The sequence below is a fragment of the Streptomyces sp. NPDC030840 genome, from assembly GCF_055572015.1.
In genome coordinates, this window is record NZ_JBVIEE010000005.1 from 49,080 (window position 1) to 161,118 (window position 112,039).

The following is a 112,039-nucleotide window of genomic DNA, read 5'->3' on the forward strand; positions in this document are numbered from 1 at the left end:
CGCGGTCGGGGGCCCAGCCCTGGCGGGGAGATCCGAGCCGCGGTCGGGGGCCCAGCCCTGGCGGGGAGATCCGAGCCGCGGTCGGGGGCCCACCCCCGGCGGGGGAATACCAGCCCCGGTCGGCAAATCCCAGCCCCGGTCGGCAAATCCCAGCCCCGGCCGGGAAAATCCAGCCCCTCCGGCGTTTGAGGAGCGGGGTCCGGGGCGGAGCCCCGGGGATGGGACGGGTAGGGGCGGCGGGGGCGAAACCAAGCCAGTCCGCGCCAACTCAGCCCAGCCCAGCCCAGCTCAGCCCACCTCCAAGCCCAAGCCCACCTCCAAGCCCAAGCCCACCTCCAAGCCCAAGCCCACCCCCAAGCCCAAGACCAATGAACAGGAGCCGCCGCCATGCACCTTGATCACGCCCACACTCACGACGGCCCGTCCGCCGTCAGTGCCGACGCCCGCCGCCCCGACGGCACTCGTCGCGCCCTGCGCATCGGCCTCGGTGGCCCCGTGGGATCCGGCAAGACCGCCACGGTCGCCGCGCTCTGCCGTGCCCTGCGCGACGAACTGTCCCTGGCCGTCGTCACCAACGACATCTACACCCGTGAGGACGCCGAGTTCCTGCTCAGGGAGGCCGTGTTGCCGCCCGAGCGGATCACCGCGGTCGAGACCGGCGCGTGCCCCCACACCGCCATCCGCGACGACATCTCGGCGAACCTGGAAGCGGTCGAGGATCTGGAGGACGAGGCAGGCCCGCTGGATCTCGTCCTCGTCGAGTCGGGAGGGGACAACCTGACCGCGACCTTCTCCAAGGGGCTCGTGGACGCGCAGATCTTCGTGATCGATGTCGCCGGCGGGGACGACATTCCACGCAAGGGCGGGCCCGGTGTCACCACCGCTGACCTGCTCGTCGTCAACAAGACGGATCTCGCTCCCCACGTCGGCTCCGATCTCGCGCGGATGGCTGCGGACGCGAAGGCGCAGCGGGCCGAACTGCCCGTGGTGTTCCAGTCGTTGCGGAGCGAGAGCGGCGTCTCGGCCGTGGCCGCCTGGGTGCGGGGGCAGCTCGCCGCGTGGACGGCATGACGACGGCGGGGGTACGGGCCACGGCGCGGATCTCGGCGCGGGACGACGGGCGGGGCGGCACCGCGCTTCCCGTGCTGGAGGGGGACGGGCCGCTCGCGCTGCGGCGCGTCCGGGCCCGTGGTGACGAGGCACGCGTCATGCTCGTCGGTGCCATGAGCGGGCCGCTCGGCGGGGACCGCTTCGCCGTGGAGGCGGAGGTCGGGGAGCGGGCCCGGCTGCACGTCGGGTCGGCCGCCGCCACCATCGCCCTGCCGGGGCAGGCGAAGGGCGAGGCGCGTTACGACGTCCGGGTCGGCGTCGCCCCCGGAGGCGAACTGCGGTGGCTGCCCGAGCAGTTGATCTGCGCCAAGGGGAGCGAGCTGGAGGTGTCCTCGCGCCTGGAGCTGGCGCCAGGGGCCCGGCTCGTCTTCCGCGAGGAGCAGGTGCTGGGGCGGGCCGGAGAGGAACCGGGGCGGCTCACCAGCCGGCTGACCGTCAGGCTGGGCGGGCGGACGTTGCTCGACCAGGAGGTGGCGTGCGGGCCGGGGGCTCCGGGAGGATGGGACGGTCCCGCCGTGCTGGCGGGGTGCCGCGCGCTGGGGCAACTCGTGATCGTACAACCCGAGTTCGAAGAGCGGCTGCCCGAGCCGAGGGCGCTCGGCGAGTACGCCGCCCTCAGCCCGCTCGCGGGGCCCGGCGTTCTCGTGACGGCGCTCGCGGGGGACGCGCTGCGCCTGCGGCGCGTGCTCGACGAGGCACTCGCGTCACTCGACTGACACCCGTCTCACCGCTGGGCGGAACATCGCACACCGGTTATCGGAATAGTAAAGAAGCGTCGCCGCATCTGTTCCCAGCTGCCTCACAGCCGGGAGGATCCCCCCTGACCATTCGCAACAATGCAGGGGGAGTTCTCACTTGAGGTTGAGAGGTAAGCGACCCGCCGGGCGCGCGACGGCGTTCGGTTCCGCCGGAGCACTCGTCACCGCGGCACTGATAGCGGGCGCCGTCACCGCGCCCACCGCCAGCGCGGACGCCCGCACCGTCAAGGACCCCGAGGCGCGCGGTGCGGCCATCGCGGCCGACAAGGCCGCCAAGAAGGGCATCGACTGGCAGGACTGCCCCGCGGACTGGGGCCTGGAGAAGCCGATACAGTGCGGCTGGGTGACGGTGCCGCTCGACTACGCCAAGCCGTACGGCAAGCAGATCAAGCTCGCCGTCGACCGCATCGGCAACACGGGCACCAAGTCGGAGCGACAGGGCGCGCTCGTCTACAACCCGGGCGGGCCGGGTGGTTCGGGCCTGCGCTTCCCGCGCCGGGTCACCACCAAGAACCCGCTCTGGGTCAACGCGTCGAAGGCGTACGACTTCGTGGGCTTCGACCCGCGCGGCGTCGGCCACTCTGCACCCATCTCCTGCATCGACCCGCAGGAGTACGTCAAGGCGCCCAAGATGGACCCGGTCCCGGACTCCGAGGCCGACAAGCGCGCCCAGCGCAAGCTCGCCGCCGAGTACGCGGACGGCTGCAAGGAGCGCAGCGGCGAGATGCTGCCGCACATGACGACGCCGAACACGGCACGCGACCTGGACGTCATCAGGGCCGCGCTGGGCGAGAAGAAGCTCAACTTCCTCGGTGTCTCCTACGGCACGTACATCGCCGCCGTGTACGGCACGCTGTACCCGACCCATGTGCGCCGCATGATCGCCGACAGCGTCGTCAACCCGTCGCGCGAGAAGATCTGGTACCAGGCCAACCTTGACCAGGACGTCGCCTTCGAGGGCCGCTGGAAGGACTGGATCAAGTGGGTCGCGCAGAACGACGCGACGTTCCACCTCGGTGACACCCCGGCCGAAGTGCAGGCGGAGTGGCTGGAGTTGCGCGCCACCGCCAAGGCGGACCCGATCGGCGGGGTCGTCGGTCCGGCCGAGCTGATCTCCTTCTTCCAGAGCGCCCCGTACTACGACTCGGCGTGGGTGCCCACGGCCACCGTGTGGAGCAAGTACGCCGCCGGTGACACCCAGGCGCTCGTCGACGCCGCCGCCCCGGACATGAGCGACACCGCGGGCAACGCCGCCTCGGAGAACGGCACCGCCGTCTACACCGCGGTCGAGTGCGCCGACGCCAAGTGGCCCACGAGCTGGAAGACCTGGGACCGCGACAACACGCGGCTCCACAAGGACTACCCGTTCATGACGTGGGCGAACGCCTGGCTGAACCTTCCCTGTGCCACGTGGAAGTCCAAGCAGCACACCCCGGTCGAGGTGAAGACCAAGAAGGGCCTGCCGCCCGTCCTGATCGTCCAGGCCGAGCGCGACGCGGCCACCCCGTACGAGGGCGGCGTCGAACTGCACAAGCGGTTCAAGGGCTCCCGCCTCATCACCGAGAAGGACGCCGGCTCGCACGGTGTCACCGGGTTGACGAACCCGTGCATCAACGAGCGCGTGGACACCTACCTGCTGACCGGCAAGGTGGGCAAGTCCGACGTGACGTGCGCACCGCACGCCACGCCCAAGCCGTAGGCCATACGCGGAGGGGGCGGCCGGAGCCTGTGGCCGCCCCCTTCCCGTATCCACCGGCTCCTCACGCCTGCCGTCCGGCCAGCCACGCGTCCTCCGCGGCGTAGTCGAAGAGATCCCCGTAGTTCTGGGCCATCTTCGGGTACGCCTCCCGCCAGTCCCGGCCGTCCAGTTGGCGCTCGATCCAGGCGACCGTCTCCGGGAGCGTCTCCGCGTACCGGGTCACTGGGCGGTAGCCCAGCTCCCGCTCCGCCGCCGACATGTCGCAGACCACGGGAAACGGGACCGACCACGGTGTGTCACCCACCGTGGGCGACGGAGCGGGGCCGTCGACCAGCACGTCCTCCGTCTCGACGCCCATGACGTCGTCGATCGCCGCGGCGATCTCCGCCACCGTCGGCGCGTCGGGATCGACGGCGTTCAGGGCGCGTGAGCCCGGCCTCGCGGCGGCCAGGCGGATCAGTTCGGCGATGTTGTGGACGCTCGCCGGGTGGAAGCGGCTCTGTCCACCGTAGGAGAGGACGCGCCGGCGACGCCCGTCCAGGTTGCGCTTGACGAAGTACAGCTCACGCGGTGTGCGGCAGTACGGCCCGTGGATCGCGCCCGCGCGCACCAGCGTGGTCGGCAGCCGGTCCGCGGCTGCGAGGAGGTCGCGCTCCAGGGCCGCCTTGCGGGTGCTGTACGAGGTGTCGCCCGGCTGGATGGTGCGCTGTCCCTCGGGGAGGGGCACCGGGTACTCGGGGAAGCCGTCCGGCTCCGCCTGGGTGTCGAAGGTGCGGCCCTTGTCGTCCTCGTACACCGACACGCTGGAGATCACCACGGCGGAGCCGACGCGGTCGGCGAGGCTGGTCAGCTGGTGTGCGTGTTCCGAGCCGTAGGCGACCATGTCGACGACGACGTCGCAGTCGTCGCCGACGGCGGTGGCCAGGGCGGTGTCGTCCGAGCGGTCGGCCGCCCTGGCCCGTACCTCGTCCGGCCACCTGTCGTCCCGCCCGCCGTTCCGGGAGAGTGCCGTCACCTCCCAGCCGTCCCGCGCCAGCGCGTCCACGGCCACGCGGCCGATCTGTCCCGTCGCTCCGATCACCACAGCTCGTCTCATGGGGTGACCGTATGGGCCGGGAGGGTGCGTTTCCCAGGGAATCGGCTGTCAGCAGAGTGGCTGCGGCGGAGTTCCCCGCCGCCCCTGACGGGCAGGGGCGGCGGCGCGAGGCACCCCCGGCGCCCGGAGCGGAGCGGACCGTCAGCTGAGGGGCATCCGGGGGAACCTGCGCTCCTTCGCCTTCGCCGCCTTCTCCTCGGCCTCCTGCGCCTTGACCACGGCCGCGTACTGGTCGACGTACTCCTGCTCGGAGAGCGAGAGGATCGCGTACATGATCTCGTCGGTGACGGCCCGCAGGATGGCCTTCTCGTTCTCCATACCGGCGTAGCGGGAGAAGTCGAGGGGCTTGCCGAAGCGGATGACGACCGGGTGGATGTTCGGGATGACCTTGCCGGGCGGCTGCGCCTCGAAGGTGCCGATCATCGCGCAGGGGATGACCGGAACCCCGGCCTTGAGCGCCATGACGGCCACGCCGACCTTGCCCTTGTACAGGCGGCCGTCGTGCGAGCGTGTGCCCTCCGGGTAGATGCCGAGCAGTTCGTCCTTGCTGAGCACACCCAGGCCCTCGCGGATCGCGGCCTGTCCCGCGTCCTTGCCGGAGCGGTCCACGGGGATCTGCCCGGCGCTGCGGAAGAAGTGGGCCGTCAGCCGGCCCTTGATACCGGGACCCGTGAAGTACTCGGCCTTCGCGAGGAAGGTGATGCGGCGCTTGAGCACGGCGGGCATCAGGAAGTGGTCCGAGAACGACAGATGGTTGCCCGCGATGATGGCGGCGCCCGACGACGGTACGTGTTCGAGGCCCTCTATTCGAGGCCGGAAGACCAGTCTCAGCAGCGGCCCGAGAAGCACGTACTTGAGGACGTAGTAGAACACGGTGTCCCTCTCACTCTTACCGGCTCACTGTTACCGGATCGGCTTGCAGGCGTGTTCTGCCACGTGACAGCCCACATCTGCGGACTCAGTCGCTTTGAGGGCGTAGCCGCCTGTGGTCAGGTCTGATGGGACCCATGCTGACTCCTTGCCGACTTCCGCGCACGCTCGTCAGGCGTCCGAGTGCAGGTGAGGCTCGTCCTGCGGTGCCCGACAGTTGATCGTAGCCCGATTGGCCCCGTCACTTGGAGCCCCCGGAACCGGTCGAGGGCGGTTGCCCCTGCCCCGAGACCGCCGCGCGGGTGCGGCAGTCCGCAGTCGGCGAGGGCCTGTTCCCGCTGTCCGCGGGGCGTGGAACCAGGTCGTGCGGATGATCCCGGCGTTCGTGGCCGGGCTCTCGTGATGGGCTGGACCGGCGGTTGACGCGGGCCTCCAAGCGTGGCTGCCGTGGTGGAGGCCGCCCACGCGAGGGCTGGACACACCCGGTCCGCGACCGGCGAGATCGGAGGCGGCGAGAAGTCCGGCCCGGGCCGGGAGACCGGCGAGGCCGGGCCCGCCGCCCGGCTCACAGGCGACGATTCCGGCCTCGCCGGTGCCGAACAGTCGTGCGGGGTGAGCCGTCGCTCAGGCGAGGGGCTTGCCTGCGCGGTGGCGGCGAAGGCACTCCGGTCCCTCGACGGCGGCGGGTTCCTCGACGCTGGTGTCCTCGCGGCGGACGTCGAGGATCTTCAGGTCGGGACCCTGCGGGTCAGCGGACCTTTCCGGCGAGGTCCTCGGTGTCTCGGGCGGCGAGTTCCTTGGTGATGCGGTCGAGCATGACCGAGGAGGATTCCCTGGCCCGTTCCTCCCAGGCGAAGACGCAGGCGGTGGCCACACCGTCGAAGTTCGTCTCGCGCAGGGTGGTGAAGAAGGTCTCCCAGTCGACCTCACCCTGGCCGATGTCGAGGTGCTGGTGGATGCGGGCGGGGGTGCCGGGCGGGTTGAGGATGTAGCGCAGGCCCGAGGAGCCCTTGTGGTTGAAGGAGTCGGCGATGTGCACGTGCTGGAGCTTGTCGCCGGCGTAGCGCATCATCGCGGCGATGTCCGCCGTCGGGTCGGCCCCGGAGAGGTGGAAGGTGTGCGGGGCGCAGTAGAGGTAGTTCACCCACGGTTTGTTGATTGCGCGGACGAGGTCGACGGCGGGGGTGTTCTCCTCGCAGAAGTCGTCCGGGTGGGCCTCCAGGTTGAGCGCGATGCCCTCGCGCTCGAACAGGGGCAGCAGTTCCTCCAGTGACCGCCAGAAGGCGGCCTCGCTCTCGGCGGCGCGCTCGGGGCGGCCGTTGAACTCCGAGTTCATCAACGGGCATTCGAGGTCGGCGGTGATCTGGATCATCCGTTTCCAGTAGCGGACCGCGGCCCGCCGCTCGCTCTCGTCGGGCGAGGACCACTTGTACAGCGGCAGCACCGAGGACAACCGGACGCCGTGGGCGCGCAGGGACTTCTTGAACGCCGCTACGCGCTCGTCGTCCGCCCGCGGGTGCAGGAAGAACGGCATGAAGTCCTCGCGCGGGGACAACTCGATGTAGTCGTAGCCGAGTTCGGCGACCGTGCGCACCATGTCGTCGATGGGCAGGGCGCGGAACATGTACGGGTCGAGGGCGATCTTCACGCGGCACCTCCGTAGAGCGCGGGCCGGGGCTTGAGGTCCGTGGCGACGACGCGGCCCGACTCCAGGGCCTCGACGGTCGCGCTGGTGATGACGGTGGCGGCGTAGCCGTCCCACGCCGAGGGCCCGGTGGGCTCGTCGCCGGCGGCGAGGGTCGCGATCCACTCGCGGAACTCGGTGTCGAAGGCGTCCGCGAAGCGGCCCACCCAGTCCGTGAGGACCTCGGTGCTGTGCTGAGCGGCGGCGCGGACACCGACGGCGGCCGGGTCGGGCAGCCGGACGAGCCCCTCCTCGCCGACGGCCTCGCACTGGATGTCGTAGCCGTACTGGCAGTTGACGAAGACCTCCAGATCGATGCGGACGCCCTTCGCGGTCTCGAAGAGCATGATCTGCGGGTCCTTCAGGTGTGCGAACCGCTTGCTCGTGGCGCGCGGGGTGACCACCTGGGTGGAGACGATCTCGTCGTCCAGCAGCCAGCGCAGCACGTCCACCTCGTGCACCGCCGTGTCCAGGGCCGCCATCGAGGAGGTGTACGACTCCGGGACGGTCGGGTTGCGGTGGGCGCAGTGCACGATCAGCGGCTCACCGATGCGGCCGGAGCCGATGACCTGCTTCATCTGCCGGTAACCGGCGTCATAGCGGCGCATGAAGCCGACCTGGACCAGGCGGCGGCCGTGGGCCGTCTCCGCCTCGACGATCTTCAGACAGTTCTCGGCGGTCGTGGCCAGCGGCTTCTCGCAGAACACCGGCTTCCCGGCGGCGATCGCGCTCAGCACGTGCTCGGCGTGCGTCGGGCCCCAGGACGTGACGAGGACCGCGTCGACATCGTCCGCCGTGACCACGGCCGCACCGTCCGGCAGCACCCGGGCGCCGACCGGCGACGCCGCCTCCTCGGCGCGGGCGGCGTCGATGTCGGTCACCGCGGTGACGCGGGCGCCGGTGACGGTGTCGGTGAGGCGTCGGATGTGCTCCTTGCCGATCCAGCCGGCGCCGATGACACCTACTCGTACGGTCATGGCAGTTCCCTTCGAAGGGCTTACGGGAGCCGGGAGCCTCGCGCTCCCGGCCCACCGGGGACGAGGTCAGGAGAAGCGGTCCTTGAGCTCCGCTTCGAGGGTTTCGAGCGTGCGGCCCCTGGTCTCGGGGACGCAGAGCTTCACGAAGGTGAGGGAGAACAGCCCCGCCACCACGAACAGGAAGAAGGTGTTGGAGATCCCGATCCCGGAGACCAGGGAGGGGAAGACCAGGCCGATCACGAAGTTGGTCAGCCACAGCACCACGGCCGCGACGCCCATCCCGAAGCCGCGCATGCGCATCGGGAAGATCTCCGACAGCATCAGCCAGGTCACCGGCGAGATCGCGCCCTGCTGGAAGGCGAGGAACGTGACCGTCATCGCCAGCACCGCGAAGGCCCGGCCGTCACCGGAGGGCAGCACCAGGGAGAAGACACCGATCAGCAACAGCGCGGCTGTCGTACCCATCTGGCCGGCCATCAGCATGGGGCGGCGGTTGACGCGGCCCAGCAGCCAGATGCCGACGAAGGTGGCCAGTACCGAGATCACGCCGTTGGCGATGTTCGCGGTGAGCGCGCTGTCGGCGGCGAAGCCCGCGTCGGTGAGGATCTGCGTGCCGTAGTACATGATCGTGTTGACGCCGGTGATCTGCTGCACGATCGCGATGCCGAAGCCGACGAACATCAGCTTGCGCACCCACGGCGTGCTCCTGATGTCCGCCCAGCCGCCGAGCTTCTCCTGCTCGTCCCTCACGGCGAGCGCGGACACCTCGCTCAGCTCGGCCTCGGCCCGCTGCTGCGAGCGCACCTGCTTCAGCACGTCCAGGGCGTCGTTGAAGCGGCTCCGCGAGGCAAGCCAGCGCGGGCTCTCCGGCATGACCAGCATGCCGAACCACAGCACGACCGCCGGAAGCGTGGCCACGACCAGCATCCAGCGCCAGACGCCGCCGGACTCGCCGCCCACCCGGGCGATGATCGCGTTGAAGGTGAAGGCGAGCAACTGCCCGGTCACGATCATGAGTTCTTTACGGGTGACCAGCGCCCCGCGCCGCTCGGCGGGCGAGACCTCCGCGAGGTAGACCGGCACGGTCACCGACGCGCCGCCGACCGCGAGGCCGAGCACGAACCGCGCCACGACCATGACCGCGGTGGTGGGCGCGAGGGTGCACCCGAGCGCTCCGACGAAGAACAGCACGGCGAGGGTGAGGATGGTGTGGCGCCGTCCGCGCGCGTCCGACAGCCGTCCACCGGTGACGGCGCCCAGGGCGGCACCGAGGAGCAGCGAGCTGGTGACCATGCCCTCGGTGACCGGGGTCAGGCCCAGGTCGTCGGTCATGTACGGCAGCGCGCCGTTGATGACTCCGGTGTCGTAACCGAAGAGCAGTCCGCCGAAGGTGGCGACGAGGGTGATGAGCCGCAGCCGCCGGGAGACGGCCGGAGGGGCGTCGTCGGGGACGGCGGTGGCGGGAGCGGGGGCCTTGGTGGTGTCGTTGCTGACGTCCATGCCACCTCCTACTGGTTGACGGTGGGGCGTCGGGTACCCGTCAGTCCGCAGCCGGCCAGGTGTTCACGCGTGCTGACCGCGATGGGCAGCGGCACCTCCGGAGCGCACGGGTACAGGTCCTGTTCGACGATGACGAACAACTCGGCGTCCAGGCCCGCGAGTTCGGCCACCACGTCGGCGGGTTTGGGTACGCCCGCCGGCGGCGACACGCACACGCCGCGCTTGACGGCCTCGCCGAAGGAGAGGTTCTCGGCGGCGACCTGGGCGAGGATCTCGGGATCCATCTGCTTGATGTGGACGTAGCCGACGCGCTCGCCGAAGCGGCGGATCAGGTCGAGGTTGTCGCCGCCGCCGTAGGCCACGTGCCCGGTGTCCAGGCACAGGTTGGTGTAGCGGGAGTCGGACTCGCCCAGCAGCCGCTCGATCTCCGGCTGGGTCTGGATGTGGCTGTCGGCGTGGGGATGGATGACGAGCCGTACGTCGTACTCGTCGAGCAGCAGCTTGCCGAGCCGGTCGGCGGCCTTGCCGAAGCCCGCCCACTGCTCCGCGGTCAGCTCGGGCGGCTCCGTGAAGTCGCCGGTCTTCTCGTCGCGGTACATGGGCGGAATGAACACCAGGTGGTGGGCGCCCGCGGCGGCGGTCAGGGCGGCCACCTGACGGACGTGGGCGAGCATGTCGTCCCAGGCCTCCGGGCGGTGCAGCGCGCCGAACGCGGTGCCGCCGGAGACCTGGAGCCCCCGGGCGTCCAACTCCTCCTTGAGGCGTCGCGGGTCGGTGGGGAGGTAGCCGTACGGGCCGAGCTCCAGCCACTGGTAACCCGCCGCGGCCAGCTCGTCGAGGAAGCGGGTGTAGGGGACCTGGTGCTCGTCCTCGGGGAACCAGACGCCCCAGGAGTCGGGGGCGGAGCCGAGACAGAGGTTGCCGACGACGGTGCGGAGGGGGGATGGCGTCGTTGCCATGGAGTGCGCCCTTCGGAAGCGGGGACAGAGGGGGCAGGGGTTGGCGGAGGGGCAGGGGTTGGCGGAGGGGCAGGCGGTGCGGGACTGGGTTCTGCCGCGTCGCGCAGCTCCGGGAGTGTCATGGGGGACGTTGCTGACGCGCTCTACTAGCGCGCTCTAGTGCCAGTACGATGACCCCTGTCCAAATGTCCTGTCAATGGCTCGTTGCAGGGAGATTTCAGGGCCGCCCGTAAGTCGAGCGTGGCGAGGGCGGCCGAAGCCCTGCCGGATCGGCGCGCGGCCGGCTTGCGTGGGTGGGCTTGAACTTTCAAATAACTTCGGGAAGACTCTCGTTTGAGCATTCAAACATCAAGTCCCGGTGCTCGACTCGCATCCCTCCCTGGAGCTGCCATGTCTGTTGCCTCTGACGCAGTCACCGTCCGCCGTGGTCCGCTCGTCGTGGCGGGAGGTGTGCTGGCCGCGATCGTGGTGGCCTCGCTGGCCGACGCGCTGCTCGCTCTCCTCGCCCTGGCCGGGGGCGCGCCCGACGACTTCCAGCCGCTGAAGCCGTCCTCGTACATCTTCCTGACGGCGGTCGGGGTAGTGGCCGGTGCCGTCGGCTGGGCCGTCATCCGGAAGGTGTCGAAGGCGCCCGAGGCGCTGGTGCGATGGCTGGTGCCGACCGTCGTCGTGGTGTCCTTCGTGCCTGACTTCCTGCTCTTCGGTGACGGCGGTGTGGTCGGAGTCGGGGCGCTGATCCTGATGCACGTCGTGGTCGCCGCGGTCGCGGTGTTCGCCTACCGCAAGGTCATGCCGCTGTCGCAGGGGCGGTGAGAAGAGGATGCGGAAAGCCGGGCGGGCGGAAACCGTGGTTCCTGCCTGCCCGGCCTTTTTCCCGCTCCCGTACGGACGCGAAGTGGTGGCGGTGCCGCCGTTCTCCGCGCGATCCGAGTCCCGTGTCCGCGTCATCCACGCCGTGGGCAGCCTGACCTGCGGCCCACAAGCCACCGCGCACTGCGGGGCGGCGAGGGCAAGGTCACCCAGAACGTGTGAAACTTCAATTGTGAGCCGATAGCCTCCGGCCATGACCACTTCGCCACGCTGGCTCGACAGCGAGGAGCGGCGGGCCTGGCTGGCCTACGTCGACTTCTCCACGCTGTTGGCCGACCACCTCAACCGCCAGCTGCGCAGGGACGCGGGGGTGACGCACGCGGACTACACGCTGCTGGTCCACCTCTCCGCCACCCCCGGCCACACGCTGACCATGTCGGAGCTCGCCGAGCGCCTGAAGATCACCCGCAGTCGGCTCACCCATGCCGTGACCCGTCTCCAGGAGGCCGGTTACGTGGACCGGCAGGGGGACCCCGGCAACCGCCGCAACCAGTTCGCGGTACTGACCACCGAGGGGCAGCGGCTGCTTGAGCGGGCGGCGCCGGGGCATGTCGAGGCCGTGCGCCGTGCCGTCTTCGACGCGCTGACCCCCGAGCAGGTACGCCAGTTCGCGGAGATCGGCGAGGCGATCAACGCCGCGCTGCAGCGCACGGAAGCCGCCGGGGACGACGGCGAGGAGGTACTGCCCTGGCGCCGTCGCTAGAACAGCCGTCGCCAGGGCAGTCGCAGACCGGTGACCACCGGGCCCTCACCCCTTGTGCGCCAGTACCTCCTCCAGGGAACCCAGCGCCGAGCGGAGCTCCTCCGCCGTGATCGTGAGCGGTGGAGCGATGCGGATCGTCGAGCCATGGGTGTCCTTGACCAGGATTCCCCCGGCCATCAGGCGCTCACTGATCTCGCGGCCCGTACCGAACACGGGGTCGATGTCGACGCCCGCCCACAGCCCGCGCGCCCGGAACCCGACGACGCCCCGGCCCAGCAGCGCCGTGAGGCCGTCGGCCAGCACCGCGCCCAGCTCGGCCGCCCGGCGCTGGAACTCACCCGTCGCCAGCAGCTCGACGACCGCCGAGCCGACCGCCGCGGCCAGCGGGTTGCCGCCGAACGTGGACCCGTGCTCGCCCGGACGCAGGACGGAGAGGACGTCCCGGCGCCCCACCACGGCCGACACCGGCACGATGCCGCCCCCCAGCGCCTTGCCGAGCAGCACGAGGTCGGGCAGGACCCCCTCGTGCTCCACGGCCAGGGTGCGCCCGGTGCGGCCCAGGCCCGACTGGATCTCGTCCGCGATGAAGAGGCAGCCGGTACGGGCGGTCAGCTCGCGGACCCCGGCCAGGTAACCCTCGTCCGGGATGATCACGCCCGCCTCGCCCTGGACGGGCTCGATCAGCACCGCCGCGGTCGTCTCGTCGACGGCCGCCTCCAGCGCGGCGAGGTCGTTGTACGGGACGATCCGGAAGCCCGGGGTGAACGGGCCGAAGCCCGTGCGGGCCGTCGGGTCCGTCGAGAAGCTGACGATCGTCGTCGTACGGCCGTGGAAGTTGTCCGCCGCCACGACGATCGTCGCCCGGTCGGCCGGCACGCCCTTCACCTCGTACGCCCACTTGCGGGCCACCTTCACCGCGCTCTCCACGGCCTCGGCGCCGGTGTTCATGGGCAGCACCATGTCCAGGCCCGTCAGCGCGGCCACACCCTCGGCGAACTCGGCGAGCCGGTCGTTGTGGAAGGCCCGCGAGGTGAGCGTCAGCCGGTCGAGCTGACGGTGGGCGGCCTCGATCAGCGCCGGATGGCGGTGCCCGAAGTTGAGCGCCGAGTAGCCCGCCAGCATGTCCAGATAGCGGCGGCCCTCCACGTCCTCCACCCAGCTGCCCTCCGCACGGGCGACGACCACGGGCAGCGGGTGGTAGTTGTGCGCCAGGACCGGCTCCTCGGCGCGGATCAGCTCGGCGGACGAACGGGGCGCGTGGTCGCAGGACCGCACGCCGGTGTCGTCGGAGGACTGCGTGACGCCGTCGGCGGACTGCGTACGGACGGGAGCGGTCATGAGCGGATCTCCTGAGTGCAGCACTTGATGCCGCCGCCGGCCTTGTGGAACTCCGACAGGTCGACAGGGACGGGTACGTAGCCCTGGCGCGCCAGCTGGTCGGCGAGTTCCTTGGCGCGCGGGGCGATGAAGACGTGGCGGCCGTCGGACACCGAGTTCAGCCCGAACGCCATGGCGTCCTGACGGGTGGCGAGCACCGCGTCCGGGTACAGCCGCGCCAGCACCTTGCGGCTGCCCGGCGAGAACGCTTCCGGGTAGTAGACGATGTTCCCGTCCCGCCCGTCGTCCCCCTCGTCGAGGACGAACAGCGCGGTGTCCAGGTGGTAGAAGTACGGGTCGACCAACTGGAGACTGATCACGGGCACACCGAAGAACTCCTGCACCTCCAGGTGCGTCTGGCGGGTCGTACGGAAGCCGGTCCCGGCCAGGACCCAGCGGCCGGCCGGCACCAGGTCGCCCTCGCCCTCGCACACCGAGCCCGGCCGGTGCACGTCGTAGCCGGCGGCCCGGAACCAGGTCTCGTAGGCCGCGGACTCGGGGCGCCGCTCGGGCGCGTGGAAGAGGGAGCCGAAGACGCGGCCCTGGAGGACGAGCGCGGAGTTCGCCGCGAACACCATGTCCGGAAGGCCCGCGACGGGCTCGACGGTGTCCACGGTGTGGCCGTGATCGCGGTAGGCGCGGATCAGCTCCGCCCACTGGCCGCGGGCCAGATCGACGTCGACGGCTTGGTCCGGGTGCATCCACGGGTTGATCGCGTACTGGACGGCGAAGTGTCTGGGTTCGCAGACGAGGAAGCGCCGCCGGCGCGGCACACGGTTCTCAGGCACAGAGGGGTTCCTCCGCTTCCTGCGGTGCTGGTTGGGGGTGACTCCAAGGTACGAACCGGCTACGTCGAGCAACAAGAGCGAAGGATTGCGTGTCCGCGCAGGAATGCTGCGTTCTGAGGAGGAACAACGCACGTCCGGTGCGTTTGGTCAGCCGCTCTCCGGTGCGGGCTGGCTGGCGCCCGCTTCCGGGCTCTCCGGCAGGAGGTGGGACAGCACCATGTAGCTGATCGTCTTCCTGATGAACGGCTCGATGCGGATCCGCTCCAGCACCTCCTCGAAGTGCTCCACGTCCCGCGCCCGCACATGCAGCAGCGCGTCCGCGCCCCCCGTCACCGTCATCGCGGCCGCGATCTCCGGGTGGTTGCGCACCACCTCCGCCAGCCGCCGGGGAGGCGCCGCGCCCTCGCAGTACACCTCCACGTACGCCTCCGTGCGCCACCCGAGCGCCGATGGCTGCACCGTGGCCGAGAACCCGGTGATCACCCCGGTGTCCCGCAACCGGTCCACGCGCCGCTTGACCGCGGTCGCCGACAGCCCGATCGCCGCGCCGATCTCGGCGAAGCTGGTCCTGGCGTTCGCCATCAGCGCGGTGATGATCTTCCGGTCGAGCTCGTCGAACGGCGCCGGCCTGCTGCTCATGCCCGGCACTGTATCCGGCCGATGTCCAGCGGGTACGTCCACGCCGGGCACGTGTGCAGGCGTACGGATTACTCCTAGACTCCGGGGTCATGCTGCGCGCGCTCGCCGTCGATGACGAGAACCCGTCCCTCGAGGAACTGCTGTACCTGCTCAGGGCCGACCCCCGGGTCAGCAGTGCCGAGGGCGCGAGCGATGCCACCGAGGCGTTGCGCCGCATCAACCGGGCCCTGGAGTCGGGCCCCGGCGGCCCCGAGGCGATCGACGTCGTCTTCCTCGACATCCACATGCCGGGCCTCGACGGGCTCGACATGGCCCGCCTGCTCACCGGCTTCGCCCGCCCGCCGCTCGTCGTGTTCGTCACCGCCCACGAGGGCTTCGCCGTCCAGGCCTTCGACCTCAAGGCCGTCGACTACGTGCTCAAGCCTGTCCGCCGGGAACGGCTCGCCGAGGCCGTCCGCCGGGCCGCCGAGCTCCTCGACACCGCGCCGCCCATACCCGTGCACGAACCCGACCCGGACCACATACCCGTCGAGCTCGGCGGTGTGACCCGCTTCGTGGCCGTCGACGACATCACCCACGTCGAGGCCCAGGGCGACTACGCCCGGCTGCACACCGACCGGGCCAGCCACCTCGTCCGCATCCCGCTCTCCACCCTGGAGGAGCGCTGGCGCGCCCGCGGCTTCGTCCGCATCCACCGCCGCCACCTCGTCGCCCTCCGCCACATCGCCGAACTCCGCCTCGACGCCGGCACCGTCAGCGTCCTCGTCGGCGAGGTCGAGCTCCAGGTCAGCCGCCGCCACGCCCGCGAGCTGCGCGACCTGCTGATGCGCCGGACCACGGGCTGAAGGGGACACGCCGATGCCCCAGGACCCGACCGAACGCCGCGTCGTCGTCACCGCGGTACCCCGGCGCGCGCGCCGCACCTCCGGCTACTACCGCCCCCGCACCGAGATCGACGAACAGACCACCCTCGGCCACACCTACGTCCGCTCGCTCATGCGCAGCCAGCTCCGCACCGCCCTGGTGGTGTTCGGGGTGCTGGTCCTGCTCGTCGGGCCGCTGCCCCTGGTGTTCGCGGCGATGCCCGACAGCGCCGGCCTCGAATGGGCCGTCCTCGGCTTCGGCATCTACCCGCCGCTCGTCCTCCTCGCCCGCTGGCACGTACGCCGCGCCGAGCGGAACGAGCGGGACTTCGCACGGCTCGTCGAGGACCGCTGACGGGCCGAGCCGCAAGGGGTCCAGCAAGGGAACCAGCACTGTGAACGAGGCAATGTGAACGAGAACTACGCCGTCCCCGCGGTCGCCCTCGTCGTCGTGGCGACCGTCCTCGTCGGCGCGTTCGGCCTGCGCATCTCGCGGACGACCTCCGACTTCTACGTCGCCTCCCGCACCGTCGGCCCCCGCCTCAACGCGGCCGCGATCAGCGGCGAGTACCTGTCCGCCGCCTCCTTCCTCGGCATCGCGGGCCTCGTCCTGGTCCAGGGCCCCGACATGCTCTGGTACCCGGTCGGCTACACGGCGGGCTACCTCGTCCTGCTGCTGTTCGTCGCGGCCCCGCTGCGCCGCTCGGGGGCGTACACCCTGCCGGACTTCGCCGAGGCCCGGCTCGCCTCCCAGGCCGTACGGCGCCTGGCCGGGGCCTTCGTCGTCGGCGTCGGCTGGCTGTACCTGCTGCCCCAGCTCCAGGGCGCCGGGCTGACGCTGACCGTGCTCACCGGCGCCCCCGACTGGCTCGGCGGAGTGATCGTCGCGGCTGTCGTGGTCGCGACCGTCGCCGCCGGAGGCATGCGCAGCATCACCTTCGTGCAGGCCTTCCAGTACTGGCTCAAGCTCACCGCGCTGCTCGTCCCCGCCCTGTTCCTCGTCCTCGCCTGGCAGGGCGACGGAGGCCCGCGCCACGCCTTCGACGAACCCGCGCGCTTCCGCGAGCAGCGGGTCGTCCGCGTCGACGCCGGCCTCGACCTCAAGCTCGACCGCCCCCTCGACGTCACGGCCACCGGCACGATCGACGGCCGCCCCTACGAGGACGAACGCGTCTCTCTCGCCGCCGGCACCCACCGCATCGAGGCCGGTACACGGCTGACCTTCACCCGGGGCGACCCCGTCCCCGCGGCCGACCGCGGCACCAACGGCGGCATGTCGACCTCCCTCGCCGAGGGCCGCGAGGAACGCCCGCTGTACGCCACGTACGGACTGATCCTCGCCACCTTCCTCGGCACCATGGGCCTGCCCCACGTCGTCGTCCGCTTCTACACCAGCCCCCACGGAGTCGCCGCCCGCCGCACCACGGTCGTCGTCCTCGCCCTGATCGGCGCGTTCTACCTCCTCCCGCCCCTCTACGGCGCCCTTGGCCGTCTCTACGCCCCCGACCTCACCCTCACCGGGGACGCCGACGCGGCCGTGCTGCTGCTGCCCGACCGCATGATCGGCGGGCTGGGCGGCGACCTGCTGGGCGCACTGGTCGCGGGCGGGGCGTTCGCCGCCTTCCTGTCCACCGCGTCGGGGCTCACCATGGCCGTGGCGGGCGTCCTCACTCAGGACGTGCTGCCCTCACGCGGGGTACGGCACTTCCGGCTGGCCACGGGACTCGCGATGGCCATGCCGCTCGCGGCCAGCACGCTGGTGGGCGGACTGCCGGTGGCCGACGCGGTGGGCCTCGCCTTCGCCGTGTCCGCCTCGTCCTTCTGCCCGCTGCTCGTGCTCGGCATCTGGTGGCGGCGGCTCACCCCGCCGGGCGCGGCGGCCGGGATGCTGGTCGGTGGTGGATCGGCGCTCGTCGCGGTCGCCGCGACCATGGCGGGCTACCCCGGCCGTGGGCCCCTGCACGCGCTGCTGGCCTGGCCCGCGCTCTGGTCCGTGCCGCTCGGGTTCCTGACGATGATGCTCGTGTCGCTGGCGACGCCGGGGAGGGTCCCGGCCGGGACACCGGCGATCCTGGCGCGGTTCCACCTGCCGGAGGCGCTCGCCGGTGGCCAGACGCACGGCACGGCCAGGGAGACCGAGGCGGGCACCGACTCGTGGAGGAGGGTGAGAACGCGTGGGGACGGGTGAGGTCACCGGATTCGTCGCCGGGCTGTGCGTGGCGGTGCTCCCGATGCTGGCCGCCGGGTTCTGGCTCGGCCGCCGCACCGCCCGGCAGCGCAGCCTCGGCGGGCTCGGCACGCCCGTCGAGCACGCCACCTTCGAAACCCTGCACACCGCCTCACTCGCGGCGCCCCCGCTGCGCGCCGGACTCACCGGGGAGACGGCCCGCAAGTCCGCCCGGCGGCTGCGCACCCTGCTCGGCACGGACGCGCTCTGCCTCACCGACCACGAGGCGGTCCTCGCCTGGGACGGCGTGGGCGAGCACCACCGCACCGAGATCATGGAACGGCTCGCCGGGCCCCTGGAGAACGGCCGGGGCGAGGCCTTCCGCCTGAGGTGCGAGGAGCCGGACTGCCCGCTGCGCTGGGCGGTCGTCGCCCCCCTCACGGTCGACGACCGCGTCCACGGTGCCCTCGTCGCGTGTGCGCCCGGAGAGTCCGCCGTCCTCGTGCGGGCGGCCGGTGAGGTCGCCCGCTGGGTCTCCGTCCAGCTCGAACTCGCCGACCTGGACCGGTCCCGCACCCGCCTGATCGAGGCCGAGATCAAGGCCCTGCGCGCCCAGATCTCCCCGCACTTCATCTTCAACTCGCTCGCGGTGATCGCCTCGTTCGTCCGCACCGACCCCGAGCGCGCCCGCGAACTCCTCCTGGAATTCGCCGACTTCACCCGCTACTCGTTCCGCAGGCACGGCGACTTCACCACCCTCGCCGACGAACTCCACGCCATCGACCACTACTTGGCGCTGGTCCGGGCCCGGTTCGGCGACCGCCTCTCGGTCACCCTCCAGATCGCCCCCGAGGTCCTTCCGGTCACACTGCCGTTCCTCTGCCTCCAGCCCCTCGTGGAGAACGCCGTCAAGCACGGCCTGGAGGGCAAGACGGTGACGGCGGGAGGCAGGAGCCACATCAGCATCACGGCCCAGGACGCGGGCGCCGAGGCGCTGGTCGTCATCGAGGACGACGGCGTCGGCATGGATCCCCAGCTCCTGCGCCGCATCCTCGCCGGAGAGGTCAGCCCCTCCGGCGGCATCGGCCTGTGCAACGTGGACGAGCGGCTCCGCCAGGTGTACGGCGACGACCACGGCCTCGTCATCGAGACCGCGGTGGGCGCGGGCATGAAAATCACCGCCCGGCTCCCGAAGTACCAGCCGGGCGTGCACTCCGGAGGGCGGCTTCCCCGCGAGTGACGCCCTGTGCGCGGGCCGGTGCCGCCGGGTCAGGTGTTGCGCGAGGCCACCATGCCGACCGTGATCAGGCCGAGGACGACCCAACCGAACCAGAGCCAGCCGTTGGAACCGAGGGCCACCGTGTAGGCCGTCACCACGACGAGCCCACCCATGGTGAGCACCCCCATCGCCTTCGTCGAACCGGGCATCGCGACACCCTCCTCAGACTTGATCCCCCTCCATGGTGCCCCCGTTTTGCAACTGAACTGTGCAGACGACGTAATGTGAGGGCGTATTCCAGGCACTTTCGCTCACCCAGGCGTCGGATTTGTACTGGCTCGGGTCGTAGCCGTAGTCCTCGGGAGGCAGGTCGTCCCGGCAGGCCTCCCGCCCCTCGCCGTCCACGGCCTCCTGGTGCGTCGTCTCCGGCTCCAGGTAGGCGAATCCGAGAACCCGCTGGTCATGTGGGCCGTCACACGGGGCAAGCTCCGTGGCGTATTTGGAGATCTTGCGGAGGCAGTCCTGCTTCTGCAGGGCGGCCGTGTCGGGGATCCTCGCGCCCATCTCGCGGTGGTGCCCCAGCGGGCCGTACACCGGTCCGGTGGTGCCCAGCAGCAGACAGGCGACGCGCCGCTCGGCGGTGTCGAAGCCGTCGCCGGTCGGGACGACGGCGTACGTGCGGACGGCCGCGAGCTTCTCACGGGTCTCCTCGGTGCGCTGCTCGCACTGGGCGGTGCCGGACGCGCGGGCCTCGTCCGCGGACCCCGCCCCGTACAGAGCCATCACCTGTCCGTCCGTGGTGCTGCCGCCGCACTCCACCACGCTGAGGCGCGGCCTTCCGGTGAAGGGAACGTCCGGCCAGACGGCGCTCACACAGTCGCCGTCCTTCAGCGGCTCGGTCAGCCCGATGACGTCACCGTACGGCTTCGTGCCACTCGCCCCCTCCAGGATCGCCGTGTGGAGCCACGCTCCACCGCCGACGAGGCCGAGACCAAGGAGACCGCCCACGAGTGCCAGAAGGACACGAGTGCGCTTGCCGCGCTGCTGACCTGTGCGTACGGCGGGCGCACCGAGGCCGCCCGCGGCCCAGGGACCGGAAGCAGGCGGTGCGAGCCGCTGCTCCGGGACCTCGGCCCGCGCCAGGGCCTCCTGGACGGCAGGCGTGGTGGAGGACTCCGGAACGGCCGTCGGGGCGTACCACGGTGTACCGAGCCCCTGGGCCCGCGCGGCCCGGGAAACCGCCGGGTCGGTCGCCCCCCTCGACCACGGTGGCTCCGAGGCGGGCGCCGGCTCCGTACGCACGGGTGACTGGGGCGTGACGATGGCGGAGAGTCCGGCCTCGGCCTCCCGGGCGGTGATCCGGTGAGAGGCGTTCTTGGTGAGCAGGGCGGCCAGCACCGGTTCCAGCGCTCCGGCGCGCAGGGGCGGACGCGGTTCCTCCAGTACGACGGCGGCGACCGTCGCGAGGTCCGAGTCGCGCTCGAACGGGCCGTACCCCTCGACCCCGAAGTAGAGCGTGCAGCCGAGCGAGAACAGGTCGGCCGCCGGGGTGGGCTGCCCGCCGTCGGCCCGCTCGGGAGCCAGGTAACCGGCGGTGCCGACCAGGACGTTCGTGCCCGTGAGCCGGGTCTCGCCGCCGTCGGGCCGCACGGAGATGCCGTAGTCGGTGAGCAGGACACGTGCGTACGGTGAGCCGGTGCGGTCCGGCGCCAGCAGGATGTTGGCCGGTTTCACGTCCCGGTGCATGATGCCCCGCTCGTGCCCGGCGGTCAGCGCGTCCAGCACGGCCAGGCCGATGCGAGCGCACTCCGCCGGGGCCAGGGGGCCGCGCAGGGTGACCAGGGCGCGCAGGTCGATCGCGCCCGGCACGTACTCCATCACGATCCAGGGCAGGCCGTCGTGCTCCAGGACGTCGTGCACGGTCACCACGTTCTGGTGGTCACGCAGCCAGGCCGCGTGCCGGGCCTCCGCGCGGGCGCGGGCGATCCGCGCCGAGCGGTCACGGCCGGCCTCGCCGGGGTCGCGGAACACGATCTCCTTCAGGGCGACCTCACAGGACAGCTGCTGGTCGTGGGCGAGCCACACGTGCCCCATGCCGCCACTGCCCAGCCGCTTCAGCAGGAGGTAGCGGCCGGCGATGGTCCGGCCGACTCCGGCGTCGGGTGCTCCTTCTTCCATCCGGTCACTCTCCGGGGTGCGGTGCGTGGGCCAGGACCGGGCTTTCGGTGGACTCGGCGGGGGGCGGATCGCCGGACGAGACAGGGGCGCTGGACGCGGGGGTGCTGGACGCCGGTCCGCCGGGCAGCGGAGAGCTGGACGTCGGGTCGGCGGTTTCGGTCCTGGTGGGCGTGGGCGTGGGAGTGGGGGTGGGGTTCGCCGTGGCGGTTTGCGGGGACGTGGGGTCGGTGGTCGTCCTGGTGGGCGTCGCGGTCTCCGTCGCTGTGTCGGTGGGGGTGGGGGTGGGGATGACCGTCTCGGTGGCGGACGGTGGCTTTGCCGGGCGGCCGTCTGTCCTGGCGTCGGACGGCGATGGGGTGGGGCTGTCCGTCTTGGCGCCGGACGGTGATGCCGTGGGGTCGTCCGTCTCGGTGCTGGGCGGGGATTCCGTCGGGTCACCTGTCCTGCTGCCGGACGGTGACTGACTCGGTTCGTCCTCGGACGACGACGGGCCCGCCCCCGAACCGTCGCTCGACCGACCGCTCCCGTCCCTCTTCACCTCCAGCGTCACGGCCTCCCCGAACCGCAGGTCGGTGCCGGGACCGGGCTGGGAGCCGGTCACCCGCGCGTCGGCGGGTGGCAGCTCGTCACCGGGATACGCGACCGCGAAGCCGAGCCCCGCGAGCTTCTGGCCGGCCGCGCCGAACGACATCCCGGTCACGCTCGGCACCTCGCGTTCCTTCGTCGCGTCGAAGGAACCGTCCTGCTCGCCGTCGCTGCCCACGGGCCGGGCGATGCCCCGGTCCGGGTCGTCGACGTCGACGAGCACGACCCGGTCGAGCGTCTGCGGTGCGGGCCGGACGGTGACCACGGCGGATTCGTCGAATCCGTCCCACTTCTTGTTGCCGTCGCCGAACTCGACATCGATGCGTTCGGGGTTCTTGTCGAAGGGCCGCAGAGGGTTCCCGCATGAGCACTTCACGGCGGGCACGCCCTTGTCGTCCACCAGAACCGCGATCCCCGCCTCCAGCAACGCGTCGAAGGCGACGGCCCTGCCTTTCTTGTAGTCGTGGTTGACCACAAGCGTGTCGTGACGCAGGAAAACCGGTGTGAGGTCGTCGAGATATCCCTCGATCCGATCCTCGGTAACCGGCTTGACGCCGACGACGCGTGCCCATTCACGGGTTTTTCGGTCGTTCTTGGGGTCGGTGAGGAATTCCTTGAGGCGTTCGACGTCACAGATCCTGGTTTTTCCGCTTCCCCCGTACAGGCCCGGTGCGTTGCCCTGCTGCAGGCCGCTGTGCGGCGGCTGCGACGCGATGGTGGCGTCCTCGCCCAACTGTCCGTTCTCTTCGAAAAAAGGTGCGAGAGACGGTATTCCGGCTGTAACGGCCTTCACCACGAACTCAGGTGGCCCCAAGTCGCATCCACTGACGATCAGAACTCCCGCCAGCAGTGCGGCAAACCTTCGAACAGCTGCTTTTCCGGCCCCTCGCAAGCGTGTGCGCACGGTCATGACCGCTCCCCCCGGCGGTGGTTTCCCCCGTCACCCTGCAGAGCGGAAGCAGGGCTCACGCATCATGCTACTGAATGGGAAAGCCTTTCCGTCAAGATGACCTATGAGAGAGGGACGAGTTACCGAAAGGAGAAAGAGGGTTCGGTTGAAGAAAACGGGACTCAGCGACCGCGTGCGTTGAGTGAGGCCAGATAGGCGTTGTACGCCTCGAGTTCCTTGTCCCCGTCGCGGTCGGCGGCGCGGTCCAGGCGCTTGGCCTGCCGCTGCTCGGAGCCGTACCACTGGAAGAGCAGCGCGATCAGCACGAGCACGGAGGGGATCTCGCTGAACGCCCAGGCGATGCCACCTGCCGCGTTCTGGTCGGTGAGCGCGTCGATGCCGAGTGAGGCAGGCGGGTTCCGGTACGCCTCGACCATGGGCTCCGACGCCATCATCAGCGCGATGCCGAAGAACGCGTGGAACGGCATGCCCGCGAAGAGCTCCAGCATCCGCAGCAGGTAGCCCGGGCGATGCGGACCGGGGTCGACACCCATGATCGGCCAGAAGAACACCAGGCCGACCGCGAGGAAGTGCACCATCATCGCGACGTGCCCCGGCTTGGACTCCATGAGAAAGTCGAACAGCGGCGTGAAGTACAGCCCGTACAGGCTCGCGATGAACAGGGGGATGGTGAACGCGGGGTGCGTCACGATCCGCAGATAGCGGCTGTGCAGGAACAGCAACAGCACCTCGCGTGGCCCCTTGCGCCCCTTGCCGGCGACGGGCAGGGCCCTGAGCATCAGCGTGATCGGCGCCCCGAGCAGCAGCAGGATCGGCGCCAGCATGCTGATCACCATGTGCTGCACCATGTGCACGCTGAACATGACCATGCCGTAGTCGTTCAGCCTGGTGCACATCATGAGCAGCACGAGCAGCACACCGACGACGAACGCGACGGTCCGCCCCACGGGCCACTTGTCCCCGCGCCGCACCAGCCGCACGACTCCCCAGCCGTACAGCCCCAGCGCCACGAGGCAGCCGACGAGGAAGAACGGGTCGGCCGACCACCCGAGCCCCCGCCCCAGTGTGAAGGGCAAGAGATCCGTGCCGTGCCCGCTGTGATCCATCCGCCGGCTCCTGTTTCGTGGGGGTTGAGCGCAGTCTGTCCGCACCAGACTAGAACCGCCCCCGGCGGCGGCAGCCACCGGGGGCAGTCCTTTCAGAGCGTGCGGAACCGCGACCCTCAAGGGGCGCGGGGCTGTGTTCAATGTGCGGCTCCACCGCGTGGGCGCGATCAGCCGAAAACGGCCCGCAGCCCGCAACAGACCTCAGGGACCGAGCTCTCAGCGGCGCTCACAGCACGCACTCGGCCTCCGCGTACCGCTCCTCCGGCACCGTCTTCAACGTCTCCACGGCCTCCGCCAGCGACACCATCACGATGTCCGTCCCCCGCAACGCGGTCATCCGCCCGAACTCCCCGCGATGCACGGCCTCCACCGCATGCCACCCGAACCGGGTGGCCAGCACACGGTCGTACGCGGTCGGCGTACCCCCGCGCTGCACGTGCCCGAGGATCACCGGCCGCGCCTCCTTGCCGAGCCGCTCCTCCAGCTCGACCGAGAGCTGCCGGGCGATCCCGGCGAACCGCTCGTGCCCGTAGATGTCCTTGCCGCCCTCGTCGAACTCCATGGAGCCCGCCTTGGGCTTGGCCCCCTCCGCCGCCACGACGATCGCGAACCGCTTGCCGGCCGAGAACCGCTCGGCGACCTTCGCGGTCAACTCGTCGATGTCGAAGGGCCGCTCGGGAACGACGATGGCGTGGGCGCCGGCCGCCATGCCGGAGTGCAGCGCGATCCAGCCGGTGTGGCGGCCCATGACCTCCACGATCAGCACGCGCTGGTGGGACTCGGCGGTGGTCTTCAGCCGGTCCAGCGCCTCGGTCGCCACGCCCACGGCGGTGTCGAAGCCGAAGGTGACGTCCGTGACGGCGATGTCGTTGTCGATCGTCTTCGGCACACCGACGATCGGCAGGCCGTTGTCGGACAGCAGGCGGGCCGCCTTGAGGGTGCCCTCGCCGCCGATCGGGATGATCGCGTCGAGGCCCAGTTCCTCGACGTGGCCCTTGGCCCGCTCCACCCCGTCACGCAGGTGTTCGGGACGTACCCGGGAGGAACCGAGGATCGTGCCGCCGCGAGCGAGGATGCCGCTCACCGCGTCGAGGTCGAGCTTGAGGTAGTCGCACTCCAGGAGACCCCTCCAGCCGTCCCGGAAGCCGATGACCTCGTCACCGTGGTCGACGACGGCACGGTGGACGACGGACCGGATGACGGCGTTCAGCCCGGGGCAGTCGCCGCCGGACGTGAGGACACCAATGCGCATAGCCCGAAATACCTTCTCCACGAGGGCCGGGACCGGACCGCGCTGTCCGGCGGGATCGCGGCCACCCTACCGGCGGGAGGGGCCTGGTCCGTACCGGGCGTCCGCCTGCTGGACGCTGCCGCACAGGTGAGCGGTCGCCTTGTCAGACGGGCTTCCTGCGCGGCGACGGGCTGTCGTACATGGCCACGGGCTGTCGTACGTGGCGCGGAGGGGCCCGAGGAACCGTTTCTCGGGCCCCTCGAACCCCTCGGACGCGTGGCCTGACGCGTGGCCGTGTCAGGCGGGCTGCTGCGCGGCCTCGATGCGCTCGTTGCGCAGCGCCTCGTACCAGCGGTCGTCGGTCGGCGGCAGCGCGTTCACGTCGAGCGCCAGCTTCAGCAGCAGGTCCGCGATCTGCGGGTTGCGGGCGAGCACGGGACCGTGCATGTACGTGCCGAAGACCGTGTCGTTGTACGCGCCCTCCGTGCCGTCCCCGGTGCCGTTGCCCTTGCCGATGCGGGTCTGCGCGAACGGTCGGGCGGTCGGGCCGAGGTGCGTGATGCCCTGGTGGTTCTCGAAACCGGTCAGCGGCGGCAGGCCGAGGCGCGGGTCGATGTCGGCGAGCACGTCACCGACGCACCGCTCGCCCGTGCCGCGTGTCGAGGTCACGTCGAGCAGCCCGAGGCCCGGCTCGCGCTGTCCGAGGTCGTTGATGAACTCGTGGCCGAGGATCTGGTAGCCGGCGCACACGGAGAAGACGATCGCCCCGTTCTGCACGGCCTGGTAAAGGTGGCCGTCGCGCCGCAGCCGCTCCGCCGCGAGCCGCTGCGGACGGTCCTCGCCGCCGCCGATCAGGTAGATGTCGCCCGAGGTCGGGATCGGCTGGTCGCTGCGCACGTCGAGCCGCGCCACGTCGAGGCCGCGCTGGCGCGCCCGGCGTTCCACGACGAGGACGTTGCCCTGGTCGCCGTACGTGCTGAGCAGGTCCGGGTAGACCCAGACGACCCGCAGGCTGTTGTCGCTCATGAAGTCACTGTCCTTAACCGATGCGTGCGAGTACGTCAGTTGCCCACGCGCCGGCGCAGGTCCTGGAACGCGGTGTAGTTCGCGATGACCTCGATCCGGCCCGGCGGGCACATCTGCACGGCCTGGTCGAGGTTCTCGCACACCTGGAAGTGCTGGTTCGCGACCTCCAGACGCACCGCGAGGTCCAGCTTGCGGTCACCGATGACGAAGAGCGGGTGCCCGGTCAGGCGCGTGTAGTCGACGTCCCACAGCCACGAGGTGTCCGTGCCGTCGGCCGAGCGGGCGTTCACCGAGAGGATCACCGGGGCCGGCGGCGGGTCGATCAGCGAGAACGTCTCCAGCCAGCCCGCCGGGTTCTTGGCGAGCAGCAGCCTGAGGTCGCGCTGCATGAACTGCACGACGTCGTAGCGACCGGCCACCGCTTGTACCTGGTACATGCGTTCCAGGGCGACCTGCGGGGGCACGCCGAACACGGCGGCCACGGCTGCCGAGGAGGCGGCGTTGGCCTTGTTGGCGCGGCCCGGGAGCTGCAGGTGGATCGGCCAGGCGGAGCCGTGCGGGTCCAGGACGTGGTCGCCGGACAGCGCCCAGCTCGGCGTCGGCCGGCGGAAGCCGCACTCGCCGCAGAACCAGTCGTCGCCGGGGCGCTGCATCACACCGCCGCAGGACGGGCAGGACCAGGCGTCGTCCTTCCACATCTGCCCGGCGGCGACCCAGATCACGTTGGGGGAGGAGGACGCGGCCCACACCACCAGCGGGTCGTCGCAGTTGGCGACCACGACCGCCTTCGAACCGGCCAGTCCCTCACGCCAGTTCTCGGCCAGCATGCGGGTCTCGGCGGCGCGGTCGAGCTGGTCGCGGGAGAGGTTCAGCAGCGCGATGCACTTCGGGGCGGTGTCGCGGGCCACCCCCGCGAGGTACTTCTCGTCGACCTCGATGACGCCGTACCGGGCGTCGGAGCCGCCGGCCAGCGCCGAGGTGATGCCCGCGGGCATGTTGGCGCCGAGCGCGTTCGACACGACGGGGCCCGCGGCACGGAGGGCCTCCGCGATCAGGCGCGTGGTCGTGGTCTTGCCGTTGGTCGCCGAGACGAGGACCACGTCCAGGTTCTGGGCGAGCCGGGCAAGGAGGTCCGGGTCGAGTTTGAGGGCCACCCGGCCGCCGATCACCGAACCGCTCCCGCGCCCCGCGGCGCGCGATGCCGCCGCGACCGCCTTGCCCGCGGTCACGGCGATCTTGGCCCGCGGAGTGAGCGGGTCCGAGTTGCCTGCCATCAGTTCTCGATCCTCCTTGCGAGCGCGCCTCGCCTGAGCCTCTCGGCACCATGGTGTGGACCTCAGCCTATCGAGATCCACTCACGCGCCCGAATCGCGGCACCACGTCGGCGCCGGTGCGACGTTGAGGACCGTACTCTGGCGGCCATGCGAAACGGCTCGATCCCCGGCGCCCGAGGGCGCGTGCGCCCCATGACCCTGTTCGGGGGCCCCGTTCTGCACGCACCGTGTGAAGAAGTCACGGATTTCGGCCCCGAACTGGCGAGTCTCGTGGAAGACATGTTCGCCACGATGTACGCGGCGCGGGGTGTGGGCCTCGCGGCGAATCAGGTGGGCGAGCGGTCGCGGGTGTTCGTGTACGACTGTCCGGACGACGAGGAGGTGCGGCATGTGGGGCACGTGGTCAATCCGCGGCTCGTCGAGACGGGCGGGGTCGTGCTGCGCGGGCCTGAGGGGTGTCTGTCGCTGCCCGGGCTGGAGGCGGGGACCGAGAGGTACGACGAGGCGGTGGTCGAGGGGGTCACGGTGCGGGGTGAGCCGGTGCGGGTTCGGGGAACGGGGTTCTTCGCCCGGTGCCTGCAGCATGAGTGCGATCACCTGGAAGGCCGGGTGTACGTGGACCGGCTCGTGGGGTGGCGCCGGCGGAGGGTGGTACGGCAGGCGGCGCGGGCGCCGTGGGGGCGGTGACGGTGGTGCGGGTGCGGGTTCCGTGGCGCCGTTGGGGTGCGGGTGTGATGCCGACTGCGGGTTCGTCGTGGCTTGTCGCGCAGTTCCCCGCGCCCTCAGAACACGCGCAGTTCCCCGGAGCCCGGAAGCGCGTGTTCGTACCCGCGCCCAAAAAGTTCGCGCAGTTCCCCGCGCCCCTGGTGGGCACGTGGGGTCCCGCGCCCTCGGCATGTGCGTACGCCGGCGCGCCCTCGCAACGAAGGTGTGGGGGTCAGAACCCGGGCCCGCCGACCTTGTCTCCCGCCGCTGCCAGGCGGCCCCAGAGGAGGTCGGCCAGGCTGCGGACCAACTCGGCGCGGGAGCAGGGGCGTTCGCCGAGCCACCAGTCGCCGGCCGCGTGCATCATGCCGACGATGCCATGGCCCCAGACGCGCGCGAGCTGTTCGCCGGCGGGGCCGAGGTCGAGTCGTTCCTCGATGACCTGGGCGAGTTCCTCACCCATGCGGCGCAGCAGGGGAGCCGAGTGCTTGCCCACGTCGAAGCCCTCGCCCTGCTGACCGCCCTCCGCCGGATGCATCAGGAAGCGGTACACCTGGGGGCGTGCCTCGATCGCCGTGAGGTAGGTGTCGAGCGTCCGCTCGACCCGTTCGCGGCGCTCCGCCGGGGCGTCCAGCGCCGCCCGCAGCGAATCGAGGAGCGCGTCCGTGTGGCGCTTGGCGAGAGCCGCGTAGAGCCCTCCCTTGTCGCCGAAGTGCCGGTACAGGATCGGCTTGGTGATGCCCGCCTCCGCCGCGATGGCGTTCATCGAGGCGCTCGGGCCGTCGCGGAGCACCACTCTGTCGGCGGCCTCGAGGAGCTCGCGCCGACGGCGGTCGGCGGACCGTTCCTGATCGGTCCGCTGTGTGGTGTCCATGTGCTTCTCCCCACCCCGTGCTGATTCGTGACGCCTGCGCAAACTAACACTCATTGGCACGTGCACATCGAACGGGCTGCCGGGCCCGCTGTGGGAGTTGACTTTTCCTACCGGTCGGTAACAGGCTACTGTTACCGCAGGTAACACTTGAGTGCAGCGCTGGAGGGGTCATGGCCGAGTTCACCATGGAACTCAACGAGGAGCAGAAGGAGGTCCGCGACTGGCTCCACGGGTTCGCCGCCGATGTGATCCGCCCCGCGGCCGCCGAATGGGACGAGCGTGAGGAGACCCCCTGGCCGGTCATCCAGGAGGCCGCCAAGGTCGGCATCTACTCCCTGGACTTCTACGCCCAGCAGTACTTCGACCCCACGGGCCTCGGCATCCCCATGGCCATGGAGGAGCTGTTCTGGGGTGACGCGGGCATCGCCCTGTCCATCGTCGGCACCGGCCTCGCCGCCGTGGGCGTCCTCGCCAACGGCACCGAGGAACAGATCGGCACCTGGATCCCGCAGATGTACGGGGACGCGGGCGACGTCAAGGTCGCCGCGTTCTGCTCCTCGGAGCCCGACGCCGGCTCCGACGTGGCCTCCATGCGCACGCGGGCCGTGTACGACGAGGTCAAGGACGAGTGGGTGATCAACGGCACCAAGACCTGGGCGACCAACGGCGGCATCGCCAACGTCCACGTCGTCGTCGCGGTCGTCGACCCCGAGCTCGGCTCCAAGGGCCACGCCTCCTTCATCATCCCGCCGAACACGCCCGGCCTGTCCCAGGGCCAGAAGTTCAAGAAGCACGGCATACGCGCCTCGCACACCGCCGAGGTCGTCCTTGAGGACGTCCGCGTCCCCGGCTCCTGCCTCCTCGGCGGCAAGGAGAAGCTCGACGAGCGGCTGGCCCGCGCCCGCGAGAGGGCCAAGGCGGGGGGTGAGCGTGTGAAGAACGCGGCGATGGCCACGTTCGAGGCCTCCCGCCCCGCCGTGGGCGCCATGGCCGTGGGTACGGCCCGTGCCGCCTACGAGGTCGCTCTCGACTACGCGAAGACCCGTGAGCAGTTCGGGCGGCCGATCATCGACAACCAGGGTGTCGCCTTCCAGCTCGCCGACATGCGCACCTCCGTCGACGCGGCCCGGCTGCTGGTGTGGCGGGCGTCGTGGATGGCGGTCAACGGCAAGCCGTTCACCGCGGCCGAAGGGTCGATGTCGAAGCTGTTCGCCAGCGAGACGGCCAAGAAGGTGACCGCGCAGGCCGTTCAGATCCTGGGCGGAAACGGGTACACACGGGAGTACCCGGTGGAGCGAATGCACCGGGATGCCGCCATCTACACGATTTTCGAGGGTACTAGTGAGATCCAGCGGCTCGTGATCGCCAGGACCCTGTCGGGGATGCCCATTCGGTAGCGCCGATCGCGCGTTCCCCGCGTGTCCCGTGTCAGGGTCGAAGGGCAGTGAGACGGAGGCGCGGCAGCCACGAGGGAGTGCGCGATGACGTTGACGGCCAGGGAACTTCTGGACACGACCGCCGGGAAGCTCGCCCCGGATCCGGGCACCAACCGGCTGCTTCCGCTGATCGCCCGCGGCGCGGCGGGGCGCGACACGCTTGCCGCCCTCGCCCTCGAACAGCGCCATGTCATCGCCGCCGACCGGCGCTCGTTCCGCCATCTGGCCGAACGGGCGGCGGCCGAGGAGCCGGCGAGCGCGCCCTTCTACGAGATGCTCGCCGAGGGCGAGGCACTGGCGGCCCAGCGGCTCGGCGCGTTCGCCGAGGCGTGCGGCGCGGACGAGGCGCGGGCCTCGGCGTACGAGCCGCTTCCGGGCTGCCAGACCTATCCCGCGTACGTGGCCTGGCTGGCGCTGGGCGGTGCGCCGGCCGACGTGGTGGTCGCGCTGAACGCCAACTTCGCGGGCTGGGGCGGCTACTGCGCGACGATCGCGGACGCCCTGCGACGCCACTACGGCTTCACCGACGAGGCCTGCGGCTTCTTCGACTTCTTCGCCGAGCCCTCACCGGAACTGGACCGGAGGGCACGCGAGGCCGTGCAGACGGCACTGGACGCGGGACGGATCGACGAGGATCTGGTGCGGCGCCACGGCCGTCTGCTCCAGGCGTACGAGACGATGTTCTGGCACACGCTGTGGGAACTCGAGCAGCGCTGACCAGGGACCTAGCCGGAGGCGCCCCCGCTGCTGTGCGCGATGCAGGCCACGTCGATGCGGTCGGCCAACTTGGCGAGTTCGATGGTGAGGGTCGCCACCGTTTCCTCGTCGAGGCCGTCCTCGCCGGCGTCCACCAGGTGCAGCCACCGGCCGCCCACCGTGCGCAGCAGCTTGCTGACGTCGGCGGCCGCCACCTGCAACGTGCCGCGGTCGTCGACGATCAGAGGCAGAGTCACTTCGCGGTTCACATCAGGGATCGTAACCGCGGAACGTTCACGCTCCGTGCCACACGGTGGTGATGTTGCAGAACTCGCGGATTCCGTGTCCGGAGAGCTCCCGCCCGTATCCGGACCGCTTGGCGCCGCCGAACGGGAAGGCCGGGTGCGAGGCGGTCATCCCGTTGACGTACACCCCGCCGGCCTCCAGGTCACGGACGAAGCGGTCGATCTCGGCCTCGTCACGGGTCCACACGTTCGAGCTCAGTCCGAAGGGTGAGTCGTTCGCGACCGCGACCGCCTCGTCGAGGTCGGCGACCCGGTACAGCGTGGCGACCGGACCGAAGGTCTCCTCGCGGTGGATACGCATCTCGGGGGTCACGTCGGTGAGGACGGTCGGCGGGTAGTACCAGCCGGGCCCGTCGGGACGCTCGCCGCCGCACAGGACCGTGGCGCCGCTTTCCACCGCGTCCACCACCAGGTCCTCCAGATCATGGCGGCCCTGCTTGCCGGCGAGCGGCCCGACGTCGGTGTCCTCCTCCAGCGGGTCGCCGACCTTGAGCGCCTTCATGCCCTCGGTGAAGCGTTCGGCGAAGGCGTCGAACACGTCCGTGTGCACGATGAATCGCTTGGCGGCGATGCACGACTGCCCGGTGTTCTGGACACGCGCGGTCACCGCGGTCTTCGCGGCCCGGTCGATGTCCGCCGACGGCATCACGACGTACGGGTCGCTGCCGCCCAGCTCCAGGACCGTCTTCTTCACCTCGTCCGCGGCGACGGAGGCCACCGAGCGGCCCGCCGGCTCGCTGCCGGTGAGCGTGGCGGCCTTCACCCGCGGGTCGCGCAGAATGGCCTCGACCTCGCGCGAGCCGATCAGCAGCGTCTGGAAACAGCCCTCCGGGAAGCCCGCCCGGCGGAACAGGTCCTCCAGGTACAGCGCGGTCTGCGGAACGTTCGAGGCGTGCTTGAGCAGGCCCACGTTGCCCGCCATCAGCGCGGGCGCGGCGAACCGGATCACCTGCCAGAGCGGGAAGTTCCACGGCATCACCGCGAGCACCGGGCCGAGCGGGCGGTAGCGCACCAGGACGCGGGAGGCGCCGGAGTCCTCCACGTCCGAGTCGTCGGGCTCCTCGTCGGCGAGCAGCTCCGGCGCGTGGTCGGCGTACCAGCGCATCGCCTTGGCGCACTTGGCGGCCTCGGCGCGGGCCTGCTTGATCGGCTTGCCCATCTCCGTCGTCATCGCGTAGGCGACGTCCTCCGCGTCCTCGTCGAGGAGATCGGCGGCCCGGCGCAGCAGGCGGGCGCGCTCGTCGAAGGAGGTGGTCCGGTAGGTGCGGAAGGCGTTCTCGGCGATCGCGAGCCGGCGCTCGATCTCCTCCTCGCCGAGGGCGTCGTACGTCTTGATCGTCTCGCCGGTCGCCGGGTTCACCGTCGCGATGGGCATGGCCCCTCCTGAAACCTTGGCTGTGCTTCGACCTTCCCGCGCGGTGGGGGGTCGCGCAACGCGGGTTCAGTCCGAGCTGTCCGAGTGCTCCGCCAGCCGGTCGAGAAACGCCGTCTGGGCTGTGACGATCACCTCGCGCGCCCGGTCGAGGCCGAGCCACTCCACGCGGTCCAGTTCGGGGAACTCGGCAAGCCGCCCCGACTTCGGCGGCCACTCCATCCGGAAGGTCCCGGGCACGACCGTCGCCGGATCGAGGTCGGCCTCGACCGCCCAGGCGGTGACGGTCTTGCCGCCCGACTGCCGCACCTCGCCCAGCGCCACGGCCTCCCCGTCGGGCGGCGGAAGGCCCAGCTCCTCCTGGAACTCGCGGCGCGCGGCCTCCCAGGGCGGTTCGCCGGGCTCGTACTCGCCCTTCGGCACGGTCCACGCCCCGGTGGTCCGCCGCGCGTAGAACGGGCCGCCCATGTGGCCGAGCAGCACCTCCAGGCCGTCCGCCGTGCGCCGGTACAGCAGCAGGCCCGCGCTCCGCCTGGCCGTCGTCACCGGGCCACCTCCGGGTGCGCGGCGAGCAGGGCCTCGACGGTGTCGGCGTGGGCGGGGGACTTGTCCTCCCGGTAGCGCACGACGCGGGCGAAGCGGAGCGTGACACCGGCCGGGTAGCGGGTGGAGCGCTGGAGGCCGTCGTAGGCGATCTCCACGACGAGTTCGGGGCGGACGGTGACGACCCAGCCGTTGTCCTCGACGGCCAGCTCCTTCAGCCGCTCGGTCTGCCAGGTGAGCATCGCGTCGGTCATGCCCTTGAAGGTCTTGCCCAGCATCGCGAAGGAGCCGTCGGGGTTGCGGGCGCCCAAGTGCAGGTTGGAGAGCTTGCCCGTGCGGCGGCCGTGCCCCCACTCGGCGGCGAGCACCACCAGGTCGAGGGTGTGCACGGGCTTCACCTTCAGCCAGGAGGCACCGCGCCGGCCCGCGCTGTAGGGGGCGTCGAGGGCCTTGAGCACGACACCCTCGTGGCCGCGCCGCAGCGTCTCGGCGAGGAACTCCTCCGCCGCGGCGAGGTCGTCCGGGCCGTGCGCGAGGGTGCGCCGCACCCGCATCGGCTCGGGCACCAGCCGGGCCAGCTCCGCGTGCCGTTCGGCGAACGTCAGGTCGAGCAGGTCCCGGCCGTCGACGGACAGCGCGTCGAAGAAGACCGGCGAGACGGGCACCTCGCGGGCCGCCGTCGCCACGTCCATACGGGAGCCCACGCGCCCCGCGGTCTCCTGGAATGACCGCGGCCGTCCCGCAGCGTCGAACGCGATGACCTCCCCGTCCAGGATGAACCGCTCGCCCTTCAGCTCCCGGGCTGCCGAGGTGAGTTCGGGCAGACGGTCGGTGATGTCGTCGAGGGTGCGGGTGTAGAGCCGTACGTCGTCGCCGTCGCGGTGGACCTGCACACGGATGCCGTCCAGCTTCTCCTCGATCGCGCAGGACCCGAGCTTCCCGACACCCTCGGCCACCGAGGACGCGGTGTGCGCCAGCATCGGCAGGACCGGACGGCCCACGGTGAGGCGGAACCGGTCCAGAGCCGGCGGGCCCTCCGCGAGCAGGGCCTGAGCCACCGCCTGCAACGATCCCGCGAGCATCACGGCACGGCGTACGTCGGCGGCGGGCGCCCCGGTCGCCGCGGCGAGCCCCTCGACGGCCAGCGCGTCCAGGGCGCCCTGCCGGACCTCACCGGTGAGGAGCCCGAACAGGAACCGCTGCTCGTCGTCGGTGGCCGCTGCCAGCAACTCGCCCACGAGGCGCCTGCGTTCGGTCTGCGAGCCGGTGCCGGTGACGGAACCGATCTCCGTCAGCCGGGCGTCCACCTCGCGCACGGTGAGCCTGGGCGTGCCGGTGGGCGCGATGTGCCGGCTCAGCAGCTTCCAGCCGATGCCGAGCCGCCCCTGCGGAAGGCGGCCCGCCAGGTACGGGATGACGATCGGCACGTCGTCCGCCTCCGCGTCCCGGAACAGCTCGGCGAGCAGAGCCGTCTTCCGGGAGCGCGCCGAGGTGGCGGCGACCTCCTGGGACACACGGGCGAGCCGGGCGAACAGCATGCCCTCCATGGTGCAACGGAGGCGGCCGGTCTACACCCGCACGGCAGCCTCGATGCCTTCCATGATCATCTCGTTGTTGATCGCGGCCGCCGCCTTGTAGCCGTCCCCGGCGGCGTGCACGACCTGCTGCGACATGAGTGTGGTGTTGCCCGCCGCCCACACGCCCGGCACCGTGGTGCGCCCCGTCTCGTCGACCACCGGGGCCGTGCCGAACGGGGTCTCCTTCAGCTCCGCACCCAGCCGCTCCAGCAGCGCGGTGCGCGGAACGAAGCGGGGCGCCACGAAGACGGCCGACCGCTCGTGGACGGTGCCGTCGGCGAGCCGCACCCCGGTCAGCCGGTCGTCCTCCACCACGAGCCCGGACACCTCGCCGGGCACGACGCCCACACCGGCCGCGGCCAGCCTGCGCAGGTCGTCGTCCGGGACGTCGGCCTCCGCCGTGGTGTGCAGGAACAGGGTCACGTCCTTCGACCACTGGGTGACCAGCAGCGTCTGGTGGATGCTCATGGGCGAGCAGGCGATCACTCCGAACGGCTGGTCGCGGACCTCCCAGCCGTGGCAGTACGGGCAGTGGAGCACGTCCCGCCCGAAGCGCTCGGCGACCCCGGGGACGGGCGGCAGCTCGTCGGACTGCCCGGTCGCGACGATCAGCCGCCGGGCGCGCACGGTCCGGCCGCTCGCGAGCTCCACGGCGAAACCCTCGGCGCCCTCACCGCGCGTGACGTCCAGCGCCATGTCGTGGACCAGCTCGACGCCGTACGACGCCACCTCCTCGCGCCCCACGGCGAGGAACTCCGCCGGCGGCATGCCGTCCCGTGACAGATAGCCCTGCATGTGCGCGGCGGGCGCGTTGCGCGGCTCGCCCGCGTCGACGAGGAGCGTCCGGCGCCGGGCCCGGCCCAGGACCAGCGCGGCGGACAGTCCGGCCGCGCCGCCGCCGATGACGATCACTTCATGGGCGCTGGTCTTCTCGATCTCTTCGGTCATGGTGACCACCTCCACTCGGACAGTCGCCCGAGCGCTGCGGTATTGACAAACTTGTTTGCCGAAACTGCAATGAGCGTATGGGTGATGGCAGCCGCACAAGTGATGACAGTCGTACGAGTGACGCCACGGACGAGGTCCTCGCGGAGGTCGGCCCGCGGCTGCGGCGCCTCCGCAAGGAACGGGGTGCGACGCTCGCCGGACTGTCCAAAGCCACCGGTATCTCCGTGAGTACCCTCTCCCGGCTGGAGTCCGGGCTGCGCAAGCCCAGCCTGGAGCTGCTGCTGCCCATCGCCCGGGCCCACCAGGTGCCGCTGGACGAACTGGTCGGCGCCCCACCGGTGGGGGACCCCCGGATCCGGTCCAAGCCGCTCGTGATGCACGGTCGCACCCACTGGCCGCTGACCCGCCAGCCCGGCGGGCTCCAGGCGTACAAAGTGCTCGAACCCCAGCGGAGGCTCGAACCGGACCCGCGGGTCCACGAGGGCTACGAGTGGCTGTACGTGCTGTCGGGAAAGCTGCGCCTGGTGCTGGGCGAACACGACGTGGTGCTCACGGCGGGGGAGGCCGCCGAGTTCGACACCCGGGTGCCGCACTGGTTCGGGTCGACGGGGGAGGGGCCCGTGGAGTTCCTCAGCCTGTTCGGGCCGCAGGGGGAGCGGATGCACGTGCGGGCACGGCCCAAGCGGTCGTGACGCATGTGTGACTGTTACCGGCGGACTGTTCCCTGATCGGCAAGCGACCGCTTAGTATGCGGTGCGACCCCGGTAAGGACCCCGGCAAGACAGAAGCAGTCCCGTGGAGGCCCCCCATGCAGGCATGGCACGTGCACGAGAACGGCGAGCCGAGCGAGGTGATGCGGCTCGCGGACGTCGAGCGGCCCACGCCCGGCGACGGCCAGGTCCTGCTGAAGGTGCGCGCCGCGAACATCAACTTCCCGGACGCCCTGCTGTGCCGCGGGCAGTACCAGGTCAGGCCTCCGCTGCCGTTCACGCCCGGCGTCGAGATCTGCGGGGAGACCGAGGACGGGCGCCGGGTCATCGCCAACCCCGCGCTGCCGTACGGCGGGCTGGCCGAGTACGCCGTCGCGGACGCCGCGGCCGTGCTGCCCGCGCCCGAGTCCCTCGACGACGCCGAGGCCGCCGCCCTGCACATCGGCTACCAGACGGGCTGGTTCGGTCTGCACCGGCGGGCCGGCCTGGAAGCCGGGGAGACGCTGCTCGTCCACGCTGCCGCAGGAGGGGTCGGCAGCGCGGCCGTGCAGCTCGGCAAGGCCGCCGGCGCCACCGTCATCGGTGTCGTCGGAGGCGCCGACAAGGCGGCCGTGGCCCGGGAGCTGGGCTGCGACGTCGTCGTCGACCGGCGCACCGAGGATGTCATCGCCGCCGTGAAGGAGGCCACCGGCGGACGCGGCGCCGACGTGATCTACGACCCGGTCGGCGGGGAGGCGTACACACAGTCCACCAAGGTCGTCGCCTTCGAGGGCCGGATCGTGGTCGTCGGCTTCGCGAGCGGCTCGATCCCGAGCCCGGCGCTCAACCACGCCCTGGTGAAGAACTACGCGATCCTCGGCCTGCACTGGGGCCTGTACAACACCAAGAACCCCAAGCTGGTCCTGCGCTGCCACGAGCAGCTCACCGAGCTGGCCGCGCGGGGCGCGATCAAGCCGCTGGTCAGCGAGCGCGTGCCGTTCGGCGGGGCGGCCGCCGCCGTCCAGCGGGTCGCCGACGGTGTCACCACCGGCAGGGTCGTCGTGGTCCCGGGCCTGACCGAGGAGGCGGCGGCATGACCGACGCAGCCGAACTGCGCCGCCGTACCCAGGACCTGCTGGCGGCGCATCCCCCTGCCACCACCGAGCGCCTGGACTTCCTCAGGGCCCGCTTCGACGCGGGGCTGGCCTGGGTGCATTATCCCGAGGGGCTGGGCGGCCTCGGCGCGCCGCGCTCACTCCAGGCGGTCGTGGACGCCGAGTTGGAGGCCGCGGGCGCTCCCGACAACGATCCGCGGCGCATCGGCATCGGCCTGGGCATGGCCGCGCCGACGATCCTCGCCTTCGGTACGGAGGAGCAGAAGCGGCGCTATCTGCGTCCCCTGTGGACCGGCGAGGAGGTCTGGTGCCAGCTCTTCAGCGAGCCGGGCGCCGGGTCCGACCTCGCCGCGCTCGGCACCCGGGCCGTGCGCGAGGGTGACGACTGGGTCGTGGGCGGCCAGAAGGTGTGGACGTCCAGCGCCCACCTGGCCCGCTGGGCGATCCTCATCGCCCGCACCGACCCGGACGTGCCCAAGCACCGCGGCATCACCTACTTCATCTGCGACATGACCGACCCGGGCGTCGAGGTCCGGCCGCTGAGGCAGATCACGGGCGAGGCCGAGTTCAACGAGGTCTTCCTCACGGACGTCCGTATCCCCGACTCGCGCCGCCTCGGCGAGACCGGCGACGGCTGGCGCGTCGCGCAGACCACGCTGAACAACGAACGCGTCGCCATCGGCGGCATGCGCCTCCCGCGCGAGGGCGGCATGATCGGGCCCGTGGCGAAGGCCTGGCGCGAACGCCCCGAGCTGCGCACGCACGACCTCCACCAGCGGCTGCTGAAGCTGTGGGTCGAGGCCGAGGCCGCCCGGCTCACCGCCGAGCGGCTGCGCCAGCAGCTCGTCGCGGGCCAGCCCGGCCCCGAGGGTGCCGGAATGAAGCTCGCGTTCGCCCGCCTCAACCAGGAGATCAGTGGTCTGGAGGTCGAACTCCTCGGCGAGGAAGGCCTGTCGTACGACGACTGGACGATGCGGCGCCCCGAACTCGTGGACTTCACCGGCCGCGAAGCCGGGTACCGCTATCTGCGCTCCAAGGGCAACAGCATCGAGGGCGGGACCAGCGAGGTCCTGCTGAACATCGTCGCCGAGCGCGTCCTGGGCCTGCCCGCCGAGCCGCGCACCGACAAGGACGTCGCGTGGAAGGACCTCGCCCGATGACAACGCAGCGCACCCAGCCCGACCTGCTGTACACGGAGGAGGAAGAGGCGCTGCGCGCCGCCGTCCGCGACCTGCTCACCGACCACTGCGACGCGGCGGACGTGATCGTGCGCACCGAGTCGGACGCCCCGCACGACCTGGAGCTGTGGAAGGCCCTCTCCGACGGCATGGGCCTCGCCGGACTCCTCGTACCCGAGGCACAGGGCGGCCAGGGCGCCACGCACCGCGAGGCCGCCGTCGTCCTGGAGGAACTGGGTCGCGCGGTCGCCCCCGTGCCCTACCTCACCAGCGCCGTCGTCGCCACCGAGGCCCTGCTGGCCTGCGGCACCGACGACCTGCTCGCCGAGCTGGCGTCGGGACGGACCATCGGAGCCCTCGCCGTCGCGCTGAACGTAGCGCCGGGCGCGGCCTACAAGGTGGTACGGCACGAGAACGGCGCTCTGCACGGGGAGTTGACCGCCATCGCGGACGCCGCCGTCGCCGGTGTGCTGCTCGTGCCCGCGGACGACGGCGGACTGTACGCGGTCGACGCCTCCGCCGCGACCGTCACCCCGCAGGTGTCCCTGGACCTGACCCGCCCGCTGGCGAAGGTCGTCCTCGACGGCGCACCCGGACGTCTGCTCGGCGACGCCGAACCGGCCGTGCAGCGTGCCCTGCGCGCCGGAGCCGGACTGCTGGCGTCCGAGCAACTCGGCCTCGCCGACTGGACGTTGACCGAGACGGTCCGCTACCTCAAGGAGCGCAAGCAGTTCAACCGGCCCGTCGGCGGCTTCCAGGCGCTCAAGCACCGGCTCGCCCAGCTGTGGCTGGAGGTCGCGGGCCTGCGGGCGGCGGCACGCAACGCCGCAGGCGCCCTGGCCTCCGGCGACGACATGGACGTGGCGGTGGCCGTCGCCCAGGCCTACGCCGCGCCCGTCGCGGTCCACGCCGCCGAGGAGGCCCTCCAACTGCACGGCGGGATCGGCATGACGTGGGAGCACCCCGTGCACCTGTACCTCAAGCGCGCCAAGGCCGACTCGATCGCGTACGGCACGGCGGGCGGCCACCGCGAGGCGCTGGCTCACCTCGTGGACCTCCCGGCCCCGCGATAGGCCCCGCAGGCTGCCGGTTCAACGACAGGCCCGCCCTCTCCACAGGGCGGGCCTCGACCGTCGACCCGCGCGCCACCCAGGTGAACGCGCAGCGGCAGTCCGGCCAACTCCCCGCACATCCCTCCTCATTGGGCCATACCCGAACTCATACTCTCTGGAGTCCCGTACGGCACTTCCAGGGAGGCAGAGCATGGCCCTCACCACCCGCCGCAGAGCCCTCACCACCCTCGGCGCCGCCCTCGCGGGCTCCGTCGCCCTCCCCGCCACCCACGCGTGGGCGGGCGACGGGAAGCACGGCCCGCGTCCGCTGTGGCGTGCCCACGCGCACAACGACTACGAGCACCCGCGCCCCCTCTTCGACGCGCTCGACCACCGCTTCGGCAGCGTCGAGGCCGACCTCTTCCTCGTCGGCGACCAGCTCCTCGTAGCCCACGACCCGGTCGACCTCGACCCGTCCCGCACGCTCGAATCCCTGTACCTCGACCCGCTCGCGGCGCGTGTGAAGGCCAACCGGGGCGCGGTGTACCGGGGTTACCGCAGGCCCCTGCAGCTCCTCATCGACATCAAGACCGAGGGCTCGTCCACGTACCTGGAGCTGGACCGCCGTCTGCGGCGCTACCGGCACCTGTTCACGACGTACGCGCACGGCCGTGTCCACCCGGGCCCGGTCACCGCCGTCATCTCCGGCGACCGCGCGGCCCGCGTCCCCATGGAGGCGCAGACCGTGCGCCGCGCCTTCTACGACGGACGGCTCGCCGACCTCGGCACCTCCGCCCCCGCGTCCTTCGTCCCGCTGATCAGCGACAACTGGACGCTCAACTTCACGTGGCGGGGTGTGGGCGCGTTCCCGGACGCCGAGCGGGCGAAGCTGCGCACGATCGTCTCCACGGCGCACCAGCGGGGCCGGCGGGTCCGCTTCTGGGCGACGCCCGACACGCCGGGCGCGGCCCGTGACGCGCTGTGGGGCGAGCTCCTCGCCGCCGGCGTCGACCACCTCAACACCGACGACCTCGCCGGACTCGAAGCGTTCCTGGACGCGCACGAGCGGTCGTAGGCCGGCTGCCCCGCGAGCGCACGACATACGGCCGTAGGACGAACGGGCGCAGGACACCACACGTTCGGCGGACACGTCAGCCGCACGGACGAACCCTCCGCTACGCCACACTTGCGGCCGAACGCCGCGAAGCGGACGTGGCGGAGGAGGTTGGCGATGGTCGTGTCCATCTCGGTGGTCCTGCTGCTGGTGATCCTGGCGGTGGTGTTCGTACGCAACGGCGCACTGAAGCTGTCGCACGCCCTGGTCTGCGTGCTGCTCGGCTTCTGTATGGCCAGTTCGAGCATGGCCCCGACCATCCAGGACGGGCTCACGGCCACGGCGGACATCGTGAGCAGCCTCAAGCCGTGACGCCCGCCGACCGCGTCGACGGGGTGCGTCAGGGGCGGGAGAACACCCCGATGCCGTTCGGGACGGCGCGCTCGGCGCCGCCGCTGGGGTGATTCCACACGGAGACACCGGTCGCGCCCGGTTCCCGCGCGACCAGTGTGCTCGAACCGCCGCCGTCCAGGCTGAACGCGTCCGTAGCGCCCAACTGCCTCATGATGTCGGCCACTTCTGCGATGGTGAGTCCTGTGCGGAACTCCGCAGCCCCGTCCAGGGCGAGCAGCAGCATCCGCCGCCCGCCGTTCGCGACACCGGCGGCGGTGCGCACGGCCGACACCCGGGTGTCGAGGCCCGGCAGCGGCCGGCCGCCGGTGAGAACCGGATAACCGCCGAGCGCGAAGGCGAAGGGGACGCGCGCCTTCGCGGCCACGAGCCCGTGCCGCACGGTGACCCGCTCGCCCACCGACAGCTTGCGCAACTGCTGGGCGCCCGCCTCCCGGCCGACCAGGACGGTCGTACCGGACGGAACGGGTCCCCGCCCCGGCGAGTCGGCCACCGACACCACACGGCCGCCGGCGACGGTCACCTCGTACGTGTCCGTGGTGCACGGCGCCGCCCTGTCGGTGTCCGTGCCGCAGACGGCCCGCTGCCGGGAGACCGAGCCCCAGTCCGAGGTGAACGCGCCGACGGAACCCTCCGGCAGTGCGTACTGGTTGAGACCGCGCAGCGGCAGGACCGTCTCCTTCGTGGTGATCGAGCCGGTGAGCGCGAGCCGGTCCAGGCGGGCCGTGCCGTCGGTCCCGACGCCGAACACGTGCTCGGTGTTCGTGCCGGGCGGCAGGGCCGGGCCGAAGCGCTGCCCGTCCGGGACCGCGGCCTTGAGGTGGTGCCCGCCCGCGACCGCCGGGCCGACCGGCGCGCCCGTGGCCTCGACACCCGGGTGCTGGGTCTCGGTGATGTTGAAGAAGTCGCCGTTGACCCCGGCGACGGCGCCCGCCGTGGTGGCGAGCCGAGAGACCGTCGCCCGCGCCGCCACCGCTCCCGGATGGAGCAGACCCACCTGTACGCGCGGGTCGCTCAGATCGATGCTCAGCACATGGGCGTGCGCCACGCCGTTCGCCGCGTCGACGTCGAAATCGCTGTACTCGACTCCCGGCGCGACGCTGATGGCGCCCGGGCGTCCGCCGACGGCGGCGCCGGCCGGCGCCGCGCCCACGAGAGCGGCACCGGCCAGTACGTTCCAGACCGCGACAACCGTCAGTACCGTTCTCAACCGTCCGAACCGAGGTGTCACGACGACCCCCTGATGTCTCGTCAACTGTCCCAGGACTCAGGGGCAGTGGACCAGACGGCGGGCGCCGTGTCGGTGGCTAGGCGCGGACGACTCGGGAACGGATCAGAAAACGCACTCCTTCGGGTGCCTCCAGGGAGAAGCCGCTGCCCCGGCCCTCGACGACGTCGACGATGAGCCGCGTGTGGCTCCACACCTCGTACTGGTTCCGCGACATCCAGAACGACACCGGCTCGTCCACGCCATCGACCGCAAGCTCGGCCAGCAGCACGTCCGAGCCGCCCGTACGGAACTCGCCCTCCGGGTAGCACATGGGCGCGCTGCCGTCACAGCAGCCGCCCGACTGGTGGAACATGAGCGGCCCGTGGGCGGCACGCAGCCGCCGGAGGAGGTCGGCGGCCGCGGGGGTCAGCTCCACGCGGGGAACGGTGTCGGTCTCGGGGGCGGCGCTCGGGGCGGTCTCCGGGTCGGTCACGGGGCATCACTCCTCGGGTCGGCGGTCCCAGGCAAGCACCTGGCACGTTGCACCGAGGTTGCGGCTCCCCACGCGTGAGAAGCGATGGTTGTGCAAAACGTTTTGGATACCTACCTTGTGCCGCATGAGTGACAGAACCACCCCGTCGGAGGGCCGCCTCCTGGTGCGCGGCTGCGACGTGCTGCGCGTCCCGCCGGCGGGTGAGTGCGAGATCCTGCGGGCGCGGGACATCGTCGTCGCGGACGGCGTCATCCGGGAGATACGGCCGACCGGCACCGCGGCACACGAGGTGCCGGACGTGATCGACGGGCGCGGGCTGCTCGCCGTCCCCGGTCTGGTCAACGCGCACACGCACAGCCCGATGGTGCTGATGCGCGGGGCCGCCGAGGACGTCACGGTCGAGGGCTGGTTCAACGACCGGGTCTGGCCGATGGAGAGCAACCTCACCCCCGCCGACGTACGGCTCGGCGCCCGGCTGGCCTGCGCCGAAATGATCCGCTCGGGGGTCACCACCTTCGCCGACCACTACTTCTTCCCCGAGCAGATCGCCGAGGCGGTCGCCGGGACGGGGCTCAGGGCCGACATCGCGCCCACCCACTTCAGCAGCCGGGGCCAGGAGGCCCTGGAGGAGACCGTGCGGTTCGCCGAGGAGTGGCACGGCGGGGCCGGGGGGCGGGTGACCGTCTCGCTCGGGCCGCACGCGCCGTACACCGTCGACGACGCCGACCTGCGGACCCTGGCCGGGCACGCGCGGCGGCTCGGAGTGCGCGTGCACATCCACGCCGCCGAGCACCTGGAGCAGACGCACTCCAGCCTTGAGCGGCGCGGCATCACCCCGATCCGGGTACTCCACGAGACCGGTGTGCTGGACGCCGGCGCGCTCATCGCGCACGGCTGCGGCATCGTCGAGCAGGACCTCCCGCTGCTCGCCGCGCACGCGGACACCACCGCTGTGGCCTGCTGCCCCAAGGTGTACCTCAAACACGCGCTGACCCCGCTGACCCCGGTCCGGGACCTGCTCGCCACCGGGGTCACCGTGGCGGTCGGCACGGACGGCGCCGCCGGCCACAACACCCTCGACGTGTGGGAGGCACTGCGGCTCCTCGCCCTCACCCAGAAGCAGGCCGTGCGGGACGCCACGTGGATGACGGTCTCCGACACCCTGCGGCTGGCCCTGCGCGGCGGCGCCCGCGCACTCGGCCTCCAGGACCGGATCGGGGCGCTGGAGCCGGGAATGCGGGCCGACATCGTCCTCACCGACCTGTCCGGTACGCACTGCCGTCCGCTGCACGACCCGCGCGCGGCGCTGGTCTACAGCGCCCGGGCCTCCGACGTGCGCACGGTGATCGTCGACGGCCGGGTCCTGATGCGGGACGGCGACCTGCTGACCGTGGACGAGAGCGAGTTGCTGGCCGAGGCCGACGCGGTGGTGGCGCGGGTCCTCGACACGTCCCACGGGACGGCGGTACAGCACTATGCCCCCTGAGCCGTACACCGTGGGCCGCCAGCCGGCGGTGCGCCGGCCCGCCTCCATCAAGGACGTGGCCGCCGCCGCGGGCGTCAGCCCCACCACCGTCTCCCACGTCCTGAGCGGCAACCGGCCGGTCAACGAGGACACCGCGGCGCGTGTCCGCAGCGTCGTCAACCGGCTCGGCTACGTCCCGGCCTCGCTCGCCCGCAGCCTCCAGGCGGGCTCCACCTCGGTGATCGGCCTGCTGATCCCCGACATCAGCAACACCTTCTTCGCCGAGCTCGCCAAGGGCGCCGAGGACGCCGCGCACGACCTCGGTTACGGACTGATCCTGTGCAACACCGAGTTCGACGCCGACCGTGAGGACCGCTACCTCGGCATGATCCGCAGCCGGTTCATCGACGGCATGGTGTACGCCTCGGGCTCCCCGCCGTCGCGGAGCCGGCTGGAGGCCCTGATGGGCAAGTTCCCCATCGCCCTCGCCGACGAGGAGGTCGAGGGGCTTGAGGGCGCCCTCATCGCGACCGCCGATCACGAGGCGGGCGGCCGGCTGGTCGGTGAGCACCTGCGGGCGCTCGGCCACCGGCGGGCCCTGATGCTCACCGGCCCGCGTGCCCTGAAGAGCGGTGCCGCCCGGGCGCACGGCTTCCTCCAGGCCTTCAAGGGCGATGTGGTGGAACGCGTCGGGGACTTCAAGGAGGCCTCCGGCTACCGCCTGGTCGCGGACCTCCTGGAGCAGGGCGGTCTCGACCGCACGGCCGTGTTCGCGGCCAACGACCTGATGGCCTTCGGCGCCCTCACCGCCCTGCGCGAGGCCGGTCTGTCGGTGCCGGGCGACATCTCGGTGGTCGGCTTCGACGACATCCGCGCCGCCTCACTGGCCCACCCGCCCCTGACCACCGTCCACCAGCCCGCCTACGACGTGGGCCGCACCGCCACCGCGCAACTCCTCCAGTACGTCTCCCGGGGCGAGGTCCCGCCCGCGTCCCGGCACACCCTTCCCGTCGAGCTGAAGGTGCGGGGCAGCACGGCCCCGGTCACCACCGGCTGACCGCCCGACACCCTTCCGGCCGTCTCCGGCCGCCGAGGACGCCCTGTACCACGCTGCTCCCACCTGCCCTGCCCGAAAGGCGGTTCGCCCATGCCCAGAGTCCTCGTCGTCGGCGAGTCCTGGTTCACGTACACGGTCCACCAGAAGGGCTTCGACGCCTTCCACACCGCGGAGTACACCGAGGGCGGGGGCGTCTTCCTCGACGCGCTGCGCTCACACGGCCACGACGTGACGTACGTGCCCTCGCACGAGATCCCCACGCGGGTGCCGGACACCGCCGACGGCTTCGACGCCTATGACGTCGTGGTGATCAGCGACGTCGGCGCCAACAGCTTCCAGCTCCCGCCCCAGACCTTCAGCGCTTCCATACCCGCTCCCGACCGCTCCGAGCTGGTGCGGGACTTCGTGGAGCGGGGCGGCGGCGTGCTGATGATCGGCGGCTACCTCACCTTCAGCGGTATCGACGCCCGTGCCCGCTGGGGCCGGACGCCGCTGGCCACCGCGCTGCCGGTGGTGATGCTCGACCGCGACGACCGGGTGGAGCTCCCCTCCGGCGCCGTGCCCCGGGTGGTGGGGGAGCACGCGGTCGTACGGGGCATGGAGCGGGCCTGGCCGGCGCTGCTCGGCCTGAACGAGGTCGCCGTGCGCCCGGAGGCCGCGCTGCTGGCCGAGTGCGCGGGGCATCCGCTGCTCGCGGTCGGCGGCCACGGCGCGGGCCGGTCCGCCGCGTTCACCTCCGACGTGGCACCGCACTGGGCGCCCCCGCCGTTCCTGGCCTGGGACGGGTACGCCGAGCTGTGGGACCGGATGGTGTGCTGGCTGGCGGGGGAGGAGCTGTGACGGTGGCAGAGCCCCGTGTTCCCGTTCCCGTGCCCGGCACGGGCAGCGGCACGCCCCATATCGCCGCGCCACCCGGCGACTTCGCCCCGCTCGTGCTCATGCCCGGGGACCCGCGACGGGCCCGGCGCATCGCAGAGACGTTTCTGGCGGACGCGCGGCTGGTCACCGACGTCCGTGGCGTCCTCGGCTACACCGGCACCCACCGGGGCGAGCCGATGTCGGTCCTCGCCTCCGGCATGGGCGTCCCGTCGGTGTCGATCTACGCGACGGAACTGTTCCGGCACTACGGCGTGCGCAGGATCGTCCGCGTCGGCACGGCCGGGGCACTTCCGCTCACCGTGGCCGTGCGGGACGTGGTGATCGCCTCGGCCGCACACACCGACTCCAGCATCAGCCGCCTCCTCGTGGACGGCGTGACCCTCTCGCACACGCCCTCCTACGCGCTGCTGCGGGCGGCGGCGGACGCGGCGGGGAAGCAGGCCGACAGCGGGGTGCACATCGGCCCGGTGTTCACCAGCGACCACTTCCATCTCGACCGGCCCGCCCTCTTCGACGCGCTGGAGCGCAGGGGCACCCTCGCCGTGGAGATGGAGGCGGCGGGACTGTACGCCGTCGCCGCCGCCGAGGGAGGTGAGGCGCTCGCCGTGCTGACCGCCTCGGACCACCTGCGGACCGAGGAGGCCCTCACCGCCGCCGAGCGCGAGACCTGCTTCGACCGTGCCGTACGCATCGCCGCGGCGGCCCTTCTCGGCGATGTCCGAATTTCTCCATGAGGTAATCAGAACGAAACCCGGCGCCGTAGCCAAAACGTTTTGCACTTCCTACTGTCAACCCAACACATTCAATGATCGGGAGAACGATGATGAGACACGGAAGAAGCGCCGTCCTCGTGGTGGCGGGGGTACTCGCGCTCACCGCGTGCGGAGGGTCGGGCGGGAACGACAACTCCGGATCGGCGGCCTCCGGAAAGCCGCGCATCAAACTCGTGATCAATGGCGGGCTGGGCGACAAGTCGTTCTTCGACTCCGCCTACGAGGGACTGAAGAAGGCCGAGAAGGACCTCGGCTACGAGCTCAAGGTGGTGGAGCTCGGTTCGGACCGCACCAAGTGGGAGCCCGGATTCGAGGACGCCGCCGCGGCCGACGACTACGACATCCTGGCCGCGGGCACCTTCGAGGTCACCGACTACATAGGCCAACTCGCCCCGCAGTACCCGGACAAGAAGTTCTGGCTCTTCGACGCCCCGGTCGACTACACCGGCAAGAACGGCACGTGCTCCAACAAGTGCGAGAACGTCTACTCCGTGACCTTCAAGCAGAACGAGGGCGGCTATCTCGCCGGATTCCTCGCCGAGAAACTGGTGGCCGGGAAATCCCTCACGGGAGCGGAATCCCTGAAGAAGGTCGGCGTCATGCCGGGAGTGAAGATCCCCGTCATCGACGACTTCGTCGTCGGTTTCAAGGCGGGATTCAAGGACGCCGGCGGAAAGAACTCCGACGTGCTCGTGCAGTACGTGGGCGGAGACAAGCCGTTCGGCGACCCCGCCAAGGGCAAGGAGATCTCCACCGCCATGTACGGCCAGGGCGCCGCGCTGGTGTGGCCGGTCGCAGGACTCTCCGGACTCGGCACCTTCGAGTCGGCCGTCAGCGCCAAGCGCTACACCTTCGGCGTGGACTCCGACCAGTACCAGACCCTCACCGACCAGGCCCAGAAGAACACCGTCGTCACCTCCATCCTCAAGAACGTCGGCAACGCCCTCTACAGGGCCGCGCAGGACGACAAGAAGGACTCCCTGAAGTACGGCGCCGTCGACACCGTCGGCCTCGCCGACGACGCCGTGGGCTACGTGGACGACGACCACTTCAGGGAGCTGGTCCCGGAGAAGACCCGTACCGAACTCCAGGAAGCCGCCGACAAGGTCAAGTCCGGCTCCGTCACGGTCCCCAGCGCCCTCTAGCCGGAAGCGGCCCCGCGAGATGAACCAATCATGGGACGACGCCGGACCGGCCGTCGCCGCCCGCGCGGTCACCAAGACCTACGCAAACGGCGTGCGCGCCGTACGTGGTGTGGACCTCCAGGTCCCGCCGGGCGAGATCCGCGCCGTCGTCGGAGAGAACGGCGCCGGCAAGTCCACGCTGATGAAACTGTTCTACGGCCTGGAACAGCCCAGCTCCGGCGAGATCCTGATCGGCGGCCGGCCGCGCGTGCTGCGCGGCCCGGGCTCGGCGATCGCCCTCGGCGTGGGCATGGTCCACCAGAACCTCATGCTGGTGCCGTCCTTCACCGTCGCCCAGAACGTCGTCCTCGGCGTCGAACCCGGCCGGCGCGGCCTCGTCGACGCGAAGGCGGCCGTCGAGACCACCGCACGGCTCGCCGAGGAGTCCGGACTCGCCGTCGACCCCCGAGCGCGCGTCGACCAGGTGTCCGTGGGCATGCGGCAGCGCACCGAGATCCTCAAGGCGCTGCACCGCAGGGCCCGCGTCCTCATCCTCGACGAGCCGACCGCCGTGCTCACCCCGCAGGAGACCGAGGACCTGTTCGCCGCGGTGCGCCGGCTGCGCGACGGCGGCATGACCGTGCTGTTCATCTCGCACAAGCTGCGCGAGGTACGGGAGATCAGCGACAAGGTCAGCGTGATGCGGGCCGGGTCACTGGTGGGGACCGTCCCGGCCGCCGACGCCACCGAGCGTTCGCTGGCCGCGATGATGGTCGGGCGCGACCTCTCGCTGGACGTCGAGCGCGCCCCGGCCCGCCCGAGCGGCACGACCCTGCGTGTACGGGACCTGGAGTACCGGGCCCCGGCCGGTCAGTCCCTGCACAACCTCGGCTTCGACGTGGCCGCCGGGGAAATCGTCGGCGTCGCGGGCATCGAGGGCAACGGGCAGACCGAACTCGCCGAGATCCTCGCCGGGTTGCGCCGCCCCAGCGCCGGCACGGTCCACGTCGGAGGCACCGGCACCGCCGGACTCGACGTCGCCGGGCACCGCCGGGCGGGCGTCGGCTACGTCCCCGAGGACCGGCTCCACAACGGCGCAGCGCTCGACGAGTCCATCGCCGACAACCTCGTCGTCGACCGCCACGACCGCCCGCCCCTGGCCCGCCGCGGCGTCCTGCGTGCCAAGGCCGTGCGGGCCCAGGCCGAACGTCTCATCTCCGACTACGCGATCCGTACCCCCGACCCGTCCGTGCCGGTGCGCGCGCTGTCCGGCGGCAACATGCAGAAGGTGATCGTCGCCCGCGAACTCTCCGCCGGGCCGAGCCTGTTGATCGCCTCCCAGGTCACCCGGGGGGTCGACGTCGGCGCCATGCGGTTCATGTACGAGCGGCTGGTCGCGGCCCGCGACGAGGGCGCCGCGGTCCTGCTGATCTCCGCCGACCTCACCGAACTGCTGGCCCTCTCCGACCGGTTGCTCGTCCTCAAGGACGGCCGGCTGGTCGCCCGCTTCGACGACACCACCGGGCTCACCGAGAAGCGGGTCGGGCTGTACATGCTCGGCGTCGAACAGCACGACCGGGAGCGGCTGACGGCCGGACTGGACGGCGTCGGCCCCGGCTCCGGAGAGGAGCCCGCGGCATGACCGCCACCCTCGTCGAGACCGAGGACCGCCGCGCCTACCGGGCCACCCGGCGCCGCGACCTCGCCGTCGACCTCAGCATGACCCTGGCCACCGTCCTGGCCGCCCTCGCCATCGGCTTCGTCGTCGTGCTCGCCACCGGCAAGGACCCGCTGGCGGCGTACGAGGCGATGCTCACCGGACCGCTGGAGCGCTCCTTCCGCGTCGGCCGCTGGCTGGAGGACGCGACCACGCTCACCCTGCTCGGGCTGTCGGTCGCCATCCCCTTCCGGGCCCGGCAGATCAGCCTGGGCGCCGAGAGCCAGCTCTACGCCGGGGCACTGGCGGCGGCCATGGTGGCGATCCTCGTACCGCTGCCGCCCGTCGCCGCCGTCCTCGTACCGCTCGTCGCCGCGGCCGCCGCGGGCGCCGGGATGGGCCTGGTGCCGGGCGCGATGAAGGCACGCCTCGGCGCAAACGAGATCGTGGCCACGCTGATGCTCAACGCCATCGCCGTCCGCGTGTACGACTACCTCGTCAACGGCCCGCTCAAGCAGCCAGGCAGCACCGCCGTGCACTCGGACCCCATCCGCCCCGACTCCGCGCTCACCCCGCTCCAGGAGTGGTTCGGCGTCCCCCTGGGCCGCGCCAACACGGGCTTCGTGCTGATGCTGCTGACCGCCGTCGCGCTGTGGCTGCTCATCACCCGCACCCCCCTCGGCTACCGCATCCGCGTGACCGGCTCCAACCCGGACTTCGCCGAGTACGGCGGCATCCGCGTGCCCCGCGCCATCGAGTGGAGCTTCGTCATCGGCGGCGCCGTCGCGGGACTCGCCGGTGCCCACCTCGTGCAGGGCGTGTACGGGCGGCTCGAACCCGGACTCGCCGGCAGCCTCGCCTTCGAGGGCATCGTGGTGGCGCTGCTGGCCCGCAACAACCCGCTGGTCGTCGTGGTCGCCGGGCTCTTCTACTCGTACCTGCGCTCCGGCGGAGACATCATGGAACAGCAGACGGACGTCGGCACCGAGATCGTGGTGATCATCCAGGCGGTCATCGTGCTGCTGGTCACCGCCCAGGCCCTGCCGGACCTCCTCAAGCGCCGTATCGCGCGCAGGCAGGCGGGTGCCCGGTGAGCTCGGTCCTCGACGTCGTCCTCAGCAGCGCCTTCCTCGCGGCCGTGCTGCGGGTCGCCACCCCGTACCTGCTCGCCGCGTTCGGCGGACTCGTCGCCGAGCGCGCGGGGATCAGCAACATCGGCCTGGAGGGCCAGATGCTCTCCGCCGCCTGCACCGGGGCGCTGGTCGCCGGGTACAGCGGGTCGGTGACGGCCGGCGCGGTGTGCGGCGTCGCGGTCGCCGCGCTCCTCGGTCTGCTGCTCGCCGTGCTGCGTCTGGAACTGGGCGCCGACGCGATCATCGCGGGCATCGGCCTGAATCTGCTCGCCTCGGGCGCCACCGCGTACACGGTTTTCACCCTCCTCGACGACAAGGGCGGCACGTCCGGCCTGAAAAGCGGCACCCTGCCGACGGTCACCCTGCCCGGCATCGAGCACATCCCCGTGGTGGGGGACGTACTGAGCGGCCAGAACCTCATCACCTGGCTGGCCTTCCTGACCGCCCCGGCCGTCGCCTGGCTGTTCTACCGCACCCGCTTCGGCTTCCACCTGCGCGCGGTCGGCGAGATGCCCGACGCCGCCGCCTCCGTCGGCATCGCGGTACGGCGCGTCCAGTACGCGGGTCTCGCCCTCAGCGGCGCGCTCGCCGGACTCGCCGGTGTCTTCCTCAGCATGGGCTACGTGTCCTTCTTCGTACGGGACATGACCGCCGGACGCGGCTTCATCGCCCTCGCCGCCGTGTTCCTCGGGGGCCTCAGGCCCTGGAGTGTCTTCCTGGCGGCGCTCGGTTTCGGCGCGGCGGAGGCGCTGGCCGTGCAGCTCGGCACGCTGGACGTGCCGCCGCAGCTGGTGTCGACGATTCCCTACGCCCTGACGCTCGTGGCGCTCGCCGCGTACGCGTGGCGCCGCAAGCGCCGAGGGGCCGGGGAGGTCACGGCCGTCTCCATGTGACACCCCTGAACCGCCTCCTGCTTCTGCCGTGCCGCCACGCGGTGGTTCCGTCCTGCCCCCCTTCCTGGAAAGAAGAACCATGCGACACGGACATCGCACCCTCCTCGGCGGCCTCGCGGCGGCCGGCTTCCTCGTCACGGTCCTCCCCCCGAGCGCGATGGCCGCGGCGGACGAACGGCCCCCGGCGGCCCGACTCCTGGATACGATCACGGTCCCGGCAGGAAACACCGAGTACGGCATGCCGTTCGGCGGCCTCTCCGGCATCGACTACGACCGGCGGTCCGGCGCGTACGCGGCGATCAGTGACGACCGCTCGGAGAACGGCAAGGCCCGCTTCTACACCCTGCGCCTGCGCCTGCGCGGGGCCGCGTTCGCCGACGACGAGCCCGAGGTGGAGGGGCTGACGGTCCTGGACGACACCACCGGCGAGCCCTTCGCCGCGAAGGCCGTCGACCCCGAGGCGATCCGCTGGGCGCCGGGAGGCCGGAGCCTGCTGTGGACGAGCGAGGGCGCGTCCGGCTCCGGTCAGCCCGCCTTCCTGCGCGAGGCCACCCCCGAGGGCGCGTACGTCCGTGAACTGCCGCTGCCCGAGGCGTACGCCCCGGTGCGGGACGGCGCGGGCAAACTCGTCGCCGGCGTCCGCAACAACCAGGCACTGGAAGGGCTCACCCTCACCCCGGACGGCAGGAAGGCCGTCACCGTCACCGAGAACGCCCTCGTCCAGGACGGCCCCGCCGCGAGCCTGACGAGCAAGAGCCCCTCCCGGCTGCTGGTCTCGGACCGGCGGACGGGACGGCCCGAGGCCCAGTACGTCTACGAGGTCGACCCGGTCTCGGACGCGCCCACGGCCCCGCTGCCCCCGCCGGTCAACACCTTCTCCTCCGACCGGGGCGTCTGCGAGATCCTCGCGATCAGCGGCACCGACTTCCTCACCGTCGAGCGGTCCTTCGCCTCCGGTGTCGGCTTCGCGATCCGCCTGTACTGGACGACCACGCGCGGCGCCACCGAGGTGAGCGGCGAGCAGGCCCTCACCGGCACCGAGACGCCCATGCGGAAGAAGCTGCTCTTCGACTTCACCGCGTCCGGTACCGACGCCGACAACGTCGAGGGCCTCACCTGGGGCCCCGTCCTGCCCGACGGGTCCCGCTCCCTCGTCCTCGTCTCCGACGACAACTTCGGCTTCAACGGCGGCACCACGAGGTTCCACCTGCTGGCGGTCCGGCCATGGGTCACCAGCGGGGGAGCCTGAGCTCGTAGTCCGGCTGGAAGCGGCGCATGTAGCCGGTGTCGTCCCGGGCGCGCATCCCGGAGTCCAGGTAGACGCGGTGGAGGCGGTCGAGGGCGTCGTGGTCGAGTTCGACGCCCAGGCCGGGGCCCGTGGGCACCCTGACCTCGCCGTCGCGCAGTTCCAGGGCGCCCGGGACGATCACGTCGTCGGCCGAGTTCCACGGGTAGTGCGTGTCGCAGGAGTGGTCGAGGTGGGGGATGGCCGCGGCGACATGGGTCATGGCGGCGAGGCTGATGCCGAGGTGCGAGTTGGAGTGCATCGACAGCGCGATGCCGAAGGCCTCGCACACCGCGGCCAGTTCACGGGTACGGCGCAGCCCGCCCCAGTAGTGGTGGTCGGTGAGGAGCACCTGGATCGCGTTCTGCTCGATCCCGGGTTTCAGGTGCTCCCAGGCGACGACGCACATGTTGGTGGCCAGAGGGAGGGGGGAGTCCCTGGCCACCTCCGCCATACCGGGGATCGTCGCGGTCGGGTCCTCCAGGTACTCCAGGACGCCGGCGAGTTCGCGGGCGACGTACTTCGACGTCTCGACCGTCCACGCCGTGTTCGGGTCCAGGCGCAGCGGTTGTCCGGGGAACGCCTCCGCGAGGGCCCGTATGGCCGCGATCTCCTCGTCCGGCGGGAACACCCCGCCCTTCAGCTTGAACGAGGTGAAGCCGTACCGCTCCCGCATCAGGCGGGCCTGCTCGACGACGCCCGCCGGGTCGAGGGCCTCACCCCAGTCGTCGCGCACGGCCGGGCGGCCGTCCAGCGCGGGGTGCTCGGCCCACTTGTAGAACAGGTACGCCGCGAAGGGCACCGCGTCGCGGACCCTGCCGCCCAGCAGGTCGCTGACCGGGCGACCGAGCAGCTTGCCCTGCGCGTCGAGGCAGGCCACCTCGACGGCCGACGTGGTCCAGCCGCGCTCGTGGGAGCTGGGCACGGTGGGCAGGAGGGCGGCGTCGATCGCGGCGGACACGGCGGTCGTGTCGAACACGTCCCTGCCGGCCACCGCCTTCGCGGCGGTCAGGAGCCGTTCCAGGCGCACCTCACCGCCCGTCGACTCGCCGAGGCCCACCGTGCCGTCCTCCAGGACGAGTTGGAGGACGATGCGGAGCGCGAGCGGCTCGTGGACGCCGTTCGAGTTGAGCAGGGGCGGGTCGCGGAAGGCGATCGGGGTGACGATCAGCTCGCGGATGCGGGTCCCGGGGGTGGCCGGGGTACCGGGCGTGCCGGGGGTGCCTGCGGTGCTGCTCATGCGCGGATGGCCTCCAGTCCACGGTCGATCAGTTTCGCCAGCCGGGCCACGTGCTCCGGCGCGGGGTCGAGGAGGGGTGCCCGTACGCCGCCCACGTCCAGGCCGCGGAGGGTCACCCCGGCCTTGATCAGTGAGACGGCGTATCCGGGGACCTCGTCGCGGAGCTCGACGAGCGGCTCGTAGAACTCGTCGAGGAGCGTGGCGACCAGCGTGTCGTCGCCCTCGGTCAGGGCGCGGTGGAACGCCGTCGCGATCTCCGGCGCGAACGCGAACACCGCCGAGGAGTACAGCTCCACGCCGATCCCGCGATAGGCGGGCGCCGTCATCTCGGCCGTGGGCAGGCCGTTGAAGAACTGGAAGTCCTCGGTGCCCGGCACGGCACGGACCGCGCGCACGACGCGGTGCATGCGCTCGATGTCGCCGAGACCGTCCTTGAGTCCGACGACCGACGGCAGCGCGGCGATCTCGGCGGCCGTGGCCTGGGTGAGCCGGGCCGTGCCACGCTGGTAGAAGATCACCGGCAGGGGCGTGGCCGCCGTCACCTCTCTCACGTACCGCACCAGCCCCTGCTGCGGCGCGCTCACCAGGTACGGCGGCAGCAGCAGGATGCCGTCGGCGCCCGCGCGTCCGACGCGTGCGGCCTGGTCGCGCGCGACCGGTACGGGGCCGCCCGCGGCGGCGAGGACGGGCACGCGCCCCGCGGTCGTGGTGACCGCGACGCGCGTGGCCCGCTCGATCTCGTCGGCCGTGAGCGCGTGGAACTCACCGGTTCCGCAGGCGACGAACACGCCTCCCGCGCCGGCCGCGACACCGGACTCGATGTGCCGGCCGAGCCGCTCCTCGTCCAGCGAGCCGTCCGCGGCGAACGGCGTGACCGGGAAGAACAGCACTCCTTGGAACTTCATGGCTCCCTCATACGGGGATCGGTGGGGGGTTCACAACGGGGGATCGGCAGGCGGTCAGCCCTTCGTGGCACCGGCGGCGATACCGGTGACCAGGGAGCGCTGCAGGAGCAGGTAGACGATCAGGCTGGGCATGAGGGCGATGACCGCGCCGGCGAGCACCACCCCGGAGCCGACCTCGGGATCGGTGCGCAGGATGGACAGGGCGACGGTGACCGTGTAGTCGGTGGGGTCCTTGGCGGCGATCAGGGGCAGCAGGTACTGGTCCCAGATCATGATGAACCCGAGCACGCCGGCCACGCCGAGCGCCGGCTTGCACAGCGGCAGGACGACCTGCCACAGCATCCGCAGCTCACCGACGCCGTCGAGGCGGGCGGCCTCCTCGATCTCGTCGGGGATGTCCTTCATGAACTCGGTCAGCAGCATCACCGAGAAGCCCCAGGCGCCGAGCGGCAGGATCACGCCCCAGACAGTGCCCTTGAGGTCGAGACCGACGACCGGCACATGGCCGAGGACCAGGGACAGCGGGATGGCGATGACCTCCTCGGGCAGCATCATCGTCAGCATGAACAGCGTCAGGACGAGGGCCTGCCCGCGGAACCTGTGCCGGGCCAGCGCGTACGCGGCGAGCGTGCAGACGACGAGCTGGAGGAGCAGCCCGCCACCGGCGATCACGAGGGAGTCGGCGAAGTAGTCCCAGATGCCGCGCTCGCCCGCCACCCGCATGTTCGCCAGGGTGGCGTCGTGCGGCAGGAAGGACAGCGACGACCCGCTGGGGTGGGTGCTGAGGGCGCCGGAGACGATCGTCAGGAACGGCGCCGCGAAGATCGCCAGGGCGAGGGCGCACAGCAGGATCCGCAGAACCCGGGCTGGGCCGGGCCGGTCGCTCCAGCCGAGGGCGGTGTCGAAACGGGCGGGGATGGTACGGGCCTGCCCGCCGGCCCGCGAGGCGAGCACACCGGTGAACCTGCCGGACTTCCCGGACGGCAGCGGGACGGGGTCGAGGGCGGGGGCGCTCATCGCACGTCTCCCCTCTTGCGGACGTAGTTGACCGTGACGGTGAGCAGCAGCGTCACGCAGAGCAGCACCACGGAGGCCGCCGAGGCGCCGCCGATGTCGTTGCGGGTGAAGCCGAGGGTGTAGGCGCGGGTCATCCACACCTCGGTGGAGCCGGCCGGGCCGCCGCCGGTGAGGACGTACACCTCGGTGAAGACGCGCAGCCCGCGGATCGCGGCGAGCACGAGGACGATGCCGAGGGCGGGGCGGATGGCGGGCAGCGTGACGTGGCGCAGGCGCTGCCACAGCGAGACGCCGTCCATCGCGGCGGCCTCGTACAGGTGGCGGTCCACTCCGGCCAGCCCGGCCAGGAGGATGACCATGTTGTAGGGCGCCCAGATCCAGATGCCCATGGCCATCGTCGCCCACAGGGCGGTGTCCGGGTTGTCGAGGAAGGGCACGGGCCCGAGGCCCAGCAGTCCGAGGCCGCTGTTGATGAGGCCGTCGGACGTCGGGTAGTACATCAGCCGCCACAGCTCGCCCACGACCGCGGTGGCGGTGACGACGGGCAGGAAGACGGCCGTGCGTACGATCCGCAGCGAGCGCGCCTGGCCCTCCAGCAGCAGGGCGAGGGCGAAGCCGACGACGATGGCGCCCAGTGACTGGCCGATGCCGAGGACCAGGGTGTGGCCGACCGCGTCCTGGAACCGGTGGTCGGTCAGGACACGGGCGTAGTTGTCGAGGCCGACCCACTTGTCACCCAGGAACGGGCGTACCTCGAAGAGGCTGAGCCAGATGCCCTTGACCATGGGGACGAACTTGAAGACGAGGGCGAGCAGCAGTCCGGGCGCGAGGAACAGCCAGGGGAGTACGGCCTTCCTTCTCAGGGCCCTCGTGCCGGGGACCCGCTGGGAAAGCGCTCTGCGCTGCCGGGACGTGGCGCCCGGCGTGGTCACGGTAGCGGTCATTTCAACAGGTCCTGGTCCTTGAGGTCACCCGCGAGGGTGTCGTTCAGCTCCTTCAGACCGGAGCGGACGTCGCTGCCGCAGTACGTGAACAGCGCGTTGAGGCTGTCGGCCGTGTCCTGCTTGACGGGGGCGAAGTCCGGGGCGTTGGGGAACTGCCGGGCGGTGGTCTCGTACGCCTTCTGCACCACGCTCCAGCGGGCGTCGTCGCGGACCTTCGCCGCGTCGAGCGTGGAGTTGACGGGGATGCGGACGACGGGCTGGTTCTTGCCGGTCATGGCGAGCCGCTGTCCCCCGGGGGATATGAGGAACGCGGCGAGCGCCTCCTCCTGCTTCGCCTTGCCCGTCCTGGCGCCGAAGTAGATGTTCTCGCCTTCGGCCAGCACGGTCGAGCCCGCGGGGCCCGCGGGGGCGGGGACGACCTCGTACTTGTCCTTGCCGAGCGTCCCGTCGAAGGTGGTCATGTTGTACGGGCCGGTGAGGTACATACCGGCGTTGCCGTCCTGGAAGTTGGTGGCGGTGCCGGTGACGGCGGTGAGCGCGCCGGGCTGCGTGACACCGTTGTCACCGCAGAAGAGGTTCTTCTTCAGCCAGGTGACGGTGCGGACGGCTGCCGCCGAGTCCATGGCCGGCTCGTAGCCGCCGTTGCCGTCCGGCTCGATGATCTGGGCGCCGCCCTGCCACAGGTAGCTGGCGGCCCACCAGGCGACGTAGCCGTTCTGGGCGCTGCCGGGGACGACCATGCCGTAGGTGTCCTTCTTGCCGTCGCCGTCCGGGTCGCGGGTGGCGAAGGCCTTGGCGAGGGTCAGCATGTCCTGCCAGGTCTTCGGCTGCGCCATGCCCAGCTTCTCGCGCCAGTCCTTGCGGACCATCAGGGTGAAGGCCTGGCGGGAGTACGGGATGCCGTAGTGCTTGCCGTCGAGGCCGACCGTGGAGGACCAGGACTTGTCGGTGATCTGCCGGTGGCCGGCGATCGCGTCGGGGGTGATCGGCTTCAGCAGTCCCTGGCGCTGGTAACTGCCCATCAGCGCGGTGTCGTTGATCATCACGTCGGGCAGGTCCTTGGTGGACGCCCGGCTCTGGAGCTGCTGGTCGAAGTTGATGACCGGCTGGTAGTCGATCTTTATGCCGGTCTTCCTGGTGAAGGCGGCGAACACACGCTCGTAGGTGGCGGCGGAGTCCGGATCGCTCCGGGTCCAGACTTCCAGCGTGTTCGGGTCGCTGCTGCCGGCCGAGTCGGAACCGGAGCCGCCGCACGCGGCCGTTCCGAGCAGGAGCCCCGCGGTGGTGAGCGCGGAGGCCAGGCGGCGGCGCCGTCGGCGTCGTTGGCGAGCACCCATGAGCGAGTACCTCCGTTCACATACGTGAACTTGTTTCATGAGTCTAGATGAATCGGAGGCAAGCTAAGGCGTGGTTTCCGCCACCTGTCAAGGCGTGCCCGAAAGTCTTCACGGGGCCCTGGAAATGTGGGGAGGGGGTGGGGTCGGGTGGGTCGGTGCGGGGTGGGGGTGGCTGGTCGCGCAGTTCCCCGCGCCCCTGAGAACCGGCCCCGGCCGGGGCCGGTTCAGCCTCTCCGGCGTCTGAGGAGCGGGGGCCCGGGGTGGAGCCCCTGGGGATGGGGCGGGTAGGTGCGGAGGGGGGCGAGGAACAGGCCGGCCGAGGCGTTGACGCCGAGCCTCGGGGTGGCCGACGGCCCCCGCGGTGGATCGAGGGGCCGACGGCCCGACGGCCCTCTACATCCCCGCGCCGCCGGTGGCACCGCCGTGCCGGGCGACGATCGCCCGCGACGTCGCCGCCATGGCCTCGTCGACCATGCGGCCCTCGAAGCGGACCGCACCGGACCCCTCGGCCCGAGCCGCCTCCACCGCGGCGATCAGCCGTTCGTGGCGGGCGAGTTCGTCCGCCCCCGGGGAGAACACCTCGTTGACGACGGCGACATGCGAAGGATGGATCACCATCATTCCCTCGTAGCCGAGCCCCCGGTTCTGCTCGGCGAACCGGCGCAGACCCACCAGATCGGCCACGTCGGCCCACAGGCCCGACACCGGGTGCGCGGACCCGGCGGCACGCGCGTCAAGGAGGACGCGGGCGCGCAGGTCACGGGTCTCCGTGCCCTCGGGGCTCCACCGGTATCCGACGGCACGCTCGACGTCGCCCCCCGGCGCGGTCAGCGCGCCGAGGTGAGCCACGCGGGCGGCGGCTCTGCCGATGTCGTACGCCTCCCGCAGCGCACGTGCCGTCTCCAGGAGCGGGACGAGCGCGAAGTGCCCCTCGGGCAGGCCGTGTTCGCGCTCGCACCAGGACAGGAGCCGGTCGGCGAGACGGACGTCGTCGGCGCACGACACCTTGGGCAGCACGATGCCGTACAGGCCGGGGCGGGCCACCGCGCGCAGCTCGTCGGCGCTCGCCCAACCGCCCCCGGTGTTCAGCGGGTTGACCCGGACCAGCAGCCGCATCCTGCCGCCGCCCGACTGGGACACGGCCTCCACCACCCCGGCCCGCGCCGCCGGCTTCGCGTCGTCCGGCACCGCGTCCTCCAGGTCGAGGACCGCCGCGTCGGCGCCCGCGGCCTCGGCCTTCGGGAGCCACCCCACGCGGTTGCCGGGGACGAAGAGCAGCGAGCGCAGCGGAACGCGGGCGGGCCCCCTCACCTCAGATGACACCCGACTCCTCCAGCTTCGCCCGCCGGTCGTCGCCGATGCCGAGCCACTGGCCGTACACGAGGTCATTGTCCGCGCCGAGTGCCGGGCCGGTGCGCCACACCGCGCCGGGTGCCTGCCGGAAGTGCGGGATCACGGCCTGCATGCGGACGGGGCCCAGGTCGGGGTCCTCGACGGTGATGATGTCCTCGCGTTCGGCGTACACGGGGTCGGCGGCGATGTCCGCGGCGTCGAAGACACGGGAGGCCACCACCTCCGTACGCTCGAACTCCGCCAGGCACTCGTCAGCGGAACGCCCGGCGATCCACGCGCGCAGTCCCTCGTCGAGCCGCGCCCGCCCGGCGTGCTGCTGCTCCGCCGTCGCGAACTCCTCCTCCGGCAGGCCCAGCAGCCGTGCCACGTTACGCACCGACCGCAGGGTCGCCGAGGTGACGGTGAGCCAGTCCCCGTCGCGGGTGCGGTAGGTGTTGATGACGGCGGCCGGGGCCACGGCCAGCTGGTTTCCCGCGCGCACCGGGGCCTCACCGAGCTGGTCGTGGGCGATCACCTGCCACTCCACCAGCCGGAACAGTGGCTCGAAGAGCGCCAGGTCGATCCACTCGCCGTCGAACTCGGGGTTCGTGGCGCGGCGGTGCAGGGCGGCCAGGATCGCGTACGCGCCCATCAGCCCGGTCACGGCGTCCCCGTGGGAGAAGCCGGTGTGCACGGGCGGCCCGTCCGGGAAGCCGGTCAGGTGCACGACCCCGCTGCGGGCCTCGCCCATCTTGCCGAAGCCGGGGGCGTCCGCCCGCGACGAGGTGGCGCCGAACCCGGAGATCTGCAGCAGCACAGCCTTCGGGTTGAGCGCGTGAACCGCCTCCCAGTCCAGGCCCCACGCGCGCAACCGCCCGGCCCGCAGGGTCACGATGACCACATCGGCCCACCGCACCAGCTCCCGGGCGACCTCACGGCCCTCCTCACGGCGCAGGTCGAGCGTCACCGACCGCTTGTTGCGGCCCGCGACCTTGAACCAGAGGGGGACCCCGTCCCGCTTCGGTCCCATCTCCCGCGCCGCGTCCCCCGCTCCGGGCGGCTCCACGTGCACCACGTCCGCCCCCTGGTCGGCGAGCATCGCCCCGGCGAGCGGTCCGGCCACGACATGGGCGAACTCCACCACCTTCAGGCCCGTCAGCTGTCCCTGCCGCGCGCTGCCGCGGCCGTCGTTGCGGTCGTTGCGGTCGTCCATGCCCTTCAGGCTGCTGGGCCGGTCGTATGCGCGTCCAGCAAGGAACGGTGATCAATTCATGCGGATACGGCATCAGTCGCTCGGCGAGATGCCCTATCCCCGTCGTGCGCCGCCGCACCTACCCCTCCCACGACACCCCTTCCGGCAGGCCGTACCCCGACGCCCGGAACCCCTCCAACTGCTCCAGGAAGGCCCGCGCCCCGGGCGGCAGGCTCCGCCGCACCGGCAGGACCACGTACAACTGCCGCTCGACCACGGGGTCCACCAGCGGACGCCGCACCCACTTGCCGGGCGCCACCAGCGGATGCACGAGCGCGGGCATGGCCGAGACGCCGAGCCCGGCGGCGACCAGGCCGCCGACCGTGGCCACACTCCCGGCCTCGGCGGCGGGCCGCGCCTCGACGCCCGCCTGCGCGAACGCCGTGTCGGTGATGCGGCGCACGCTGGAGTCCGTGCCCACCGCCAGGAACGGCTCGTCACCCAGCTCCTGCCAGGTCACCTCCTCCCGCTCGGCCAGCGGATGTCCTTCGGGCAGGACCGCGTCGAAGCGGTCCCGGACCAGCGGCCGGAGCTCGATACCGGGGGTGCGGGGGCGGGCCACCGTCGTCACCGCGAAGTCGGCGTCGCCGTCGACGACGCGTTCCAGGACGAAGCGTTCGAGGCCGTCCAGGATGCGTACGGTCACCTCCGGGCGGTGGTCGCGGAAGGCCGATATCACCGGGGGCAGCAGCACGGCGGCGGGCGAGGGCAGTGTCGCCAGCGCCACCGTGCCCCGCTCGCCCGCCACGTACCGGCCGAGTTGGGCGAGCCCGGCACGGTGGGTGGCGAGGATCTGGTCGGCCACGCGCAGCGCCTCCGCCCCCGCCGGAGTGAGCTGTACGTTGCGGGTGTCGCGCTCCAGCAGCCGCATGCCGAGCGTGCGTTCCAGGTCGGCCACCGCCCTGCTGAGCGACGACTGGGACACGTGCATCTCGGCGGCGGCCGCGGTGAAGCTCACGGCCCGGGCGACGGCGGCGTAGGCGGCGAGCTGGCGCAGGGTGACGTCCATGGCGAGAGCGTAGGAGTACCGGCCGCCGGGGGGAACTGATGCGCCAAACGCATGGACAGATCTGCGTTCAATGCTGGACGCGGATCTTTCCCCCCTCCGAAACTCGTCGGCAACACCGGCCGGACGAGGAAGTGAGCGGATCATGCTGGCGGCACTGGGGTTTGGCACCATCGGCTGTTTCCTGCTCCTGACCATGACCAAACGCGTGTCGGTCCTGGTGGCCCTGGTGCTGCTGCCGGTGGTCGCCGCGCTGGTGAGCGGGCATGCGGGCGAGATAGGACCGATGGCGCTGGAGGGACTGACCAAGGTCGCGCCCACCGGCATCATGATCGCGTTCGCGGTCCTCTACTTCAGCCTGATGATCGACGCCGGGCTCTTCGACCCCCTGATCCGCGCCATCCTCAGGGCGGCCAAGGGAGACCCGGTCCGCATCGCGGTCGGCACGGCCGTGCTCACCCTCTGCGTCGCGCTCGACGGGGACGGGGCCTCGACCTTCCTCATCACCGTCTCGGCCCTGCTGCCCGTCTACCGGCGCCTCGGGATGAGCCGCCTGGTGCTCGCCGGGATCGTCTGCCTCGGCGCGGGCCTGATGAACCTGGTGCCCTGGGGCGGTCCGACGGCACGCGCGGCCGCCGCACTGAAACTCGACACGTCCGACATCATCACGCCCCTGCTGCCCGCCCTGGGCGCCGGGATCGCCTGGGTGCTGCTCGCCGCGTACCTGATCGGGCGGCGGGAGCGACGCAGGCTCGGCGAACTGCGGCCCGAGGAACGCGCGGAGGCCCCCGAGGAGCGCGCCAAGGCCCCCGAGCCGGTGGGTGACGGTCCCGGCACACCCAGGGTGGCGGCCCCGCGGCACCCCGCGCTGACGGTGTTCAACCTGCTGCTGACCCTCACCCTGCTGGTTCTGCTGGTACTCGAAACCATGCCGCTGCCCGTGCTGTTCGTGCTCGCCTTCGTCATCGCGCTGCTCGTCAACCACCCGCGCTGGGAGGACCAGCAGGCCCTGCTGGAGAAGCACAGCAGGAGCGTCGTCCTCGTCACCGCCATGATCTTCGCCGCGGGAGTGTTCACCGGCGTCCTCAGCGGCACCGGGATGATCGGCGAGATGGCCGAGGCGATGGTCTCCGTCATCCCCGACGGACTCGGCGGGCACCTCCCCGTCGTCGTCGCCGTCACCAGCATGCCGCTCAGCCTCGTCTTCACCCCCGACGCCTACTACTTCGGCATCCTGCCCGTGCTCGCCGGAACCGCCGAGTCCTTCGGCACCGACAGCGCCGAGATCGCCCGCGCCGCCGTCCTGGGCCAGATGACCACCGGCTTCCCGCTGAGTCCGCTCACCGCGGCCACGTTCATCCTCGTCGGCATGACAGGCGTACAACTCGGCGAACACCAGCGCTTCATCTTCCGCTGGGCGTTCGGCACGACGCTCGTGATGACGGCCGCGGCACTCGCCACGGGTGCGCTGCCGTGGTGAGAAGGACCCCACCCACGCCCCGCGGCCTCCCCCTGCGCCCGCCGATTCCCCTGCTGGACAGCGCAGTTGGGGCGGGCCGGCGAAACCGGGCGAAGAGCCGGGCGGCGGCGGACGCCCGGCCGGGCCCCCACGGCAGGAGCCACACGCGCTCGTCGGCCATGGAGGGTGCCGCCGCGTGCGTCGGGGGCGGGGCCATGGAGGGTGCCGCGGTACGCGTCGGGGGCGGGGCCATGGAGGGTCCCGCGGTACGCGTCGGGGGCGGGGCCATGGACGGTGCCGCGGTACGCGTCGGGGGTGCGGCCACGGGCGGTGCCGTCGTGTGCGCCGGGGGCGCGGCCACGGACGGTCCCGCGGCACGCGTCGGGGGTGCGGCCATGGACGGTGCCGCCGCATGTGGCCGGGGGTGCGGCCACGGACGGTCCCGCGGCACGCGTCGGGGGTGCGGCCACGGACGGGTGCCGCCGTACGCGCCGGGACGGGCCACGAGCACCACTCGTCGTGGCGTCGCCGCACGGCCACGGCCGGTGTGAACCATCCGCGCCGGGAATGTCATGGAAGGCGAAAGTGGCACGTGCCAGGGGGAATTCCGCGAGGCCAGGGCCGCTGGCCGGGGTTCGTCGTCTCAGTTGATTGCTCACTTGACTACCGGGTGTCACACACGGTTGGCTCACCGCCAGCAAGGTCTGAATGCCGACGCGTGACCCACTGTGTCCGTGTCGGCTCAGCGCCGTACCCTCCGCTCCTGTGCACAGCGAGGTGCCACACCCTCATGAACACGTCCCCCGCATCCCACGACTCTCCCAGACACGCCCGCGCCACGGCCCTGGCGTCCGCCGTGGCCGTCGTCTCCCTCCTCGCGTCCGGCTGCTCCGCTTCCGGCGCCCCGGACGCCGAGGCCGCCGGCGAGGCGGGCCCGGCGGGTACGAGCCGGATCAAGGTCGCGATGATCACCCACGGGGCCGAGGGGGACCAGTTCTGGGAGCTCGTGAGGAAGGGCGCACAGGCCGCGGCCGCCAAGGACGACATCGAGCTGACGTACGCGAGCGACGCCGACCCGGCGGGGCAGGCCGGGCTGGTGCGCGACGCGGTCGGCGACCGGGTCGACGGCATAGCGGTCACCCTCGCCAGGCCGGACGCCATGAAGGCCGCCGTCGCCCAGGCCAGGGCGGCCGGCATACCCGTCGTCGGCCTCAACTCCGGCATCAACGCCTGGAAGGCGCAAGGCCTGCTGGAGTACTTCGGCCAGGACGAGAGCGTCGCCGGCCGCGCCCTCGGCGACAAACTGGACGACCTGAAGGCCAAGCACGCCGTGTGCGTCGTGCACGAGCGCGGCAACGTGGCCCTGGAGGCCCGTTGCGCCGGAGTGAGGAAGACCTTCGCCGGACAGACCGAGAACCTCTACGTCGACGGCACGGACATGAAGGCGGTCACCTCCGTCATCACCGCGAAGCTCAGGCAGGACCCCACCGTCGACGAACTCGTCCTGAACGGCGCCCAGTTCGCCCTGGCCGCCGTCGACTCGGTGAAACAGGCCGGCAGCAGGGCGAAGATCGCCACGTTCGACCTCAATGACGCCGTCGTCAAGGCCGTCCAGGACTCAGAGGTGCAGTTCGCGGTCGACCAGCAGCCCTATCTGCAGGGCTACCTCGCGGTCGACGCGATCTGGCTCTACAAGTCCAACGGCAACTTCAGCGGCGGCGGGGAGGCCCCGGTGCTCACCGGCCCGGCATTCGTCACGAAGCAGAACGTCGAGAAGATCGCGAAGTTCGCGGCGAACGGGACCCGTTGATCCTGTTCCAGGAGGTAACAGGGTCGCCAAGGTTGGGCCCCTCACGATGCGTACGATCACTTGTACGGATAGCATCCTGGCCACCACCTGCGCGTAACCGGACACGCGGCCACCCACCGCATGCCTCCGCCTGAGCCCCCTTTCGCTCCTACCGCTCTCCCCGATCGCCCCCGAACACGCCAACCGCCCAAGGACGACGATGCCTTCACGGACAGGTGCCCGGCGCCGTCTCGGCTCCATACGTCTCTCGCTGATCCTCCTCGCCCTCATCCCCAGCGTCACCCTCGCCGCCCTGTGGAGCGTGACGACGATTCAGATGTTCTCCGAGGGTTTGCGCCTGCGCGAGCAGACCGGGCTGAGCAAGTCGACCGGAGCCATGGGCACCGACGCGACCCTCGCCCTGCAGGGGGAGCGCAGGCTGTCGGCCGCGTGGCTGGCGAACCCCCGCGGCGACCGGTCCGCCCTCGACAAGCAGCGGAAGGAGACGGACGCGGCGATCCGGAAACTGGTCAGCCAGTCGGACGCGATCCACGACGCCCCCTCCCGTATCAGTGACCGGCTGGACTCCGTCATCGGCGCGGCGGCCAGCCTGGAGTACTACCGGGACCAGGTGGACAACCCGGTCGACATCACCCCGCAGCAGACGCTGGACCAGTTCACCTCGATCATCGAGACCCAGATCACCGCCTTCCACGAGCTCTCGCAGGTCGACGACGGTGACCTGACCTCGCAGGCCGACCCTCTCGTCGCCCTGGAACAGGCGGGGGAGATGGTTTCCCAGGAGGACGCGCTGCTCGCCCTCGCGTGGCCGTCCGGGTACCTGGACGAACAGGCGCGCATCCAGTTCTCGGAACTGGTCAGCGCCCGGCGCTGGCTCCTGGAGGACCAGATCGTCCCCTCGCTGACGGGCAGCCTGAAGACCCAGACCGAGCAGATCCTGCAGAGCCCGGACTGGCAGGCCCTGGAGTCGATGGAAAACCAGATCCTCGCGGCCGGGACGACGGGCGACGCCGACAAGCGCAGGACGGTCCTGCCCGAGGATATGCAGAAGCGGTGGACCAGCGGGTTCGGCGAACTCTCGCTCGAGTACACGGACCTGATCCAGCAGCAGACCCGCGCTCTGCTGACCCGCAGTGGTGACGAGGCACGCGCGCTCCTCGTCAAGGCCGGCGTCCTGAGCGCCGGCGGACTCGTCGCCCTGCTGGTGTGCGCCCTGATGTCATGGCGCATCACCCGCTCCCTGTCCATGCGTCTGCGCGGTCTGCGGGAGGCCACGCTCAGCCTGGCGGAGGAACGTCTCCCCGACGTGGTCGAACGCCTCGACCGCGGCGAGAAGATCGACGTGGACTCCGCCACCCCGCCACTCGACTACGGCAGAGACGAACTCGGCCAGGTCGCCCAGGCGTTCAACACCGCCCAGCGCACCGCCGTGCACACCGCCGTGGAACTCGCCGACACCCGGCGCGGCTTCCAGAAGGTCATCCTCGGCATCGCCCGGCAGAGCCAGAACCTGGTCAACCTCCAGCTCAGCAAGCTCGACAAACTGGAACGCGAGCACCAGGACCCGAACATCCTGCAGGGCCTGTACGAACTCGACTCCACCGCCAGCCAGTTGCGCCGCTACGAGGAGAACCTCGTCATCATCAGCGGCGAGCGGCCCGGACGCACCTGGATGCGCCCCGTCGCGCTGATCGACATCCTGCGCAGCGCCGTCGGCGAGGTCGCCCAGTACCAGCGCGTGGAGGTGCACACCGAGGAGGAGGTGTCCGTCGCCCCGCCCGCCGTCGCGGACGTCATCCACCTGCTGGCCGAGCTCATCGACAACGCGACCGCCTACTCGCCCGCCCCCAGCCCGGTGAACGTGCGGGCCGCGATGGTGGCCAGGGGCCTGGCCGTGGAGATCGAGGACCGCGGCCTCGGCATGTCGGAGGAGGACTACGCGGCGTTCAACGCCCAGTTGGCGGAGCCCCCGCAGTTCGACGTGGTCGCGCTGGCCGACGACCTCCGGCTCGGCATGTTCGTGATCGCCCGTCTCGCCACCCGGCACGGCATCGCCGTCACGCTGCGCTCCTCACCGTACGGCGGCACCACGGCGATCGTGCTGATCCCGCGCGACATCGTGGTGGACGATCCCGCCGACGAGCCGGCCGCGGACACCGAGGGCTCCGCTACCGCGGACGGTCAGCCCACCGGTCCGGTGAAGGCGCTCGTACGGGTCGCGGACGAACCGCTCTCCGACGACACCACCGGCGACGGCGAGCAGGGTCACGAGCGCGCGGACGAACCGCGGCCCGCCGCCCACGCGGAGACCAACGGCGACACCCCGGCCGCGGGCACCGCCCGTCCCGTCCCCCGCCCGCCCGTGGCCGGGCCGGGCACACCCCGGCGCGACGGCCTGGCTCCGCTTCCCCGCCGGGTACCGCAGACCAGCCTGGCCGCCGAGCTGCGGGAGGACACTCCGCCCGACGCGGACGACGACACCTTCGCCTTCGACGACTTCACCGCGGAGCGCGCGGCCTCTTCCCTGGCCGGCTTCCAACGCGGCACCCTGCAGGCCCGTGACGACGGCGCGGACACCGAGTTCGACCTGACGGACGACACGGAAGACGCCGCTTCCGAGGACGCCGACGACAAGGTCACCGCCTCAGGGCCCATCGCCTCCACCTCGCCCGCCGACCGCTGATGAAGGACACAGAAATGACACGCCCCATCCCCGCCACGCACAGCCAGCTCGACCAGCTGCTCACCGGACTGGTGGAACGGGTCGCCGAGGTGAACCACGCCGTCGTGCTCTCCGAGGACGGACTCGTCGTCAGCAAGTCCACGGCCTTCGTACGGGACGACGCCGAGCGGCTCGCGGCCACCGCGTCCGGACTGATGAGCCTCAGCAAGGGCGTCAGCATGGACTTCCGGGGCGGCCCGGTGCGCCAGTTGCTCATCGAGATGGGCAACTCCTATCTGATCCTCACCAACGCGGGCCCCGGCGCCAGCCTCGCGGTGCTGACCAACCAGGGCGCGGACGTCGGCGTGGTGGCGTACCAGATGAACATGCTGGTCAAGAAGATCGGCGAGCACCTCAGTGCCGCTCCGCGGGCCGGCGTCGTCGTCGCCGCGGACAGCGGCGAGTGAGGTGAGCGGAGGCGATACGGCCGGCCGTCTGGTCCGGCCGTTCACCCTGACCGGCGGCCGGACCCAGCCGGACCGAGGCGACTTCACCCTCATCACGATGGTGATGGCGGCCGACCCGCCGCCCGACGGCGGACCCCGGCTGCAGCCCGAGCACACACGGATCCTGCGGCTGTGCGCGGAGCCGATCGTGGTGGCGGAACTCGCCACACGACTCGACCTGCCCGTGAGCGTCGTCAGCATCATGCTCTGCGACCTGCTGCAGGCGGAACGGATCGTCGTCCAGCCGCCGCGTCCCGTCTCGCGCACCCTGGACCTGGAACTGCTGCAGAAAGTGAGGGAAGGCCTTGACCGGCTCTGACGCCACCGTCCAGAAGGTCTCGGCACCCGACGCGGTCAAGATCCTGATCGCCGGGGGCTTCGGCGTCGGCAAGACGACCATGGTCGGATCGGTCAGCGAGATCGTCCCGCTGCGCACCGAGGAACCCCTGACCATCGCGGGCCTCGGCGTCGACGACCTCAACGGAATCGAGGACAAGAAGGCCACCACGGTCGCCCTGGACTTCGGCCGCATCACCATCAGCCAGGACCTCGTGCTGTACCTGTTCGGTACGCCCGGGCAGCAGCGGTTCTGGTTCATGTGGAACGACCTCGCCATCGGCGCCCTCGGCGCGGTGGTCCTCGTCGACGTGCGCCGCCCGGAGTCCAGCTTCGCCGCCATCGACTTCTTCGAGCGCCGCAGGATCCCCTTCGTCATCGGCGTCAACGGCTTCTACGGTGAACACCCGTACGCGCCCGAGGAGATCAGGGAGTCCCTCGCGCTGCCGGAGGACGCCCAGGTGCTGCTCTGCGACGCACGCGAGCGCGGGTCGTGCCGGGACGTGCTGATCGCACTGATCGACCAGCTGATCGCCACCACGGCCCGCGCGGCTACGGGGTGACGACGAGGCCGGCGACGTGTTCGGCGATCATGTCCAGCACGTCCTCCGCCGACCTGTCGTCGCCGAGCACGAGGAAGTTCAGGGTCAGCCCGTCCGTCATCGCGGCCAGATAGCGCGCCAGCACGGCCACGGGCACGCCGAGTTCGAACCCCATGTCCTTGCGCAGCTGCCCGATGAGCTCGGCGTAGGTGTCGCGGTACAACTCGTACTGCCGCCGCGCCAGATGCCCGAACCCCGGCTCGCGCAGGGCGTACTGCGTCAGCTCGTAGGTCAGCATGTGCTCGCCGGGGTGGGCGGACACATGGTCCCAGTACGCCTGGAATCCGGCCCGGACGGTCTCCTGGAGCGTGGCCCTGGGCTTGATCGCCTCCTTCACGACCGTGATGTAGTCGTCGGTGATCGCCCTGATCACGGACTCGATCAGGGCCTGCTTGGAGTCGAAGCAGTAGTGGAAGACGCTCAGGGAGACGCCGGCCTCCGCGCAGATGGACCGGGTGGTCGTCCTGGCCACGCCGTCCCGGGTCATCGCCCTGATCGCCGCCCCGGTCAGCTGCCGGCGCCGCTCGGCCGACGGCATCCGTGCCATGTGCGTGTGTCCTTCGCGCTCGTACCCGCTCTGCCCACGGGGCAGCGTCACGGTGCAGCGTAACGGCGCCCCGCCCGCCGGGCGGGCTCGGGCGGGGCGCCGTCGGGCCGGTCAGCCGCTGTACACACCCACCTCGTTCAGCGAGTAGCCCCAGTCGGTGCCGCGGTCCAGCCCGTGGACGCGGACGTACCGGGCCGGGGTCCCGCTGAACCGTGCCGTGTCCAGGCCGCCGTCACCGGACGTCGTGGACCACGCGGTCCTCCAGGCCGAGCCGTCGGTGGAGAGCTCGACGCGGTACGACTTCCCGTACGCCCTCTCCCAGTCGAGCGTGACGCGCTTGACGGTCCGCGTGGATCCGAGGTCGATCCGCAGCCACTGGTCGTCGCTCCAGTCGCTCGCCCAGCGCGTGCCCGGGTCGCCGTCCACGGCCCGGCCGGGCGCGTAGCTGGTGAACGGGTTGGACTCCGACGAACTGGCCGTCGCGGCGGCGCCCTTGGCGAGGTTGACCCCGGCCTTGTGGTTCTCCGACGCGCCCCAGGTGTCGAGGTAGGACTCGGCGCCCCGGAACAGGTCGTTGACGACGTCCTGGCCGCCGACGAGGCGGATGTCCTCGATCCAGTCGGGGACGAGCCCGTAGTGGGCGGCGCCGTCGGTGTTGAGGTTCCAGGTGCGCTGCCCCGTGGTCTGCTTGTCGATGACGGAGCCGCCGTCGACGCTCGTGAACGGGTACTTCACGGGGTTGGAGGTGCTCGCGCCGCGGGGTGCGGGCCAGCCGCCGACGCCGTTCATGTCGGTGCCGAAACCGTAGCCCACGTTGTACTTGTCGCGCAGCGCGTCCGTGCGCCTGGCCTCGGTGCTGAACTCCTCGGAGCCGTGCATGTACTGGGCGACGAAGCCGCCGAGGGAGTAGACCCGCTCGGTCCAGTTCAGGTCCATCCAGCTGTGCGAGGACAGCACGCCCGGGTACTGCTCGGCCTCGAAGATGTCGAGCACCCGGCCGGTGGCCTTGACGCTCATGTGGTCGATCTCGAGCATCATCTTGCGCTTCATCATGCCGCGCACGGCGTACTCACCGAGGTCGGTGAGCCCTCTGACGTTGCACTGGGCGTCCTCGTCGTACTCCGGGACCTCCGTGCCCGCCGGGAGGTCCTCCTCGGCCCCGGACGACGCGCCGCCGATGGGGTTGTCCTTCTGCGGGCCGGTGCACTTCTCCGTCTTCCAGAACGTGCCGGTCGACAGGAACTGGCCCACGTTGATGGCCGTCCCGAGCCCGTCCTCGTCGAAGCGGACCCCGCACAGGGCGTTGTCGAACTTGTGGCACAGGAACATGCTGCGCACGCCCAGGTCGTACAGCTCGTCCAGCCCCTTGTCGATGTCCTCCTTGTCGCACTGCGCGATGTCCAGGACCTGCTTGCAGCCGAACGGCTCCGAGGTCTCGACGCCCAGGACGACGGCGAGCTTGCCCTGCTTGACGACCTCGCGGGCCTGCGCGCTGTCGGTGACGATGCGGAACCAGCCCTTGCCCGTGCCGCCGTACATCTTGTCGATGTAGGCCTGCATGTCGTACGTCAGCTTGGCCTGGAGCCGGATGGACGTCATCTCGTCACAACCGCGGTCCTTGAAGAAGTAGACCGAGCAGATCACGCCGTTGGTGACGAGGTCGTTGACGAGGACCCGCTGCCCGCCGCGCCAGGCGCGCTCGATCCACGCGTAGTAGTTCTGCTGGTGGGTCATCGAGTCGTGCGCGGGCCAGTCCTTGAACGTCGGCCAGCCGACCGGGTCGTGCCTGCCGTCCCCGCCCTTGGTGATGTAGTCGAAGACCGCGAGCGAGCCGTCGGGGTAGTGCTCGGGACAGTCCTTGAGCGCGTCCGCGACGCCCGCCTCGGAGAACGGCTTGCCGCAGATGAGCCGGCCGCCGAACGCCTCGTTGGACATGATGTGGTTGTGCGCGTCGACGAACCCTCGCACCTCGCCCGCCGCGTTCGTGCCCTTGAAGGGCTCGCCGGTGACGTTGATCTGCGAGTCGGGCGAGGGCCGTGCGCTCGGCGTCCACCAGTCGGTCGCCGCCGAACTCGGCGTGGGTCCCAGCGTCATGGCCATCACGACGAGGAGCAGGGACAGCAGGGCGAGGGGCCTGCGTTTGCGGCGCGGGCTCCTGGGATGGGGGCGGCGAACCATGGTCATTGGTCACGTCCTCGGTCGGCGGGTGGCGCGGTGGTGAGCCAGACCGTCCGGGACAGGTCGTTACCATCCCCGCGACGTCGTTGTCATGACTCGCACAAGCGATGTGACGAGAATCGCTACTGACGGGTACAGAGTCAAGAGTCCGGGACGCTTGACCTGATGGCCGCGCCGCCGTCGCCGCCGCCGTTCCCTCACCGGAAAAGGAAGTGCGCCGACCGCTTCGCGGACGCTACCGTCTCCGGCATGACCGAACTCGATGAGGACGGCTACTTCGGAGAAGACATCGCGGCGACGTACGACGAGTCGTCGGCCGACATGTTCCGCCCCGAGGCGGTGGAACCGGCGGTGGACCTGCTCGCCGGGCTCGCCGGCGACGGGCAGGCCCTCGAACTGGGCATCGGCACCGGCCGGATCGCCCTGCCGCTGAGCCGCCGCGGGGTTCCGGTGCACGGCATCGACATGTCCCGCGCCATGGTGGCCCGGCTGCGCTCGAAGCCGGGCGGCGACGCGATCGACGTCACGGTCGGCGACTTCGCGACGACGCGTGTACCGGGCACGTTCGCGGTCGCGTACCTCGTCTACAACACGATCAACAACCTGACGACCCAGGACGCCCAGGTGGACTGCTTCCGCAACGCGGCCGCCCATCTGAGGCCCGGAGGCTGCTTCGTCGTCGAGGTGAGCGTGCCGGACCTGCGCAGGCTGCCACCGGGGCAGAACGCCGTGCCGTTCACGATCAGCCCCACCCGGCTGGGCTTCGACACGTACGACGTCGCCACACAGGCGATGAGCTCCCACCACATCACGATCGTCGACGGCAGACCCTCCTACTGGTCCCTGCCCTTCCGGTACGTCTGGCCCGCGGAACTGGACCTGATGGCGCGTCTCGCCGGGATGCGGCTGCGCGACCGGTGGGAGGGATGGGGGCGCGAGCCGTTCACCGGAGAGAGCCGCCGGCACGTCTCGGTCTGGGAGAAGACCGCGGAGTAGGGGAACCCTGTGGGGTAAACCCCCGACCGCAGAGGCCAGTTGGCAGGATGCCAGGGACGGACGGGGGCGGGAGAAGCTCGTGTCCATGACGAAGATCAAGCGATACGCAGCCCTGCTCGCCGCCTCCACCGCCGTCCTGAGCCTCACCGTCCCCTTCACCACCGCGACCGCCTCGACGGCCGCCGCCGAGCCGCCGCCCCTCGACTGGACGACGTGCGAGGGGACAGGGCTCGATCCGCGGCAGGAGTGCGCGACCGTCGAGGTGCCGATGGACTACGCCCACCCGCGCGGCCGGAAGATCTCCGTGGCGGTCTCCCGCATCACAGCCGAGAACCCGGTCAAGCGTCGCGGCGCGCTGTTCATGATCCCGGGCGGACCCGGCGGCGGCAGCCTCAACGCACCGTCCGGAAAGGGACAGAAGCTGCCGCAGGAGGTACGTGACACCTACGACCTGATCGGCTTCGATCCGCGCGGCTACGGCCGTTCCACCCCGGTCAGCTGCGGTTTCGAGCACGGTGACCTCGCCATGTCGAAGACGCGGCCCTGGCCCGCACCCGACGGCTCCGTCACCGAGAACATGGCCACCGCGCGGCGCATGGCGGACGCCTGCGCACGCAACGGGGGCGAGCTGATCCAGCACCTCAGCACGGCCAACGAGGCCCGCGACCTCGACCGCGCCCGGGCCGCCCTCGGCGAACGGAGGATCTCCGCGTGGGGAACCTCGTACGGGACGTACGTCGGGTCCGTCTACAACGAGCTGTTCCCGCACCGCACCGACCGCTTCGTGCTCGACAGCAACGACAACCCCGACCCCACCCGGGTCGCCCGGGGCTGGCTCGCCGCGTACGAGGTCGGCGTCGAGGACAACTTCCCCGAGTTCGCCACATGGGCGTCCGCACCCGGCAATCCCGACCGCGTCGCCTCCACCGCCGCCGAGGTGCGCCCCCTCTTCCTCCGTCTCGCCGCACACCTCGACCGCGAACCCATCCCGTGGCCCGGCGCCAACCCGGAGGAGCTCAACGGCAACGTACTGCGCCAGACCATGCTGGAGAGCCTCTACGACCCCGACAAGTACTCCACGCTCGCCCGGCTGATCCTGGCCGCCCGCGAGGGCACCGCTCCGCCCGTGCCCCAGACGCCGCCCGACTCCGTCCTGCAGAACATCGCCGCGTCCGGAGCCGCCATCTGCAACGACGTCGCCTGGCCCAGGTCGGCCGCCGTGTACGAGAAGGGGGTCGCCGAGAGCCGCGTCAAGTACCCCCTGACGGCGGGGCTGCCGAGGAACGCCATGTTGTGCGCCGCCTGGCCGTGGACGCCGAAGGAGCCCGCGGTCCGGATCACCGACCGCGGCCCCTCCAACGTCCTCCTCGTCCAGAACCGGCGCGACGTGGCCACCCCCCTCAGCGGCGCCCTCAAGCTCCGCGAGGCCCTCGGCCGACGCGCCGTCATGGTGACCGTGGACTCCACCGGCCACAACGTCTACCTCGCCAACGGCAACGCCTGCGGCAACCGGACGGTGTCGCACTTCCTGGCGACGGGGGAGCGACCTGCGCGCGACATCGTCTGCGACTAGGTACAGGGCGCCCCCACCGAGAGCATGCTCGCCATCCGGTCCGTGACCGTGGAGTGTCGGGCGGCTCCGGGCGCTCCTTCGACCGCGCCGTCCGCAACAACGGACCACCGACAGGGTGTGCTCAGCCCTTCACCGCGCCGGACGTGAGTCCCTGGACGATGTGGCGGCTGGCGAAGGCGAACAGGACCATCGTGGGCAGGATGGTGAGGACGGCCGCCGCGGACATCGAGCCCCAGTCGATGTTGAAGCTGGAGATGAACCCGTTCAGGGCCGTGGGGACGGTCTTGTTGGCGTCGCTGTTCATCAGCGTCACCGAAAGGAACAACTCGTTCCAGCAGTTGACGAAGTTGAAGATGAACGCGGCCACGATGCCGGGTCGCATCACCGGCAGCAGCACGCGGAACAGCGCCCCGAACCGGGACAGTCCGTCGATCATGGCGGCCTCCTCCAGCGCGTCGGGGATGTTCTCGAAGAAACCGCGGAGCATCACCGTGCAGAACGGGATGCACACCGCGATGTAGACGAGCACCAGCCCGAGGCGGTTGTCCACCAGCCGGAGGTCGGTCATGAGCAGGTACAGCGGCCCCAGCGCGATGAACGAGGGGATCATCTGGGTGACCAGCGCGGCCATCAGCAGGGCGGACTTGGTGCGGAACTCGAACCGCGCCAGCACGTACGCCGACAGCATCGAGATCGCCGTGGCCACCGCGCCCGCGACGGTCGAGACGAGGAGACTGTTGGTGAGGTAGACCCCGAAGTCGGCCTTGGAGAACAGGTCGGTGTAGTTCTCCAGCGAGAGGTGCTCGGGCCAGTAGGCGATCGGGAAGCGGAAGATGTCGCCCGGTGCCTTCAGCGAGGTGACGGCGATCCAGTACAGCGGGAAGACGGTGAAGACCAGCCACAGCCCCAGAAAGGTGAACCGCGCGGTCCGTCCGGTCGCGCTCTCCTTGCCGATCACGGCCTCACCTCTCGCTTCTCGCGCGTGGCCAGCAGGAAGAACGTGGCGAACAGCAGCAGCCCGGCGACGACGAGGAGGCCGATGGCGGAGGCCTGGCCGTAGTCGCCCTGCTGAGTGATCCGGATCATCCACGTGGTCACGATGTGCGTCTCGTTGTTGGGGCCGCCCCCGGTCATCCCGAAGATCAGGTCGGGGAAGTTGAAGATCCAGATGACCCGCAGCAGCACGGTGAGGGCGAGCGTGGTGCGGATGTACGGGATGGTGATCCGGAAGAGCGTGCGCACCTTGCCGGCGCCGTCCAGCGCGGCCGCCTCGTACAGTTCGTCGGGAATGGACTGCAGCGCGGCCAGGATCATGATCGCGAAGAAGGTGACGCCGTACCAGGTGTTGGCGACGAGCACGGCGATCATCGCCTTGTCCGGATCGGCGAGCCAGGCGATCGGCTGGTCGATCAACCCCGCCTTCTGCAGCAGGTCGTTGACGACACCGAACTCGCTGTTGAACATCCAGCGGAACAGGATGCCGATGAGGAACCCGGAGATCGCCCAGGGGAAGAAGACCAGCGCCTGGTAGAGGCCGCGGAACCGGAACCGGCGGCGCAGCCACAGGGCGAGCGCGAAGCCGATCACCAGCTGCGGCACGATCGAACCCGCCACCCACAGGGCCGTGTTGGCCAGTACGGTGCCCCAGGCCGGGTCGGCGAACACCTCGCGGAAGTTCTTCCATCCCACCCAGGACGTGTCGGTGAGGTCGGTCAGCTTCCAGTTGCGGAACGCCATCTGGCTTCCCGCGATCATCGGGTAGTAGGTGAAGACCGCCACGAAGACCGCGGCCGGCGCCATGAACGCGGCGATGAGCAGTCCGCGGCGGGTGGTGAACTCCCGCCTGCGGCGGCCCGTTCGGGCACCGAGGCCGGGCGGGGCACCCCCCTCGCGGGACGGGCGCCCCGGCTCGGGGTGCGTCTTCGTCGTGGCGGACGAAGCAGGTGAGGCGGACGAGGCGGCCATCTCTACTTCCACTTCGCCGTCCAGTAGGCGTCCCAGTCGGCCAGCAGCTTCTTGGGCGTCAGCTTGCCGAGGATCATCTTCTGCACGTCGGCGTCGGCCTTCTGCTGCCACTCGGTCCACCAGGAGACGCCGCGCGGCTGGGTGACGACGAGGTACTTGTCCGGGTTCTCGGTCATGGTGACGTAGCTCGACCAGGGGCCCGTCCTGTAGAAGGAGTCCTCGGTCGCCGACTTGAGGATCGGCACCAGGCTGTTCTTCTTGGTGAAGGTCGTGGACGCCTCACCCTGGGAGAGGAACTCGACCAGCTTGACCGCCTCGGGCTTGTGCTTGCTGCCCTTGGCGATGCCCCACCCGGCGGTGGCCAGCGGCTGCACGGTCCTGCCGGAGGGACCGGCCACGAGCGGCGCGGTGTTCCACTGGCTCTTGGTGATCGACTTCGACTCCGAGACCGTGGCGATCACCTCGGGGTCCTGGAGCAGGAAGGCCGTGGAGCCGTTGGAGAAGCCCTCGACCATCTCCGGATACCCCCAGGAGACCGACGACTTGGGCGAGGCCTGCTGGAACAGCTTGAGGTAGGTCTCCATGGCGTCGAGGGCGCCGGGAGCGGAGAAGATCGTCTTCCCGTCCTTCAGCTTGAACCCGTTGGCGGGGTCGACGTCGTCGGCCACGTAGGCCTCGATGATCGCGGAGGCGTTGCCGTTGGCGTTGGCCCCGCCACGGAAGGCGTAACCGTACTGCCGCTTGGCCGGGTCCTGGATGGCGGTGGCCTGCTTCAGCAGGTCCTCCCAGGTGGTCGGGGGTTCGCTGAAGCCGGCCTTCTCGATCAGGTCGGTGCGGTAGAAGAGGCTCAGCCCGTAGAAGCCGTACGGGATGAAGTAGGTCTTCCCGTCCGCGTCCCGGGAGGCCTTGACGGCGTTCTCCGTCATGGCCTGCCAGCCCTTCCAGCCGTCCAGGTCCTTCTTCATGTCGTAGAGCCAGCCGTTGTTCGACCACGGGCCGACCGTGGTGTCGCGCACCTCCAGGGCGTCGACGCCGGTGCCGGACTGGAGCATCTGCTGGATCTTCTGGTCGGCCTGCTCGGTGGGCGGCGAGATCAGGTTGACCTTGATCTTGGGGTTCTGCTTCTCGAAGTCGGCTATCAGGCTCTTGAGCAGGTCGGTGCGAGCGGGGTTGGTGAGGCTTTCGACCATGGTGAGGGTGACCGCTCCACCGGCACTGCCGGGACTCATGGTGGAACAGCCGGTCAGGACCAGCGAGGCGGCTGTGCCGAGGGCGAGGACCGCCGTCCTTCTTCTCATCGTGCTGACCTCTTCCGTTTCGGGGGAGGGGCGTGCTGGGGGTGAGCGGCTATGGCGTGCCGTGCTGCTCGCGGGCCGCGCGGGCCCAGTCGCCGAGGACGGGGACGCAGGTCTCGGCGAAGTACTCGTAGTCGGCGGCGGTGTTGTAGACGTGGGCGGACACCCGCAGATAGCCGGCGCCGCCGAAGCTGGTGAAGGCCGCCTCCACGCCCAGCTCCAGCGCCACCCGGTCGCGCAGCGCGTCGGCTTCGACGCGCGTGGCACCCAGGCCCGGCGGCAGCCGCACCAGCCGCATGCCGGGGACGGGCATGCCGACGTCCACCCGGCCGCCGGCACCGGTCAGCTCGGCGAACGCGGCGCCGATGACGTGCTCGGCGTATCCGGCCAGGTCGTCCATGTAGCGGCGGGCGGTGTCCCAGCCCCAGGCGTGCTCGACGAAGTCGAGCGCCGTCGGCGCCGCCAGATACGAGGTCGCGTCCAGCGTGCCCTGCTGGTCGAAGCGGTCGGGGTACGGATCGGGGGCGCCCCACGAGTCGATCAGCGGGTAGAGGTGCTCCCGCAGGGGGCCACCGGCGACCAGCACCGCTGTGCCGCGCGGTGCGCAGCCCCATTTGTGCAGGTTGCCGACCCAGAAGTCGGGGGCGCCGTCCGCCGCGCCGGCGAGCGGGGAGTCGATCAGACCGGGGGCGTGCGCGCCGTCCACGAGGAACGGGACACCCCGCCGGCGCAGCTCCGCGCCGATCAGCTCCACCGGCATCCGGCGTGCCGTGGGCGAGGTGATCTCGTCGACGACGACGAGGTCGGTGGCCTCGCTCACCTCCGCGATCACGGCCTCGTACGCCTGCCGCTCGTCCGCGTCCAGCGGCACACCGGCCGTGCGGACCCGGCCGCCCCAGCGCCGGGCCAGACGCTCGGCGCCCATGGTCACGGCCCCGTATCCATGGTCGGTGACGACGATCTCCCCGCCGCGGCGGCGCGTGAGGGAGGCGTACACGACGCTGGCGCCGGCGCTCGCGTTCGGCACCAGGGCGAGGTCGTCGGGGGCGGCCCCGAGGAAGGCCGCGAGGTCGACCCGGGTGGCGGCGAGCCGCCCGGGCAGCGCCGGGAACCACACCACGGGGGAGCGTTCCATCTCGGCGCGCAGCTGGTTCTGCCGCTCCTGCGCCACGAGAGGAACCGCTCCGAACGAGCCATGGTTCAGGTGCCGCAGGGCGGGGTCCAGGGACCACGCCCCAGCGGCGGGCCGTCCGCCCGCCAGCTGGAGGGGGGCGGGCGCGGTGGTGACCTCGGTCTCGCTCACAAGACTCCACTTCTGCCGCACGCGGGCGCTCCGGCGAGATCAGGACATCAGATCCTGCGCCAGGAGACGTATGATGACTTGGATGCTGGCACGCCGATTTCAGGGCTTCAAGAGTGCTGCAGAGAAAAGTCATCAGACGACTCGTGGACGATACGTGGAAGACATCTGATGACCGGGCCTCGGTACAGTGCACCGAGAGGGCCCCGGCCGTGCCATGGGTCCGCCAGGGGAGGAGATCGATGTCCGCAGTCGACAAGGCGTTCCACGGCCTACGGCACATGATCGCCACGGGTCGCCTCGCAGCGGGCGAGCGCATCCCGCCCGAGGCCGACCTCTGCGAGGAACTCGGCGTGTCGCGAGGGTCGTTGCGCGAGGCCGTGCGGATGCTCGCCGCCCTGGGAGTGATCGAGCCCCGGCACGGCTCCGGCACGTACGTCTCCCAGCTCAGGCCCGAGGACGTCATCGGCAGCCTCTCGCTGACCCTGGAACTCCTGCCGCTGACCGGACTGCTCGAGGTCTACGAGATCCGGCGCGTGCTGGAGGCCCATGTCGCCGCCCAGGCCGCGGCCCGCTGCACTGCCGAGGAGGTCAGGACGCTCTTCTCGCTCATCGAGGCCATGGAGGCCACCGAGGACCCGGCCAAGGCCTCCGAACTCGACCACCGGTTCCACTCGGAGATCGCCCGGATCGGCGGCAACCCCACCCTGGCCTCGCTGCTGTCGGTGTTCCGCGCCCGCTCCCGCAAGTACCAGGTCTTCACCCTGCCCTCGGGCCCCGAGCTGCGCCGCAAGAGCGACGAGGACCACCGCGTGCTGGCCACCGCCATCGCCGGCCACGACCCCGTCGCCGCGGCCGGCGCCGCCCAGGCCCATGTCGCCCAGACCGAGCGGTGGCTGCGCGCCTTCATGCCTGACGTGGAGGAGGGCGGCGGCGACGCGGACTGACGGCGCGTGGGGCGTCCGTCGCGCCGCGGTAGACGTAACGCGCGGCGCCGGAGGACGAGAGCCCGCCCGGAGGCGGAGTCTCGGCCAGGGCGCGTACGAGTTCGTGGTCCGGGGACAGGGCGCACGCGGGGTCGGTGCGCGCGGCGTCCCCGGTGAGCGCGTGGGCCTGGCAGCGGCAGCCGCCGAAGTCGGTCTCGCGCCGGGGGCAGCCCGTGCACGGCCCGCTCATCCACTCGGTGCCGCGGTACCGGTTGAAGGCCGGTGAACTGCGCCAGATCCACTCCAGGGACCGGTCGCGTACGTTCGGCACGTCCAGGTCCGGCAGGGTCCCCGCCGCGGGGCACGGCAGGACGCCGCCGTCCGGGGCGACGGTCAGCGACACCGCTCCCCAGCCGCCCATGCAGGGCTTCGGCACACCGTCGAAGTAGTCCGGCACGACCCACACCAGCTCGGTGGTGCCCGCCAGTTGACTCCGCCGGCGCTCGACCACCTCCCGGGCGCGGGAGAGCTGGTCGCGGGTGGGCAGCAGCAGGGCGCGGTTGCGCAGAGCCCATCCGTAGAACTGCGCGTTGGCCAGCTCGATGCGCTCGGCGCCCCACGCCACGCCCAGGTCCACGATGGCGTCGACGGCGTCGAGGTTGTCCCGGTGCAGGACGACGTTGAGGCCCAGTGGCAGTTCCGCGTCCCGTACGGCGGCGGCGGCCCGCTCCTTGGCCGCGAAGGACCGCTGCCCGGCGATCCGGTCGGACGCCGCCGGATCCGCGTGCTGCACCGACAACTGGACGCTGCGCAGCCCGGCGGACACGAGCGCCGACAGCCTCGCCGCGCTCAGCCCGCTTCCGCTGGTGACCAGCTGGGTGTAGATCCCGGCGGACTCGGCCGCGGCGACGATGGCCGACAGGTCACGGCGGAGCAGGGGCTCACCGCCGGAGAGGTGGGTGTGGACGACGCCGAGCCGCGCGGCCTGCCGCAGCACGTCCTCCCACTCCTCGGTGGTCAGTTCCCGGGAACGCGCGGCGAGTTCGAGCGGGTTGGAGCAGTAGGGGCAGTGCAGGGGGCAGCCGTGGGTGAGTTCGGCCAGCAGGGCCCAGGGCGCGGGCGGGCCCGGTGTGTCTGGCGGGTTCGGCGGGTTCGGTCGGCTCGTCATCGCAGCCAGCCCTCCTCGCGTACGCGGTCGAGGAATGGGGGTACCTCGTCCGCCACGGGCGCGCCGGGGAAACGGGCCGCCAGCTCGTCGACGATCTCGCCCACGCGCCGGTGGCCGTCGCACAGCCGCAGCACCTCCGCCGCCCGTCCGCTGAGGACCACCACGCGTTCCGGCAGGACCAGCAGGTCCGTCCGGCGCACCCGGTCGTGGCGGAGCACGACCGAGCGGGCCAGCACGGGCCGCCATCCGGCCACGGCCGGCTCGTTCACACGTGCTCCTTCGCGTCGGCGTGGTCGATCGCGTCGAGCAGTGACCACAGCACGTCGCACTTGAAGGCGAGGGCGGCGACGGCCCGCTCCTGCTCGGCCTCGGTGCGCGCCCACTCCAGGACGAGGCCGAGGGCCTCCCCGCTGTCCTGGCGGCCCTGGGTCTCACGGGAGCGGAAGTAGGCGAGCCCGTCGGCGTCGATCCACCGGTAGTGGCGTTCGAAGGCGGCGATGCGTGTGCGCATGATGCCCGGGGCGGACAGCTCGGTGAGGGACGCGGCGACGGCTTCCAGCGGGGAGCCGAGCCGGCAGAAGTTGACGTATCCGTCCACCGCCAGCCGTACGCCGGGCAGCACGTCCTCGCCGGCCAGCAGCCGGGCCCGGTCGAGTCCCGCGGCCTCACCCAGTCTCAGCCACCGCTCGATGCCGCCCTCGCCCTCGCGCCGGCCGTCGTGCTCCTCGATCCGACGCAGCCACATGCGGCGCAGCCGCGGGGTGTCCAGCTTGGCGAGCACGAGGGCGTCCTTGACGGGGATGTGCCGCTGGTAGTGGAAGCGGTTGAGGATCCAGCGGCGCAACTCGTCGGGGGTCAGCTCGCCCTGGTGCATCCGTACGTTGAAGGGGTGGCGGTCGTGGTAACGGTCCCTGGCCACGGCTCTCAACCGGTTCTCGAACGCCGTTGCCGTGGGGGTTTGCGTGCCGGTGCTCACAGATCGATCACCATTCCGTCGGCGGCCACCTCGATACCCCGGTCCGCCAGCCGCTTGTGCTGCGGCGCGCCGGGATCGACGAGGGGGTTGGTGTTGTTCAGATGGGTGTAGAGACAGCGGGCGCTCAACGGCTCCAGGCGCTCCGCGGTGCCGCCCGGCCCGTCGATCGGGAGATGCCCCATTCCGGTCGCGGTGCGCGTGGAGATGCCCGTGCGACGAGGCTCCTCGTCGTCCCAGAACGTCCCGTCGACGATCACGCAGTCGGCCTCAGCGGCGGCGGCCCCCAGGGCCTCGGGCCAGGCCGCCAGCGCGGGGGCGTAGACCGCGGTGGCCCCGGTGGAACGGTCCGTCAGGCGCAGGGCCACGACCCAGGGGTCCGCGCCGGAACCGGACGAGTCCGCCGCGTACCGCGGGCGTTTGCCGGAGACCGGGATCGCGCTGATCGAGACCGCGGAGTCCGGGGTGAGGGGTTCCGGCCGCTCGCCGGGCAGGTCGCGCCAGGTGAGCGGGGTGTACGGCCCGATGACGGCTTCCAGCCGCAGCCGGGTGAGCAGCGCCTCGCGCACGGCGCCGGTCGCGAGCAGTTCCAGCCCGTCGGCACCGGCTTCGCGCAGCCGGGCGATGCCGAGGGTGTGGTCGAGTTCCGCGTCCGTCAGGACCAGACCGGCGACCGGCGTGCGCCGCGATCCGGGGCCGGGGTGGAGTGCCGGGCAGCCCTCGATCTGGTCCCCGATGTCCGGGGTCGCGTTGACGAGGTACCAGCGGTCCTGGGACGCCTGGACGGCGAGTGAGGCGTGGCGACGGCGCCAGTGCGGGTGGGCGCGTGCCCCGGAACACCCGGGGCACGCGCAGTTCCACTGGGGAACGCCGCCGCCCGCCGCGGTGCCGAGCACCTGCAGCAGCACGGCGGCGGGCTAACGGTCGCTCAGGGCGTAGGCGGTGACTTCCAGTGCCGTATCGACGACCGCGTAGTCGGGGGTCTGCCAGGCCGGCGACTCCTCGTCGCCGGACTGGTGCTGGACCTGGGATTCCACTGCCTGCTGTACGGATTCGGTCATGAGCAGAGCTGCCTTTCTGGGTGGGGGACAGACGCTCCTGGTCGACTCGCGTTCTGGTGCCACCATCGCGAGCCGCCGCGTCCGGGTCAATGGGGCAGCCGGAAGGTGCTCCGATCTCTCCGGGGTCCATCCCGGTGAGATGGGCGGGCCGAGGGCGATCGTCGCTGGATGTGCTGGGCGAAGGCCCTGGCGAAACAGCGAGGACCCTCTCGAATCGCGAGCTGGTCCGGACCTTTGGCGCTTTCTCTCCTTGACCCCGCCTCATACACCTCCTACCTTCTCGGGCAGCTGACGTCTCGTCAACTACGAGAATCAAGGCGCCTGTTCCCCCACACGAGGAGCCGTTCCCATGACAAGTCATCCCCGCGACACCGCAAGACGCCTGCCCCCTGCCCTCACCGCGGCGGTGACCGCGGCCGCGCTGGCCGCCGGTCTGCTCGGTGCGACGGCCGGCGCCGGGAACGCCGTCGCCCGCGGCGAGAGAGGAGCCGGCAGCGGCATCGAATCCGTCCCCTCGGCCATCCGCACCGTCTCCTCCGGCTGGACCGTTCCCTGGGGCCTGAGCTGGCTCCCCGACGGGTCGGCGCTGCTCACCGAACGGGACTCCTTCAAGGTCTTCAAGCTCACCCAGTCCGGCACCAGGACCCAGGTCGGTACGGTGCCCAATGTCGTGACCACCAACGGCGAGGGCGGCCTCCTCGGCATCGCGGTCTCGCCGAACTGGAACAGCGACCACTACGTCTACCTCATGCACTCGGCGGCGAGCGACAACCGCATCGTCCGCATGACGTACGACGGTTCCTCGCTCAGCGGCTACAAGGTCCTCGTGAGCGGCATCGCCAAGAACAAGTACCACAACGGCGGACGCATCAAGTTCGGCCCCGACGGCTACCTCTACGCCACCACGGGCGACGCGCAGAACACCAGCCTCGCCCAGGACAGGAACTCCCTCAACGGCAAGATCCTGAGGATGACGGCGGACGGCAAGGCCGCGCCCGGCAACCCGTTCGGCACGCTCGTCTACTCCCTCGGCCACCGCAACCCCCAGGGCATCACCTGGGACGCCCAGGGCAGGCTGTGGGAGGCCGAGTTCGGCAACAGCAGGTACGACGAGCTCAATCTGATCGAGTCGGGGAAGAACTACGGCTGGCCGACCTGCGAGGGCAACTGCTCGACCTCCGGCATGACCAACCCCAAACGCCAGTGGACCGTCAGCGAGGCCTCCCCGAGCGCGGTCGCCTACGCCGACGGCGCCCTCTACATGGCGGCACTGCGCGGCGAGCGACTGTGGCGCATCCCGGTCAGCGGCACCAGCGCGGGCACCCCCGTCGCCTACTACACCAGCACGTACGGCCGGCTCCGTACGGTGGAGAAGCTCCCCGGCAGGAACGCCCTGTGGCTGGCCACCACCAACGCCGACAACAACGGGGGCGAGCCGGACGGCGCGGACAAGGTGTTCCAGGTCGACCTGGGGTAGCGGCCGGGCCCGGGACCGGCGCTGCGGCATGGTGGCCGCAGCGCCGGCGCCGCTCAGTTGAGCTTGTTGACGGCCGTGACGGTGGTCTTCTTGAAGTCGGCGACCTGGGCGTGCTGGAAGTTGCCCATCTGCGCCCACCTGACGAGTGTCACGGTCCTGCCGTCGCGGCCGACCGAGTACAGGCCGATGTCGGACGTCCCCACCTCCGCGTGGGTGGTGTGGATCCCGTAGACGTACGCGCCCTCCTCCACGTTGAGCCTGCCGTAGTACTTCTCGGTCGCGGTGAGCTCGGGATCGCGCTGCATCAGCTTCTCCGCGCAGCCGGCGAGGTCCTTGCGCAGCAGCGCCGCGAACTCCTTGGCGCGCTTCACGGAGCTCTCCTCCACCGTCACCTGCAGGGCGTTGGTGTCGTACTCCGTCCAGTACGAGCGGTGGCTCGCGATCGACGGCAGGGGGTCGCCCCCGCAGGCCGGCAGCGGGTCGGGCTGTCCGGCCGTGACGGGACCGGCGAACCAGGGCGACGCCGGGTGCGGCGGCAGCTCGCCCGGCTCCAGCCATCGGGCTGTGTCGGCGGCCGGCGCGGCGGCCGCAGGGACGGCGGACACGGCGACGGCGACTCCGGCCGCCACGGCGGCCGCGGCGGTCACGGCACGCCGGGTGCCCCGAGCACGGATGTTCATGATTCCCCCATGGTGATCATCGGTCGTTGCGCGACGGTCGGTCACACCGGCCCGGCTCTCTCCCGAAGAGACGCGATCCGGACCAGGCGGGGAGGACATGCGCCCTCCCGTTTCCCACGCTTGGTACGACCCGCCACCCCCCGCGCCCGTTGTGCCCGTCCGTGTCACGGTTCCGTCCTCTGTGTCACCGCACAGCAACAGCCCCCGGCCCTGTGCGCGCCCCCTCGCGCCGAGCGCCCGGCACGCCCTCACGCCGCCACGAGATCCGCCCATCGGGTCACCCCGCCGGAGTGGACGTGGATACCGTGCCGGGTCGCCAGCGCGTGGACGATCTCCTCGCCCCGGCCGTGCTCGTCCGGGTCGATCCCTTCGGGCGCCTGCCCCCTCGGACGCGCGGGTCCCGCGTCCGTGACCTCGACGCGCAGGGTGCCGAGGCCGTCGCTCCCGCCCCAGGCCAGCCGCAGCACCGCCGGGGGCAGGGCGTGCACGATCGCGTTGGTCAGCAGCTCCGACACCACCAGGAGCGAGTCCTCGACGATCTGCGGGGACACGTTCCAGTGGGCGAGGACCGCCCCGACCCGCCGGCGTACGGCCGAGACGGCTCCCGGGGCGGGCGGGAGCGTACAGACGTGCTCGACTGTGTCCCGCGGTCTCGTGTTGAGCTGTACCGCCATCGTGCTCTCCTCCGGGTGAGCGCTGTCCGCCGGTCGCGGGCCTCAGCGCGCTGCCGGGCCACATCGCACGCTAGGCAGGGACGCGAGGGCCGGTCAATGAACGTCGGTCGCCATTGCCGAACGCCGGGTTCGTCCCCTTCCCGGACCGGCCACCCGCACGTGACGCGGACCCACCATGGCGGTTATAGGCTCGCCTCATGGCCGGTCCGGTCCAGTCGATCGAACGGGCGGCGGCGATCCTGCGTCTGCTCGCGGGTGGGCCGCGCCGGCTCGGACTCGGTGAGGTGGCGGCCTCACTCGGGCTGGCGAAGGGCACCACCCACGGCATTCTGCGCACCCTCCAGCACGTGGACTTCGTGGAACAGGACGCGGCGACCGGAAAGTACCAGCTCGGAGCCGCCCTGCTGCACCTCGGAACCAGCTACCTCGACGTCAACGAGCTGCGGTCCCGCTCCATCAACTGGGCCGACGCCCTCGCAGCCCGCAGCGGGGAAGCGGTCCGCCTGGGCACCCCCCTGGAGGGCAGGGTCCTCGTCGTCCACCACGTGTTCCGCCCCGACGACACGCTGCAGACCCTCGACGTCGGCTCGCTGCTGCCGCTCCACGCCTCCTCGCTCGGCAAGGTTCTGCTGGCCTTCGGGACCGCGCCCCTCGCGTCGGCCCTGGAATCCGGCCTGGAGGCCTACACCCGGCACACCCTGGCCACCCCGGAGCAGCTCAACCGGGCGCTCGCCGAGATACGGGACGTCGGATGGGCCGCGGAGGTCCAGGAGATGAGCATGGGTGAGGCCGCCGTCGCCGCGCCGATCCGGGGGCACGGCGGCCTCGTGGTGGGCGCGATCGGCCTGTCCGGCCCGGTCGAGAGGGTCTGCGACGGCCAGGGCCGGCCCCGGCCCGACCTGATCACCCTGCTCCGTGAGGCCGCGCGGGCGATCTCCAGAGACCTGGGAGCGGCTCGCTGGTAATCCCATCGCTGGTAGTCCCACCGCCTCCCCGACACCTCGGAAGGCAGACCGGATCATGGTTGCACGGTACATACTGTCCATCGACCAGGGCACCAACTCCACCCGGTGCATCCTGTTCGACCACCACGGGCGGATGGTGTCCGTCGCCCAGCGGACGCACCAGCAGCACTTCCCCAGGCCCGGATGGGTCGAGCACGACGCCGTCGAGATCTGGCGCAACCTGCGCCGGCTCGTGCCCGACGCGCTGTCCGACGCCCGTGCCGGTGTGGACGAGGTGGCCGCCGTGGGTCTCGCGAACCAGCGGGAGACGACGCTGCTCTGGGACCGGCGGACGGGGGCCCCGCTGGACAGGGCGATCGTCTGGCAGGACACCCGCACGGCACCGCTCGTCGAGGACCTCAGACAGCACCCCGGGGAGGAGTTCTTCCTCGACCGGTGCGGCATACCTCCCTCGACCTACTTCTCGGCGCTGCGGATCCGCTGGCTGTTCGACCACGTCAGCGGGCTCGAACAGCGCGCAAAGGACGGCGAGGTGCTGTTCGGCACGATGGAGAGCTGGCTGATCTGGAACCTCACCGGGGGCGTGGACGGCGGCCTGCACATCACCGACGTCACCAACGCCAGCCGCACCATGCTGATGAACATCCGCACGCTCACCTGGGACGAGGAGATCCTGTCGTTCTTCGGCGTTCCCCGCGCCATGCTCCCCGAGATCCGGTCCTCCGCCGAGCCGTACGGCGAGGCCCGCTCGATCCTTCCGGGCGTCCGTATCACGGCCGCCCTCGGCGACCAGCAGGCCGCACTGTTCGGCCAGACCTGCTTCTCCCCGGGCGAGGCGAAGTGCACGTACGGAACGGGCAGCTTCCTGCTGCTCAACACCGGTACCGACGCCGTGCGGTCCCGGCACGGACTCCTCACGACCGTCGGGTACAAGATCGGGGACCGGCCCCCGGTCTACGCCCTGGAGGGTTCGATAGCCGTCACCGGGTCGCTGGTCCAGTGGTTCCGTGACCGGCTGGGGCTGATCAGCACCGCGCCGGAGATCGAGACCCTCGCGCTGACGGTCGAGGACAACGGCGGCTGCTACATCGTCCCCGCCTTCTCCGGGCTCTTCGCGCCCCGCTGGCGCAGCGACGCCCGCGGCGTCATCGTCGGCCTCACCTCCTACATCACCAAGGGACACCTGGCCCGAGCCGTCCTGGAGGCCACCGGCTGGCAGACGCGCGAGGTCGTCGACGCCATGAACGCCGACTCCTCCGTCCCGCTGAAGCAGCTCAAGGTGGACGGGGGCATGACGGCGGACAACCTGCTCATGCAGTTCGTGGCCGACGTGCTCGATGTGCCCGTGGTACGGCCCATGGTCGCCGAGACGGTCTCCCTGGGCGCCGCCTACGCGGCCGGGCTCGCCGCCGGCTACTGGCCGGACCTGGAGGGCCTGCGCCGCAACTGGCACCGGGCCGCCCAGTGGCTGCCCGACATGGATCCCGGGCGGCGGGAGTCGGAGTACGACAACTGGCAGCGGGCCGTCGAGCGGTCACTGGGGTGGGTCACGCCACCCAGGTCTCAGTGAACGGGTCGGCCGCCACCGGCGCATCGGCCGACACGATCCGGTCGGCGAGCACCAGGCGGTCGATCGGCACACCGCCGGACGTCCGCGTCCGGAGCAGGGCGCCGACGACCTCTTCCCGGTGGGCGGGCGGCCCGCTCCGATAATCGATCGCACCCGAGGATCTTCCGCGGCACAGTCGGCGGATGCCGACCTCCGCGGAGCGACTGCTCTCCGCACTCGAACCCCTGCCGTTCCCCGCGCGTCTCGCCCTGACCGCGCGGACTGCCCGGCGACTGGCGGACGGCGGCCGCCTCACCCCGCTCCTCGCGGACCTGGACGCGCGCGGGCCGTACGAGCGGCGGCTCGCGGCGCTGGCAGCCCTCGCCGGAGGGCGGACCGCGTTCCTGGCCGAGCGGCTGGCCGACCCGGACACGGTCGTCGCCGGGTACGCCCTGCGCGCCGCACGCGTCCTGCCCGTGCCGGACCGGGCGGTGGAGGCGGCGTACGGCGACGCACCGGCCGCGCTGCGGCAGCGGCTGGCTCGTCTGCTCGCCTCAGGCGGCCGTACCGCGCTCGCGGAGCGGCTGCTCGTGCGGCTCCGTGCGGAATGGGGCGACACGGAGGCCGCGCGGCTGCTGCCGGCCTGTACAACTCCCTTCGTGGCAAGGGAGTTACCCGGCCTCGCCCACGCCGTCGACAACTGGTCGAGGCTCGCGACCCGGCACCCCGATCCGGTGCTGGACCACGCCGAGACCCCGGGAGCTGGGCGACGCACACCGCCGCGGTTACGCCGGCGTGGTCGGCGAGGCGTACGACAACTGCCTGGCCTCGGTCGACGGCTTCGCGAGCTACGGGCCCCTGCGAGCAGTGGGCGTGTGGTCGCGTTACGCCCCCGAACTGGTTGTCCGGCTGTCCTGTACGGTCTGCGATCTCGGCAGCCGCGCGCACTGGCAGTTCGCGGCGTGGGTGCTGCGCGACCTGGCCGTCTCCGGGTTGCCGCATCCGGTGGGCGGTGCCGCGCGGGGCAGTGTGTTCCACGGCGCGGTGGCCGAGTTGCCGGCCGCGATGCACCGGCCCGAGGGAAGCTGCGACGCGATGAAGGACCGGGACCTGCCCGCGCTGCAGCGCCTGCGGACCCTGCTGCCCGTCGGTTTCCACCGGGGCGAACGTCCCGACGTACTCGAGGCGGTAGCCCGGCAACTGGCGCCCGAACCGCTGCTGGTGGCCGAACGCGCCGATCTGCTGGCCCAGTTGGTCGACCGCACCGCGGACCCGGACACGCTCTTCGACCGTCTGCGAGACCTGGCGGCCACCCTGGAGGAGGCGGGCGTGACCGTCACGGTGCAGACCACCAGCCGACTGCGGACGTCCTGGGCGCACCGCCCCCTGCCCCCGAGCACCGAGAGCCTGCTGGGCGCGGACGACCGGCTGATCCGGGACGGCGGCACCGCCACGGGCCTGCTGGCGGCCGGTCTCGTCACCGGAACAGGCACCCTCCTCGGCTGGCCCGAGGAGTGGCGCTCGCTGCTGCGCCTGCTGCGCGCGCACCCGTGTCCCGATGTGCGCCACGAGGCGTACCGGACGATGACGGCGACGGAGTGACGCCCGCCGTGCCCGGGTGCCCCGCTGTCAAGGTCGCGGTGCCGGGCTGATGTTCTGGTTGGCGTGGAAGAGGTTGTACGGGTCGTACGTCCGCTTGACCTGTGCCAGCCGGTCGTAGTGGCTGCCGTAGTTGGCCCGGACCCGCTCCTGTCCCTCACCCTCGCCCATGAAGTTCACGTACGAACCGCCCATGGAGTACGGGTGCATGTCCTCCCAGTAGTCGACGCACCACTGCTTGATGGCCCCGGCGTTGGCCGGGTCGGGGTCGACACCGGCGAAGACGCCGGACCACACGGCGTCCCGGTAGCTCCACGCGGTGTCCTCGCGGCCCACCCGGTGGGCGGCTCCGTCGACCGGGTAGAGGTGCATCAGCGAGAGCGGGGTGGGGAGGTCGCGACCGTACTTGAGGTGCACGTCCAGGGCGGCGTCCGGGATGCGGTCGAAGAAGTCGCCGCGCCAGTACCACTGGTATCCGGTGGGGATCAGGTCGTCGAAGAGCCCCTGCAGGGCTGGGTAGGGCATCGGTGTCGTGAAGTGGAAGTCCGGTGGCCCGGGCTCGTGCACGACCGCGAGAGTCTCCTCGAGTCCGCTCAGGTCACCGGTGTGGCACCACACGATGCCGCATGCCTTGCGTCCGTGGAGCTCTTCGGGGAACGGCGGGCCGGGCGGGATGGTCAGGAGCGTGAAGAAGCCGTACACGTCCTCGGAAGCCCGCGGGAGGAAGTCGCGGTACCAGGCCAGCACCTCGCGGGTCCGCTCGACCGGCCAGACGGTGATCCCGACGCCGACGGTGTCCACCGGGTGGAGCCGGTAGGTGAAGGAGGTCACGATGCCGAAGTTGCCGCCGCCGCCCCGCAGGGCCCAGAACAGGTCCGGATGCTCCGTCTCGTTCGTGGTGACGAAGCTGCCGTCCGCCAGCACGACGTCGGCTGAGAGCAGGTTGTCCACGGTCAGGCCGTACTTGCGGGTGAGGTAACCGTGGCCGCCGCCGAGGGTCAGACCCCCGACGCCCGTCATCGAGATGATGCCGGTGGGTGTGGCCAGTCCGAAGGCGTGCGTGGCGTGGTCGAGGTCGCCGAGGAGGCTGCCGCCACCGACCTCGGCGGTCCGGGCGGCGGGGTCGACACGCACCCACCGCATCGGTGACAGGTCGATGGTGACGCCTCCGTCCACCAGGCAGAGGCCGGGGCCGCTGTGTCCGCCGCCCCGCACGGCGAGTTCCAGACCGTGGTCGCGGATGAAGCCGAGCGCGGCGATGACGTCGCCGGCGTCCCTGCACGGCACGAGTGCGGCGGGGTGCTTGTCGATCATCGCGTTGTAGATCTTGCGGGCCTCGGTGTACTCGGCGTCCCGATCACTGATGACGGGCCCGCGCAGCTCCGTCCGCATCGCTTCCAGGGTTGCACTCTCCATGGCGGTCTCCTTGGAGAAGGCGAGGAGCCTCGTCCCACCCGGACCGGGCCTTGTCCGCTTGCGTCGTCGGTTCCCGGGTGGGGGTCCTCAGCTGACGCCCTCGTGGCCCGAAGCCCCCCTCGACGCCGCAAGGCTGACCCGACCAGCGTCTCGCCGACGACCGGAGCGCGCAATTCCAACAAGCACCTGGGCCACCGGGTGTGCGCCACCCGCCGGCCCAGGTTGATGCCTTGGAGCCCGTCGACCACAGGGCGGCCCGGATCAGGCCACGCGCCGCCCGCCGCCCTCGGACTCCTCTTCCTCGTCGGGCAGGTGCACATCGTCGACCGCGATGTTCACCTCCACGACTTCCAGGCCGGTCATGCGTTCCACCGCGTTGATGACGTTGGCGCGTGCGTCCCTGGTGATGTCGGCGATGGACGCGCCGTACTCGACCACGACGTCCAGGTCCACAGCCGTCTGACGTTCCCCGACCTCCACGCTCACTCCCTGGGTGACGTCGCCGCCGCTCCCGGGCACACGCTCTCGTACCGCGCCGAACGCCCGGGCCATCCCTCCGCCGAGGTTGTGGATCTCGGGGATCTCACGCGCGGCCATGCCGGCGATCTTCGCCACGACCCTGTCCGCGACAGTGACGTCTCCGCGCATCCCCGGAGGAACGTCGGTCCCCTTGCGGCCCTGCAGTGTCGTTCCCTTCCCGTCCCGCGATCTCGTCGGCGTGTTGGCTTCGCGATCCCTGGCCTCCGACATGGCAGTCACCTCGCGATCTTGGGCAAGTTCACCAGCTTGTCTCCACCAAACTAACCCAATGAGAAGTAAAGGGTAAAAGGCGCATATCGGACGGCTTCTGCCGGCCGGCGAAGACGGCGGGTGGCGAGTGGGGTGGGCGGTGAAATTGCTGGGGTGCCGGGGGAACTCTGCTGACGGTCGGCGTGCTGCCCTTGCCGCGTAACCGTGCCGGTGTCACTCCTGGGCGCCGGACAACGGCCGACCGTCAGCTCGGCTCCCCCGGGCCCTGATTATTGCACAGTGCAAAATGTGGCGCAGGGGTTCTCGGGGAGCCGATCCGGACGGCCGTTGCGGGCGCGCCCCCTACTTGGGGGCGACGTCCTTCTCGACCTCCTCGAAAGTCGAGGCGTCGACGAGGCCGGTGTCCTCCAGCACCTCCATGTGGTCCAGGACGGTCTGGTTGGCCTGGCGGGCGTGGCGGCGGATCAGGTCGTTCTGCGTGGCGGCCCGGACCTCACCGATGGTGGCGAAGATCTTGCCGTGCGAGGCGCGCAGGACGTTGGCGAAGAGCTTGTCGAACTCCTCGCCTTGGGCGTTCTCCAGATTCCGGACCCACTGCTGCTGTTCCTCGGTGGCCTCGTTGGGGATGTCCACACCGAGGATCTTGGCGTCCTCGCGCACGAGCTGGTCGAGCTTGCTGTGCCCGTCGAGCAGATGGAGCCCGGCGCGCTTGACCTGCTCGCTGGAAGCGTGGGTCTGGGCGAGGCGGCCGGCGGGAATCTCCCACAGTCCGGCCTGGCGTACCTTCACCAGGAACTCGCGGTCCACGTCCGTGACGGTCAGGTTGACCTCGCCGTTCTGGCCCGTGGCGGTCTCTCCGGCGCCGCCCGCGGCGACATGTCCGCCGGCGTGCTGGGCCCGGCCCGCGACCGTCGGGCTGGCCGAGGCCTCGCCACCGGCCCTGATGGCGATGACGACGCCTACGACGACGGCGCACGCCACGGCGATGATCGCGATGGCGCGTGCCGATACCCGCGAAGGAGTCGCGTGTCGGTTCGCATGCATGTGTTTCTCCCGCTCAAGTAAAGAGTGATTCCTCCAGGGGGTAGGAGTGGACACCTGTTGCGGCTGGCACGGCACGCACGCAGAGGTACGGACGGGGTGGTGACTTTGTTCAAGGACGGGTCAAGTGATCGTCGTTCGAGGGCTGTTGCCGCTCGGACGAGGTGGGGTGGCCGCCGGCCGAGGTGCGGCCCCGGCACACACCGCCGCGTTCACTTGTCCGGCTGTTCCGGCTGTACGCCGTCCCCGGCCGCTGTGCCGGACTCCTGGGCGTCCGGGGCGGTGTAGAAGACGGAGGAACCCTGCTTGGTGCGCTGCGCACGGCTCTTGGCGACGAGGCTCTCGAGGGTGGTGCGCACGACGGTGGTCTGGATACGGCGGTCGGGATGGGCCTGGCCGAGAGCGGCGGCGACCTCAGCGGCGGAGCGCGGTTCGGTCTGTTCGTTCAGGTGGCGGCGGATGAGCTCGACCAGGGTGGGCTTGGCTGCCTTTGCGGACGCGGACGCGGACGCGGACAGGGCCGTGGCTTCGGCCTTGCCCGAGTCCTTGCCCGGCCTCTTCACCGCGCCCTTGGCCGACTTGCCGCCTCGCGGGGAAGCGGCCTTCTTGGCCGGGGCCTTGCCGGCCGGGGCCTTCTTGGCTGCGGCCTTGGGTTTGGCGGCCCGGGGTTTGGCGGCCGACTTCTGGCGAGGCACGGAAGGTGCCGCGACGTCCTCGGCCGCGGGAGCCGGCGCTGAGGTGGTGGCAGTGCCGAGTGCCTCCTGCATGTTCAGCAGCACGCTGTGGTCCTGCCGCAGCGCCTCGAGTTGGTTCTGCAGGGCGTCGATCTCCTCGCGAAGACGGTCCTGTTCCTTGGCGTTGCGCTCGAGGTCCGCGGCGACCTGGGCGGTGTACTGCGCCTTGATGTCGGTGGTCTCCAACGACGCTTCGGCCATGGCGGGTCCCTTCTCCGGATGACTGTGCTGTTGGCGGTGGATGTTACTCACCACGGCCCGGGCCCGGCTGCCGGTCCGCCGCGAGCCCGGGACGAATGTGATCGTCCGAGGCGTCGCCACCTCCGGGAATCGGAAGGTACGCTGCCGCCCGTCGCCCCACACGTCACACTCGCGCGCGACTACGCCGCGTAGTCGCGCGCTGTGCGCAGTACCCGGCGCACAATGAATGCGGAAGCCATGCCGTGTACTCGGGCAGGGACCCACTGACGGCGGCTCCGGTCGTGCGGAGAGAAGGAACGATGGGTGAGCACGGTGTCGCCTCGGCCGCGGTGGACGCCCGAGGGGTGGTCGTCGCGTGGAGTGCCGGTGCCCGTCGTCTGCTCGGATACGAGCCGGAGGAGGTGCTGGGCGGCCCGGCGGCCGCGTTGCTGGCCGACGGCCTTTCGGCCTCGGCCCTGCGCCGCCTCACCGATCCGGGCGACTGGCGCGGCGCCGTTCACGTGCGGCATCGGGACGGTCACCGCGTGGAGCTGGACCTGGAGGCACATCCGCTGGTGGTCCCGGCCGGTGAGGTCCAGTGGTTCCTGACGGCCAAGGTGCCGGAGCCGGCCGCGCGGCTGCGGCGGTGGGCCCTGGACCAGCTCCCCGTTCCGGTCGCCCTCTTCGGTCAGGACGGGCTCGCCGTGGCCACGAACTCCGCGATGGAAGGGGTGATGGGCAGGCCGCAGAAGGACCTGCTCGGGCGGCGGGTGGGGGAGTCGGCCGACGGGCGGCAACTGCTCCCGGGCTTCGAGGGACTCGCCGACGCGGTGATGCGGGTACTCCGAACGGGTGAGACAGTGCCGTACGAGGCGTGGCTGCGCGCGCCCGGCGAGACCCGTGAGCACGCGTGGCTGGTGTCCCTGAGCCCGTTGAAGGACGAAGCGGGTGACGTGCGGGGCATGTGCCTGGCGGCGATGGACGCCACGGAGCAGTTCCTGGCTCGCCGCCGCCTGAGCATGCTCAACGAGTCCAGCTTCCGGATCGGCTCGACCCTGGACGTGGCCCGTACCGCCGAGGAACTCGCGGAGGTGTGCACGGACTACTTCGCCGACTTCGTCATGGTGGACCTGTTGGACTCGGTAGTGGCCGGCGAGGAAGCGATCCCCCTGCCCGGCACCGGTCGCCTGGTCTTTCACCGCACTGCTCAGCGGTCCGTGCTGGAAGGCTGCCCCGAAGCCGTGATCCCGGTCGGAAGGAGGCACACCTACGACGAGAACTCGCCGCCGGGCCGAGCGCTGACCACGGGCCGGGCCGGGTTGTACGCCGTCGACCACGTCACCCGGCAGCTGTGGGCCGCGGGCTCACCGGAGCGTGCCCGCAGCATCGAGACCCACGGCATCCACTCACTGATGGCGGTACCGCTGCGAGCCCGAGGCGTCACGCTCGGCCTGTCGGTCCTCGCCCGCCACCGCACACAGGAGCCCTTCACCGAGGACGACCTCCTGCTGGCCGAGGAACTGGCCGCCCGTGCCGCCCTGTGCGTCGACAACGCCCGCCGCTACGCCCGCGAACACGCCATCGCACTCGGACTGCAGCGCAGTCTCCTCCGCCACCACGCGCCGCGGCAGGCGGCCGTCGAGATCGCGTCCCGCTACCAGCCGGCGAGTTCCCGCGCCGGGATCGGCGGCGACTGGTTCGACGTCATCCCTCTGTCCGGGGCGAGAGTGGCGCTGGTGGTCGGCGATGTCGTGGGCCACGGGGTGGAGGCCTCCGCCACCATGGGCCGGCTCCGCACCGCCGTACGCACCCTGGCCGACGTGGATCTGGCTCCGGACGAGCTGCTCACCCAGCTCGACGACATCGTCCTGCGCCTGGACGCCGAGTCGACGGCGGACGGCGCCGAGGACGCGGACAGCCCGGGCGAGATCGGGGCCACCTGCCTGTACGCCGTGTACGACCCCGTCTCACGCCGCTGTTCGATGGCGCGGGCAGGTCACCCGCCGCCGGCCCTGGTCGCCGCGGACGGCGACGTCACGTTCCTCGACTCGCCGGCCGGACCACCGCTGGGTGTGGGGGGCCTGCCCTTCGAAACCGCGGAGTACGACCTCCCCGAGGGCAGCGTGCTCGCCCTGTACACCGACGGTCTCCTCGAGGTCACCGATCGCGACACGGACGACGGACTCGCCCTGCTGGGCCGCGCCCTCGGCGGCAAGAACCGTCCCCTGGAAGAGACATGCGACGCGGTCATGCGCAGCATGCTGACGGACCGTCCCGCGGACGACGTCGTCCTCCTCCTGGCCCGGACCCACGCCCTGGACGCGGATCAGGTCGCCACCTGGGACATCCCCGCCGACCCCACGTTCGTCGCCCGGGCCCGCAAGATGGCCTGTGACCAACTCGCCGCCTGGCGACTGGAGGACGTCTCCTTCGTCACGGAACTCATCGTCAGCGAGTTGGTCACCAACGCCGTCCGCTACGGCGGTTCCCCCGTACAACTGCGTCTGATCCGCGACACCACACTCATCTGCGAGGTCTCGGACTCCAGCAGCACCGCTCCTCATATGCGCCGCGCCCGCGCCTTCGACGAAGGCGGCCGCGGCCTCCTGCTCGTCGCCCAGCTCGCCCGCCGCTGGGGCAGCCGCCACACCCGCACGGGCAAGACCATCTGGGCCGAACAGGCGCTCCCCGACGAGGCGCGGGACGGGTAGTTCCTCACCGTGCCGAGACCGCTTGAAGCCGACGTCAGGCAGCGGGCGGAGACATGATGTCACCCACTGGTGGGTTGAGGCGGGCGAAACCTTCCTGGCGCTGGTACGGGAAGTACGGGTAGGGCGCTGCCTTGCTGCTGGCCACGTCGAGTTTCGCCATCTGGTCAGCGGTCAGCGTCCAGCCGACGGCACCGAGGTTCTGACGGAGCTGCTCCTCGTCGCGGGCGCCGATGATGACGGAGGCCACGGTCGGCCGCTGCAGCAGCCAGTTGATGGCGATCTGCGGAATCGCTCTGCCGGTCTCCTGAGCGATCTCGTCGAGGGCGTCGACCACGCGGTAGAGGTGCTCGTCATCGACCGGCGGGCCGTAGTCGGCGGTGTGGTGCAGCCGGCTGCCGGCGGGCAGCGGCTGGCCCCGTCGGATCCCGCCGGTGAGCCGTCCCCAGCCGAGCGGGCTCCAGACCAAGGCCCCGAGGCCCTGGTCGAGTCCCAGGGGCATGAGTTCCCACTCGTAGTCCCGCCCGACAAGGGAGTAGTAGACCTGGTGTGCGACGTAGCGCGGATGGCCGTGTCTCTGCGCGACGGCGAGGGACTTCATCGCCTGCCAGCCGGAGAAGTTCGAGACTCCCAGGTAGCGCACCTTTCCTGCTCGAACGAGATCGTCGAGCGTGGACAGGACTTCCTCGACCGGCGTGCCGGCGTCGAAGGCGTGCAACTGGAACAGGTCGATGTGGTCGACACCGAGCCGGCGCAGCGCGTCCTCGCACGCGGTGATCAGGCGCGACCGGGAGGAGCCCGCATCGCCCGGGCCGTCACCCGTCGGAAGGCCGGCCTTGGTGGACACGATTACCTGGTCCCTGCGTCCTTTGATCGCCGCGCCCAGCACTTCCTCGGACGCGCCGCCGGAGTAGACGTCTGCGGTGTCGAACATCGTGATCCCTGCGTCCAGACAGATGTCCACGAGGCGGCGCGCCTCCCGCGCGTCGGTGCTGCCCCAGGCGCCGAACAGGGGTCCTCGGCCCCCGAAGGTGCCGGTGCCGAAACTCAGCGCGGGGACTTTGAGTCCGGACGCGCCCAGTCGCCTGTATTCCATGGCCGTACCCCATATCCGCTCAGCAAAGGTGGTTAACGGTTTTCTAGTTCCGTTAGGATGGTCAAGTTAGCACCTGCGAGCAATTAACGAAACTGGGGTCCCGTTATGGGTGAGGTGGACACGAAGGTTGCGGAGCCGGGGACCGTCCGGCCGGGAGGACGTACGGCGCGGGTGCGGGCGGCGGTGCTGCAGGCGACCGGGGACGCCCTGGCCGAGCGGGGCTTCGCCCACCTCGACCTCGCCGACATCGCGCGCCGTGCCGACGTGGGCAAGACGACCGTCTACCGTCGCTGGGGGACGGTGACCAGCCTGGTGGCCGACCTGCTGAGGGACATGGCCGAGCAGTCGCTGCCGCGTACCGAGACCGGCTCGCTGCTCGGCGACCTCAAGGCCAACGCACGGCTTGTGCGGCGCACCCTGGCCGATCCGCGGCAGGGGGCGCTCTTCAAGGCCGTCATCGCGGCCGCCACCTGCGAGGCCAGGACGGCCGAGGCTCTGCACCACTTCTATGACATCCGCGTCAGGGAATGGGCGCCCTGTGTTCAGCAGGCCATCGACAGGGGCGAGGTGCCCGAGGGCACGGACACGCATGAGGTCATCCGCGCTGTCTCAGCCCCGCTCTACTACCGCCTGCTGACCAGCGACGATCGCCTCGACGAGGCCGCCGCGGACCAGGCCGCCGAGGCTGCCGCGGCCGCGGCGCGGGCGGGGGTGTACGTGCGGAGCGACGGGCTTGTGTGACCGGCCCGCATCCGGGCCGAGCGTGGACTTGTCGTACTGCCGGGGCTCACGCACAGGGGGCACACCACCAAGGCGTGCGTCTCACAGGTCGTCAGGCCGGGGCACCCGTACGGCTGATGGCGGACGTGGCAGTCGAGGGTGAGTGCGCTCGGAAGGTGATGACGGCCGCGGCGACAGGGCCGTCAAGGTTTGTCTCGACCGCGGGTACGACGAGGCGCGCCCGAGTCGGAGGATGGGGAAACCGCGTCCGCGCACAGGACTGGGGGCCGGACCGGACGACCGGAGGGAGAGCCGTGGAGAAGGCTCGCACCAGCAGCCACATACCCGCCGCCGGCCAGAGCCGCGGCCGCGGGACGGAACCCGCCGCACACGACCAGGAAGGCGCCGGCGACGGCGCGGAGCTGTTCGCGGGGTTACGGGCGAGAGAGTTCGGCTACCTCGACGAAGGCGGGCACGTCTACCTGGACCACACCGGCACCGGGCTTCCCCCGCGCTCGCTCGTCACCGCGAGCGCGGAGCGGATCACCGGCGGCTGCTACGGCAATCCGCACTCCGAGAGCCCGGCGTCCCGCGCGTCGGGGGAACTGCTCGCCGAGGCGCGCCGCGCGGTGCTCCGGCACCTCAACGCCGATCCCGGCGAATACGCGGTGATCTTCACGCCCAACGCGACCGGCGCGCTGCGACTGGTCGGCGAGGCCTACCCGTTCACGTCGCGCGGCCAACTCGTGATGTCGCTGGACAACCACAACTCCGTCAACGGACTGCGGGAGTACGCCCGGGCCAAGGGCGCGACCACGACGTACGTGCCCGTGCACGGCCCCGACCTGCGCATCGACGACGAACGGCTGACGGACGCGCTGTCCGTACGCGGCGGTGGACGCCGGCGACCCCACGGACTGCTGGCCTACCCGGCGCAGAGCAACTTCACCGGCGTACAGCACCCGCTGGAGTGGATCGAGCGGGCCCACGCGCACGGCTACGACGTCCTGCTCGACGCCGCCGCCTTCGTCCCCACCAACACCCTCGACCTGAGCCGGTTCCACCCGGACTTCACGGCGGTCAGCTGGTACAAGGTCCTGGGCCATCCCACCGGAGTCGGCAGCCTGATCGCCCGCAGGGAGGCGCTCTCCCGGCTGCGGCGGCCCTGGTTCTCCGGCGGGACGATCCACGCGGCCGGCGCCCGGGCGCAGTGGCACGTCCTCGCCGACGACGAGGCGGCCTTCGAGGACGGCACGGTCAACTTTCTGTCCGTGCCGGACGTGACGGCCGGACTCGACTGGATCAACGGCATCGGCATGGGCCGCGTCCACGCCCACGTCAAACGGCTCACCGGCCGGCTCCTGACCGGCCTGCGCGCGCTGCGGCACAGCGACGGATCGCCCATGGTGCGGCTGTACGGCCCGGACGGCACCGCCGCGCGCGGGGGAACGGTCGCGTTGAACCTGATCGGCGCCGACGGCCGGATCGTCGACGAGCGGATCGTCACCCGTGACAGTGCCCGGCGCGGTATCTCGCTGCGCACGGGCTGCTTCTGCAATCCGGGCGCCGGCGAGGCGGCGTTCTCCGTGCCACTGCGCCGGCTGCGAGCGGCGGCACGCGGGAAACTCCCCTCCCTGGACGCCTACGTGGAGGTTCTGGGCCTTCCTTCGGGCGGTGCCGTGCGGGTCTCCGTCGGCCTGTCGTCCCAGCCGAAGGACATCGAGACGTTCCTGTCGTTCGTGGCGGAGACCTACCGGGACCAGGCCCCGTGCGCGGCGGGGCTGACCGCGCGGGTGAGCTGCTGAGGAGGGCCGCCGGGCGCGTTCCGCCGATCTTCTTTTACGCAGTACGGGTGAATCCGCAGACTTTTCCGTTCGGGGCCGGTGGTGAGTCCCTTACCGTCTCCGATGTTGCTGGCGCAGCGCTCACTGCCACCGGGCCGTGGGCGGTCGGGAGTTGGGCGGTGCGTTTGACGGGTTTCGGACCGGCTGTCGGTTGCTGGGCGTTGACGGTCTCCTTCGCGCTCCGCGCGTCGGGAGTGAGCGGGCGGGTGAGGACGCGCCTGCTGCTGATGGCGGGCTCCGCGGTTGCGGGAGGTGTGTACCGGGCGGCGGTCGAGGTGATGCCGGCGCACCCCTCGCTGTGGGGCCAGGATGTGCGGTCGTTGCTCGGGTCGGTCGTGGTCCTCGGAGTGACGGTGACGGTGGGCCTGGGGATGGCCGGGCTCGTGGTCGCGGCTGATGCCGGTACGGGCCGGCGCATGTGGCTGCGGCGCGTACTCGACGGGGTCGTCACCGCCGGGTCCGTGTTCATGACCGGCTGGGTCCTGCTGCGGGGACCCGTCGACGGCTGGCGGCTGGGCACGGGAATGGTGGGCGCCCTGTGGGCCGCGGAAGTCGTGTTCCTCGGTTTCCTGTTCGCTCTGCGCCGTCTCGTACGGGACGACCACCGGGCCACTGTGTGGGTGGCGGTCGCCGGGCTGTCGCTCATGCTGATCGGCGACACCCTGCGGCTGTGGGGGGCGGGTCCGCACCTCTCCGAGGCGGCGTCCGGGCAGCTGGCCGACGCCTGCAACACCGCGGGCCTGCTGGTGGCCGCCGCCGCTCCCTGGGTGCCCGGCGGGGCGAGCATCCTGGGCGCCGGCCGGTCGGCGCTGCGGTTGGGCATGGAGGGCGCCGCGGCGTTCGTCCCCCTGATCGTCTTCACGGTCATGGCGCTGGGATACGCGCTGGCCCCGCTGGCCCGCGATCCGGTGCCGCTGTTCGTCGGGGCGACGGTACTGCTGGGCCTTTGGGCACGCCGGACGCTCCTGCTCGGCGAGAGCACCGGGAAGGGCGACTGAGGGCGTGCGAGGTGGCGGGCCGTGCACCGGAGCGTGCCGGACCGCGCCGGTGCTCCGCCGCGGGCACCGGTCACTGATCACTCATCGGCGGTCACGTGGTCCGGGTGTCGTCCGTCCGTTCGCCCTCCGCCTGGGAGGGCTCGGTCCGGGGGACGTCCGGATGCTGCTCCGCCGCCGCGCGCTCGGCGGGCTCGTCGCGCTCCCCCTCGGCCTGGGAGGGCGTGTGCGAGTACAGCCAGCGGTCCTCCTCCGAGGCTCCGGTCTTCATGGCGGCCTCCCTTGCTCGCTCTTCTCCCATGCTCCTCCATCAGCGGGAGGGAGGCGAGAGCGGCGGGATGGCCCAGGGGCGCGTCATCCGCCGCCGTCGAGGTCGGCGCGTCGGCGGAGCACCCGCAGCTCGTGGCCGAGGAGCTCCATCTCGTACAGCTTCCCCCGGGCGTTCTCGAAGGGGCGGTGGAGGATCATCATCAGCCGGCCCTCGAAGGTGTGGAACAGCATGCCGTGACCGCTGTCGTCCCGGACCAGGGGCCGCCGCTGCTGCCAGGGCCCCGTGATGTCGCCGGACGGTGAGACGGCGTAGGTCTGCACATAGCCACCGCCGAGGGTGCCGTCCGGGCGGACCACGTTCTTCTCGTACGTCGACCACAGCATGAGCAGGGACCCGTCGGGGGCGGGGTACAGCTGAGGGCCGTCGGTGACGTAGGGCGGGAGCTGGTGCGGTACCCCGCCGGGGATCTTCTCGCTGAGCCAGGGCGCGTCGGAGGCCTTGAACAGCAGGATGGGGGCGCCGACGGTCTCCGACAGGTCGGCGGAGAGCCGGATCGCTTCCATGGTCCCGTCGATGGTCTGCAGCCACTCGTGCGCGTACACCATCCAGGGCTGCCCGGACGGGTCGACGTAGAATGTGCCGTCGAGGGTCATGAGGTTCTCGGGCGGGGTGGGGCGTGAGGGGTCGACGACGGTGAAGGGACCCAGCAGCGAGTCGGACACGGCCGTGATCGTGCCCCGCATGTGGGTGGCAGTCGGGAACGGCGTGCCCCACGGGCCGGGAGGCGGTACCGGCAGCGGTCTGCGCTCGTCGTGCAGTGTGGTGAACAGGTAGTACCTGCCGTCCCGTTCGTGCACCTCCGGGGCCCAGCCGCCGTCCGTCGCCCAGATTCCCCGCTGCTCGGCCGCCAGGAAGACCACGACGGGCGGCGTCCAGTCGAGCAGGTCCTGGCTGCGGTAGACCATCGTGCCGGTGCCGTCCACGCCCGACACCGACGGGTCGTTGGACGTGTAGAGGAAGTAGGTGCGGGTCCTCTGGTCGGCGACGACGAAGGGATCGTGCAGCGGCATTCCGGGCAGCCGCATCAACTCGGTGTCAGCCACGGTCGAAGAATACGTTGACCGGACGCCGGCGAGAGCCGGCGCCGTGGGCCCTGCGGTGCGTCGGTCAGCGGTCGTCGTCCGGGGCGGGTGAGGCGGGCGGAACACCGCCGACCGAGGGGCGGCGGGAGCGGTAGGTCTCCCTGTACGCGGCGGGGGACATGCCCAGCTGGCGGCGGAAGTGGCCGCGCAGGGCGACGGGTGAGCGGAAGCCGCAGCGTCCGGCGACCTCGTCCACCGAGTAGTCCGACGTCTCCAGCAGGCGCTGCGCCTGCAGAACGCGCTGGGTGATCAGCCACTGCAGGGGAGCGCTCCCCGTGAGCGAGCGGAAGCGGCGGTCGAAGGTACGGCGGGACATGTACGCGCGCGCCGCGAGGGTCTCCACGTCGAACTGCTCGTGGAGGTGCTCCAGCGCCCAGGCGACGACCTCGGCGAGCGGGTCGGCGCCGATCTCCTCCGGTAAAGACCGGTCGAGGTAGCGCTCCTGGCCGCCACTGCGGCGCGGCGGGACCACCAGACGCCGGGCGAGCGCCCCGGCCGCCTCGTTGCCGTGGTCCGTGCGCACGATGTGCAGACACAGGTCGATGCCCGCGGCCGTGCCGGCGCTGGTGAGGACGTCTCCGTCGTCCACGAACAGCTCACGCGGGTCGACATGCACCGACGGGTAGCGCTTGGCCAGCGTCGGCGCGTACATCCAGTGGGTGGTGGCCGGCCGCCCGTCCAGCAGCCCGGCGGCCGCCAGGGCGAACGCGCCGGTGCCCAGTCCGACGATGCGGGCGCCCTCCTCGTGCGCCCGGCGCAAGGCGTCGAGCGCCTCCTCCGGTGGCGGCGAGGTGATCGAGCGCCAGGCCGGCACGACGACGGTGCCCGCCCGCGAGATCGCCTCCAGCCCGTTCGGCGCGGTGAGTTCCAGGCCCCCCGTGGTCCGCAGCGGGCCCTCCTCCCCGGCGCACACCAGCAGTCGGTAGCGCGGCACTCCGGCGTCCTGGCGGTCAATCCCGAACACCGAGAGCGGTATGGAACTCTCGAAGACGGGGCTGCCGCTGAACAGCAGCACCGCGACGGTCTCCCTGCGGCGTCGCACGTGCTTCACCGGTGTGGTGGCACCGGTCGCGGCGAACTCCGTCAACGCCCCTGCCCTCTTTCCCCCCAGCCGGGTTCTCCTCAGCCCACGGAGGGAGGAGAACCCGCAGGAGGACGCGGTCAACTCTGATCCGCCGAGCCGCAGTTGAGATTGTATTCAAGGCCCTGTGCGCGTCGGCCGCCACCCCGCGCGCACCGTGGACCGTGCGGCGGCCACCCGAGACGTTCGCCGGTCCCTGCAGGCTCTTCGCCGGCGGAGCGGCCCCGAGCCGAAATGGCGCGTGATGATGCACCCATTCACAAATCAGTCATCGGGAGGGCTATTTCGCGATATCCCTGGTGCGTTCGGGATATTGTTCCAGCGGCCACGTCAATTCGACTTGATCGAACGTATGTTTAGAGGGTCTTGTGTGCCTCGGAATCCCCGCGCCACACCGAGCGCCAGGGCTGTGATCGGGGAAAACGTCCGTCAGTGAAGCCTCACGTGTGGCTGAGAAAAACACTTGGACTTCGCGGGTGCCGGCGCGGGAAACTGCGATTCCCCGCGTTCCCCGTGGCGGGGCCCGCCACACAACACCACAGGGTTGGGATGGGATCTCCTGAATCGCGTGACGCATCGCCGAGCAGGGGCTCGGTAGTCCTCGCACTTCGTTACTACGGACGGGAACTGGCCCGGCTGAGGTGGCTGACGGTTCCCGCGATGCTGCTTCCGGCGCTGGGCAACATCGGCATCTACTACGTCGCGCCGCTGGTCGTCGCGAAGCTCGTCGGCCACATCGCCGACGACACCGGCGTCGGCGTCGGGTCGGCCCTGCCGTACGTCCTCGGCTTCGCCGGCGTCCTGCTGCTCGCGGAGGCGCTGTGGCGGATCGGCCTGCACTGCCTGAACCGTCTCGGCGCACTCGGCATCGAGCGGTTGTACGTGATCGGCATGGACGAACTGTTCGCCAAGGACGCCGCGTTCTTCCACGACAACTTCGCCGGTTCGCTGACCAAGCGGGTCCTGAGCTTCGCCTCCCGCTTCGAACTCTTCATCGACACACTGACGTTCTCCGTCGTCGGGAACTTCGTGCCGCTGCTGTTCGGGGCGGTGGTGCTGTGGCGCTACGAACCGCTGCTCGTCGTCGGGCTCCTGGTGATGATCGCCGTGACGGGGTGGTGCGTGGTGCCCCTCATCCGTCGCCGCCAGGCACTCGTCAACCGGCGGGAGGAAGCGATCGCCCGGGTGTCGGGGCACGTCGCCGACAGCCTGACGAACATGGACACGGTCCGGGCGTTCGCCGCCGAGGAACGTGAGGCCGCCGAGCACCGCTCACGTGTCGCGGAGTCACGGCGGCTCACCCTGCGGTCGTGGGACTACGGCAACCTGCGCATCGACACGCTGGTCGCGCCGCTGTCCGTGCTGACCAACGTGCTGGGCCTGCTGCTCGCGGTCACCCTCGGCGGGCACGGCGTGGAGACCGTCGTGGTCGCCTTCACGTACTACACCAGCGCCACACGGATCATGTTCGAGTTCAACCAGATCTACCGCCGTCTGGAGAGCGCGATGACGGAGGCCGCGCAGTTCACCGAACTGCTGAAATCGCCGCCGACCGTGCTCGACCCGGTGTCACCGGAGCCGCTGCGGCCCCGCGCCGCCGATGTCCGCTTCGAGCAGGTGACCTTCGCCCACGCGGGCTCGGAACCGCTGTTCAGGGGACTCGACCTGGCCGTGCCCAGCGGGGCGAAGATCGGTCTCGTCGGCCGGTCCGGCGGGGGCAAGACCACGCTGTCCCGGCTGCTGCTGCGGATGACGGACATCGACGCCGGCCGGATCCTGATCGGAGGCCAGGACATCAGCAGGCTGCGCCAGGCCGACCTGCGCAGCCTCATCGCGTACGTGCCGCAGGACCCGGCGATGTTCCACCGCACGCTGCGGGACAACATCGCGTTCGCCCGCCCCGGCGCCACCGACGCCGAGATCCGCCGGGCCGCCGAGGCCGCGCACGTCACGGAGTTCGCCGACGCGCTGCCGCACGGCTTCGACACCATGGTGGGCGAGCGCGGCGTCAAGCTGTCCGGCGGGCAGCGCCAGCGGGTCGCCCTCGCCCGTGCGATCCTCCGCGACGCGCCGATCCTGCTGCTCGACGAGGCGACCAGCGCCCTGGACTCCGAGAGCGAACTCCTCGTCCAGGAAGCCCTGTGGCGGCTCATGGAGGGGCGGACGGCACTGGTGGTGGCGCACCGGCTGAGCACGGTCGCCACCATGGACCAGCTCGTCGTCCTCGACCGGGGACGGATCATCGAGCAGGGCACGCACCAGGAACTGCTCGCCGTGGACGGCGCGTACGCGAAGCTGTGGCAGCACCAGTCGGGAGGCTTCCTCGACGACAGCCCCACCGTCGCCCGCCCCCGCGACGTCAGTCCGGCGCAGGCCGACCTGCACTGAGCGCGAAGCCGGGCGGCAGTCCCCGTACTGCCGCCCGGCCCGTCCCGCGGGCCGACGCCGATCAGGGCCGGATCGTCAGCCAGTCCACCGCCGCGACCTGTCGCCCCCCGGCGGCCACCACGTAGAGGTCATGGCTGCCGGACACCTCTCGCTTCAGCCGGACCGACTGCTCGCGCCAGTCGCTGTCCCCCCGGACGGGCACGACCGCGAGCAGCGGTCCGTCCGGTGCGTCCAGGCGCAGCTGGAGCGAACAGGATCGCGCGCAGGCGGACTTGGAACGCACGGTCAGCCGGTCCCCGGCGAGGTTGACCTCGCGGAAGCCCACCGCGTCCCCGGAGCCGAGCACCCCGGTGGCGGCCGTGCCACGCTTCACGCCCCGTACGACCGTGGCCCGCTCGGCCTGGAGCGTGGTGGCGGCGTCGGGGCCGTCACCGTACAGGCGCAGGTCGTTGACGACCCAGGGGTTCGGCCCGCTCGCGGTGAGCGTGATCCTCAGGTACCGGGCCGTGGTCTGCCGGGGGAACACCGCGTCCTGGGTGAAGGAGCGGCCCGAGACCCGGGCGAGTGGCTCGCCCCAGCGCGTGCCGTCGCGGCTGACCGCGACGGAGAACCCGTACGGCTGGCCGTTGGTGTCACGCCCGGCGTCGAGCGAGAGCCTGCTGAAGGTCTTGGCCTCCCCCAGGTCGACGGTCAGGTACTGACCCGGCGACTGCTTGTTCGCCGCAGTCCAGCGGGTGTTGATGTCCCCGTCGGCGACGGCGGAGGCGTCCGTGCCGTCGCTCGCGGTCGCCGTCCAGGTACCGTGCCGTACCCGCTGCTGACATCCGGGCAGGTCGCAGCCCGTCGACCAGATCGGCGCGCCGTACTCGTACGCGCCCTGGTCGGGTGCCGCCCCCCGGACGTCGGTCGTGATGCCGTCGATCGTCTCGCCGGCGTCGATGGCGGGGGAGCCGGCCGTCAGCCACAGTTCGCCGTTCACGGCGTCGGTGTAGCCGGGTTGCTCGCTGATCAGGTTGGAGCGGACCACCGGCAGCGGGTCACCGGTCTGGCTGACGCTGATCGGCTTCGGACCGATGATGTTGCTGAAGTACGAGCCGGAGGCGTCCGTCGCGCCGCTCAGCCGCACCGAGTTCTCACTGATGCCCACGCCGTAGCTGGAGTTGTGGTCCTCGTTGGCGATGCTCGGTCCGGTGTGGCCGTTGAAGAAGGTGCCCCGGGCGCCGGTGTTCCAGGCGACGTTGTGGTGCAGTCTGAAGTACCCGGAGTAGTTGTCGACGTAGAAGCCGACCTGGCCGTCCGCGTCGTGCGAGGTGTTGTGGTCGATGGAGGTACCGGTGCCGTTCAGGCTGCAGCACACGTAGAAGGGGGAACCGTCGCGCGAGGTGCGCATGGCCTCGGACATGTCGTTGTAGGCGATGCGGTTGTCGCGGAACTCCGGGCCGTTGAGCTGCCAGGCCGTGTCGATGGACGCCCTCCCCGTGCGCCGGATCGTGTTGTGGGTGACCGTGTGGCCGCTGCCGTTGACCTCGATGCCGGGGGTGTAGCTGCCCATCCAGCCGACGTCGTGGATGTAGTTGTTGGAGACGGTGTTGCCGCTGCCGCGCAGCAGGACGCCGTTCCCGGCGGACCGGGAGAGCTCGCTGTTCTTCAGGGTGTTGCCGGTGCCGCGGATCTGCACGCCCGAGTCGAGGATCCGGGAGGCGACGATGTGCCCCTCGAAGGGCGGGATCGCCAGATCACTGTCCGGCGGCATGGGCAGGGTCGAGAACTCCGAGATGTACGTGGCGCGCAGCCGGTCGACCGTGACTCCCGTGCTGTCGTCGCCCGTTCGCAGAGACGTGCCCCACAGGTTCAGTCCGCGCACGGTGACGTACGAGCTCCTGCTCAGGTCGACGCCCCAGAGCCGGTGCTTGGCGGACACGGCGTGTCCGGCGATGCCGTCCTTCGGCGGGACCATGTACAACCGGCGTGCGGTCTCGTCGTAGTACCACTCGCCCGGCTGGTCCAGGGCGGCCCTGGAACCGACGAGGTAGTAGTTGCGGTAGTTCTGGTTGCCCATGCACAGCGGCGGGCAGCGGTAGTTGCCGCCCTTGAAGTCCAGCTTGCCGGGGGCCGTGGCGGTGACCGTGCCGGTCTGCTGGGCCCACGGGTTGGAACCGGCCCACAGGTGCACGGTCGCGCCGGTCCAGTCGGCGTCGGGCAGGTCGGTGTCGTCGATGTGCTGGTCGGTGGAGGTGGTCTCGGCCTCGGCCCAGGTGGTGTTCAGCGGATCGGGGCCGGTGTTGGGCCAACGGCCCTCCGACGCGCGGTCGTCGTCAAGGAACACCGCGTTGAAGTCCGGGTTCAGGGGGAGGTCGGTGTCGGCGGCGACCAGCCCGTCGCCGGCGTCCTTCCAGCCGGTCACCGGCTCGGTCCCGTCGACGGTCACCGGGCCGTCGCCGTACGCGGCGATCGTGATCGGGGCGTCCTTCGTGCCGGACGGCGGGTTCACCTGCTCGCGGTAGGTGCCTCGGTGGATCAGACAGGTGTCGCCGGGACGCACCCGGGAGAGGCAGCCGCCGATGGTGCGCAGGGGGCTCGCCTCGCTGCCGGACGCGCGGTCGCCGCCCGAGGGGGACACGTGGTAGGTGCGGCCCGGGTTCGCCGGGCCCGCGGCCTGCGCCTGGCCCTGGACGGGGAGGGCCAGCAGGGCCGCCACAGCGGCCAGTACCGACAGGTGCCTGCGTCTGATGTCTCTCATGTACCGCCTCCAGTCGTCGTCGGGGGTCGCCGCCAGTGCGCCGTGGTCTTCCGGCCGCCCGGAGCGCCCAGCACCGCGCACCTCAACCAGTGCTCTCCGGGCGGGAGTTGCCCGGTGAGCGTGGGCAGCGCCGTACGCCGCGCGAGCACGTTCGTGCCGGGAAGGCAGTCGATGACCTCGCCCTCGCGCAGGCCGTCGAGGTCCCGCAGGCCGCTGAACCCGGCCCGGCCCGACACACGGGCGTACCCCGTCCCGGCCGACCGCTCCATGCTCATGTCCCGGCCCACGCCCGCGTCGCGGTCCACGGCGAAGGCGCCCTCCGCCGTGTGCAGCGCGCGCCCGGTCCGCACGCGGTGCGTGCGCAGATGCCACGGCGGGGCCGCCGTCAGCCAGGTGGTGATCTCCACGTCCGGCCAGGGCCGCCAGACGCAGCGAACCGTGTCGCCCCGGGTCGTTGGGTCGGCGGGCTCCTCGCGCACCCGGTAGTGCGCCCCGCCGTCGTCGCTGAGGGCCAGCATCGAGTCGTACGCGCCCTGCGTGAGCCCCAGCGTGCCGCCCGGGAGGCTGAAGCCGAAGCGGGACGAGTACGCGAACTTCGCGTACTTCTCCGCTCCGTGCCGCACCCAGGCATGGTGCTGCCGCCCGGAGAGCAGGGTGACGTCGCCGGAGGCCCGCATCAGCACCGCGCCCGCGTGCGGCTGGGCGCTGACAGCGGGCACCGGGGGAGCCGGCTCCTCGGGCGTGGTCCAGAACGGGTGGTCGTCCGCCAGCGCGAGCGGCAGGAACGCCTTCAGCGACCAGTACGGGGAGCCGGGCGCGTTGTACTGCTCGGCGAGCGCGGGCTGCGGATAGGCGTACCCGATGGACAGCACCCCGTCGGGGCCGGTCACCGGTCGCCCCTCCCACCAGCGCAGATGCCGCAGCAGATATCCCTTGACCACGCCCCACGGCAGCGCGTCCACCCCGGCGAAGGGCAGGGCACCCCAGAAGGCGGCCTGTGCCCAGCGGTAGGTGAGGCTGCGGCCGTAGGGGACGGCGGCGCCGTCGTCCGCGAACCAGTGCCGGAAGTCGAGGGCGAAGCGGGCCGCGCGCTCCTTGAAACGGTCGCCACCCATGAGTGAGTCGTGGAGCAGCCCGTAGAAGTGCATCGCCCACGCCACGTAGTAGTCGCGCCGCTCGGTGGGGCCATCGGAGTACCAGCCGTCGCCGCGCCAGAACGTCTCCAGGCGTGCCAGCCGGGCGGCGACCAGGGAGCGGTCGTACGGCACGCCCACCCGGTCGAGGCCGAGACCGATCAGCACCGGGAAGAAGTGCCAGTTGTTGTCGGCGGTCTGGCGGGGGAGGGCGCTGAGCAACCACCGGGCGAGCCTGTCCCGTTCAGGGCCGGTCAGCGGGTCCCACCACTGCTCGGGGGCGAGCGCCAGCGCGAAGCCGATCGCCGCCATCTCGACGATGCGCTGGTCGCGGTCGCGGGGCTCGCCCCAGTACTCGGGGTGGGCGGGGTCGCTGCCGTGGGCGAGACCCCGCAGCCACAACTCGGCGTGCGGTACGGCCCCCTTGCCGGCCGCGAGCGGGGCCAGACCCCACAACGGGCGGGCGAACGCCTCCAGTTCGGCTGCCGTGTCGTCGTGGATCGCGGTGTTCACGCCGAGCCGTACGCGGGCCCGGCCAGGGCTGAAGTACGGGACCACGGGCGCCACCAAGTCCCGTACTCGTGCCTGGAGTCCGGCGCGCATCAGCCTTTCTCCGCCCCGGCCGGCAGCCCGGTGCGCAGGAAGCGCTGGGCGAGGACGAAACCGAGCATCAGCGGCGCGCACGCCACGAGCCCGGCCAGGGCCGCCTCCGGCTGGTGGATGTCCAGGTCGGCGAAGCCGCTGGAGTTGTTGACCGCGCCGGTGGACTGCAGCAGGCTCATCAGCCCGAGCTGGAGGGTGAAGGTGCGGTCGTCGGAGAGCATCACGAAGGGCAGGAAGAAGTCGGTCCAGCAGCGTACGAAGCCGAAGAAGGCGATCAGCGCGATCGCGGGCCGGGCCAGCGGGAGTCCCACCGACCAGAACAGCCTGAGTTCGCCCGCGCCGTCGACGCG

The 112,039-nt window shown here is 71.3% G+C and carries 101 protein-coding genes (1 of these 101 running past the window's edge); 45 read left to right on the forward strand and 56 right to left on the reverse strand.

What is annotated here, in order from left to right:
* Positions 1–387: 387 nt before the first annotated feature.
* The 3 genes from ureG to ACZ49J_RS13210 all read left to right on the forward strand — a co-directional run bounded on the left by ureG (position 388) and on the right by ACZ49J_RS13210 (position 3,567).
* Positions 388–1,071, forward strand: coding sequence for an urease accessory protein UreG (gene ureG / locus ACZ49J_RS13200; RefSeq protein WP_467447714.1), 684 nt, complete (start codon positions 388–390; stop codon positions 1,069–1,071).
* Positions 1,068–1,826 (forward strand): urease accessory protein UreD, encoded by a 759-nt coding sequence (locus ACZ49J_RS13205; RefSeq protein ID WP_467447716.1) that lies wholly within the window; start codon positions 1,068–1,070, stop codon positions 1,824–1,826. Before ureG ends, ACZ49J_RS13205 begins: the two co-directional genes overlap by 4 nt.
* Before the next feature lie 145 nt (positions 1,827–1,971).
* The gene (locus ACZ49J_RS13210; protein ID WP_467448267.1) at positions 1,972–3,567 is read left to right on the forward strand and encodes an alpha/beta hydrolase; all 1,596 of its coding nucleotides are present in this window, start codon (positions 1,972–1,974) and stop codon (positions 3,565–3,567) included.
* Between the two features lie 61 nt (positions 3,568–3,628).
* Here ACZ49J_RS13210 and ACZ49J_RS13215 read toward each other — a convergent pair whose 3' ends face one another.
* From ACZ49J_RS13215 to ACZ49J_RS13240, 6 genes are all read right to left on the reverse strand, one after another.
* Positions 3,629–4,663 carry an NAD-dependent epimerase/dehydratase family protein gene (locus ACZ49J_RS13215; RefSeq protein ID WP_467447718.1) on the reverse strand — a complete coding sequence of 345 codons (1,035 nt, stop codon included), beginning with the start codon at positions 4,661–4,663 and terminating at the stop codon, positions 3,629–3,631.
* Between the two features lie 141 nt (positions 4,664–4,804).
* Complete coding sequence (locus ACZ49J_RS13220; RefSeq protein WP_467447719.1) at positions 4,805–5,536, reverse strand: lysophospholipid acyltransferase family protein; 732 nt, start codon at positions 5,534–5,536, stop codon at positions 4,805–4,807.
* A 745-nt stretch (positions 5,537–6,281) separates the two neighbouring features.
* Positions 6,282–7,181 carry a sugar phosphate isomerase/epimerase family protein gene (locus ACZ49J_RS13225; protein WP_467447720.1) on the reverse strand — a complete coding sequence of 300 codons (900 nt, stop codon included), beginning with the start codon at positions 7,179–7,181 and terminating at the stop codon, positions 6,282–6,284.
* Entirely contained in the window at positions 7,178–8,194 is a 1,017-nt protein-coding gene (locus ACZ49J_RS13230; protein ID WP_467447721.1) for a Gfo/Idh/MocA family protein, read from the reverse strand. The genes ACZ49J_RS13225 and ACZ49J_RS13230 overlap by 4 nt, the downstream gene beginning before the upstream one ends.
* 66 nt (positions 8,195–8,260) lie before the next feature.
* On the reverse strand, positions 8,261–9,694 hold the full coding sequence (locus ACZ49J_RS13235; RefSeq protein WP_467447722.1) for a sugar porter family MFS transporter: 1,434 nt from the start codon (positions 9,692–9,694) through the stop codon (positions 8,261–8,263).
* Positions 9,695–9,702: 8 nt separating this feature from the next.
* Positions 9,703–10,653 (reverse strand): TIM barrel protein, encoded by a 951-nt coding sequence (locus tag ACZ49J_RS13240; protein WP_467447723.1) that lies wholly within the window; start codon positions 10,651–10,653, stop codon positions 9,703–9,705.
* Between the two features lie 390 nt (positions 10,654–11,043).
* On the opposite strand from ACZ49J_RS13240, the gene ACZ49J_RS13245 reads away from it, so the two are divergent.
* Positions 11,044–11,466 (forward strand): DUF6069 family protein, encoded by a 423-nt coding sequence (locus ACZ49J_RS13245; RefSeq protein WP_467447724.1) that lies wholly within the window; start codon positions 11,044–11,046, stop codon positions 11,464–11,466.
* A gap of 250 nt (positions 11,467–11,716) precedes the next feature.
* A complete protein-coding gene (locus ACZ49J_RS13250) occupies positions 11,717–12,226 on the forward strand; it encodes a MarR family winged helix-turn-helix transcriptional regulator (RefSeq protein ID WP_467447726.1) in 510 nt (169 codons plus the stop codon).
* Between the two features lie 45 nt (positions 12,227–12,271).
* Here ACZ49J_RS13250 and rocD read toward each other — a convergent pair whose 3' ends face one another.
* The 3 genes from rocD to ACZ49J_RS13265 all read right to left on the reverse strand — a co-directional run bounded on the left by rocD (position 12,272) and on the right by ACZ49J_RS13265 (position 15,030).
* On the reverse strand, positions 12,272–13,564 hold the full coding sequence (gene rocD, locus ACZ49J_RS13255; protein ID WP_467447727.1) for an ornithine--oxo-acid transaminase: 1,293 nt from the start codon (positions 13,562–13,564) through the stop codon (positions 12,272–12,274).
* Positions 13,561–14,391, reverse strand: a complete 831-nt coding sequence (gene ddaH, locus ACZ49J_RS13260) for a dimethylargininase (RefSeq protein ID WP_467447728.1) — start codon at positions 14,389–14,391, stop codon at positions 13,561–13,563. Before ddaH ends, rocD begins: the two co-directional genes overlap by 4 nt.
* A 147-nt stretch (positions 14,392–14,538) precedes the next feature.
* Positions 14,539–15,030 (reverse strand): Lrp/AsnC family transcriptional regulator, encoded by a 492-nt coding sequence (locus tag ACZ49J_RS13265; protein WP_467447729.1) that lies wholly within the window; start codon positions 15,028–15,030, stop codon positions 14,539–14,541.
* An 89-nt stretch (positions 15,031–15,119) separates the two neighbouring features.
* Here ACZ49J_RS13265 and ACZ49J_RS13270 point away from each other — a divergent pair, with 89 nt between their 5' ends.
* Genes ACZ49J_RS13270 through ACZ49J_RS13285 form a run of 4 tightly spaced genes read left to right on the forward strand, consistent with a single transcriptional unit; the run spans position 15,120 to position 19,300 of the window.
* Positions 15,120–15,875, forward strand: coding sequence for a LytR/AlgR family response regulator transcription factor (locus ACZ49J_RS13270; protein WP_467447730.1), 756 nt, complete (start codon positions 15,120–15,122; stop codon positions 15,873–15,875).
* A gap of 13 nt (positions 15,876–15,888) precedes the next feature.
* Entirely contained in the window at positions 15,889–16,248 is a 360-nt protein-coding gene (locus ACZ49J_RS13275; RefSeq protein ID WP_467447731.1) for a hypothetical protein, read from the forward strand.
* Between the two features lie 54 nt (positions 16,249–16,302).
* A complete protein-coding gene (locus ACZ49J_RS13280; protein ID WP_467447732.1) occupies positions 16,303–18,081 on the forward strand; it encodes a sodium/solute symporter in 1,779 nt (592 codons plus the stop codon).
* 43 nt (positions 18,082–18,124) lie between these two features.
* Positions 18,125–19,300: a sensor histidine kinase gene (locus tag ACZ49J_RS13285; protein ID WP_467448270.1), complete on the forward strand. Its 1,176-nt coding sequence runs from the start codon at positions 18,125–18,127 to the stop codon at positions 19,298–19,300.
* Between the two features lie 29 nt (positions 19,301–19,329).
* On the opposite strand, the gene ACZ49J_RS13290 is transcribed toward ACZ49J_RS13285, so the two are convergent.
* The 7 genes from ACZ49J_RS13290 to ACZ49J_RS13320 all read right to left on the reverse strand — a co-directional run bounded on the left by ACZ49J_RS13290 (position 19,330) and on the right by ACZ49J_RS13320 (position 27,589).
* Complete coding sequence (locus tag ACZ49J_RS13290) at positions 19,330–19,488, reverse strand: hypothetical protein (protein WP_467447733.1); 159 nt, start codon at positions 19,486–19,488, stop codon at positions 19,330–19,332.
* Positions 19,489–19,501: 13 nt separating this feature from the next.
* On the reverse strand, positions 19,502–21,457 hold the full coding sequence (locus tag ACZ49J_RS13295; protein ID WP_467447735.1) for a serine/threonine-protein kinase: 1,956 nt from the start codon (positions 21,455–21,457) through the stop codon (positions 19,502–19,504).
* A gap of 4 nt (positions 21,458–21,461) precedes the next feature.
* Positions 21,462–22,775 carry a DUF6777 domain-containing protein gene (locus ACZ49J_RS13300; protein ID WP_467447736.1) on the reverse strand — a complete coding sequence of 438 codons (1,314 nt, stop codon included), beginning with the start codon at positions 22,773–22,775 and terminating at the stop codon, positions 21,462–21,464.
* A 338-nt stretch (positions 22,776–23,113) separates the two neighbouring features.
* Complete coding sequence (locus tag ACZ49J_RS13305; RefSeq protein WP_467447737.1) at positions 23,114–24,058, reverse strand: cytochrome c oxidase assembly protein; 945 nt, start codon at positions 24,056–24,058, stop codon at positions 23,114–23,116.
* Between the two features lie 226 nt (positions 24,059–24,284).
* The gene (locus ACZ49J_RS13310) at positions 24,285–25,310 is read right to left on the reverse strand and encodes a 6-phosphofructokinase (RefSeq protein ID WP_467447738.1); all 1,026 of its coding nucleotides are present in this window, start codon (positions 25,308–25,310) and stop codon (positions 24,285–24,287) included.
* A gap of 276 nt (positions 25,311–25,586) precedes the next feature.
* Positions 25,587–26,315, reverse strand: a complete 729-nt coding sequence (locus tag ACZ49J_RS13315; RefSeq protein WP_467447739.1) for a type 1 glutamine amidotransferase — start codon at positions 26,313–26,315, stop codon at positions 25,587–25,589.
* Positions 26,316–26,350: 35 nt separating this feature from the next.
* The gene (locus tag ACZ49J_RS13320) at positions 26,351–27,589 is read right to left on the reverse strand and encodes a DUF1727 domain-containing protein (protein ID WP_467447740.1); all 1,239 of its coding nucleotides are present in this window, start codon (positions 27,587–27,589) and stop codon (positions 26,351–26,353) included.
* 147 nt (positions 27,590–27,736) lie between these two features.
* On the opposite strand from ACZ49J_RS13320, the gene def reads away from it, so the two are divergent.
* Positions 27,737–28,276, forward strand: a complete 540-nt coding sequence (def, locus tag ACZ49J_RS13325; protein ID WP_467447741.1) for a peptide deformylase — start codon at positions 27,737–27,739, stop codon at positions 28,274–28,276.
* A 250-nt stretch (positions 28,277–28,526) separates the two neighbouring features.
* Here the strand turns inward: def and ACZ49J_RS13330 are convergent, their stop codons facing one another.
* Positions 28,527–29,168, reverse strand: coding sequence for a TetR/AcrR family transcriptional regulator (locus tag ACZ49J_RS13330; RefSeq protein ID WP_467447742.1), 642 nt, complete (start codon positions 29,166–29,168; stop codon positions 28,527–28,529).
* Positions 29,169–29,338: 170 nt separating this feature from the next.
* On the opposite strand from ACZ49J_RS13330, the gene ACZ49J_RS13335 reads away from it, so the two are divergent.
* Both ACZ49J_RS13335 and ACZ49J_RS13340 read left to right on the forward strand, forming a co-directional pair.
* Entirely contained in the window at positions 29,339–30,565 is a 1,227-nt protein-coding gene (locus tag ACZ49J_RS13335) for an acyl-CoA dehydrogenase family protein (RefSeq protein WP_467447743.1), read from the forward strand.
* An 84-nt stretch (positions 30,566–30,649) separates the two neighbouring features.
* Positions 30,650–31,321: a transcriptional regulator gene (locus ACZ49J_RS13340; RefSeq protein WP_467447744.1), complete on the forward strand. Its 672-nt coding sequence runs from the start codon at positions 30,650–30,652 to the stop codon at positions 31,319–31,321.
* 8 nt (positions 31,322–31,329) lie between these two features.
* Here the strand turns inward: ACZ49J_RS13340 and ACZ49J_RS13345 are convergent, their stop codons facing one another.
* The 5 genes from ACZ49J_RS13345 to ACZ49J_RS13365 form a co-directional block, all read right to left on the reverse strand.
* Positions 31,330–31,569, reverse strand: coding sequence for a DUF6213 family protein (locus ACZ49J_RS13345; RefSeq protein WP_467447745.1), 240 nt, complete (start codon positions 31,567–31,569; stop codon positions 31,330–31,332).
* A 25-nt stretch (positions 31,570–31,594) separates the two neighbouring features.
* Positions 31,595–32,980 carry an NADP-dependent succinic semialdehyde dehydrogenase gene (locus ACZ49J_RS13350; RefSeq protein WP_467447746.1) on the reverse strand — a complete coding sequence of 462 codons (1,386 nt, stop codon included), beginning with the start codon at positions 32,978–32,980 and terminating at the stop codon, positions 31,595–31,597.
* A gap of 66 nt (positions 32,981–33,046) precedes the next feature.
* Positions 33,047–33,523 carry an NUDIX hydrolase gene (locus ACZ49J_RS13355; protein WP_467447747.1) on the reverse strand — a complete coding sequence of 159 codons (477 nt, stop codon included), beginning with the start codon at positions 33,521–33,523 and terminating at the stop codon, positions 33,047–33,049.
* On the reverse strand, positions 33,520–35,058 hold the full coding sequence (locus tag ACZ49J_RS13360; RefSeq protein ID WP_467447748.1) for an ATP-dependent DNA ligase: 1,539 nt from the start codon (positions 35,056–35,058) through the stop codon (positions 33,520–33,522). Before ACZ49J_RS13360 ends, ACZ49J_RS13355 begins: the two co-directional genes overlap by 4 nt.
* Before the next feature lie 30 nt (positions 35,059–35,088).
* Positions 35,089–36,045: an NAD(P)/FAD-dependent oxidoreductase gene (locus tag ACZ49J_RS13365; protein WP_467447750.1), complete on the reverse strand. Its 957-nt coding sequence runs from the start codon at positions 36,043–36,045 to the stop codon at positions 35,089–35,091.
* A gap of 77 nt (positions 36,046–36,122) precedes the next feature.
* Between ACZ49J_RS13365 and ACZ49J_RS13370 the strand changes: the two genes are divergently transcribed.
* The 6 genes from ACZ49J_RS13370 to ACZ49J_RS13395 all read left to right on the forward strand — a co-directional run bounded on the left by ACZ49J_RS13370 (position 36,123) and on the right by ACZ49J_RS13395 (position 41,505).
* Entirely contained in the window at positions 36,123–36,737 is a 615-nt protein-coding gene (locus ACZ49J_RS13370; RefSeq protein WP_467447751.1) for a helix-turn-helix domain-containing protein, read from the forward strand.
* Positions 36,738–36,853: 116 nt separating this feature from the next.
* Positions 36,854–37,831 carry an NADPH:quinone oxidoreductase family protein gene (locus tag ACZ49J_RS13375; RefSeq protein WP_467447752.1) on the forward strand — a complete coding sequence of 326 codons (978 nt, stop codon included), beginning with the start codon at positions 36,854–36,856 and terminating at the stop codon, positions 37,829–37,831.
* Positions 37,828–39,009: an acyl-CoA dehydrogenase family protein gene (locus ACZ49J_RS13380; protein ID WP_467447754.1), complete on the forward strand. Its 1,182-nt coding sequence runs from the start codon at positions 37,828–37,830 to the stop codon at positions 39,007–39,009. The genes ACZ49J_RS13375 and ACZ49J_RS13380 overlap by 4 nt, the downstream gene beginning before the upstream one ends.
* Positions 39,006–40,100: an acyl-CoA dehydrogenase family protein gene (locus ACZ49J_RS13385; RefSeq protein WP_467447755.1), complete on the forward strand. Its 1,095-nt coding sequence runs from the start codon at positions 39,006–39,008 to the stop codon at positions 40,098–40,100. Before ACZ49J_RS13380 ends, ACZ49J_RS13385 begins: the two co-directional genes overlap by 4 nt.
* 190 nt (positions 40,101–40,290) lie before the next feature.
* Positions 40,291–41,154, forward strand: a complete 864-nt coding sequence (locus ACZ49J_RS13390; protein WP_467447756.1) for a phosphatidylinositol-specific phospholipase C/glycerophosphodiester phosphodiesterase family protein — start codon at positions 40,291–40,293, stop codon at positions 41,152–41,154.
* A 156-nt stretch (positions 41,155–41,310) separates the two neighbouring features.
* Positions 41,311–41,505 (forward strand): hypothetical protein, encoded by a 195-nt coding sequence (locus ACZ49J_RS13395; protein ID WP_467447757.1) that lies wholly within the window; start codon positions 41,311–41,313, stop codon positions 41,503–41,505.
* Between the two features lie 28 nt (positions 41,506–41,533).
* Here ACZ49J_RS13395 and ACZ49J_RS13400 read toward each other — a convergent pair whose 3' ends face one another.
* Positions 41,534–42,754 carry a phosphodiester glycosidase family protein gene (locus ACZ49J_RS13400; RefSeq protein ID WP_467447758.1) on the reverse strand — a complete coding sequence of 407 codons (1,221 nt, stop codon included), beginning with the start codon at positions 42,752–42,754 and terminating at the stop codon, positions 41,534–41,536.
* Positions 42,755–42,851: 97 nt separating this feature from the next.
* On the reverse strand, positions 42,852–43,247 hold the full coding sequence (locus ACZ49J_RS13405) for a DUF779 domain-containing protein (protein ID WP_467447759.1): 396 nt from the start codon (positions 43,245–43,247) through the stop codon (positions 42,852–42,854).
* A 124-nt stretch (positions 43,248–43,371) separates the two neighbouring features.
* On the opposite strand from ACZ49J_RS13405, the gene ACZ49J_RS13410 reads away from it, so the two are divergent.
* The 9 genes from ACZ49J_RS13410 to ACZ49J_RS13450 all read left to right on the forward strand — a co-directional run bounded on the left by ACZ49J_RS13410 (position 43,372) and on the right by ACZ49J_RS13450 (position 53,477).
* Positions 43,372–44,733: an amidohydrolase family protein gene (locus tag ACZ49J_RS13410; RefSeq protein ID WP_467447760.1), complete on the forward strand. Its 1,362-nt coding sequence runs from the start codon at positions 43,372–43,374 to the stop codon at positions 44,731–44,733.
* A complete protein-coding gene (locus tag ACZ49J_RS13415; protein WP_467447761.1) occupies positions 44,723–45,769 on the forward strand; it encodes a LacI family DNA-binding transcriptional regulator in 1,047 nt (348 codons plus the stop codon). The genes ACZ49J_RS13410 and ACZ49J_RS13415 overlap by 11 nt, the downstream gene beginning before the upstream one ends.
* 90 nt (positions 45,770–45,859) lie before the next feature.
* Positions 45,860–46,609: a glutamine amidotransferase gene (locus ACZ49J_RS13420; RefSeq protein ID WP_467447762.1), complete on the forward strand. Its 750-nt coding sequence runs from the start codon at positions 45,860–45,862 to the stop codon at positions 46,607–46,609.
* A 2-nt stretch (positions 46,610–46,611) separates the two neighbouring features.
* A complete protein-coding gene (gene deoD / locus ACZ49J_RS13425) occupies positions 46,612–47,382 on the forward strand; it encodes a purine-nucleoside phosphorylase (protein WP_467447764.1) in 771 nt (256 codons plus the stop codon).
* Positions 47,383–47,471: 89 nt separating this feature from the next.
* Entirely contained in the window at positions 47,472–48,566 is a 1,095-nt protein-coding gene (locus ACZ49J_RS13430; protein ID WP_467447765.1) for a BMP family lipoprotein, read from the forward strand.
* Positions 48,567–48,585: 19 nt separating this feature from the next.
* Positions 48,586–50,187, forward strand: a complete 1,602-nt coding sequence (locus ACZ49J_RS13435; RefSeq protein ID WP_467447766.1) for an ABC transporter ATP-binding protein — start codon at positions 48,586–48,588, stop codon at positions 50,185–50,187.
* Positions 50,184–51,296 carry an ABC transporter permease gene (locus tag ACZ49J_RS13440; RefSeq protein WP_467447768.1) on the forward strand — a complete coding sequence of 371 codons (1,113 nt, stop codon included), beginning with the start codon at positions 50,184–50,186 and terminating at the stop codon, positions 51,294–51,296. Before ACZ49J_RS13435 ends, ACZ49J_RS13440 begins: the two co-directional genes overlap by 4 nt.
* Positions 51,293–52,228 (forward strand): ABC transporter permease, encoded by a 936-nt coding sequence (locus ACZ49J_RS13445; RefSeq protein ID WP_467447769.1) that lies wholly within the window; start codon positions 51,293–51,295, stop codon positions 52,226–52,228. Before ACZ49J_RS13440 ends, ACZ49J_RS13445 begins: the two co-directional genes overlap by 4 nt.
* Positions 52,229–52,307: 79 nt before the next feature.
* Positions 52,308–53,477 (forward strand): esterase-like activity of phytase family protein, encoded by a 1,170-nt coding sequence (locus ACZ49J_RS13450; protein WP_467447770.1) that lies wholly within the window; start codon positions 52,308–52,310, stop codon positions 53,475–53,477.
* On the opposite strand, the gene ACZ49J_RS13455 is transcribed toward ACZ49J_RS13450, so the two are convergent.
* The 8 genes from ACZ49J_RS13455 to ACZ49J_RS13490 form a co-directional block, all read right to left on the reverse strand.
* Positions 53,458–54,753, reverse strand: a complete 1,296-nt coding sequence (locus ACZ49J_RS13455; RefSeq protein WP_467447771.1) for a glucarate dehydratase family protein — start codon at positions 54,751–54,753, stop codon at positions 53,458–53,460. The genes ACZ49J_RS13450 and ACZ49J_RS13455 overlap by 20 nt on opposite strands.
* Positions 54,750–55,658 carry a 5-dehydro-4-deoxyglucarate dehydratase gene (locus ACZ49J_RS13460; RefSeq protein ID WP_467447773.1) on the reverse strand — a complete coding sequence of 303 codons (909 nt, stop codon included), beginning with the start codon at positions 55,656–55,658 and terminating at the stop codon, positions 54,750–54,752. Before ACZ49J_RS13460 ends, ACZ49J_RS13455 begins: the two co-directional genes overlap by 4 nt.
* Positions 55,659–55,712: 54 nt before the next feature.
* Positions 55,713–56,675: a carbohydrate ABC transporter permease gene (locus tag ACZ49J_RS13465; protein WP_467447774.1), complete on the reverse strand. Its 963-nt coding sequence runs from the start codon at positions 56,673–56,675 to the stop codon at positions 55,713–55,715.
* Positions 56,672–57,619, reverse strand: a complete 948-nt coding sequence (locus tag ACZ49J_RS13470; RefSeq protein ID WP_467447775.1) for a carbohydrate ABC transporter permease — start codon at positions 57,617–57,619, stop codon at positions 56,672–56,674. Before ACZ49J_RS13470 ends, ACZ49J_RS13465 begins: the two co-directional genes overlap by 4 nt.
* Entirely contained in the window at positions 57,616–58,956 is a 1,341-nt protein-coding gene (locus ACZ49J_RS13475; protein WP_467447776.1) for an ABC transporter substrate-binding protein, read from the reverse strand. Before ACZ49J_RS13475 ends, ACZ49J_RS13470 begins: the two co-directional genes overlap by 4 nt.
* A gap of 393 nt (positions 58,957–59,349) precedes the next feature.
* Entirely contained in the window at positions 59,350–60,279 is a 930-nt protein-coding gene (locus ACZ49J_RS13480; protein WP_467447777.1) for an HpcH/HpaI aldolase/citrate lyase family protein, read from the reverse strand.
* Positions 60,269–61,501 (reverse strand): CaiB/BaiF CoA transferase family protein, encoded by a 1,233-nt coding sequence (locus tag ACZ49J_RS13485; RefSeq protein WP_467447779.1) that lies wholly within the window; start codon positions 61,499–61,501, stop codon positions 60,269–60,271. The genes ACZ49J_RS13480 and ACZ49J_RS13485 overlap by 11 nt, the downstream gene beginning before the upstream one ends.
* A 118-nt stretch (positions 61,502–61,619) precedes the next feature.
* The gene (locus ACZ49J_RS13490; protein WP_467447780.1) at positions 61,620–62,549 is read right to left on the reverse strand and encodes a LysR family transcriptional regulator; all 930 of its coding nucleotides are present in this window, start codon (positions 62,547–62,549) and stop codon (positions 61,620–61,622) included.
* Between the two features lie 142 nt (positions 62,550–62,691).
* On the opposite strand from ACZ49J_RS13490, the gene ACZ49J_RS13495 reads away from it, so the two are divergent.
* The 6 genes from ACZ49J_RS13495 (at position 62,692) to ACZ49J_RS13520 (ending at position 69,882) form a co-directional block, all read left to right on the forward strand.
* The gene (locus ACZ49J_RS13495; protein WP_467447781.1) at positions 62,692–64,026 is read left to right on the forward strand and encodes a CitMHS family transporter; all 1,335 of its coding nucleotides are present in this window, start codon (positions 62,692–62,694) and stop codon (positions 64,024–64,026) included.
* Between the two features lie 769 nt (positions 64,027–64,795).
* Complete coding sequence (locus tag ACZ49J_RS13500; RefSeq protein ID WP_467447782.1) at positions 64,796–65,815, forward strand: substrate-binding domain-containing protein; 1,020 nt, start codon at positions 64,796–64,798, stop codon at positions 65,813–65,815.
* 199 nt (positions 65,816–66,014) lie between these two features.
* The gene (locus tag ACZ49J_RS13505) at positions 66,015–68,498 is read left to right on the forward strand and encodes a sensor histidine kinase (RefSeq protein WP_467447784.1); all 2,484 of its coding nucleotides are present in this window, start codon (positions 66,015–66,017) and stop codon (positions 68,496–68,498) included.
* A gap of 14 nt (positions 68,499–68,512) precedes the next feature.
* Entirely contained in the window at positions 68,513–68,944 is a 432-nt protein-coding gene (locus ACZ49J_RS13510) for a roadblock/LC7 domain-containing protein (protein ID WP_152769735.1), read from the forward strand.
* Position 68,945: 1 nt separating this feature from the next.
* Positions 68,946–69,302 carry a DUF742 domain-containing protein gene (locus tag ACZ49J_RS13515; RefSeq protein ID WP_467447785.1) on the forward strand — a complete coding sequence of 119 codons (357 nt, stop codon included), beginning with the start codon at positions 68,946–68,948 and terminating at the stop codon, positions 69,300–69,302.
* Complete coding sequence (locus tag ACZ49J_RS13520; protein ID WP_467447786.1) at positions 69,289–69,882, forward strand: GTP-binding protein; 594 nt, start codon at positions 69,289–69,291, stop codon at positions 69,880–69,882. The genes ACZ49J_RS13515 and ACZ49J_RS13520 overlap by 14 nt, the downstream gene beginning before the upstream one ends.
* Here ACZ49J_RS13520 and ACZ49J_RS13525 read toward each other — a convergent pair.
* Together ACZ49J_RS13525 and ACZ49J_RS13530 are read right to left on the reverse strand one after the other, a co-directional pair.
* Positions 69,872–70,468 (reverse strand): TetR/AcrR family transcriptional regulator, encoded by a 597-nt coding sequence (locus ACZ49J_RS13525; protein ID WP_467447787.1) that lies wholly within the window; start codon positions 70,466–70,468, stop codon positions 69,872–69,874. The genes ACZ49J_RS13520 and ACZ49J_RS13525 overlap by 11 nt on opposite strands.
* Positions 70,469–70,579: 111 nt before the next feature.
* The gene (locus ACZ49J_RS13530; RefSeq protein WP_467448271.1) at positions 70,580–72,646 is read right to left on the reverse strand and encodes a galactose-binding domain-containing protein; all 2,067 of its coding nucleotides are present in this window, start codon (positions 72,644–72,646) and stop codon (positions 70,580–70,582) included.
* Positions 72,647–72,895: 249 nt separating this feature from the next.
* Here ACZ49J_RS13530 and ACZ49J_RS13535 point away from each other — a divergent pair, with 249 nt between their 5' ends.
* Positions 72,896–73,642 carry a class I SAM-dependent DNA methyltransferase gene (locus ACZ49J_RS13535; protein ID WP_467447788.1) on the forward strand — a complete coding sequence of 249 codons (747 nt, stop codon included), beginning with the start codon at positions 72,896–72,898 and terminating at the stop codon, positions 73,640–73,642.
* Between the two features lie 85 nt (positions 73,643–73,727).
* On the forward strand, positions 73,728–75,215 hold the full coding sequence (locus tag ACZ49J_RS13540) for an alpha/beta hydrolase (protein WP_467447789.1): 1,488 nt from the start codon (positions 73,728–73,730) through the stop codon (positions 75,213–75,215).
* Between the two features lie 121 nt (positions 75,216–75,336).
* On the opposite strand, the gene ACZ49J_RS13545 is transcribed toward ACZ49J_RS13540, so the two are convergent.
* Genes ACZ49J_RS13545 through ACZ49J_RS13560 form a run of 4 tightly spaced genes read right to left on the reverse strand, consistent with a single transcriptional unit; the run spans position 75,337 to position 79,778 of the window.
* On the reverse strand, positions 75,337–76,173 hold the full coding sequence (locus ACZ49J_RS13545) for a carbohydrate ABC transporter permease (protein ID WP_467447790.1): 837 nt from the start codon (positions 76,171–76,173) through the stop codon (positions 75,337–75,339).
* The gene (locus ACZ49J_RS13550) at positions 76,170–77,180 is read right to left on the reverse strand and encodes a carbohydrate ABC transporter permease (RefSeq protein ID WP_467447792.1); all 1,011 of its coding nucleotides are present in this window, start codon (positions 77,178–77,180) and stop codon (positions 76,170–76,172) included. Before ACZ49J_RS13550 ends, ACZ49J_RS13545 begins: the two co-directional genes overlap by 4 nt.
* A gap of 2 nt (positions 77,181–77,182) precedes the next feature.
* On the reverse strand, positions 77,183–78,478 hold the full coding sequence (locus ACZ49J_RS13555) for an ABC transporter substrate-binding protein (RefSeq protein ID WP_467447794.1): 1,296 nt from the start codon (positions 78,476–78,478) through the stop codon (positions 77,183–77,185).
* Between the two features lie 49 nt (positions 78,479–78,527).
* A complete protein-coding gene (locus tag ACZ49J_RS13560) occupies positions 78,528–79,778 on the reverse strand; it encodes an aminotransferase class V-fold PLP-dependent enzyme (RefSeq protein ID WP_467447795.1) in 1,251 nt (416 codons plus the stop codon).
* Positions 79,779–80,017: 239 nt separating this feature from the next.
* On the opposite strand from ACZ49J_RS13560, the gene ACZ49J_RS13565 reads away from it, so the two are divergent.
* Entirely contained in the window at positions 80,018–80,722 is a 705-nt protein-coding gene (locus ACZ49J_RS13565; RefSeq protein WP_467447796.1) for a FadR/GntR family transcriptional regulator, read from the forward strand.
* On the opposite strand, the gene pqqE is transcribed toward ACZ49J_RS13565, so the two are convergent.
* Genes pqqE through pqqA form a run of 5 tightly spaced genes read right to left on the reverse strand, consistent with a single transcriptional unit; the run spans position 80,682 to position 83,903 of the window.
* Complete coding sequence (gene pqqE / locus ACZ49J_RS13570; protein WP_467447797.1) at positions 80,682–81,869, reverse strand: pyrroloquinoline quinone biosynthesis protein PqqE; 1,188 nt, start codon at positions 81,867–81,869, stop codon at positions 80,682–80,684. The genes ACZ49J_RS13565 and pqqE overlap by 41 nt on opposite strands.
* Positions 81,866–82,138: a pyrroloquinoline quinone biosynthesis peptide chaperone PqqD gene (gene pqqD / locus ACZ49J_RS13575; protein WP_467447798.1), complete on the reverse strand. Its 273-nt coding sequence runs from the start codon at positions 82,136–82,138 to the stop codon at positions 81,866–81,868. Before pqqD ends, pqqE begins: the two co-directional genes overlap by 4 nt.
* Positions 82,135–82,845, reverse strand: coding sequence for a pyrroloquinoline-quinone synthase PqqC (gene pqqC / locus ACZ49J_RS13580; RefSeq protein WP_467447799.1), 711 nt, complete (start codon positions 82,843–82,845; stop codon positions 82,135–82,137). Before pqqC ends, pqqD begins: the two co-directional genes overlap by 4 nt.
* On the reverse strand, positions 82,842–83,750 hold the full coding sequence (gene pqqB, locus ACZ49J_RS13585; RefSeq protein WP_467447800.1) for a pyrroloquinoline quinone biosynthesis protein PqqB: 909 nt from the start codon (positions 83,748–83,750) through the stop codon (positions 82,842–82,844). The genes pqqC and pqqB overlap by 4 nt, the downstream gene beginning before the upstream one ends.
* 9 nt (positions 83,751–83,759) lie before the next feature.
* Complete coding sequence (gene pqqA, locus ACZ49J_RS13590; RefSeq protein WP_467447801.1) at positions 83,760–83,903, reverse strand: pyrroloquinoline quinone precursor peptide PqqA; 144 nt, start codon at positions 83,901–83,903, stop codon at positions 83,760–83,762.
* Positions 83,904–84,252: 349 nt separating this feature from the next.
* Here pqqA and ACZ49J_RS13595 point away from each other — a divergent pair, with 349 nt between their 5' ends.
* The gene (locus tag ACZ49J_RS13595; RefSeq protein ID WP_467447802.1) at positions 84,253–85,380 is read left to right on the forward strand and encodes a PQQ-dependent sugar dehydrogenase; all 1,128 of its coding nucleotides are present in this window, start codon (positions 84,253–84,255) and stop codon (positions 85,378–85,380) included.
* A gap of 53 nt (positions 85,381–85,433) precedes the next feature.
* Here the strand turns inward: ACZ49J_RS13595 and ACZ49J_RS13600 are convergent, their stop codons facing one another.
* Complete coding sequence (locus ACZ49J_RS13600; RefSeq protein WP_467447803.1) at positions 85,434–86,060, reverse strand: hypothetical protein; 627 nt, start codon at positions 86,058–86,060, stop codon at positions 85,434–85,436.
* Between the two features lie 248 nt (positions 86,061–86,308).
* Complete coding sequence (locus ACZ49J_RS13605; protein WP_467447804.1) at positions 86,309–86,734, reverse strand: ATP-binding protein; 426 nt, start codon at positions 86,732–86,734, stop codon at positions 86,309–86,311.
* Positions 86,735–86,931: 197 nt separating this feature from the next.
* On the opposite strand from ACZ49J_RS13605, the gene ACZ49J_RS13610 reads away from it, so the two are divergent.
* From ACZ49J_RS13610 to ACZ49J_RS13620, 3 genes are all read left to right on the forward strand, one after another.
* Positions 86,932–87,699 (forward strand): IclR family transcriptional regulator, encoded by a 768-nt coding sequence (locus ACZ49J_RS13610; RefSeq protein ID WP_467447805.1) that lies wholly within the window; start codon positions 86,932–86,934, stop codon positions 87,697–87,699.
* A gap of 55 nt (positions 87,700–87,754) precedes the next feature.
* Complete coding sequence (glpK, locus tag ACZ49J_RS13615; protein ID WP_467447806.1) at positions 87,755–89,269, forward strand: glycerol kinase GlpK; 1,515 nt, start codon at positions 87,755–87,757, stop codon at positions 89,267–89,269.
* Between the two features lie 774 nt (positions 89,270–90,043).
* Complete coding sequence (locus ACZ49J_RS13620; protein WP_467447808.1) at positions 90,044–90,850, forward strand: hypothetical protein; 807 nt, start codon at positions 90,044–90,046, stop codon at positions 90,848–90,850.
* Positions 90,851–90,877: 27 nt separating this feature from the next.
* Here the strand turns inward: ACZ49J_RS13620 and ACZ49J_RS13625 are convergent, their stop codons facing one another.
* From ACZ49J_RS13625 to ACZ49J_RS13640, 4 genes are all read right to left on the reverse strand, one after another.
* Positions 90,878–92,263, reverse strand: coding sequence for an FAD-binding oxidoreductase (locus tag ACZ49J_RS13625; protein ID WP_467447809.1), 1,386 nt, complete (start codon positions 92,261–92,263; stop codon positions 90,878–90,880).
* Between the two features lie 261 nt (positions 92,264–92,524).
* Positions 92,525–93,013, reverse strand: coding sequence for an Asp23/Gls24 family envelope stress response protein (locus ACZ49J_RS13630; protein WP_467447811.1), 489 nt, complete (start codon positions 93,011–93,013; stop codon positions 92,525–92,527).
* A gap of 342 nt (positions 93,014–93,355) precedes the next feature.
* Positions 93,356–94,057, reverse strand: coding sequence for a DUF4142 domain-containing protein (locus ACZ49J_RS13635; protein WP_467447812.1), 702 nt, complete (start codon positions 94,055–94,057; stop codon positions 93,356–93,358).
* Positions 94,058–94,266: 209 nt separating this feature from the next.
* On the reverse strand, positions 94,267–94,989 hold the full coding sequence (locus ACZ49J_RS13640) for a hypothetical protein (protein WP_467447813.1): 723 nt from the start codon (positions 94,987–94,989) through the stop codon (positions 94,267–94,269).
* A gap of 299 nt (positions 94,990–95,288) precedes the next feature.
* Here ACZ49J_RS13640 and ACZ49J_RS13645 point away from each other — a divergent pair, with 299 nt between their 5' ends.
* Positions 95,289–97,679 carry a SpoIIE family protein phosphatase gene (locus ACZ49J_RS13645; protein ID WP_467447814.1) on the forward strand — a complete coding sequence of 797 codons (2,391 nt, stop codon included), beginning with the start codon at positions 95,289–95,291 and terminating at the stop codon, positions 97,677–97,679.
* 34 nt (positions 97,680–97,713) lie between these two features.
* Here ACZ49J_RS13645 and ACZ49J_RS13650 read toward each other — a convergent pair whose 3' ends face one another.
* Positions 97,714–98,772 (reverse strand): aldo/keto reductase, encoded by a 1,059-nt coding sequence (locus ACZ49J_RS13650; protein WP_467447816.1) that lies wholly within the window; start codon positions 98,770–98,772, stop codon positions 97,714–97,716.
* Positions 98,773–98,886: 114 nt separating this feature from the next.
* Here ACZ49J_RS13650 and ACZ49J_RS13655 point away from each other — a divergent pair, with 114 nt between their 5' ends.
* The 3 genes from ACZ49J_RS13655 to ACZ49J_RS13665 all read left to right on the forward strand — a co-directional run bounded on the left by ACZ49J_RS13655 (position 98,887) and on the right by ACZ49J_RS13665 (position 102,334).
* Positions 98,887–99,513 carry a TetR/AcrR family transcriptional regulator gene (locus ACZ49J_RS13655; RefSeq protein WP_467447817.1) on the forward strand — a complete coding sequence of 209 codons (627 nt, stop codon included), beginning with the start codon at positions 98,887–98,889 and terminating at the stop codon, positions 99,511–99,513.
* A 293-nt stretch (positions 99,514–99,806) separates the two neighbouring features.
* Positions 99,807–101,297, forward strand: a complete 1,491-nt coding sequence (locus ACZ49J_RS13660) for an aminotransferase class V-fold PLP-dependent enzyme (RefSeq protein WP_467447818.1) — start codon at positions 99,807–99,809, stop codon at positions 101,295–101,297.
* Between the two features lie 245 nt (positions 101,298–101,542).
* Positions 101,543–102,334 carry a hypothetical protein gene (locus ACZ49J_RS13665; RefSeq protein ID WP_467447819.1) on the forward strand — a complete coding sequence of 264 codons (792 nt, stop codon included), beginning with the start codon at positions 101,543–101,545 and terminating at the stop codon, positions 102,332–102,334.
* A 91-nt stretch (positions 102,335–102,425) separates the two neighbouring features.
* Here ACZ49J_RS13665 and ACZ49J_RS13670 read toward each other — a convergent pair whose 3' ends face one another.
* From ACZ49J_RS13670 to ACZ49J_RS13680, 3 genes are all read right to left on the reverse strand, one after another.
* On the reverse strand, positions 102,426–102,602 hold the full coding sequence (locus ACZ49J_RS13670; RefSeq protein ID WP_467447820.1) for a hypothetical protein: 177 nt from the start codon (positions 102,600–102,602) through the stop codon (positions 102,426–102,428).
* A gap of 83 nt (positions 102,603–102,685) precedes the next feature.
* Entirely contained in the window at positions 102,686–103,687 is a 1,002-nt protein-coding gene (locus ACZ49J_RS13675) for a glycoside hydrolase family 43 protein (protein ID WP_467448273.1), read from the reverse strand.
* 82 nt (positions 103,688–103,769) lie between these two features.
* Positions 103,770–104,831, reverse strand: a complete 1,062-nt coding sequence (locus ACZ49J_RS13680; protein WP_467447821.1) for a helix-turn-helix domain-containing protein — start codon at positions 104,829–104,831, stop codon at positions 103,770–103,772.
* A gap of 543 nt (positions 104,832–105,374) precedes the next feature.
* Here ACZ49J_RS13680 and ACZ49J_RS13685 point away from each other — a divergent pair.
* On the forward strand, positions 105,375–107,213 hold the full coding sequence (locus ACZ49J_RS13685; RefSeq protein WP_467447822.1) for an ABC transporter ATP-binding protein: 1,839 nt from the start codon (positions 105,375–105,377) through the stop codon (positions 107,211–107,213).
* A gap of 61 nt (positions 107,214–107,274) precedes the next feature.
* Here the strand turns inward: ACZ49J_RS13685 and ACZ49J_RS13690 are convergent, their stop codons facing one another.
* The 3 genes in view from ACZ49J_RS13690 to ACZ49J_RS13700 are tightly spaced (each overlapping or abutting the next) and all read right to left on the reverse strand, a layout consistent with a single transcriptional unit that may run on beyond the window.
* A complete protein-coding gene (locus ACZ49J_RS13690; protein ID WP_467447823.1) occupies positions 107,275–109,953 on the reverse strand; it encodes a discoidin domain-containing protein in 2,679 nt (892 codons plus the stop codon).
* Positions 109,950–111,689 carry a DUF2264 domain-containing protein gene (locus tag ACZ49J_RS13695; RefSeq protein ID WP_467447824.1) on the reverse strand — a complete coding sequence of 580 codons (1,740 nt, stop codon included), beginning with the start codon at positions 111,687–111,689 and terminating at the stop codon, positions 109,950–109,952. The genes ACZ49J_RS13690 and ACZ49J_RS13695 overlap by 4 nt, the downstream gene beginning before the upstream one ends.
* Positions 111,689–112,039, reverse strand: partial view of a carbohydrate ABC transporter permease gene (locus ACZ49J_RS13700; protein ID WP_467447825.1) — the 3' end only. 516 nt of this gene lie beyond the right edge of the window; 351 of the gene's 867 nt are visible here — the last part of the coding sequence; its start codon lies beyond the right edge, outside the window; the stop codon is at positions 111,689–111,691. Before ACZ49J_RS13700 ends, ACZ49J_RS13695 begins: the two co-directional genes overlap by 1 nt.

What these genes read in the sequence shown, in the direction of transcription:
- ureG (WP_467447714.1), top strand. Translation starts at nt 388, where the DNA reads ATGCACCTTGATCACGCCCACACTCACGACGGCCCGTCCGCCGTCAGT.
- ACZ49J_RS13205 (WP_467447716.1), top strand. Translation starts at nt 1,068, where the DNA reads ATGACGACGGCGGGGGTACGGGCCACGGCGCGGATCTCGGCGCGGGAC.
- ACZ49J_RS13215 (WP_467447718.1), bottom strand. Translation starts at nt 4,663, where the DNA reads ATGAGACGAGCTGTGGTGATCGGAGCGACGGGACAGATCGGCCGCGTG.
- ACZ49J_RS13230 (WP_467447721.1), bottom strand. Translation starts at nt 8,194, where the DNA reads ATGACCGTACGAGTAGGTGTCATCGGCGCCGGCTGGATCGGCAAGGAG.
- ACZ49J_RS13235 (WP_467447722.1), bottom strand. Translation starts at nt 9,694, where the DNA reads ATGGACGTCAGCAACGACACCACCAAGGCCCCCGCTCCCGCCACCGCC.
- ACZ49J_RS13240 (WP_467447723.1), bottom strand. Translation starts at nt 10,653, where the DNA reads ATGGCAACGACGCCATCCCCCCTCCGCACCGTCGTCGGCAACCTCTGT.
- ACZ49J_RS13245 (WP_467447724.1), top strand. Translation starts at nt 11,044, where the DNA reads ATGTCTGTTGCCTCTGACGCAGTCACCGTCCGCCGTGGTCCGCTCGTC.
- ACZ49J_RS13250 (WP_467447726.1), top strand. Translation starts at nt 11,717, where the DNA reads ATGACCACTTCGCCACGCTGGCTCGACAGCGAGGAGCGGCGGGCCTGG.
- rocD (WP_467447727.1), bottom strand. Translation starts at nt 13,564, where the DNA reads ATGACCGCTCCCGTCCGTACGCAGTCCGCCGACGGCGTCACGCAGTCC.
- ACZ49J_RS13265 (WP_467447729.1), bottom strand. Translation starts at nt 15,030, where the DNA reads ATGAGCAGCAGGCCGGCGCCGTTCGACGAGCTCGACCGGAAGATCATC.
- ACZ49J_RS13270 (WP_467447730.1), top strand. Translation starts at nt 15,120, where the DNA reads ATGCTGCGCGCGCTCGCCGTCGATGACGAGAACCCGTCCCTCGAGGAA.
- ACZ49J_RS13275 (WP_467447731.1), top strand. Translation starts at nt 15,889, where the DNA reads ATGCCCCAGGACCCGACCGAACGCCGCGTCGTCGTCACCGCGGTACCC.
- ACZ49J_RS13285 (WP_467448270.1), top strand. Translation starts at nt 18,125, where the DNA reads ATGCTGGCCGCCGGGTTCTGGCTCGGCCGCCGCACCGCCCGGCAGCGC.
- ACZ49J_RS13290 (WP_467447733.1), bottom strand. Translation starts at nt 19,488, where the DNA reads ATGCCCGGTTCGACGAAGGCGATGGGGGTGCTCACCATGGGTGGGCTC.
- ACZ49J_RS13295 (WP_467447735.1), bottom strand. Translation starts at nt 21,457, where the DNA reads ATGGAAGAAGGAGCACCCGACGCCGGAGTCGGCCGGACCATCGCCGGC.
- ACZ49J_RS13305 (WP_467447737.1), bottom strand. Translation starts at nt 24,058, where the DNA reads ATGGATCACAGCGGGCACGGCACGGATCTCTTGCCCTTCACACTGGGG.
- ACZ49J_RS13310 (WP_467447738.1), bottom strand. Translation starts at nt 25,310, where the DNA reads ATGCGCATTGGTGTCCTCACGTCCGGCGGCGACTGCCCCGGGCTGAAC.
- ACZ49J_RS13315 (WP_467447739.1), bottom strand. Translation starts at nt 26,315, where the DNA reads ATGAGCGACAACAGCCTGCGGGTCGTCTGGGTCTACCCGGACCTGCTC.
- ACZ49J_RS13320 (WP_467447740.1), bottom strand. Translation starts at nt 27,589, where the DNA reads ATGGCAGGCAACTCGGACCCGCTCACTCCGCGGGCCAAGATCGCCGTG.
- def (WP_467447741.1), top strand. Translation starts at nt 27,737, where the DNA reads ATGCGAAACGGCTCGATCCCCGGCGCCCGAGGGCGCGTGCGCCCCATG.
- ACZ49J_RS13330 (WP_467447742.1), bottom strand. Translation starts at nt 29,168, where the DNA reads ATGGACACCACACAGCGGACCGATCAGGAACGGTCCGCCGACCGCCGT.
- ACZ49J_RS13335 (WP_467447743.1), top strand. Translation starts at nt 29,339, where the DNA reads ATGGCCGAGTTCACCATGGAACTCAACGAGGAGCAGAAGGAGGTCCGC.
- ACZ49J_RS13340 (WP_467447744.1), top strand. Translation starts at nt 30,650, where the DNA reads ATGACGTTGACGGCCAGGGAACTTCTGGACACGACCGCCGGGAAGCTC.
- ACZ49J_RS13350 (WP_467447746.1), bottom strand. Translation starts at nt 32,980, where the DNA reads ATGCCCATCGCGACGGTGAACCCGGCGACCGGCGAGACGATCAAGACG.
- ACZ49J_RS13360 (WP_467447748.1), bottom strand. Translation starts at nt 35,058, where the DNA reads ATGCTGTTCGCCCGGCTCGCCCGTGTGTCCCAGGAGGTCGCCGCCACC.
- ACZ49J_RS13365 (WP_467447750.1), bottom strand. Translation starts at nt 36,045, where the DNA reads ATGACCGAAGAGATCGAGAAGACCAGCGCCCATGAAGTGATCGTCATC.
- ACZ49J_RS13370 (WP_467447751.1), top strand. Translation starts at nt 36,123, where the DNA reads ATGGGTGATGGCAGCCGCACAAGTGATGACAGTCGTACGAGTGACGCC.
- ACZ49J_RS13375 (WP_467447752.1), top strand. Translation starts at nt 36,854, where the DNA reads ATGCAGGCATGGCACGTGCACGAGAACGGCGAGCCGAGCGAGGTGATG.
- ACZ49J_RS13380 (WP_467447754.1), top strand. Translation starts at nt 37,828, where the DNA reads ATGACCGACGCAGCCGAACTGCGCCGCCGTACCCAGGACCTGCTGGCG.
- ACZ49J_RS13385 (WP_467447755.1), top strand. Translation starts at nt 39,006, where the DNA reads ATGACAACGCAGCGCACCCAGCCCGACCTGCTGTACACGGAGGAGGAA.
- ACZ49J_RS13390 (WP_467447756.1), top strand. Translation starts at nt 40,291, where the DNA reads ATGGCCCTCACCACCCGCCGCAGAGCCCTCACCACCCTCGGCGCCGCC.
- ACZ49J_RS13395 (WP_467447757.1), top strand. Translation starts at nt 41,311, where the DNA reads ATGGTCGTGTCCATCTCGGTGGTCCTGCTGCTGGTGATCCTGGCGGTG.
- ACZ49J_RS13410 (WP_467447760.1), top strand. Translation starts at nt 43,372, where the DNA reads ATGAGTGACAGAACCACCCCGTCGGAGGGCCGCCTCCTGGTGCGCGGC.
- ACZ49J_RS13415 (WP_467447761.1), top strand. Translation starts at nt 44,723, where the DNA reads ATGCCCCCTGAGCCGTACACCGTGGGCCGCCAGCCGGCGGTGCGCCGG.
- ACZ49J_RS13420 (WP_467447762.1), top strand. Translation starts at nt 45,860, where the DNA reads ATGCCCAGAGTCCTCGTCGTCGGCGAGTCCTGGTTCACGTACACGGTC.
- ACZ49J_RS13430 (WP_467447765.1), top strand. Translation starts at nt 47,472, where the DNA reads ATGAGACACGGAAGAAGCGCCGTCCTCGTGGTGGCGGGGGTACTCGCG.
- ACZ49J_RS13435 (WP_467447766.1), top strand. Translation starts at nt 48,586, where the DNA reads ATGAACCAATCATGGGACGACGCCGGACCGGCCGTCGCCGCCCGCGCG.
- ACZ49J_RS13440 (WP_467447768.1), top strand. Translation starts at nt 50,184, where the DNA reads ATGACCGCCACCCTCGTCGAGACCGAGGACCGCCGCGCCTACCGGGCC.
- ACZ49J_RS13450 (WP_467447770.1), top strand. Translation starts at nt 52,308, where the DNA reads ATGCGACACGGACATCGCACCCTCCTCGGCGGCCTCGCGGCGGCCGGC.
- ACZ49J_RS13455 (WP_467447771.1), bottom strand. Translation starts at nt 54,753, where the DNA reads ATGAGCAGCACCGCAGGCACCCCCGGCACGCCCGGTACCCCGGCCACC.
- ACZ49J_RS13460 (WP_467447773.1), bottom strand. Translation starts at nt 55,658, where the DNA reads ATGAAGTTCCAAGGAGTGCTGTTCTTCCCGGTCACGCCGTTCGCCGCG.
- ACZ49J_RS13465 (WP_467447774.1), bottom strand. Translation starts at nt 56,675, where the DNA reads ATGAGCGCCCCCGCCCTCGACCCCGTCCCGCTGCCGTCCGGGAAGTCC.
- ACZ49J_RS13470 (WP_467447775.1), bottom strand. Translation starts at nt 57,619, where the DNA reads ATGACCGCTACCGTGACCACGCCGGGCGCCACGTCCCGGCAGCGCAGA.
- ACZ49J_RS13475 (WP_467447776.1), bottom strand. Translation starts at nt 58,956, where the DNA reads ATGGGTGCTCGCCAACGACGCCGACGGCGCCGCCGCCTGGCCTCCGCG.
- ACZ49J_RS13485 (WP_467447779.1), bottom strand. Translation starts at nt 61,501, where the DNA reads ATGGACGACCGCAACGACCGCAACGACGGCCGCGGCAGCGCGCGGCAG.
- ACZ49J_RS13490 (WP_467447780.1), bottom strand. Translation starts at nt 62,549, where the DNA reads ATGGACGTCACCCTGCGCCAGCTCGCCGCCTACGCCGCCGTCGCCCGG.
- ACZ49J_RS13495 (WP_467447781.1), top strand. Translation starts at nt 62,692, where the DNA reads ATGCTGGCGGCACTGGGGTTTGGCACCATCGGCTGTTTCCTGCTCCTG.
- ACZ49J_RS13500 (WP_467447782.1), top strand. Translation starts at nt 64,796, where the DNA reads ATGAACACGTCCCCCGCATCCCACGACTCTCCCAGACACGCCCGCGCC.
- ACZ49J_RS13505 (WP_467447784.1), top strand. Translation starts at nt 66,015, where the DNA reads ATGCCTTCACGGACAGGTGCCCGGCGCCGTCTCGGCTCCATACGTCTC.
- ACZ49J_RS13510 (WP_152769735.1), top strand. Translation starts at nt 68,513, where the DNA reads ATGACACGCCCCATCCCCGCCACGCACAGCCAGCTCGACCAGCTGCTC.
- ACZ49J_RS13525 (WP_467447787.1), bottom strand. Translation starts at nt 70,468, where the DNA reads ATGGCACGGATGCCGTCGGCCGAGCGGCGCCGGCAGCTGACCGGGGCG.
- ACZ49J_RS13530 (WP_467448271.1), bottom strand. Translation starts at nt 72,646, where the DNA reads ATGGTTCGCCGCCCCCATCCCAGGAGCCCGCGCCGCAAACGCAGGCCC.
- ACZ49J_RS13535 (WP_467447788.1), top strand. Translation starts at nt 72,896, where the DNA reads ATGACCGAACTCGATGAGGACGGCTACTTCGGAGAAGACATCGCGGCG.
- ACZ49J_RS13540 (WP_467447789.1), top strand. Translation starts at nt 73,728, where the DNA reads ATGACGAAGATCAAGCGATACGCAGCCCTGCTCGCCGCCTCCACCGCC.
- ACZ49J_RS13550 (WP_467447792.1), bottom strand. Translation starts at nt 77,180, where the DNA reads ATGGCCGCCTCGTCCGCCTCACCTGCTTCGTCCGCCACGACGAAGACG.
- ACZ49J_RS13555 (WP_467447794.1), bottom strand. Translation starts at nt 78,478, where the DNA reads ATGAGAAGAAGGACGGCGGTCCTCGCCCTCGGCACAGCCGCCTCGCTG.
- ACZ49J_RS13565 (WP_467447796.1), top strand. Translation starts at nt 80,018, where the DNA reads ATGTCCGCAGTCGACAAGGCGTTCCACGGCCTACGGCACATGATCGCC.
- pqqE (WP_467447797.1), bottom strand. Translation starts at nt 81,869, where the DNA reads ATGACGAGCCGACCGAACCCGCCGAACCCGCCAGACACACCGGGCCCG.
- pqqA (WP_467447801.1), bottom strand. Translation starts at nt 83,903, where the DNA reads ATGACCGAATCCGTACAGCAGGCAGTGGAATCCCAGGTCCAGCACCAG.
- ACZ49J_RS13595 (WP_467447802.1), top strand. Translation starts at nt 84,253, where the DNA reads ATGACAAGTCATCCCCGCGACACCGCAAGACGCCTGCCCCCTGCCCTC.
- ACZ49J_RS13600 (WP_467447803.1), bottom strand. Translation starts at nt 86,060, where the DNA reads ATGAACATCCGTGCTCGGGGCACCCGGCGTGCCGTGACCGCCGCGGCC.
- ACZ49J_RS13605 (WP_467447804.1), bottom strand. Translation starts at nt 86,734, where the DNA reads ATGGCGGTACAGCTCAACACGAGACCGCGGGACACAGTCGAGCACGTC.
- ACZ49J_RS13610 (WP_467447805.1), top strand. Translation starts at nt 86,932, where the DNA reads ATGGCCGGTCCGGTCCAGTCGATCGAACGGGCGGCGGCGATCCTGCGT.
- glpK (WP_467447806.1), top strand. Translation starts at nt 87,755, where the DNA reads ATGGTTGCACGGTACATACTGTCCATCGACCAGGGCACCAACTCCACC.
- ACZ49J_RS13625 (WP_467447809.1), bottom strand. Translation starts at nt 92,263, where the DNA reads ATGGAGAGTGCAACCCTGGAAGCGATGCGGACGGAGCTGCGCGGGCCC.
- ACZ49J_RS13630 (WP_467447811.1), bottom strand. Translation starts at nt 93,013, where the DNA reads ATGTCGGAGGCCAGGGATCGCGAAGCCAACACGCCGACGAGATCGCGG.
- ACZ49J_RS13635 (WP_467447812.1), bottom strand. Translation starts at nt 94,057, where the DNA reads ATGCATGCGAACCGACACGCGACTCCTTCGCGGGTATCGGCACGCGCC.
- ACZ49J_RS13640 (WP_467447813.1), bottom strand. Translation starts at nt 94,989, where the DNA reads ATGGCCGAAGCGTCGTTGGAGACCACCGACATCAAGGCGCAGTACACC.
- ACZ49J_RS13645 (WP_467447814.1), top strand. Translation starts at nt 95,289, where the DNA reads ATGGGTGAGCACGGTGTCGCCTCGGCCGCGGTGGACGCCCGAGGGGTG.
- ACZ49J_RS13650 (WP_467447816.1), bottom strand. Translation starts at nt 98,772, where the DNA reads ATGGAATACAGGCGACTGGGCGCGTCCGGACTCAAAGTCCCCGCGCTG.
- ACZ49J_RS13670 (WP_467447820.1), bottom strand. Translation starts at nt 102,602, where the DNA reads ATGAAGACCGGAGCCTCGGAGGAGGACCGCTGGCTGTACTCGCACACG.
- ACZ49J_RS13675 (WP_467448273.1), bottom strand. Translation starts at nt 103,687, where the DNA reads ATGCGGCTGCCCGGAATGCCGCTGCACGATCCCTTCGTCGTCGCCGAC.
- ACZ49J_RS13685 (WP_467447822.1), top strand. Translation starts at nt 105,375, where the DNA reads ATGGGATCTCCTGAATCGCGTGACGCATCGCCGAGCAGGGGCTCGGTA.
- ACZ49J_RS13690 (WP_467447823.1), bottom strand. Translation starts at nt 109,953, where the DNA reads ATGAGAGACATCAGACGCAGGCACCTGTCGGTACTGGCCGCTGTGGCG.
- ACZ49J_RS13695 (WP_467447824.1), bottom strand. Translation starts at nt 111,689, where the DNA reads ATGCGCGCCGGACTCCAGGCACGAGTACGGGACTTGGTGGCGCCCGTG.